The sequence below is a fragment of the Pseudomonas sp. NFACC10-1 genome (assembly GCF_900119195.1).
GTDB lineage: Bacteria > Pseudomonadota > Gammaproteobacteria > Pseudomonadales > Pseudomonadaceae > Aquipseudomonas > Aquipseudomonas cerasi.
In genome coordinates this window covers 1-115,343 of record NZ_FPJB01000004.1, presented here as the reverse complement: position 1 = coordinate 115,343, position 115,343 = coordinate 1, and the positions used below count along the sequence as shown (strand labels likewise).

Here is a 115,343-nt window from a genome sequence, read left to right as displayed (position 1 = left end):
CTGGGCCAGTAAGAGCGTGACTATAGCATTGATGCTGACCGTCATCAAAACCGCTGATCGTCAGGATGCTGACTGCAGGGAATGGCTGGCAAGCAACATGGATCTTCGCCTTCGCGTTGAAAGTGTTAGCGTGTTACCCGCGTTTTTCTTTGTAACAAGAAAGCTCAGACTAATCGCCAACCTGTTTATGGCACAAAAAGCCCCCAATGCTGATGGGCCGCTGGCCCTTCAGGAGAGAGCACCATGCATCGAACGAAAATTTCCGCCGCAATTGCCATCATTTCCGTAGCCACACTCGCCACTTCGCTGGCCTACGGCGCGACCGCCATTCCATTGCCTGCCAGTGCGCCTGCCGACAAACCGATCGGCAAGCTCGAACAGGTGCATGCCTTTTACGATGCGATGCCCACCGGTGTGACAGTCACTGAAACCGGGCGAATTTTCGTCAACTTCCCTCGTTGGGGTGACAAGGTGCCGTTTACGGTGGGTGAGATTCGTGACGGCAAAGTGGTTGCCTACCCCGATCTGGCGGTCAACAAGGAGAACCCCAAAGACCCTGGTGATGGGCTGATCAGCGTGCAGAGTGTGGTCGCCGACGGCAAGGGCCGTGTCTGGCTTCTGGACACGGCCGCACCGGGTTTTGCGTCTCCGCGTCCAGGCGGCGCCAAACTGGTTGCGGTGGACCTGGCCACCAACCGAATCGTCAAGCGCCTGGTGTTTCCGGATAACGTCATCTTGCCCGGCACTTATGTCAACGACATGCGCTTTGACTTGCGCAAGGGATCGGAGGGCACGGTCTATGTAACGGATTCATCCTTGAGCGGGCCGGGTGCGATCATTGTCATGGATATTGCCAGCGGTCACGCCGTGCGGCGCCTGAACGGGGCGCAGTCAACATCTGTCGATCCGGCTTTCGTACCCGTCGTCGAGGGCGTGGCCGTGCTGGGCGATGGCCCGAACGGAACGCGCAAACCGGTCGGCGTCGCTTCGGATGGCATTGCGTTGTCGGCAGACGGCAAGACACTGTATTTCTCGCCGTTGTCCAGCCGTCATCTGTATGCCGTGGCCACCGAGCTGTTGAATGACAGCAAGGTCAGTGAGCAGCAGTTGGCAGCGGCGGTGCAGGACCTCGGTGAAAAAGGCGCTTCGGATGGCCTGGAGGCTGATGCCAAAGGCGCCGTATACGCAGGCGACTACGAGCATAATTCGATTCGCAAGCGCCTGCCGGATGGCACCTGGCAAACAGTGGCACACGATCCGCGCATGCTCTGGCCTGACACCTTGTCGATCGGCCCGGATGGCTATCTGTACTTCATCGTCAACCAGTTGCACCGCCAGGCCAACTTCAACGCCGGCCACGACAAGCGCGAAAAACCCTACAGCCTGCTGCGTTTGAAAATAGACGCTGCGCCCGCACCGACCCATTGATCGAATCGAATACCGGAGCATCGATAATGAACACATCTGCAAAGCCAATGGCCTTGATGGCCGTCCTGAAAGCCAGTGCTGGCAAAGAGGCGGCCCTGAAACACGCATTATCGGCACTGGTGGAACCGACCCGGGCGGAGCCGGGCAATATCGAGTACACGCTGTTCGAGGCGCGTGATGAGCGCGGCACGTTCTACATGCGTGAATGCTTCAAGGATCAGGCAGCACTGGACGCCCATGTCGCCACGTCGCACTACCAGCAGTTCGCGGCGGTCAGCGGCGAGTTGCTGGCAGAGCCGCCGCGGTTGATATTTCTTGATCAGGTATCGAGCTGAGTGTCCAAAAGGGCCCAGTCAGTCCGGGCCCTTTCGCGGTGAGTCAGCACACCGTATTGAGCACCTTAGAAAATATTGATCGGGTAACTGACGATCACCCTATGCTCATCGGAATCGCGCTGGCTGGCGAATTCGGTGCGCAGTTGCGCGTGGCGCAGCGCGATGCTGAGGTTCTTTGCCGGACCGGACTGCACCACATAACTCAGAGTGACGTTGCGTTCCCATTCCTTCTTGTCGCCGTCGGATGTCTGGATGTTCGAACCGCTTTCATACATGGCCAGGAAGTTCAGCCCGGGAACGCCGAGCTTGGCGAAGTCATAGCCGTAACGGACCTGCCAGGTGCGTTCTCCGGCGCGCTGGAACTTGCCGATCATGGATTCGGTCATGAAGTAAGCGGTTGATCCATCGCCCTGATTCAACCATACCGCGTCGCTGTCACCGGTCACGGCCTGATAACCGGCAGCAAAGGTATGACCGTCGATGAGGTAGGTGAACTGGGCGCTGGACAGGCGGCTGTCGACTTCACCCTTGGTGACGCCGTTGCCGTAATAACCCACCGTGTAGAACGCCGGGTCGTGACCGTTTGCACCGTCCGAGCGGTTGTCGAAGTGGCGCAGGTCGGTGCGCAGGATGCCCGGACCCAGCTGCATGTCGTATTTAAGGCCCAGGAAGTTCTGCTTGTAGAAGTTTTCCAGGTTGCCATAGTAGTACTGCAAGGTCAGGTCTTTTGTCGGTTTGTAATCGACGCCCGCATAGTAGAACTTGTTGACGAACTCGCCGGTCAGCGGGTTGTTTGCACCCGGAATCGACATGCCCATCTGATTGGTCGAACCACGGCCCATGACATGCTCCAGCTGGCCTGCGGTGAAGGTGAAGTCCTTCAGGTCGCCAGACTGAATCTGCCCGCCACGAAAAGTCTGTTGCAACATGCGGTCAGTGGACATCACCACCGGCAGCATGGGCACCAGCGTACCGTATTTCAGTTCGGTCCTGGAGACGCGTGCCTTGAGCGTCGCGCCCAGGCTGCTGAACTCATCGACCGCGCGGCCATCGCTGTCCGTGGGGAAGATATTGCCGTTGAACGCCGTGCTTTGCGGGTTGTAGTGACGGCCTTTGCCCGAGTCCAGACGGATGCCCAACTGGCCCAGCGCATCGACGCCAAAGCCGACGGTGCCGGGCGTGTAGCCGGACTGGTAGTTGAGCATGAAGCCCTGGCCCCACTCCTGCGTGTAGTTCGGGTCGGCGGCGCCGCTGCGGTTGTCTGCGTTGCTGAAGAAGTTGCGCGCCAGAATACTGGCCTTGCTGTCTTCCAGAAAACCTTCGCCAAAGCTCTGCTGCGCGATCAGCAGGCCACAAAAGCCCGCAACGAAAGGGGTGGCGCGATTGATACGCTCCATCGGGTTCATCCTCATGCTGTCATTAAGTGTTGTGAGAGGCAGGGTCGGGCGGCAGTCAGGTTTCTTATTGTTTTTCAGGAACAGGTGTTGCAGATGAATCCGTTGCAGACGTTGCTGCATGGGATGCCTGATGAAGGGTGACGCGAGGCAGGCGGTGCAGAACCAGCAACGCGAGCACGCCCAGCCCGGCGCATGTCAGCAGCCCCGTGCCCACCGCCTGGGCGAGGGCGGTGCGCGCTATCAGCAGCGCCGCATCGACATTGGCAGGCGTGTGCTGCAGCAGAACCTGAGGGTCGGCCAGGCGCGGTAAGGCCGACGCCTGACCTGCTGCGTTCAGCGCACTTTGCAGATTGGCGACATACAGCACCTTGACCAGCACGCCCATGGCCGCTGTGCCCAGCAAACCGCCGACCAGTCGCAAGGACTGGGTCAGCGCCGTGGCAATGCCGAGAAATTGCCGCTCGGCGAGCGTCTGGGTGAACACGGTGAGGTTGAGCAGAATGAATCCAAGCCCCAACCCCGCCAGCAGAATCAGCCCCAGTAAGGTCATGAAGCCGGCGTGCAGTCCGACCAGTGCCAAGGCGATGCAGGCAACCGACAGTGCAATGAATCCGCCAATAGGTAACCAATTGGGGTTTGTCAGACGCGTGACGATACGACTGTTGACGATGGCGCCCAGGGTGATGCTCAGCGCCAGTGGGGTAAGCAGTAACCCTGCGTCTTTTGGCGAGTAGCCGTAGCTGCCCTGCAACAGCAGCGGCAGGTAGAACAGAAGGGTGAACATGATGGCGCCGGCCAACAGCGACATGATGAACAGCAGGCGGATGCTGCGGTTGGCGAACAGCCCGGCGGGCAGCAAGGCAAAGGCACAGCGGCGCTCGTGGAACCACAGGCCGAGCATGGCAGCGAGGGTCACGGCGCCACATGTCAGGCTGACGGACAGAGAACGCTGGCCCAGCCATTCGACGAACAGTTGCAGGCTGCCCAGCGTCAGGACGATCAATAAAGCCCCGAGCCAGTCGAGCCTGATCGCACCGTCAGAATGGGGTCGATAGCCTTGCGGGCGATACCACGGCAAAAAGCGCCAGGCAAAAAACAAGGCAATCACGCCCAGGGGCAGGTTCAACCAAAACACCGAACGCCAGCCAAACTCGCCGGACAGATAACCGCCCAACCCCGGGCCGATGGCATTGACCACGCTGAACATGGCGCTCAGCAACACCTGCCAGCGCAACCGCTGGCGGGTGTCGGGAAACAGCTCGGGCACACAGGCAAAGGCAGTACCGATCAACATACCGCCGCCCACACCTTGCAAGGCTCGCCCGATCACCAGTACCAACATGCTGTCTGCCAGTGCGCAGAGCAGCGAGGCCAGCGTGAAGATGACTGTTGCGGCCAGCACGAACGGTTTGCGCCCGTAAAAATCGCCCAGCCGGCCAAAGATCGGGATGGTCACGATAGAGGCCAGCAGGTAGCCGGTGGCGACCCAGGCGTACAACTCGAAACCGTTGAGCTCGGCGACGATGCTTGGCAATGCGTTGCCGATGACGGTCTGATCCAGCGCGGAAAGGCCCAGTACCAGTGATATGCCGAGCATGGCCAACAAGGCCTGTTTAAAGGTCAGGGCCGGATGGCTCGGCGTCGTCATGTTGAGGTGCTCAGCGCAACGCAGCGACAGCAGTCGCAATGCGTGTGCAACCGGTTTCAAGGGTTTCCAGGGCAGTCGCCGTAGACATCCGGAAAAACGGTGCCAGGCCATAGGCGGTGCCTGCGACAACGGCAACGCCCTGACTTTCCAGCAGGTACAGAACCACGTCCGTATCGGCTTCCAGTACCGAGCCTGACGGTGTGGTTTTGCCGATCAGCGCGCCGCAATTGACGTACAGATAGAACGCGCCTTCGGGCTTGATGCAGCTCAGGCCGTCAATCGCGTTGATCAGTTCCAGGCAACGATCGCGGCGCTGTCTGTAGACCTTGACGCTGTCGCCGACAAAAGACTGGTCGCCGGTCAGGGCGGCCACCGCAGCGGCCTGGCTCACCGAGCAGGCGTTGCTGGTGGACTGTGATTGCAGGGTGGCCATCGCGTTGATGATATCGCCGGGGCCTGCTGCGTAGCCGATGCGCCAGCCGGTCATGGCGTAGGTTTTCGACACGCCGTTGATGATCAGCACGCGTTCGCGCAGCGCTGGCTCGACAGTGAGCAGGTGGCTGAGCGGAGCGTCGTCGTAGCGAATGTGCTCGTAAATGTCGTCGGTCATGACCAGCACGTCCGGGTAGTCGAGCAGTACGTCGGCCAGCGCGCGCCATTCGGATGCGCTGTAGGTGGCACCGGTCGGGTTGCTCGGCGAATTGAGCAGCAGCCAGCGGGTGCGCGGCGTGATCGCGTTGCGCAGCTGCGCGGCAGTCAGCTTGAACTGGTTTTCCTCCGGGCAGGCCAGGGTCACTGGACGACCGTCGCAGGCCAGGACCATGTCCGGGTAAGACACCCAGTAAGGCGCGGGGATCAGCACTTCATCGTCGACACTCAATGTCGCCGCGAATGCATTGAAAATCGCGGCCTTGGCACCGCTGGTCACCACGATCTGGCCGGGCGCGTAAGCAAGGCCGTTTTCACGCTGCAGTTTGGCGGCGATTGCCTCGCGCAGCGCCGTGGTGCCAGCGTTGAGCGTGTAGCGTGTTTCACCGTTCTCGATGGCGGCACAGGCGGCCTGACGAATGTGCGCCGGTGTGTCGAAGTCCGGCTCGCCAACCACCAGATTGATGATCGATTTGCCTGCGCGCCGCAGTTCATTGGCCCGATCGGCAGCAGCGCTGCTTGGCGACGGTTTGATGCGGAGCACGCGGGCAGCGATGCGAGATGCGGTCACGTTGGCATTCCTCGTTGATGGCCTTGACGGGGAATACGTTACGAGCCAGAGCAGCGAGCGCCATAAGACCATTTCGTTCTGGGTTGATAGGCAGCGCTTATGACCGCAGATGAACCGGCGTCGCACCAAAAGCGGGCGTGCAATGGTTGCAGGGGGATCAGCGCCTGGCGAGCCCGTTCAGCGAGAGCTGACATAGCAATTGCTTATGCCTGGTTTTTCCAGAGCTGGCCTGGGTCTTGCTGAAGCCCGTGTGTCGTGACTCTGGAGTGCAGCACCTTGAACCTTCGCCGTTTGAAATATTTCGTGAAAATTGTCGATATCGGCAGCCTGACTCAGGCCGCCGATGTGCTGCACATCGCACAACCTGCGCTGAGTCAGCAGTTGGTGACGCTGGAGGCCGAGTTGCAGCAACAGTTGTTGATCCGCACCAAGCGCGGCGTCACCCCGACCGAGGCGGGCAAGGTGCTGTACGGGCATGCTCAGGTGATTCTGCGCCAGTGCGAGCAGGCACAGAGTGACGTCAACGCCAGTGGTCTGGCGTTATCGGGGCCGGTGTCGGTAGGGCTGGCACCCGGCACTGCCGCTTCGACCCTGTCGCTGCCATTGCTCAAATGCGTACGCGAGCGTCATCCGGGCATTCTGCTGTACCTCAATGAGAACTTTGGCACCACCCTCAGTGAGTTGATCATGAACGGGCGTATGGACATGGCCGTTCTTTATGGCGGACGCGAGGTACATGGCTTGAGTTTTGTGCCCTTGATACGCGAGCAGCTGTACCTGGTGAGTGCCGAAGAGGCGCTTCAGGGTCGCGAGGAAATTCCGCTCAGGGAACTGGCCGATATCGACCTGCTGTTGCCGCGCACCTACAACACTGTCCGTCGTCTGGTGGACGAGGCATTTGTGCGTATCGAGCACAGTGCCCGGGTGGTGGCAGAAGTCGAATCTTCGACGACGCTGGCCGCGGCAGTCGCCGATCGATTCGGCTCGACCATTCTTCCCGAATCTGCAGCGCGGGTGCTGGCAGACACGCATGCGGTCAACCTGAGCCGCATTGTCGAACCCGAGATCGAAGCCCCTCTCGCGCTGTGCCTCTCCGGGCACTTGCCGCTGTCGGTGCCGGCCCAGGCGGTCAAGGCGATCCTTCTGGAACTGGTCGCAGAAATGCGCGGCAACCGCCGCGCGCAGTGATTCCGACGTCATAAGGGGCGCTTATCACCCCACAGTCAAACCGTCTTGGCGGTCAAAAACCTGCCTCGTTACATTGCCCTCAGCCACATTTCATTTGCCAGGCAAGGGCTCTTGCATGAATCCGGAACGTATCAAAGCACTTATCGACCTGATGGCCGAATCGGACCTGAGCGAACTCAGCCTGTGTGAAGGCGACGCGCAGCTGCGTTTGCTGCGCGAGCCCGCTCAGGTCGCCAACCGCGTCAATCCGGCTGTTGCGACAGTGCAGACGAAGCCCGCAGCGCGCACTGTTTCTGCGACTCAGACAAGTACGACGACCGCCGTACAACAGACACAGGCGTGCGCCTCGCTGTACGGGGTGTTGCACCTGACCCCAGCACCCGACCAGCCGCCTTTTGTCGAGATCGGTACGTCCGTCGAGGTGGGGCAGACCCTGGCCGTGGTCGAGGCCATGAAGATGTTTCATCCGGTGAAGGCTGAGGCGGCAGGGGTGGTGACTGCCATTCTGGTTGCCAATGGCGAAGAGGTTCAGGCCGGTCAGGCGCTGTTCAGCATTGCGTGAGGGTCTTGAGCTGCCTTGCAGGCCGTCTTGCGGGTTCACCGATCAGGGGTTTTTGATGTTCGATAAAGTATTGATCGCCAATCGCGGCGAAATCGCCCTGCGCATCCAGCGCGCCTGCAAGGGCCTAGGCCTGCGCACGGTAGCGGTGTATTCCGAAGCGGATCGCGATGCCGGTTATGTACAACAGGCTGACGAAGCGCTGTGCATCGGTCCCGCCGCAGCGGCGCAGAGCTATCTGAATCAGGCGGCCGTGCTCTATGCCGCGCAACTGACCGGTGCTCAGGCGATCCATCCCGGTTATGGCTTTCTGTCTGAAAATGCCATGTTCGCCGAACGCATCGAGCAGGCTGGCCTGACCTTCATCGGCCCCAGTGCTGCGTGCATACGGGTCATGGGCGACAAGGTCGCTGCCAAGCGGGCGATGCGCGAAGCCGGCGTGCCGTGCGTACCCGGTCCGGATACCAGCATGCCGGCCGACCCGCAGAGCATTCTGCAGATCGCTCGCGACATCGGTTACCCGGTCATCGTCAAGGCCGCAGGCGGCGGCGGAGGGCGGGGCATGCGTGTGGTTCAGGAAGAGTCTCGTCTGCTCGATGCGATTGCGCTGACCCGCGAAGAAGCCCGACACGCGTTCGGCAATCCCGAGTTGTATATCGAGAAGTTTCTGGGCCAGCCGCGCCATGTCGAGATTCAGGTGTTGTGCGATGCCTATGGCAATGCTGTCTGGCTCGGCTCACGGGATTGCTCGATGCAGCGCCGCCACCAGAAGGTGCTTGAGGAGGCGCCTGCACCCGGCATCGACGCAGCATTGATGGCCAGGGTGGGCGAGCGTTGCGCACATGCTTGCCGCCAGATCGGCTATCAGGGCGTCGGCACGTTCGAGTTCCTCTTCGAAAAGGACGAGTTCTATTTCATCGAGATGAACACCCGCCTGCAGGTCGAGCACCCGGTAACGGAAATGACCTCCGGCATCGACATTGTCCAGCAGCAGATCCGCATGGCGATGGGCGAGCGCCTGAGCTTCAGTCAGGCCGACGTAACGGTCTCGGGCCATTCGCTGGAGTGCCGGATCAACGCCGAGGACCCGCGCAGCTTCATGCCGACGCCGGGCCAGGTCACCCGCTGGCAGATCCCCGGTGGTTTCGGCGTGCGGGTCGATTCGCATGTCAGCCACGGCTACCGCGTTCCGCCTTATTACGATTCGATGGTGGCCAAGGTCATCACTCATGGTGCCAGTCGCGATGAGGCGTTGGCACGCATGCGTCTGGCACTGAGCGAAATGCACGTCGAGGGCATCTCTACCAACATCGCGCTGCATCGCGACATTCTGCAGGACCCGGTGTTCTGCAAGGGTGGCATGGACATTCATCACCTGGAGCGCTGGTTGCAGACAAGGAGCCACCCATGAGTCTCGTGCAGGCGCCGAATGCGCCAAGAATCACCTTGCTGGGAACCACCGCGTTGCTGTTCGAAGCACCCGGCGAGCTCGACCTGGCACCGCAGCAACGCATATGGGCACTGGCCCGTCTGAGCAAGGACTGGCCGCAGGTACGCGAGGCGGTGCCGGGGATGAACAACCTGATGCTGACCTTCGCGGCGCCACCGCGGGACCTGGCCGGTCTGAAAACCCGTTTGCTGGAGACCTGGGAGCAGTGCCAGCCGCTGCCGTTGCAGGGCCGGATCATTGAATTGCCGGTGGTATACGGCGGTGACGGCGGACCGCACATGGCTGATGTCATCGCCCATACCGGGCTGGATATCGAAACCATCGCCAATCTGCACTGTGAGCCGTTGTACCCGGTGTACGCCCTGGGCAGCCATCCGGGTTATTGCTACCTGGGCGGCATGGATCGGCGCCTGGCAACGCCGCGGCGCAAGGTGCCGGTACTCGATATCGGGGCCGGGTCGGTCTCCATCGGTGGCGTTCAGACGGGTATTTCCGCGTCGGCCGGCCCCAGTGGCTGGAACACCATAGGACGCACGGAAATGGTGTTTTTCGATGCGGGTCAGCAGCCTCCGGCGCTGTTGCAACCCGGCGATCAACTGCGCTTGCGTATCGAGAGGATCATCCGATGATCGAAGTTATCAGCGCTACGGCACTGGCGACCGTTCAGGATCTGGGGCGGCTCGGCAGCCTCGGCTACGGCGTCGGCACGTCTGGCGCGATGGACACGCTGTCACTGCGGCTCGGCAACCTGTTGCTGGGCAACGATGAAGACGCGGCGGGGATTGAAATTCCGCTGTTCCCGTTCGAAGTGCGCTTTGTCGATGACTGCACCTTCGCGATCACCGGCGCCGCCTGCGCTGCGTCGCTCGATGGTGAGCGGCTGCCAGGCAATTGGGTCGCTCAGGCACGCAAGAATCAGGTGTTGCGGCTCAATTACCCGACGATTGGCAGCCGCGTGTATCTGTGTCTGGCCGGCGGCGTCGACGTGCCGTTGGTGCTGGGCTCGCGCAGCACGCAATTGCGCGGCGCTTTTGGTGGCTGGCAGGGCCGTGCGTTGCAGCAGGGTGATGTGATTCCTGCGGGCGCTGTCAACGAACTGCGTGCCAGTGATTTCGGGGTGCAATCGTCGGTGGCGGCCTTGCCGTTGTTGCTTGACGGGCTGCCGGCCATCCGCGTGCTGCCGGCTGCCGAATTCGACTGTTTCAGTGCCGAGGCGCAAGCAACGTTTTTTGCCGATGAGTGGAAAATCACCACGCAGAGCAACCGTTACGGCTACCGCATGGAGGGCACGCCCTTGCTTGCGCGCGAGACGCTGGAAATCCGCTCTCATGGCATCGTGCCTGGCGTGATTCAGGTGCCCCACGGCGGACAGCCGATCGTGCAGATGCGGGATGCCCAGCCCAGTGGCGGTTATCCCAAGTTTGCCACAGTCATCGAGGCCGATCTGTGGCGTCTTGGCCAGGCGCCGATCGGCAGCAAGGTCCGTTTTGTGCAGTGCAGCTACGACGAAGCGGTCGACGCGCTGGACACCAATCACGCTTTCATCGAAGACGCCCGGCGCGTGCTCGCGCTGCGCAGCCTGCAGGGACATCGCTGATGAACATCAAAGAGATTCGCCAGCTGGCAGCGTGTATTCGGGACGCCGGCATTACTGTGCTGGAGTTGAGGCAGCCGGGGTTCGAGCTGTTGATCCGCCGCGGCAAGCCTGTACAGGCCTGCGCTGTGCCCTCTGCGCCTCAGGTCGCCGTTGAACCGTCGGCGCTGACTGCCCATGTGGTGAGTGCCGACAACCCCGGCGTGTTTGTATCGAGTCATCCCGATGAACGCAGCAGCTACGTAAAACCCGGCGATGCAGTGGCTGTGGGGCAGTTGCTGGGGCTGTTGCGTATCGGCCTGTTGTATCTGCCGGTGCGCAGTCATCAGGCAGGGCGCGTACTGCGCTTCCTGGCCGCCGAAAACGAGCGCGTCGGTTATGGCCAGCCGCTGATTGAACTGGAGGAACTTGATCATGCGCATTGATCTGAATGCTGATCTGGGTGAGGGCTTCGGGCCCTGGACCATGGGCGAGGACGAGGTCTTGATGCCATTGATCTCCTCGGCCAACGTGGCGTGCGGCTTTCATGCCGGGGATCCGCTGATCATGGACAGCACAGTGCGCCGCGCCAAGGCGCTGGGCATTGATCTCGGTGCGCATGTCGGCTTTCCGGATCTGCAGGGGTTCGGCCGCCGCAGAATGAACATCGAGCTCAAGGAGTTGTGCGCCATTGTGGTGTATCAACTCGGCGCTCTGGCGGGCCTTGCAGCCGCTGCCGGTTACCGCGTCACGCACATGAGTTTTCACGGGGCGCTGGGCAATATGGCTGCGGCCGATGCCGAACTGGCCGGGCCTTTGGTAAGGGCTGTTGCAGGTTTTGACCCGCAGCTGATCATCAGCTCATCCAGCAGCGCGGCCATCGAGCAGGCCGCCGAGGCGTGCAACCTGAGGGTGGCAACGACCTTTCTGGCTGATCGCGCCTATGACGAAAACTGCCTGCTGGTGCCGCGAGGTACGCCCGGTGCGGTGATCAAAGACCCGGAGCAGATCAGGGCCAGGGTTGCGCAACTGTTGCAGGACGGCTCGGTAACGACCCTGAGCGGCAAGCGTGTGGCGGTCAACGCCCAGTCGATTCTGTTGCATGGCGACACGCCGGGGGCGGTGGAACTGGCGCGCAGCATTCGCCGGAGCATCGAAGAGCAGGGCGGTGTCATCACCCCGGTTTCACAGTTGCTCGGGTCATAAGCGCAGCTTATTGCCACACAACCATTGTGTCTTGGTCGCTGCCCATGACGCTCGTTAAAGTCCAGTACAAGGCGATCAGCATTAACAGCCAAGCGGCTGATCGACGCTTATTCAAGGAAACCCTGACATGCCTTTTTCCGATTATAAAACCGCGCTGGTCACCGGCGCTTCTTCCGGCATTGGCGAGGCCGTCGTCGAGCGGCTGTGTGCCGAAGGTTTGCAGGTCCATGCGCTGGCGCGCAGTGCAGACAAGCTGGCGGCACTGGCGCAGCGCACCGGTTGTATCGCGCACGCTATCGACGTGACTGATCTGGCTGGCCTGACGGCCTTGTTTCAGGCCCATCATTTCGATGTCGTGGTCAACAATGCCGGCGTCGACCGGCCCGGCTCGCTGCTCAAGGCGGACGCTGAAGGGATCGATCTGCTGGTCGATGTGAACCTCCGCGCAGTATTGCAGATTGCCAGGCTCTCGTTGCCGGGGATGGTCGAGCGTGATTGCGGGCACATCATCAATATCAGTTCGATCGCTGCTGCCTACAACTTCGGTGGCAACTCGACGTACCACGCGACCAAGGCTGCGGTAAGCATGCTGTCCCGTCAGTTGCGCATCGATGCCTTCGGCAAGCGCGTGCGGGTCACCGAAATCTGCCCGGGGCGCGTGGCGACGGATATCTTCGCTCACGTGCATGGCGACTCCGAGGAAGTGCGCAAGCGTTTCATCGAGGGCTATGAGCTGCCGGTGGCCAAGGACATTGCCGATGCGATCGCCTATGTGATTGCCGCGCCCATCGCGGTCAACATCGGGCATATGGAAATCACCCCGACGCTGCAGGTGCCCGGCGGTCTGTCGACTGCGCGTCCGCAGGACTACGAAGGCTGAGGCTGCGTCTGCAAGGGCTGTCCCCCATCACGAGAGCGGCATCAGCCGCCATGTCATACCCGCGCCAGACCCGCTGGCGCCTTGCTTCTGCCCTGGCTGAATGTCTATGGGAACAACCATGACGAGTAAATTCGATCTTTCAGCGATCCTGCAGGGCGAGTACGCCGAGCTGATCGTCAAGGGCATAGAAACGACCCTGCAACTGGCATTCGTTGCCTGGTGTCTGGCCATGGCGGTGGCCCTGCTGCTGGTGTCGATTCGCCTGACCGGCAACAAGTACGCCGAGCGCCTGGTGGCGGGTTATGTGTCCTATCACCGCAATGTGCCGACGCTGGTGCAACTGATGCTCTGGTATTTCGGCATTCCCACGCTGCTGTCCGAAAACACACAGATCTGGCTGGCCAACTACAGCACCGAGTACCTGTTTTCGGTCATCGCCCTGGGCCTTTGCCAGGCGGCGTATTTCAGTGAAGACATTCGCAGTGGGTTACGCGCGATTCCGGCCGGGCAAGTCGAGGCGTCGCGCGCGCTGGGCCTGGGTTATGTGCGCTCGATGCGTTACGTGATCCTGCCGCAAGGGGTTCGCAACTGCCTGCCGTCGCTGATCAATCACACGGTCCTGCTGTTCAAGAACACCAGTCTGGTCATGGCCATCGGCGTGGTTGAGCTGACTTATGCCACCCGCGAAGTCGAGAACTACACCTTCCGCACCTTCGAAGCGTATCTGGTCGCAACCGTGGTCTACCTGGCCATTTCATTGATGCTGATGGGCCTGGGTGCTGTGCTGGCCAGGCAATTCAGCAAAGCCATGGCGAGGTAGGCGGCGATGTTTGATGTCTTCACGATTGTTCGCGATAACTGGACCTTGCTGCTGGTCGGTCAATACCCCCACGGTCCGATGGGCGGCCTGATTTCGACGCTGATGCTGGCGGCGCTGGCCCTGTTGCTGGCCTTTCCTCTAGGGCTACTGTTGTCGCTGGCGCGGGTTTCGCCGTGGCGCTGGCTGCGCTACCCGGCGACGGTCTGGGTCTACGTGATGCGCGGCATTCCGCTGCTGATGGTGATTTTCTGGACCTACTTTCTGGTCCCCTTGCTGATTGGCCATAACATCACCGGTTTCACCACCATGCTCTGCACGCTGGTGGTCTATCAGAGCGCCTACCTGTGCGAAATCATCCGCGGCGCTATTCAGGCGCTGCCGACCGGTCAATACGAAGCCTCCCGCGCACTGGGCATGGGCTACCTGCACACCACGGTCTGGGTGATCCTGCCGCAGGCGCTGTACAACGCCTTGCCGAGTCTGATCAGCCAGTTCATTTCGATCATCAAGGAAACGTCGCTGGGCTACGTGATCAACGTCCAGGAAGTGACCTTTGCCGCCAATCAGATCAATAACCAGCTGCTGACCAAGCCGTTTCAGGTGTTCTTCATCCTGGCGATCACTTACTACGTGCTGTGCTACGGCCTGACCCGTCTCGCCGCCGTGGTGGAGCAGCGGATTGCCCGCAAACGTGAAGGCGATGTATCGCCTGTGCCCGTTCCCCGGCCTTTGACTACCGATAATTGAGGGTTGCCCAATGCATCCGATGATCATGTTTTCCAGGATCAATAAATGGTATGGCGAGTACCAGGCCCTGACCGATATCACCGCCGAGGTGCAGCGCGGCGAAGTGGTAGTGCTGTGCGGGCCCTCAGGCTCGGGCAAGTCGACACTGATCCGCACCGTCAATCGTCTTGAGGACGTGCAAGAAGGCCAGATTCTGTTTGACGGCCGTGACGTGAACGGCACCGACGCCAACGTCAATCGGCTGCGCAGCCGCGTGGGTTTCGTGTTCCAGAGCTTCAATCTGTTTCCGCACTTGTCGGTGCTCGACAACATCATCCTGACCCCGACCAAGGTCCGTGGCTTGAAGAGCAGTGAAGCGCGCGCCCGCGCCATGGAGTTGCTGGATCGGGTGGGGCTGGCACACAAGGCCGGTGCCTACCCCGCACAGTTGTCCGGTGGCCAGCAGCAGCGTGTGGCGATTGCTCGCGCGCTGGCGATGGAGCCGCCCGTCATGCTGTTTGACGAGCCCACCAGCGCTCTTGACCCGGAAATGGTCGGCGAGGTGCTCGGCGTCATGAAAGGCCTGGCCAAAGAGGGCATGACCATGATGTGCGTCACCCACGAGATGAATTTTGCCCGGGAAGTGGCCGACACCATCTGGTTCATGGATGCGGGGCAGATCCTCGAAAAATCCAGCCCTGAGGTGTTCTTTCAGCAACCGACCCATCCGCGTGCCCAGCGCTTCATTGCCGACCTGCGCAGCCATTGAGCGCAGGCACTGATTTCAGCGAATCACTCAATTCATTTCCAGGAGTCTCACCATGCGTATCAAGTCTGTACTGGCTGCACTGGCGTTGTCGCCGCTGGCTGTTTCGGTGGTCCATGCTGATCAGCTCAGCGATGTGATGAGCAAGAAAAGCCTGAGCTGTGGCGTGTATGCCGACGTTCCGCCGTTCTCGGCACCGGACCCTCAAACCCGCGAACTGGTGGGCATGGACGTCGATCTTTGCAAAGCCCTGGCCAAACACATGGGCGTGGAGCTGGAACTCAAGCCACTGTCGGTCGAAGCACGTATCCCGGAAGTCAAAATGGGCCGCGTGGATGTGATTTTCGCCAACCTGGCTTACACCAAGAGCCGTGCCGACCAGATCCAGTTCAGCGACCCTTACTACATCGCCAAGGAAACACTGGTAGTCCGTGCCGCGAATGCCGATCAACCGAAATCGTTCTTCAAGGGCAAACGCATCAGTTCGACCAAAGGCTCTACCTCCGAGCAGTCGATCCGTCTGGCTGACGCGACGCCAGTGACCTTCCAGGACACCGGCTCTGCCTACATGGCACTGCAACAGAACAAGGTGGTGGGTCTGGTGACCAACACCATGACCGCAATCAAGCTGGTAGGGCAGGCCAAGGCCGGCGGCGTGGAATTGGCCATTGCCAAGGAACCGATGGCGCTTGAGCCCATCGGTGCCGGCATGCGCCAGGGCGAACCTGCCTTTCTGGCGAAGGTCAACGAATCGCTGCGCGCAATGGAAGCCGCAGGTGAGATCGACGCGATCTGGGCGCACTGGATCGGCCCGAATACCGAATACAAGATGGTTCGCGAAGACAAGGTACAAAGCCTCAGCGAATTGAAATTCGACCCGTTGCCTTGAGCAAGGGCATGAAGCCGACCAAACGGTCGGCTTCATGCCGCACGGCACCATCGCATCTTGATCAGATCTTGATATTTCCTTGATGGTTTATTAATAGCCGAGGTTCAGAGTCCGACCGACAGTATCAATCGTCGGCATGACCCCGCGTGGGCGTCTCAGAGGACAAAATGTCTGATCGCTCAGGTTCGGTTTCTCCATCGGCAGTCGCTGCTTTCATCACCCGAAAGAGACGTTTCGGCGTATCCCCTGTATGGCTGGTTCCGCTGCTCGCTGCCTTGATAGGCCTGTCGCTGCTGATCAGCAGCACACTGTCGAAAGGCTCGAGAATCTTCGTCACCTTCCAGAGCGCCGAGGGGCTTGAACCTCACAAGACGAGGGTCAAGGTCAGGAATGTGGTGATTGGCGAGGTATCGGCCGTGGCCTTGAACAAGGACCGTACAGGCGTTGTGGCGACGGTGGACCTCGATGCCAGCGCCCGTGCTTTCACTGCCGAGGACTCCCTGTTCTGGGTGGTGCGCCCGCGTATAGGCGTCACCGGTGTATCGGGCTTGGATACCGTGCTTTCCGGGCCATTTATCGCGGCGGACAGCGGTACGTCCGGGCATACGAAAAAACACTTTGTCGGTCAGGAAGCTCCGCCACCCATTACCTACGGCGCAAAAGGCACGCGTTTTACCCTGCACGCCGCAGACATGGGCTCACTGGAGGTCGGGTCTCCTGTGTACTACCGACGCATTCAGGTCGGACAGATAGCGGCCTGCCATTTATCCGCAGACGGCAAGGGCGTGGATGCGGAAATTTTCATCAATGCGCCCAACGACAGTTTCGTGACCACCGACACGCGCTTCTGGAATGCCAGCGGCATTGGCATGACGGTGGATGCCGATGGTCTGAAAATAAAGACTGAATCGGTCTCGACGCTACTGGCGGGAGGGGTGGCCTTCGTCGAGCCGGATTACCGTACGAATGCGCCCCGGGCCGCGGAGCATGCACGCTTCATGCTGTTTGACGACCAACAGAAGGCGCTGTCGCCGCCCGACGGCGAACCGGGTTACATCCGTATGATATTCAGTCAGTCGCTGCGGGGGCTGGAGGTCAATTCGCCGGTCGAGTTCATGGGCATAACGCTGGGGCGAGTCGTCTCGGTAGACCTGGACTACGACGCCGCCAGCAAGTCGTTCACCAGCATCGTAGGGGCGCAGATATACCCCGACCGCCTGGGTATGGCCAATGAAAAAATCGTGAAAACGTTAGGCGTTACCGATGATGCACGTACGGCACAGTTGATAGCCGACTTCGTCAAACGAGGCCTGCGTGCGCAGCCTCGCAGCGAGAGTCTGCTGACCGGACAACTGTATATTTCCCTGGGTTTTATCGCCAACGCTGCGCCGGTGCCGTTCGATGTCAGTGCGCAGCCGTTGATAATCCCGACCGTGCCGGGGGAGCTTGAAAAGATGCAGGAGCAGGTACAGCAGATCATCGACAAGTTCAGCAACGTGCCGGTGCAGGAGATCGCCGGCAACTTCAATGGCAGCCTTGGCGAGGCGCAAAAGACGTTCAGGCTTTTCAACGCGCAGGTGATGCCTGAACTGCACGGCGTTCTGCTGCAATCCCGAAGCACACTGGACATTGCCGGTGCAGCACTCGCCGAGGACTCGCCTGTGCACCAACAGATCGACCGGACAATCGACGACGTTCAGCGCATGGCCCGCTCGGTAAGGGTCCTGACCGATTACCTGAGCCGTAACCCCGAAGCCTTGATCCGTGGCCGCACCCGGCAGGATCGACCGGGTGTCTACCAGAGGACCGCGCCTGCTCAGCAGGCCGATTAAGCCGAGCCGGACGGCTTCAGTACCTCGGTTTGACCGCCTTCCAGTCCGGCTTGTATTTTTGCATCTGCTTCACGTCATCGCGCTGCCGAATGCCACAGCTGTGATACTGGTCGTTGAGCTTGCCGAGCTGGTCATGGTCCAGTTCCAGCCCCAGGCCGGGCGCGCGGGTGATGCTGACGCAGCCGTCGACAATCGGCAGTTTGCCGCCCTTGATGACTTCCTCGTCCGGCTCCTGCCACGGGTAGTGCGTGTCGCAGGCGTAGTCCAGATTAGGCACCGACGCTGCGACGTGGGCCATGGCCATAAGGCTGATACCCAGATGCGAGTTGGAGTGCATCGACACGCCGAGGCCAAAGGTGTCACACATCTTCGCCAGTGCCTGAGTGTCGCGCAGGCCGCCCCAGTAATGGTGGTCAGCGAGTACGATTTGCACGCTGTCGAGGGCCACGCTGCGGCGGAACTCGTCGAAATCGGTTACCACCATGTTGGTTGCCAGCGGCAGACCGGTGCGTTTATGCAGCTCGGACATGCCGTCGAGGCCCGGCGTCGGGTCTTCGTAATATTGCAGATCATCGCCCAGCAGCTCTGCCATGCGAATCGAAGTCTCCAGTGACCAGTTGCCGTTGGGGTCGATGCGCAGCGGATAACCGGGGAAAGCCTTTTTCAGCGCCTTGATGCACGACACCTCGTGTTCCGGCGGCAGTGCTCCGGCCTTGAGCTTGATGCTTTTGAAACCGTAGGCTTCGATCATGCGCCGGGCCTGAGCAACGATCTGCTCTTCGCTGAGCGCTTCACCCCAGCTGTCGGGCGCGTAAGGCGCATCGGCATGCTGCGCGTATTTGAAAAACAGGTAGGCGCTGAAGGGTATCTGGTCACGAATGGCACCGCCGAGCAGGTCCACCAATGGCAGGTTCATGGAACGCGCCTGCAGGTCCAGAAACGCCACTTCGAACGCAGAATAAGCATTGCTGACCGCCTTGCTCGCGTGTGAGCCCGGCGCCAGTTCGGCACCGGCCAGGCTGGCAGGCTTATGCGCTGCCACGGTCGCCTGAACGATGCTGCGCAGCTGATTGAGGTTGAACGGGTCGAGCCCGACCAGCTGGTTCTGCACGTGTTGCTGAATCGCCAGTGCCGGGGCATCCCCGTAGCTTTCACCGAGACCGATGTAGCCGTTGTCGCTTTCCACCTCAATGATCGAGCGCAGGGCAAAGGGTTCGTGAATACCACTGGCGTTGAGCAGTGGCGGGTCGCGAAAGGCGATAGGGGTCACGGTCACACGTATGATTTTCAAAGGGCGGTCTCCCGGAGGTCAGGGTTTGAGGCTGGAAGGGGTGCCAGTAACGGCAGGGCTGAGCGCTGCAGGCCGCTCAGCCCTTGACGGGCGGCCGCGATCACCTCGTGGCGTGGTGCGGGCGAAGAAGATCACCACGGCAGCCAGCAGCGATGTCGCTGCCAGTCCATACAGACCGCCTTGAATCGAACCGGTGGTCTGTTCCAGAAAGCCGAACGTGGTGGGCGCAACGAAACCGCCCAGGTTGCCGATTGAGTTGATCAGCGCAATGACCGCAGCGGCAATGCGTGCATCCAGATAGCCCTGAGGGATTGGCCAGAACAGCGCAGACGCGGCCTTGAAACCGATGGCCGCGAAGCAAATGGCGACAAAGGCGAACACCGGACCGCCGACGGTGGACATGAACATGCCGGCGGCGGCGATGACCAGGGTGACTGCCACCCAGGCCTGCTGGTGCTTGAAGCGTGCAGCCAGTGCTGCAAAACCGTACATGGCCACGATGGAGATGATCCACGGGATCGAATTGAACAGCCCGACCTCGAAATCGCTGAAGCTGCCCATCTTGCGGATCATGCTCGGCAGCCAGAAGGTGGCGCCGTAGATGGTCAGCGCCACGGAAAAGTAGATGAAGCAGAACAGCAGGATCTGCCGGTCCGCCAGCAGGCGCAATACCGAGGGTCTGACGGTTTGTGCTGCTTCGCGCTGCCGTTGCTCTTCGGCGATGGCGGTGCTGAGCGCGGTTTTTTCTTCATCACTGAGCCAGCGGGCTTCGTGAGGATGTGATTGCAGCCAGAACCAGACGAAACCGCAGAGCACGATCGATGCGAAGCCTTCGATCAGGAACATCCATTGCCAGCCATGCAGGTTCAGGCCCTCGATGCCGAGCAGGGCGCCGGACACCGGTCCGGAGATGACCGACGCTATCGCCGAGCCGCTGAGAAACAGCGCCATGGCTTTGCCGCGGTCGCCGGAAGGCAGCCACTGGGTGAAGTAATAGATGATGCCGGGGAAGAAACCGGCTTCGGCGGCGCCGAGAATGAAGCGCAGCACGTAGAAGCTGGTTTCACCTTGAACGAATGCCATGGCCATCGCAGCCGCGCCCCAGGTAAACATGATGCGGGTCAGCCAGGCGCGGGCGCCGTAGCGCTGCAAGAGCATGTTGGAGGGGACTTCGAACAGTGCGTAACCGACAAAGAACAATCCGGCGCCCAGCCCATAAGCCGCTGCGCCGATACCCAGATCGGTTTCCAGATGGCTGCGTACAAAACCGATGTTGACCCGGTCGATGTAATTGACGATGAACATCACCACGAACAGCGGCAGCACGTGGCGTTTTACCTTGGCGGCCGCACGGGCAAGCACCGTGGCGTCCGTAGTACCAGGGACGGTATTCAAGAGGCGACTCCCATTCATTGTTATTTTGGGGATGAGTCGATCATGAGGGCGTGTATTATTCCCGTCCAATCCAGTTAGTGACTTGATTGATACCGGGAGTGGATCAATGTTCGAGCTTTCTCAACTGCGTTGCTTTACCACGGTGGCAACGGAGCTGAATTTTCGCCGTGCCGCCGAACGGCTGAACATGACGCAGCCGCCATTGAGTCGGCAGATTCAGATACTGGAGCATAATCTGGGCGTCGAGCTGTTCACCCGCAGCACCCGCAGTGTGGCCCTGACCGCGGCGGGCAGGGCTTTTTTCATCGAGGCGCAGACCTTGCTGGAGCGTGCGCAGCAGGCGGCCATTTCCGCGCGACGCTTTGCCGAAGGTGACATCGGCTCGGTGACCATCAGTTTCGTCGGCAGCGCCGTGTACGAGTTTCTGCCCAGGGTGATCGCCGAGGCGCGCCTCAAGCAGCCGCAGGTGAAGATTTCCCTGACTGAAATGAACACCTATCAGCAGCACGAAGCACTCAGGGCGCGGCGCATTGACCTCGGTATCGTGCGAGCGCCACTGTTTCAGCCGGGGTACGAGAGCAAATGCCTGGTACGCGAACCTTTCGTGCTGGCCGTGCCGAGCAATCATCGATTGGCGCATGCGGACTCTGTCGCGGTGGCCGATCTGGATGGCGCACCGTTCCTGATGTATTCGCATTCGGCGTACCCTCCGTTCAACGAACTGCTGACCGGTATGTTTCGCTCCGCACGAGTTGCACCGGAGTATGTCCAATGGCTTGGATCGTCACTGACTATTCTGGCGCTGGTCAACGCTGGCATGGGGCTGGCACTGGTACCGCGTTGTGCGACCAATGTGGTGTTCAAGGACGTCGTGTTTCGTGACATTGACCTGGGCGAAGGCGTGCAGAGCGAGTTGCACCTGGTCTGGCGCACCGACAATGACAACCCGGCGTGCCGGATGCTGCTCGAAGCCATTCGTGCGGCCGTCAGGGCGGATGAAAATTGAAGCGAAAAACCTTGTAACGTAGTGGTATCAACTATCATTCATTCAGTCGATAGTCATCATCAAGCAAGGCAAGTTCTGTTTTTCCGGCAAAGGAGGAGGATGGCGCCATAGCCACCTGCTCCAAAGGGAGACGACGCGATGAGAATGTTCAATCTGTTGACGTTTGCTGCCGTGTTCAGCACCAGCATTATGTTCACTGCCCCCGTCAATGCTGCCGTCTCTCCGGTCTCCGAACAGTCCTGCCATTTCATGCCCGTCGTCGACAGCGCTGCCAGCCTGCAACACACTCAGTCGGTGGGCGTGCTGTACAGCGAAAACACCCTCAGCAACCTTCAGTATTTGAACAACTACCATTCGGTGGCACTCCGGAGCGGCAGCAATGGCGCACTCGATGCGCGTATCCGCAACGCATTCATCAACAGCTCGGACCCTGCGCTGGCGACCGACTGGCTGGTGGGCTCATTGAAGAAAGAGTTCGCCTCGGTAACCGTTTACAACAACCTCGATGCGCTGATGCAGGCCCGCCCGGACGTAGTGGTCATGCTCGACACTTACAACCGCCTGGTGAGCAAGCGCAACAGTCAGGTCGAAGCGCGTTTCATGGCGCGCTTCTATGACAACAACCTGCAATACATCGGCAAGGCCGAAGGTGAAGTGGTTCGGGAAATGACCTCGGTCTGGGTGCAAGGCAAGGCCGCTCCGGAGATCGCTGCACAAATCGATCAGCAGCGTGATATGCAGGTGAATGCCTTGAAACAGTTCGACGCCTCGCTCAAGGCTCTGGTCATGCAGGCCGACCGGGCTCAGGTAGCGGCGAACTGATGGAGTGACTGCGCCAGGCTGAGAAGGCGCGGCGCAGCATTTCACACTGGCCTCAGCTATTGATGACCTGGGCAAAGTTGTTGCTGAACGCGACCTGCGAGACACCCAGCACTGACGCAATCATTCGTGAGCCGCTGCCTTGCAGCTGTATCTGACCACAATGGTTGTCCTGCGGCGTCAACTCGGTGTTGACCGACAGAAACTGCTCATCGATTTTTGTCGCTGCAATACCACCTGCCATCAGCATGGTCGCCAGCGGATCGAAGATCGGCACGGGAAGCCCTTCGGCGTGTGTTCCGGATTTGTGTTCGAGCACTTGTTTGACCAGCGTGGCGACAGGGTCGGTGGCGGTGATCAATTGCCAATAGCTGGCGTCGAGGATGATCTGGTTGCAGACATCCAGCGGCACCAGCGTCAACGGCAGGCTTGACTGGAAAACAGTGTTGGCGGCGACAGGGTCGACGAACACATTCCATTCTGCATAGTGGTTGCTGCTGTAGGCCTCTCCCTGATCCCATGCCTTTTGCGCGTTGTTCAATGCCGCGACGTTGCCGTCGACGTAAACCGCGCCGGCCATGGCGACGATCTGCTCGACCATTTTGAAGTCGGCTGGCTGGCTGCTCAACGAAAGCATCTTCGCGATGTTGGTAAAGCCCCCCAGCGACAGCACTGTGATGGGGTCCTGGCTGTTTTTTACCGTCTGATACATGAACTCCCAGGCGGGCAGGCTCGACAGTTCCGGCAGCGTGGCAGGGTTCAGTGTCCCGAGCAGCCCCATGATGTCGTTCATGTCGTTTTTGAAGGGTTGCGGAAAGCGGTTGTCGTACTCAAGTGGCTGATCGGTACCCTTTGCCACGACGGTGCCGAGTCGATTTCCGATGCCCAGCAAATGCTGCGCGATGATCACGCCCCAGCCGAGGTCTGTTTCGCCGCATCCGGTCACTGTAATGCCGAGGATGTCGATGTCCTGTCGTTTCATCAGGTAGGCGATCGACAGTACGTCATCCCAGCCCATGTCCGTATCGATAATGACTTTCCTGTTCACGGTAATGCTCCTTGCCTGTAGGGGACGATTGAAAAGAAGGTGTGCAAGCGCCGCTGACTTATGCGAAGGCACGCGGAAAAAAGGTTGCCAACAGGTTATTTCAATTAAACCGATGCACGGCTCGGTTTTACCGTAAAGAATTAATCACATCCGCCGAGAGCCTGACAAGCGAGCCGACAATTAGCTGTCCGGTTCGCATGATGAGCAGCAAGCCACGTGTGCTTTGACTGTGGTAACAGAGAAGCCTTGCGATGCTGAAAAAACTACCGGGTGCCTTGCGTGCCCTGATGTCTGTGCCTGCTGATAACCCCAGGTTGTTGCAGGCCCAATACGTTGCGTTGTCCCGGCAACTGCCGTTGATGTACTTTGTGCTGCTGGTCAATACCTGGGCGTTGGCGTTCACCCACTGGCGAACCGCTCCGGTGTGGCTGACGCTGCTGGTCCCGGCGCTGCTTACGGTTATCTGTGCCGTCCGTGCACGCAAATGGTTGCGCACGGTAAACCGGCCGCCACCCGCTCCGGCGATCATTCTGGCCACGCTGCGTGGTACACATGGCCTGGCAGGCGTGATAGCGGCCGGGTTTGCCGCCTGGTCGCTGTCGCTTTACCCCTACGGCGATGCCTACTCCCAGGCGCATGTTGCGTTTTTCATGGGTATTACGGTGATCGTCTGCATCTTCTGCATGATGCACTTGCGGCCTGCAGCGCTGACCACCGCCCTGGTCGTCAACACCGCCTTCGTCATTTTCTTCGCCTCGACGTACAACGTTACCTTTATCGCCACAGCGGTGAATATCGTGCTGGTGTCGATCGGCATGCTGATCATTCTTCATTACCAGTACCGCGATTTCACCAGCCTGGTAAATGTGCAGGTAAAGACCGAGCAACTGAGTAACGAGAATCTGCTGCTGGCCAATCAGGACAGCCTGACGGGCCTGCCCAATCGTCGCCAGTTCTTTCAGACTCTGGATGCCGCGATGACCGAGGCAATGGCGCAGCGCAGCGGCCTGGCAGTGGGGGTATTGGACCTGGACGGGTTCAAGCCGGTCAATGACCTCTATGGTCACCGCATCGGCGACCGTTTGCTGATGCTGGTGGCTGAACGCCTGACCAGCGCCTCGAGTGACAAGGTGCATGTGTCGCGACTGGGCGGTGACGAGTTCGCGCTGGTGATCAAGGGTGACATGCACAGTGACGCGTTGCTGGCGTTTGGCAAACACCTGTGTGACCTCATGCACGAAAGCTTCGAACTGTCGGACATGCCGATCCAGATTGGCGCGACACTGGGCCTGGCGACGTACCCGGCCACGGCGGATAATGCGACCCAGCTGTTCGAGTTTGCCGATTACGCGCTGTATCAAGGCAAGAACCATAACCCCGGAACCACCTGCCTGTTCTCCGCCAGCCACCGTGAGCAATTGCATGCCGACGGCGTTACCGAACAGGCCTTGCGGCGCGCCAATCTGGAAACCGAGTTCCACGTATCGTTTCAGCCGATCATTGAGAGCTGCACGCGCGAAACGGTGGCTTTCGAGGCACTGGCGCGCTGGAACAGCCCGGAACTGGGGTCTGTTTCGCCGGCGCATTTCATTCCGATCGCCGAGCGCATCGGCATGATCAACAAGCTCACCGTGCCCTTGTTGACCCAGGCGCTTGGCATGGCCCTGTCGTGGCCCGCGCCTATCAGGCTGTCGTTCAATCTGTCCGCGCACGACTGTGCGACCTGGGAAAGTGTCAGCAGAATTGTCGAGATCATCGAACACAGCGGCTTCGATGCGTCGCGGCTCGATCTGGAAATCACCGAAACGGCGGTCATGCAGGATATTGCTCAGGTGCAGCAGGCCATTACTCAGTTCCGCAAGCTGGGTTGCGGTATCTCGCTGGATGACTTCGGCACCGGATTCTCAAGCCTCAGTCAGTTGCACGCGCTGGCGCTGACCAAGCTGAAGATCGACCGCAGTTTTGTCACCGGCGTGCACCACAACCCGGCCAGTTACAAGATCGTCAAATCGCTGGTTGCCTTGAGTCTGGACATGTCTCTGGGCTGCGTGATCGAAGGCGTCGAAACACAGGATGAGCTGAATGCACTGACCACCCTGGGTTGTACGATGGTGCAGGGCTACTTCTACAGCCCGCCGATCAGTTTTGCAGAAACGCTGGCCTGGATTGAAATACCCGATGAAGAGCGCACCTTCGGTTACGCAGCATCGTGCCCTCTCTGATCGATTGCATGTGGGCGATTCTCTCAGGCGTGCGTGGGGTAAGATGCGTTTTTTGATCCCCACGGAAGCCTTTTGATGAGCAAACCCGGGCAGACCGTCCTTGTTGCGTTGCGCAAGATGATTGCATCAGGCGAGCTGGCTGCCGGCGAGCGTCTGATGGAGGTGCCGACTGCCGAGCTGTTCGGCGTTTCGCGCATGCCGGTGCGCATGGCGTTCCGGACGCTGGAGCAGGAGGGGCTGCTGGTGCCCTTTGGCGGGCGTGGTTTTCAGGTGCGCTCGATCAGCCCGATGGAAATCGCCGGCGCGGTGGATGTCCGCGGTGTCCTTGAGGGGCTTGCCGCGCGGCAGATGGCCGAGCGCGGCCTGACCCAGGAGTCGCGCGACGAACTGGAGGCCTGTCTGGTACAGGGTGACGCGCTGTTCGAAAAGGGCCATGTCACTGAAGATGACCTTGAGGTCTATCACTACATGAACATGCGCCTGCATCGAGTGATCGTCGAGGGCAGCGGCAATCGCGCCATTGCCGATGCACTGTCACGCAACGACCATCTGCCTTTTGCCTCGGTAACCGCGCTGGCCGTGGATCGCGACAACCTGATTCGCGAATACCGGCGGTTCAATTTCGCCCACATGCAGCATCACGCCGTCGTGGATGCGCTGGTGAATGGGCAGGGCGCTCGCGCCGAGGCCATCATGCGCGAGCATGCCAATGCCACCTTGCGCTATGCAGAAATCTTCGGCGCCGGGCAGAACGAGCGCATGAAAGTCATTCAGCGCCCGGACTGATCAGATGTCGAGCACCAGCACGGGCGTCTTGGAACGTGAGCAGCAGGGCGTGAACTGATCGTTGAGCGCCTGCTCGTCTTCGGTCAGAAACAGATCACGATGATCCGGAATGCCTTTCAACACCCGCGTCAGGCAGGTGCCACAGACACCTTGTTCACACGACAGCGGAATATCGATACCGTGGCTTTCGAGCACCTGAGCGACCGTTTTATTGGCCGGAATGGCAATGACCTGGCCGGTACTGGCGATCTCGATTGAAAAACTGCCATCGTTGCTGGTGTCGACCGGCTCTGCAGAGAAGTACTCGCGGTGCAGAGTGTCCTCGGACCAGCCAGCGGCCCGCGCGCTGTCGAGGATGTATTGCATGAAACCGCCCGGCCCGCACACGTACAGGTGGGTATCGGGCTGTGGGCGGGCGAGTACTTTGCCAGCCTCCAGCGCGGTGTCCGGCTGTTCATCGAAGTGCAGCGTGATGCGCTCGGCAAATGCCGAATGCTTCAGGCGTTCGATGAAGGCGCCGCGTTCGGCGGAACGCATGCAGTAATGCAGCTCGAAATCGGCAGCCTCCAGCGCAAGTTGTTCGGCCATGCAGAGGATGGGTGTGATGCCAATACCGCCGGCGAACAGCAGCGTGCGCCGGCTGTTTTCAGCCAGCGGGAACAGGTTGCGCGGTTCACTGATGCGCAACTGTGCGCCAGTCTGAATCTGTTGATGCAGGCTACGCGAGCCACCACGCGAAGCCGGGTCGTTGAGGACGCCGATCAGGTAGCGGTGACGCTCGTTCGGGGCATTGCACAGCGAGTACTGACGAATCAGCCCGTCAGGCAGGTGTACGTCAATGTGCGCGCCTGCGGTGAACGGCGGCAACAGCGCTCCGTCTGCCCGCACCAGTTCAAAGCTGCAGATGTCCAGCGCTTCATCGTTGCGTGATAACACCTTCACGTCGATCATGTCAGGTCCTCGGGTGACCGCGGCACGGGTCACTTCTGATTGTTTTCTTGGTGTTTCGACGGGCAATGGCCGGTCATTTCGTCGCCATCACGGGAATCTGCTCGCCGCGACCGGCCTGCTCGGCAGCGATCAGGCGCTCCAGGATCTTGCGTGACTGCACGCCACCGGCGTCGATATTGAGCTTGAGCAGGCTGCGATGCGGGTGCGTGAGCAGGTTCTGTTGCTGGCGTTCAAGCATTTCCAGGTCTTCGGTGAAGATCTTGCCCTGGCCTTCACGGATGCTGGCGGTCAGCTCTGCATCAGCGGGATTGAAGTTGCGCGCCATGCCCCAGAAGTACCAGATGGAGGTGTCGGTCTCGGGGGTGATGAAGTCGACGACGATGCTCGACGCCTTGAACTCTTTGGGCGCGTGATAGCCGCCTTTGCCTGCATGGGCTACGCCGACTTCGATCAGCACATGGCTGGGCGGCGTGAAGCGGCAGATCTGCCAGCGATCGACCGGCACGTCATCGGCCAGGTTGTTGCCACGCAGTGCCATCTGCCAGAACGGCGGCGGCATGATGTTTTCCATGTGCCGGGCGGTAACCACTTCCTCGCCTTCGACCGTTGTGACGGGCGCTGCCTCGTCGATTTCCTTCTGGCCGATGCTTGACGCATGCACATAGGTTTCGTGGGTGAGGTCCATCAGGTTGTCGATCATCAGGCGGTAATCGCACTGGATATGAAACAGCCCGCCGCCGTAGGCCCAGTCGTCGCTGACTGCCCATTCCAGATGGTGGATGAGTGCCGGGTCGGCCTTTTCCCGGTCACCGGGCCAGACCCAGATGAAGCCGTAGCGCTCGACCGCTGCGAAGGTCTTGTTGCAAGGGAAGCCGCGAACACGCTGGCCGGGCATTGAAACAGTCTTGCCGTCGCCGCCCATGACCAGTCCGTGGTAACCACACACCAGCTGGCCGTTCTCGACATAACCCAGCGAGAGCGGGGCGCCGCGATGCGGGCAGAAGTCTTCGACGGCAATGACCTGCTGGTCCTGGTCGCGATAGAACACCATCTTTTCGTTGCAGATCTGCCGTCCCAGAGGCTTGTCGGCGACTTCATCCGCTGTACAGGCGACGTACCACGCATTTTTCGGGTGCATGATGGTTCTCCACGGTTCGATTATTGATCTTATGGATCCACAGAATGAATCATGTTGTTTTCTCGCGATTATTAATGCCACAGGATCGAGATTAATCCAATGATTAATTTAGTTAACTATTATTTAATGGATCCACAGAGATTGATCAGCCGGAGCTGGATACCAGCAGCGCCGCTCGCAGGCGCGGCGCGAGTGCTTCCAGCAGGGTCTGCACAGAACGCAGGGCGCGGCAGTCGGGGCGGGTCAGCAGCCACAGGTCAGTGCGGCATCCTTCCAGAGGACCGCTCAGGCGTTCGACCGCACCCAGGCCCTCGACCGTGAAACCGGTCAGCGCCGCCACGCCCAGGCCGGCAGCGACCAACTGCGACACAGCCGACATGTTGCTGCAGCGGTAGCTCGGTAATACCCCTGGAAACGCCTGTTTGCGCCAGATCACCGAGGTGTGGTCGGGCATCGAGTCGTCCGGGCTGATCCAGGGGATCGAGGCCGGGTTTTGCGTCAGGGCTTCGCGGTATTCGGGGCGACCGCAGACAAAGTAGTCGGCACTGCCCAGGCAGCGCCCGATCAGGTGCTCGGGAGGCGTATTGGTCAGGCGCAGGGCGATGTCGGCATCGCGACGGCTGAGGTTGGCAAAGGCGTTGGAGGTGGCCAGCTCCAGCGTAAGCGCAGGGTACTGCGGCATGAAGTCCGCCAGCGCGGGCAACAGCAGGCTGTGCAGTACCGCATCGGTACAGGTCAGACGTACCGTGCCGCTGACGACTTGTTCGCCCTGCTGCAAAGCGATGCGCGCAGCGGCAAGCGCCTGTTCGGCACGCTCGGCCTGTTCGGCCATGGCCTGAGCGGTATCGGTCGGTACGTACCCGCGCCGGTTCTTTTCAAACAGCGCGGCACCAAGGGCGGCTTCCAGACGACGGATCGAGCGAAACACGGTCGATACATCAACCTGCAACAGGTCGGCGGCACGGGCGAGGGTGCGGCCGCGAACCAGGGCGAGCACCAATGAAAGGTCGGCGTGGGTGATTTCATATTGCATTGGTGCATTGTTCCTTTGCCTGAATGCCTATGTTTGTTGCGCGGATGACTATCCTAGACTGGTTTCATTCCCGCTGGATAGCGTCCGGTAATCGGCGCTGACCACTCAGATTTCACACAGGATTCAACCTATGTCGCGACCTCCCTTGATTGGTGTCACCGCCTGCCGTCAGCAGTTGGGCAAGTACTCTTCTCACACCGCAGGCGACAAGTACGTCGAGGCCGCAGCCTTCGCGGGCATGCCGGTAGTCCTGCCTGCGCTCGAGGTGCCCACCGAGCCTGCGCAACTGCTTGCGTCACTGGATGGCCTGTTGTTTACCGGCTCGCCGTCCAACGTCGAGCCGCGTCACTACAATGGGCCGGCGAGCGTGGAGGGCACCGCCCATGACGTCTTCCGGGATCGCACAACTTTGCCATTGCTCAGGGCTGCCATTGCTAAGGGGGTGCCGGTGTTGTGCATTTGCCGCGGCTTTCAGGAGCTGAATGTCGCGCTGGGCGGCAGCCTGCATCAGCGGGTCCAGGAGCTGCCCGGCTATCTGGATCATCGCGAGCCGCAAAGCGAGGTGCTGGCGGTGCAGTACGCGCCAAAGCATGCCGTGCAGGTACAGCCTGGCGGTTTGCTCGACTCGCTGGGGCTGGCACCGGGGTTCGAGGTCAACAGCCTGCACAGTCAGGGTATCGATCGCATGGCGTCGGACCTGCGCGCGGAAGCATTGGCCCCCGACGGTCTGGTCGAAGCGGTGTCCATGCTTGGTGCGCCAGGCTTTGTGCTGGGCGTGCAGTGGCACCCGGAATGGGCGTTCATGGACAACCCCGTGTCGCTCAGCCTGTTCAAGGCCTTTCGCGAGGCCTGCCAGAGGTATGCGCGCAGCAGTCGCTAGAGCGATGAGCTGCTGAGTGTTGTGGGCAAACGTGATTTAATATCCGGCTTGATGGCTTCGGGTGATGGACGATCCATTGCACCGGGGCGCTGCCTCATTCACCGGATATCTTTCACATAAGGCCACTATGGATACGGGAGCACGACTCAAACTGGTGCGTGAAAGCTACAAGCTGTCACAGCGTGAGCTCGCCAGACGCAGTGGTGTGACCAATGCCACGATTTCCCTCATCGAACAAAATCGTGTCAGTCCTTCCATCAGCTCGCTGAAAAAGCTGCTTGAAGGGATTCCCATGACGCTGGCGGATTTTTTCACGTTCGATCAGCCTCCCGGGCAGGATCAGTACGTGTTTCGAGCCGGTGATCAACCCGACCTGGGGCGCAACGGTGCCCGCCTGCTGCTGGTCGGCGCGACGTTGCCAAGCCGGCAGATGCGGTTTCTGCGTGAGCAATACGCGCCGGGCGCCGACTCGGGCGATGAACCCATCGTCCACAGCGAAGGTGAGGAGTGCGGTCTGGTGACGCGCGGCACCGTGGAGCTGACCATCGATGGGCAGGTCAACATTCTCGGTCCGGGTGACGGCTATTACTTCCCGACCACCTTGCCGCATCGCTTCCGCAACATCGGCCAGGACGAAGCGGAGATCATCAGCGCCAACACCCCGGCCAACTTCTAGGTGCCGATAGCCAACGATGCCTTGCGCCTAACGAAGGCTCCAGGAAATACCGGCATAAATCCCCATCCCGTCGCCGGGTGTCGAGCGTGCGATGTCTTTGCCGTTGTCGTCATAGCCGGGTGTCACGGTGCTGGCGTAACGCTGGTTAGTCAGATTGCGCAGGTCCAGCCAGGTCTGCCAGTCTTCGCCGGGTGACGCGTAGCCCAGTGTGGCGCCCAGCAAGGTGTACTGATCGGCGTAAAACGAGTTGGCGTAATCGACCGCGATCCTCGACGCGTGCTCAGTGTTGAGTGCTACGTAAACGCCGACAGGATGGCTGTAGCGCAGCTCGGCCTGATAGTAATGCCGGGGGATACCCGGCAGCGCGTTGTCGCCGAAGCGGTCGTCGTTACGGTAGTGAAAGTCGCTGAAAGTGTAGGCCTGGCGTAAATCGACCTTGCCTGCAGCGCCTCCCTGCCACAGCGGGCTGTCCAGGCTGAGTTCGATACCGGTATGGATGGTCGGGCTGGCGTTGGACTCGGCAATGACTTGCGAGCCTGTCGCGCTGGCTGCCTGGGTTTCGACACTGAGCAGTTCATGTCTGACCTGCGAGTAATACCACCCTGCGGTCCAGTCGCCTGCTGCGCTATTACCCTTGCCGCCGAGCTCCAGCGTAGTCGCAGTCTGATTTTCAAGTTTGACGCCAATACTCTGCAGGCCGGTCGCCGCACCGCTGCCTGCTGGGAAGAAATGGTTGGAACCCCAGATCATTGACCAGGCGTGCGGCGGCTCGACCGAGCGACTCAGATTGCCGTAAAGCTGCAATTGCGGCGTGAAGTCGTAGCGCAGGCCCAGCCGGGTGGCATAGTCCCAGGCGTGAGTGCTGACGGCCTGTTGGGTTGCGGGGTAGGTGACCTCTGTTTCGCGACGGGTATAGAGGGCGGCAACGCCCGTTGTCAGCCACAGGTCCGGTACCAGCTCCAGATCATTGCTCAGGTGCAGCACGCTGTCCGAGCCCAGGTAGCTGTAATCCCGGGTTCTGGTCCCTGGCACATAGCCTGCGGTGTTGCCGGTTGGCACGCGGACGAATTCCGATGCGCCGTTGTCAGGCAGCCCCTTGGTGGTTCGCAGTCCCAGCGTGGTCGTGCTCTGATGGCCAGACACGGTGTCCTGGCGTATGTAATTGAGCGTGCCGCTGATATCGGTGTAAGCGACTTTCAGGCGATTGGTGCCCTCGCGCAGGTCCATGGGGTAATCGTGATAGACCAGACCCGTTTCGAGGCGTGAGCTTTCATCCAGATAAACAGTGGTCTTGTTGCCGAGCCAGGTGCTGCCGGGTTGCAGGCGTTTTGAGTCGCGCGTACGGTTGAGCGCATTGGCCGCCTGTGGATCATGGCGGATCTGCTCGCGGGTCAGTCTGCCCGGCGAGTCGTTGTCGGTTTCCCGGTAACGAAAGAAGAAGCGGGTTTCCAGATTCGGGCTGAACCGGTAACCGACGTTGGCTGCGATACCCTGGCTACCGCCGGCACTCTGGTCCTGGAAGCCGTTGTAGCTTGAGTCGGTCACGCTGACGTAATAGTCCAGATCGCCCAACACCTGTCCCGAGCTGATCTGCCGTTTCGAGTAACCGTGGCTTCCTGCTTCGTAGCGCAACTGCAGCCTGGGCGCGTCATAACCGGTGTGGGTGACATAGTTAACCGCGCCACCCAGCGCCAGCGAGCCCAGTTCAAAGCCATTGGCACCGCGTCGTACTTCTACGTGGCTCAGCCATAACGGCTCCTTGAGTTCGTAGGGCGTACCCCCGGGGCCGGTCAGCGGCAAGCCGTCGAGCATTTCGAACAGCCCGGAGGCATGCGCGCCAGGCGCCCGGTTCAGGCCCGAACCACGAATCGAGATTTTTGCCCCCTCACTGTTGGCGGCCTTGGCGTAGATGCCGGGCTGGTATTTGAACACGTCTTCATTGTTGGCGACCCGTCCTTGCGCGACGGTGTTCATGTCGACAATGTTGGTACCGCCCGGAACTTCCCGTAACGCGTCGCGCGCGATTTGCGCCGGGCTGTCGATACGTGAGCCGTCCACTTCGATGTTGGACAGGCTGACAACATCAGCCTCGGCGACACAGGTAAAAGCAAGAGCCGTACTGAAACCGAACAATTGCAGGGTCAGGTTCAAGGGGGAAAGCAGAAACGGTGGGTGGTACTGCAAGTGCATACGCCTTGTGGTTCACGGCCAGCGTCAACTGCCAGCCCTGCGTGCTCTGGAAAAGGGACAGGTGTTCGATGCCTGATGTGTGACTGGCGTCACTAAACCGGTGAGTGAACAGTCGATGCCGGGCGATATTTTCAGGCTGTTCAATGCACTAAGTGAATATAATTTGCTTTTTGTCTGCTCAGCGAGAACCCTTTCAGGCTTCGCCAGTCCTAGCCATTAGAGAGAGCATTCGCACTAGCCCAATAAACAGTCGTGGAGTTTCTGGAGTGTCGGAAAATAAAGCCCGAGTCGACAATGCGGCGACGGGAGATATCAAGCATCAGGGAAAGGATATCTTTTTCGCAGCGGTAGAAACGACACGGATGCCGATGATCGTGACGGACCCCAATCGCCCGGACAACCCCATCATTTTTGCCAACCGTGCATTTCTGGAAATGACCGGTTATGCGTCAGAAGAAATCATCGGTAGCAACTGCCGGTTTCTTCAAGGGCCGGAAACTGATCGGGCGGTGGTGAAATCCATTCGCGATGCAATCGACGAACGCGTCGATATCTCCACTGAAATTCTCAACTACCGTAAGGACGGTTCAACGTTCTGGAATGCCCTGTTTATTTCTCCGGTCTATAACGACGCGGGTGACCTGATCTATTTCTTTGCGTCGCAGCTGGACATCAGCCGCCGTAGAGATGCCGAAGAGGCATTGCGTCAGGCACAGAAGATGGAGGCCCTGGGGCAGCTTACCGGTGGCATCGCGCACGACTTCAATAACCTGCTGCAAGTGATGGGCGGTTATATCGACTTGATCGGCAGTGCGGCAGAGAAACCCTCCATTGACGTGCAGCGTGTCCAGCGCAGTGTTCATCACGCCAAGTCTGCTGTTGAACGCGCCAGCACATTGACCAAGCAATTGCTGGCGTTTGCCCGCAAACAGAAGCTGCAGGGGCGAGTCCTCAATCTCAATGGCCTGGTCTCCACGACAGAGCCGTTGATCGAGCGTACTTTTGGACCGGAAGTGGTGATCGAAACCGATCTGGATCCGGCACTGAAAAACTGCCGCATTGATCCGACCCAGGCAGAAGTTGCCTTGCTGAACATTTTCATCAACGCCCGGGACGCGCTGATTGGCAGGCCCAACCCCAAGATATTCATCGAAACCCGCAATCTGGTCGTCGATGAGCTGGCCAATATGTCCTATGACGGTCTGTTGCCGGGGCGTTATGTTTCTATTGCGGTGACGGACAATGGCATCGGCATGCCCGCGAGTATCCGTGATCGGGTAATGGACCCGTTTTTTACCACCAAGGAAGAAGGCAAGGGTTCCGGGCTCGGTCTTTCGATGGTCTACGGCTTTGCCAAACAGTCGGGCGGCGCGGCGCGTATTTATACCGAAGAAGGTGTCGGTACTACGCTGCGCTTGTATTTCCCGGTAGACGAGGCGGTACTGAGTAAAAACGATCCGCCGAAAGCTTCGGAAAGGCGCATTGGCAGCTCCGAGCGGATTCTGATCGTGGAAGACCGTCCTGACGTGGCCGAACTGGCGAAGATGGTGCTGGATGATTACGGCTATGTGTCGGAAATCGTCCTCAACGCCCGTGAGGCACTGAAGCGCTTCGAGGCCGGCAGCACGTATGACCTGTTGTTCACCGACCTGATCATGCCGGGCGGCATGAACGGGGTAATGCTCGCGCGGGAAGTCAGGCGCAGGTACCCCAAGGTCAAGGTGCTGCTGACCACCGGCTACGCTGAGAGCTCGATCGAGCGAACCGACATTGGCGGCTCAGAGTTTGAGGTGGTGTCCAAGCCCTGTATGCCGCAGGACCTCGCCAGGAAGGTCAGGCAGGTTCTTGACGGTCCTAACGGTATCGCCTGACGGCACTGGCGATGCACCTGCGAAGGCCTGACTGTTCTCAGTCGGGCCTTCATGCTTTTTGGCGCACAGTGTACGGCGCTGTCTTTATTACGATACCTGCGCGCATTCCTGCAGAGTTGCGTATATCCAGTGAGTATCGACAGTTAAAAGTTGGCAACAGGTTAATTCTCGTCTGTTATTGGCAGACGTCAGACAACTTCAATAATTAGAGCAAACAGCCTAATGAAACGGTACGTGTGTAAAGCGCTTGGAGCATCGGGCGAAGGTTACGTTCCGTTGCTGTGCGTCATTAAAAATACTGTTCTATTATGCTTTGTACAGCCTGAAAAAAAGTCTATAAAAGTTTTAAACTTCTTGAACGTCGCCTGGGTCATTGATGGGTACGTCACACATTTGTGTGTTCACTGCCAATGACTCAAAGGACTATGACTATGATTCGCGACGACCGTATCGCCCCAGGTGCCCCTGTGTACCACGAAACTCATGCAGCGGCTCCGCTGCTTAAACGAATCTCCTGGAGTGCGATTCTGGCCGGTGTCGTTCTGGCCATGGTTGTGTCGCTGTTGCTGAACCTGCTGGGTACGGCAATCGGAAGTGCCAGTATCGATCCCATGCAGGAAGCCAATCCACTGTCCGGTATGGGTACGGGCGCAGGTATCTGGGTCGTTGTAAGCTCGGTGATCTCGCTGTTCGTCGGCGGCTGGGCCGCGGGACGTCTCGCGCAGCGCGAAGGCGCGTTTCATGGCCTGCTGGTGTGGGCGACTGTATCGCTTATCACTGTTTATCTGGTCTCCAGCGCAGTGACCGGCGTCGTACGCGGTGGCCTCAATCTGGCAGGCAGCGGCATGTCGGCCCTGGGCAGCGGTATCGCACAGGTGGCTCCGGCCGTTGGCAGCAAGATTCAGGATCAATTGCGCGCTCAGGGCATTGATTTCAATCTGGACGATATCCAGGGCGAAATCGAAACGGCCATGCGGCAGACCGGCAAGCCCGAGCTGAACCCGGACAACGTCAAGCAGGAAGCTCAAGCGACTCAGCAGGATGCGCAGAATACTGCCAAGCAGAGCGCACAGAATCCTCAGCAAGCTGACGAGCAATTGAGCGGTCTGATGGATCGCATCAAAGCCAAAGGCGACCAGGCTTGGGATGCGGCTGATCGTCAGGCGCTGGTCAATCTGATCAAGGCGCGTGGCAACAAGACTGATGCCGAAGCCAATCAGATCGTCGATCAGGCTCAGGCCAGCTATCGTCAGGCTTATGCCAAGTATCAGGAACTGAAAGCTCAGGCAGAACAGAAAGCCCGTGAAGCAGCTGAAGTCACTGCCAAGCGCGTTTCGCAAGGTGCCTGGATTCTGCTTATCACTCTGGTGATCTCGGGTCTGGTAGCAGCGGGCGCCGGTGTACTGGGTCGTCGTACTCAGCCGCCAGCCAAAGTTGTCGCTGCGATCTGAACCAACGCAACAAGACTGGACTGAAGTATCAGACGGGGAGCGTTGATCGCTCCCCGTTTTTATTTCAGCCATTCGATATCGTGTCAGTGCCGATCCGCTTCGACAACACGTTGGTAAAGTCCATCCCTCAATTTTTTACCTTATCATCGTGCGGCTCTACAGCTTGCGTAACAGTGCAACTTTCAAAGAGCAAATACTCTAACAGCCTGCGGCGGGATATATATTCAATCTCAACGGTGGCACCTGTGCCATTGATGTTGCCAAGTCTATATTCACTGGGTTTTAAGGGTTGTTACTGTGAAGGTGTCCCGGTGGAATATCGGGTCGGGCTTTGGCTGTTCGGCAGTGGGCTCAGGCTGGGTGAATTCGGCACTTAGCAAGTACGCTTGTGAGCGTGCAGAATCAAACGTCATGTTGTGCGCCCACAAACGGGTGCTGACACTTCCTTTGGTCCGATACTGCCCGTCCGGGTCACGTGCCACCACGGTCAGACTGGCATCTGCACCACTGGGTATCAACAGGCGATCGTTTTGGCGGTCGTACGCCATGCTGTTGACAGCGCGGGTGGTGGGCAATGCTGCGAGGCGTTTGCCGGTCATCAAGTCGGCAATAATTAACTGAGGGCTTGCGCCACGACAGGCAATGAACAGACGTTGTCGCGATTCATCGGCGGCGACCGCGCTGGGTTTGTTGCAGCTCTCGAACGTCCAGTACTGATGTTTCTCCAGCAGTTGGCCTGAAAGAACGGCCACTTGATTCTCGTCACGCATCGGCACTATCAGCGTGCCGTCGCCGAGGATGATCGGCGCGTCGAGTTTCTGTGCCGGAACCTGCCGGGAACCCACGAGTGCGTCGGTACGTGTGTCGATGAAATACAGTGTGGAGTGGTCGCCGCGACGGCCGCTGGTAACGATCACTCGCTGATGCCCGGGATCGTAGATGACATTGTTCAGGTTGCCTGAGTCCAGTTTGAGCCGGTTTTGTACGGTCATGCGGTCCAGCGCGACGATGCCTAATGTACCGTCCATGTTGGCGACATAGGCGTGATTGTGCTCAGGTGCAAAGGCAACGGCATTGGCACCGGTCGAGTTGTCCAGGGTCTTGATCAAAACCTGCCGTTCGACGTCGAACACGGATAAACCGTTCTCGCGGCGTGCGATGTACAAATGAGGCTGTGCCGGCTGCAATGCCGCGAACCCCCAACTGTAGCCAGCGCCTGGCAGCACGGTTGCTGCGCGGGTGGTGTACAGCAGCGAGTCATCCGCCTGAACCGAAAGAGGTGCCAGCAGCGTGAACACACTGGCAAAAATCTGTAATCCCGTCACCTTGAGCCACCTGATCAACGACATCATCGGCTTAAAACTCCAGAGTGGTGGAAAGAATGAACTGCCGCGCATCACCAACGGACACGAAGTAACGGTTGGCGCTGGAGGTGTAATACGTGCGGTCAAACAGGTTCTTGACGTTGAACTGAATGTTGAGCTTGTGCTCATCGACTTTTGTATCGTAAGACGCGAAGGCATCCGCCACGGTGTAGGCGGGCAGTTCGAATGAGTTGGCAGAGTCTCCCGGGCGCTCTCCGACGTAATGTGCGCCAGCGCCGGTGCGCAAGCGGTCACCGCCGCCGATAATGCTGCCCCAGTCGTATACCGCAGACACTGCCGCTGTGCGCCGGGCGACGTTCCACAGCTCGTTGCCCTTGTAGAGCGGGTCCTTGGTGATCTTCGCATCCAGTAGTGCAAAGCTGCTGATCACGCTCCAGCGATCGGTCAATTCTCCAGCCACGTCCAGTTCTATGCCTCGCGAGCGGGCTTCTCCGGATGTCCGCCAGTCGGTGAGCTTGGTCGCATCGTTGAACTGGGAGACCAGAATGTTTTTCTTGCGAATATCGAAGACCGCTGCGGTAGCCGTAATGCGTCCCGGAATGTCCAGTTTGGCACCCAGTTCGTAGGACCTGGCTTGCTCAGGCAGCACGGCAGAGTCAATGACCACGCCACTGCTTAACGGCGCAATGGTTGAGCTGGGTTTCAGTGATTGCGTGTAGCTGCCGTAGAACGACAGCACATCGTTGTATTTGTAGACGACGCCACCGCGCGGCAGCCATTTCTGCCCATTGATATTGGTGTTTGCCACAAAGGGGCGACCGCGTCCGGCTATTTGATCGTAGGTTTGGTAGCGCGCACCGGCCACCAGAATCCACTGTTCGTTGAGGTGGAACGAGTCCTGAGCAAATAACGAGGTGGCGCGCAGTTTATCGGTCTGGTCACTGTCGCTGGCCGATACGGTGCTGGACGGGGATTCCCGGCCATAGACAGGGTTCAGATAATTGAAGCTGGACCGCGCTGTTTGACGCAGCAGGTCCGAGCGGAAGATTTTGCGTTTCTCATCATCGACGCCAACCTGCAAGTCATTCTGGAAGCCTGCGATCTGAAAGGTGCCTTCCAGGTCGGCAATTGCAAAACTGTCGGCGCTCACAGCACCATGGGTTGCATCGTTACTGCGCGTCACTGCGCCCGTGGCGGCATTGATGGCATTGATCCGCAATTGGTTGGCATCGTAGGTTTCACGGTTCCAGCTGTAGCCGAAATGAGATTTCCAGTTGTCGTTGAACTGATGGTCGACGCTCAGTTGCGTGAGGTCCGAGCGACCTTCCATTTCATTGAACGGTTCGTCCAGGCGCCGTGTTCTGGGAATATCCAGCGGGTGGTTGGTACGCGGGTCCAGTGCCGTTCCGCGGTCGAAAGGGTAAAGAAATTCCCTGTGCTCATATGAAAGCACCACTTGTGTCGTGTCGCCGTACCAGGCAAGCGATGGCGCGACCAGAGATTCGCGATGGGTGCCGAAATTACGCCAGTAATCCTCGTCTTCATAATCCACCACCATGCGATAAGCCAGACGGCTGTCGCCCAGCCCGCCGGTGCTGTCAAAGCTGCCACCGCTACCGTCGCGGCCATGCGCATAGGCGGAGGCGCGACCACTGATTGCGTTGTAGCTCTCCAGCTGCGGGCGTTTACTGACGACGTTGACTACGCCACCTGGGTCCATGATGCCGTAAAGCAGCGATGCCGGACCTTTGAGCACTTCCACGCTGTCAGCAGTAGCGCTCAGACCACGTCCCTGAACGATGGGCATTCCGTTGTGCATGATCGAACCGTCGCGATTGCCGCCAAAGCCACGCTTCATCAAGGTGTCTTGCGTCGCCGCCAGGGTGTTGCCCTGAGTGATGCCACTGGTATTGGCCAGCGCATCGTCCAGATTGCGCGGCTTCTGATCGCGCAGAACTTGTGCAGAGACTACGTTCACGACCTGGGGCACTTCCAGCGTCGACCTGTCGCTGTGCAGGATCGAACTCGTACCGGTTGGCTGGTAGCTGGTACTGCGATCGGAGTTGGCTTCAACCTGTATCGCGCGCAACTCCATCGACTCTGAGGCAACCAGCGTGTAGCTGCCGTTGCTTTGCTGCGCGGCAAAGATGCCGCTGCCTGCGAGCAATGCGGTCAGTCCTTCAGTGACCGAGTAGTTGCCGTCAAGGCCCGGTCCGACCTTGCCGTCGGTATACGCCGCATTTCCGGCCAACTCGATACCTGCCTGCTGGGCAAAACGGACGAGTTGCCCGGTGAGTGGGCCTTTCTCGATGCTGAACCGGTGAGTCAATGCGCTTGCATCGGTGGCAGAGGCGGTTGAGACCCACGATGCACTTACACCGCCCACCGTCAATGGAATGATCATGGCCAGCGGCGTCAGGCTGAGATAAAACGGGCGTCGTTTATGGAAATGCATAGTGCTGGCGTCCACGCTGATGAAAGGAAAAAATATTGGCTTTCATCTACACCGGACGAGCAGGGCAAAAGGGGAACCACCGCGTGCAAAAAAAAATCAGGACCGCGCAATTATGCCCGCGCCTCGACAGTGACCCACCAGGGCAGCGTGCGCTTGATCGCCACGGGCAGTACCGACGCGAGGGCAGCCAGTGCCCTGTCTGTATCTTTGATGGAAAAGGTGCCGACCACTCGCAGCCCTGCAATCTTCTCGTCACAAGCAAGGTAGCCATGCCGGTAGCGGGACAGTTCATTGACGAACTGCAGGAGCGGCATACCTTCAGCGACCAGAATGCCGGAGGTCCACGCGCGGCCAGAGGCAGGAGCGGGTTGTGGGCCGTCGAGTCGATCCCCATAAAGGGTTATCTGCTGCCCGGCATGTACATCGCAGCTTTGATCGGCTGCCATGACCGACACCTCGCCTGAATAGACCGTGATGCAGGTGGCGTCATCATTCAGCAGCCGTGCACTGAATTCTGCGCCGTATGCCTGCGCTTTTCCATTAAGTGTCTTTACCTGCGTCCGCTTATTCCGCGAGCGGATAGCGTCGATCAACACTTCGCCTTTCAGCAGTTGCAACGCTTGAACATCAGGGGAGGCCGTAACGTTCAATGCGCTGGCGGTGTTGAGCCAGATTCGGGTGCCGTCAGCCAGCGTGAACTCTCGTGTTTCGCCCGTTGAGGTGGATAAATCGGCCCGAATCGAAGCAAACAGCGAGCCGTTCTCACCGTTGTTCAGCAGGTGCCAGCCCAATGCCCCGCCCAGTGCGAGAACGCCCATTGAAAGAAGGGTCTGACGGCGGCTCATCGATGAAGAGCTGGTGGACTGTAGAACCTTGTAAGCGCCATTTCTTTCTAGCGGATCCTGAAACTGGGCGAAGCGTCCACCTATCTTCTCCACCAGTGCCCAGGCCTTGCGGTGTTCCTCGTTCTGGCTCAGCCAATTCTGCCACTTGCGTCGCTCGGAATCGCCAGCATCCTCTGCACCCAGACGCGCATACCATGCCGCAGCTTGCTGGAGAACATCATAATGATCACTGCGAGGACTGTTCATGGTCAACACCCATCGGCACGTGCGGACAGTTCACGCACCATGCACTGATACATGACCTGTGCCATGTACTTTTTCACCATGCGCTCGCTGGTGCCAATCTGTTCGGCAATCTCGCGGTAAGTGTTGCCTGACAGTTGCGCCAGCAAAAAGGCGGTTCGCGCCTTGTGCGGCAAGTCACGCAGCATGGCGTCGATTTCATGCAGTGTCTCGAGAAGAATGGTGACGTACTCGGGGGAGGGGTGTAGGTTCTCGGGCCTGTTTGCCAGCTCTGTCAGCCATGCCTGCTCGATCTGCCCCCGGCGCCATTGATCGATGCACAGGCCACGTGCAACGGTACATAGGAACGACCGCGCTTCACCGGGCAGCATGAATACTCGTGGCTTGAGCAACAGGCGCAGGAAGGTATCGTGAGTCAGGTCCGCTACGTCGGCAGTGTTGAACGAGTTGCCAAAGCGCCGGGTCAGCCAATGACGTAGCCAGCCGGAGTGCTGTGCATAAAGGTCGTCGATGCGGGTCTGATCAGGAGCGCTTGAGCAGGTCATGAGAAAGCAGTCGTTCCGAAGTTATAGAGAATCATACGCATACAATAAACAATCTCATTGATAAAGCACAGAACAAGCGTGCCAATTGTCTTGTTGACTGACGTATGCCCTGCTTGCGTGTTCTGGCGTTGCCGCTCAATACGCTCGCCGCACGTGGGCAGGCGCTGTCGCAGATTCTGATCCTGCGTGCTATACCGATAAGCTATCGTCGATTTGAACCGGTTGCGTAAAGTGTCCAGCGTCGCGATATCCCGCCTGTGCGTGACGCACAAACGTATCGTTTTGGTAAGCCATGAATATAAAAACCAACCTAAGACGCCGCATTGTGGTGGTGTTTGCGCTGATGAGCGCATTTGTGGCGGCCATGTTTGGCATCGGTATTTACATGACCGAGCACTTCGTTGAATCCAGGCTCATTACCATTGATCTTGAAAACGATCTGCACCGTCTCTTGAATGCGCAAAGTACCAATGAGTGGAGTCATCGGCCTGAGCGCGAGGAATTGTTCTACGTCGAAGAAGGCGCAGGCGATTTGGCTGTTCCGCAGGATCTGGAATATCTGCATCCGGGGTTTCAGGAAATCACCCGTCAGGGCAAGGAGTATTATGCGCTGGTGAGTACCGTCGCCGACCGTCGCTATGTGTTGTTGCGAGATCAAAGTGGTTTCGAAAAGCGCGAAAGGATGTTGCTGGCCATTGTATTTGTCGGTTTTGTGCTCAGCGTGCTGCTTGCCGTGTTGCTTGGGCGTGTGCTCGCCACACGCGTCATCGCTCCGGTCGCGCGTTTGTCGCGTCAGGTTCGACACCGTGATCAACTGTTGTCTATTGCGCCGCCGTTGTCTCCGGACTATGCCGATGATGAAGTGGGTGAGCTGGCTGTTTCTTTTGACCATACGCTCGGGCAATTGCGAGCGGCACTGGGCCGAGAGAAGTTGTTTACCAGTGATGTCAGTCACGAGTTGCGTACCCCTTTGATGGTACTTGCCTCGTCCAGTGAGTTACTGCTTGAGAGCCCCTGCCTGGATGAGTTGGGGCGAGCGAAAGTCTTGCGTATCACGCAGGCGACGTCCGACATGCGCCAGCTCGTTGAAACATTTCTCATGCTGGCCAGGGACAATGGAGCCCATGCGCGCAATGGTCTCCGGGCAACCGTACATGAAGTGGCGTGCGAGCTGATTGAGGTATGGCGAACGCCGATAGAAAAAAAAGGGCTGGAGTTGATGTTCAGTCCTGGCGCGAACGCAGGTGCGTCTTACAACGCGACCCTGTTGCATTCGGTAATGGGGAATCTGCTGCGTAATGCCTGGCATTACACCGATACGGGGTATATCAAGCTGTCGCTGTTCAAGACCGGGTTTTGTGTAGAGGACAGCGGCTCGGGTATTTCCGACGACACGCAGAATGCGTTGTCCCGACCCTTCGTACGGGGTGAGGAACAACGTGGTGAAGGGCTGGGAGTAGGGCTGTCACTGGTTAATCGGATCTGTGCCTATCAGCGATGGCAGGTGACATCAAGCAACCTGCCTGGCGGTTGCAGCTTCCGTGTGGAACTGCAACCGCAGGATGCGGACAGCGAGCCCGTCAGAGTCAGTTGAGTGGTTTATGCGGGGTGGTTTCAATCGGTTGCGCCAACTGCCGCCAGCCATAAAAGGCGAGCGCGGTAAGCAGCGCACTGAGCCAGACAATCACACCAGCCCAGAATGTGTGGGACATGAAATGCCAGCCCTGAACAACTCGTGTGGTGCCGTAGATTGCACCCAGTACGGTCGATGCGTAGAGGATTGCCTTGGCATGGCGCCAGCAGTAACGGCGTGCAACGAAATACAGTGCCACCATGGTAAATCCCCTTGAAGCATGGCCTCCTGGCCAGCAACGACCTGCACCTGCTTCATGGAACAGGCTGAAGTTTTCGAACCACTCCTTTTTCTCCATTGTGCCGCCATACAGAGTGGTTTCCACAGGGCAGTAAATGCTCGTGTGACTTTTGAAAAAGTGGATCATGCCGGTGATCACCGCGAAAGAGACCACGATAAATAGCAGGTCGCGACGGTGACGAGCAGTGAAGCGTAACAATGGGGCTACCCGAGCAGTTTCCAGCAAGCCAATCATTCGGTCATTGCGCCCGGGCTTCAGCAGTGGCCATATAAAGGACAGCAACAGCCCGATCACTGCGGCTTCTCCCGTCCAGTCGGGAATGATCCTGGGCCAGCGGTGGGTCAAATTTTCAAATAGGCGGTCATGCTCAAACGGAAATACCTGAAGCGGGTAGTAAAGCCAGTTGCTGATCGCTTCGTCGAGCGAAGTAAGATCAAAAACGAAAAAGGTCAGCAGCGCTATTGCCACCGGCACGCCGAAGTTCCAAGCATAGAATCTTGATTTTTCGCTTTGCACTCTTTTTTATTCCATAGTCATTTGCGTGGCTTGAGAGTTCAGGTCGATGTGCCCAAGTCTTCTGCGAGGCAGAATATACGTAGCGGCCTGTTCAATTCCTAGCAGGACTTTCATGAAAACCGTTTCATTCAGCTTTGGCATTTTTTTCACATGTCATTGACCCGACGATGACCTGTCCTTGATCAAGCTGGCGGCCTTAAAGGACAGAGTCAGCGTGTTCGGTTGTCCATTGAACAGGCAGGCATGCGGGGCAACTTGATGAAAAGTTATGGTAAATCCGCGTTCAGGGCATCTTCGCTTCTGGGCGGCAGGGTAAATGTTGTTCTGATGGCGGCCGCCATTGTGATTTCTTTGCTTGTGTTGACGGGTTACACCTATTGGCCGCGCTCGCCAGTTCGGCTTGTTCAGGGCGAGAATCTGGCCATGTCCGGTTTGTATGCCAGCTGGAAGAAAGGTGATGTGATGGTACTGGTTCGCCACGGCGAACGCTGCGACCGCTCCAGCAACGAGTGCCTTGGTGCAAACGACGGCATCACTCGCTACGGCAGTTCCGTTTCGACAGATGTCGGCCGGTCGTTCAGCGAACTCGGGCTTGCACACACCGATGTAATAACCAGCCCTTTGACCCGCACCGCCCAGACCGCACAAGCCATGTTTGGCCATCCGATGGAGGCCCAGGAATGGTTGTACAACTGTGATGAGAAGATGCTGAATGAAGTCATGGCGCACAAGTCTCTGAATCGAAATCTGATTCTGGTGACGCACAGCGGTTGTATTGGTCAGTTGGAAAGCCTGCATGGGTATCCTCATGCAGCCACCAGCGAGTACGACAGTGCGCTTTTCATTTCGCTCGACAGCCAGGGTAAACCCGTTATCCGGGGAATTATAAACCCGGAGGACTGGACGCAACTGGCGCAGCAGAAAAGCCGCTGAGTTGCCAGGTACGCAGTGAAACTTAGTAGTGACTGAGGGCGGCGCATCGAAGAGGGTCTGCTCGGATAGAGGGCAAGTCGTGGCTTGCCCTCTATAGGCGGCGATGTTGCGTTACGGCTATGGCTTGGCGTTTTCAGGCTTCCAGCCGAGCAACTTGTGTTTGAACCCGTAACTGGCAACCTGGTAATAGGCGATGGCACGAGCGATCAATGGATCATCGCTGGTCGCCTTGCTTTCGACACTTTCTCCCGGCGCATTGTCGTGACGACGCAGACCCTGGCGGGGGCTGAGGATCGCAAGGTTGTTGCCGTCAAACAGGCCCAGGTGCTGGTAATTGCCGACTACCACGCGAGGTGGCAACGAGGTGTCCAGAAACAGGTTGCGGCCGAAGAACGTCGATTGATAGTCCAGGTTCAACAAACCCAGCAAGGTGGGCGCCAAGTCGATCTGACTGGCCAGACGGGATATTTCTGCCGGCTGGATCAGCTTGGGGGCGTAGATGAACAGCGGGATAGCATAGTTATCGATAGGCAGGTCTTCCTTTCCGGCGCTGCCCGCGGTGTGGTCAGCGACGAAGACGAATATTGTGTTGTCGAACCATGGTTTCTGGCGCGCGTCCGCCAGGAACTTGCCAATGGCGTAATCGGTATATTTCACTGCGCCATCACGGCCGTTACCCGACGGGATGTCGATACGTCCTTCGGGATACGTATAAGGGCGATGGTTGGACGTCGTCATGAGTTGCAGCAGGAACGGTTTTTTTGCCGCAAAATCGGCATCCGCCAGGTTCAGCGCCTGACGATAAAGGTCTTCGTCAGCCATGCCCCAGGCATTCTTGAAGTGAATGTCCTCTTCCTTGACGCTGCTCTGATCAACGACGCGATAACCGTTGCCGCTGAAAAAAGCATTCATGTTGTCGAAGTAACCACGCCCGCCATAAACGAAAACGCTGTCATAGCCCACATGGGCCAACTGCTGACCCAGGCTGGCAAAACCACTTTCGCGACCCACGCGCTTGACCACCGAGCGCCCTGGCGTGGGCGGAATGGAAAGGGTTATGGCCTCCAGACCACGGTCGGTGCGTGTACCTGTGGCGTAGAAGTTGTTGAAGTAAAGACCCTGTTTGCGTAGCGCATCGAGGTTGGGCGTCAGGTTGCGTGTGTCTCCATTGCTGCCCAGGTATTTGGCACTGAGACTTTCGATGGTGACCAGTACGATGTTAGGCGTGCGTGGCGTTCCCGGGTTGTTGATCGACCGTCGAATATCCAGAGGGTCGTTGCCAGTGAACTGGCTGTCGGGCTCGGCAAGCTCCTGGCGCATTTGACCGGCGACCTGAGCATCGGGGAGGGTGGCGTAGAACTGTTGATAGTCCAGTTCATTGTTGCGGAACGCGGCAAAAAACTGATAAGGCCCGTTACTGGCGAGTTCCCGCTGATAGGCATTGCCACCCATACCGCGTGGTGTGTCCTGATCGACCCATTGCAGGCTGATACCCGCGAACAATAGCAATAATGCACTGGCGGCAAGACGACCACGATAGGACGGCAGGGCCGCTTTCACTGCTGCGGCTACTGCCCGACTGATCAGCAGGCTAACGACGATAGCAACCAGCGCCAGAATGCCGAGCAGTTTACCAACAGGGTAGGATTCGAGAATGTTATTGAGTACTTCATCGGAATAGACCAGGTAGTCCACCGCGATAAAGTTGAACCTCACCCCGAACTCATCCCAGAACAGCCATTCGGCGACCGATACAAACAGCATGACGAATATACTTATCGTCATGACCCCTTGAAGGAACTAGCGGTGCCCGCGGGCACGCCACAACACCGGCGGGCAGAGGAAGACGTAAATGCCCAGAGGGACTGCAGCGTAGCTCAGGAAGGCAAGGTCGTAGAGAAGTCCTGTTGCGAAAGTCGCGAAAAACTGCGTTCCTGCTTGATCCATATGAGTCGAAAATAAAAAAAGGCGTGTCAGAAAGAAAATGATCAGCCATGTACCAGTCGCCAGCAGCAAGAATCGGGCTGGGGCTGTTGAATAAATCCGCATTTGTCAATTCCTTGGACGGGAAAAATCTGAAATTTCAGGGTGAAATATGTTGAGCATCAGCGTCTACTGCTGCGTCATGAAAGTAGAAGAGTTTTTCGCGTTGTCAAATTTCTGTAATCATAAACACACGCGGAAAGACAGTGCATCCTGCACGCTCTATTAATGAGTGTTAGCCAATTATTTATACACAAGGGTGAGTATTTGGTTGCGCAGGCGTGAAAAAAATGTTTAAGAGCTGTTCAACAATTATTCAACAACTCACTGTTTATAATTTGTCGTCCTGTTGCCTGTCGGTATCCTCTTTCTCGTCAAACCGGTATCTCCCTTGATGACTTCTCGTGTGCGTTCGCCGTTGCTGTTACTGCTGGGTGTCTTGCTGTTTTTTCTCGCACTGGGAAATCACCAGTTGCAAAATTCGACGGAGCCACGCGTGGCTGGCATTGCCATGGAAATGCACCTGAGTGGCAATTGGATTACGCCGAAACTGAACGACCAGCCTTTTCTGGAAAAGCCGCCGATGAGTGTCTGGCTGGATGCGGCGGCTATTCAGGTGTTCGGTCCTGCCCCATGGGCGGTAAGACTGGCTTCTGCCTGCGCGGGTCTGCTCAGCGTGTTGCTGCTTTACAGCATGCTGCGACGTTTCGGGCGGCCGGCATCCGTGGCCTGGGTGGCTGCTTTCATGCTGGCGACCCAGGCCAGCTTCTGGAGCAATTCGCGGCAAGTGGGCGAGGATGCCTTGCTGGCGTTGGGGGTAACCACCGCTTTGTTGGCATTCTTCCATGCCAGTAATCGCCTGCGTAGTGATGGGCTCTCTACCGGGCCCTGGTTGCTGTTCATGCTGGGTATCACACTGGCGACCCTGAGCAAGGGCGTGCTGGGGCTGGCAATGCCGGGCGTGGTGATTTTCGCCTGGCTTGTTTGCGAGTCAGTGCAGAACAAACGCATTGTTATTGCTCACTGGTTGCGCCCGGCAATGCTCACCCTTGTGGCCCTGATTCCGCTGCTCGTGTGGCTGTGTTTCCTGTACGGACAGGGTGGCACGCAATCAGTGAAGGACGTGCTGTGGACCAACAGCGTTGGACGCTTCAGTGGTTCGTTCGAAGAGGCGGGTCATTACGAACCTGCCTATTATTACCTGACAAAACTGCCTGAGGCATTCTTGCCGTGGAATATCCTGGTTTATCTGGGGCTGTGGCATTTTCGAAAGCAGTTAATGGCCAATCGTTATCTGCTGTTCTTCGCCCTGTGGCTGGGCGCGCAGTTCCTGTTGTTGTCGCTGGCCTCCAGTAAACGCATGGTTTATCTGATGTCGCTGGCACCTGCGGCGGCAGTGATTGCTGCGGAATATGCTTTTGTTCTGGGTGAGCGATTGCAGGCTCGGTCGGGGCGCTCATTTTTTGCGGCGTCTATCATGAGAAATGGAAAGGCGCTCATGGCCGCAGGCGTTGTGCTGGTTGTAGCGAGCTATCTAAGTGCAGCCCTATGGCTCGCGCCATACGCCGACAGGCAGTTGTCATTTCTGCCATTGACCGACAAAGTCCATAACCTGCAGGTGCAGGGACGGCAGGTTGCCTTATTCCAGCCCAGCGAACGGCTGGCGGGGGCCAGCGTGTTCTATAGTCAGAGCCTGCTGAAAACACTCGCTAGCAACGCTGAATTGACTGGTTTTCTTACCAGCGCTGACGGCAATGTCGCTGTGATGGAAAGCATGCAGCCACCCGAACCGCCTCTGCGGATTGTTGACAGCGTAAAGGTCGGGGATCGTATCTACTATTTCGTCAGTCAGGCACCGCTGGCAGTGGCTGTCAGTCACTGACAGCCACTCTGCACGGCGAGCGTCGCAGGTTTGTTATACGGCCTGACTGCTCGCCACTTGATCATGCGGTATCCACTGCTTCTGCGGGATCGGCAGATCGCACGATTCACCACGACCGATGGGGAAGTAGTGAAAGCCGCGTTTTGCCAGTCGTTCGGTGTCATAAAGATTGCGTCCGTCGAAGATGACCGGGGCGTTCAGGCGCTGCTGGATCAACTCGAAATCCGGAGCTTTGAACTGCTGCCATTCGGTGCAGACGATCAATGCATCAGCCTCGTTGAGCGCTGATTCTGGCGTCCCCATGAGAATCAGATCCTTGCGATGACCATAGAGGCGCTGGGTTTCCTGCATGGCTTCGGGGTCGAACGCGCGCACGCTGGCCCCCGCGTCCCACAGCGCTTCCATGAGCACGCGGCTGGGGGCATCGCGCATGTCGTCGGTGTTGGGCTTGAATGCCAGGCCCCACAGGGCAAAGGTCTTGCCGCGCAGGTCGCCCTGATAGAACGCGTTGACCCGCTCGAACAGTTTGTTCTTCTGTCGTTCGTTGATGGCCTCGACCACCGACAGCAGGTCGTTGGAGCAATGCGCCTCTCTGGCGCTGTGTATCAACGCACGGATGTCCTTGCCGAAGCATGAGCCGCCATAGCCGCAACCGGGGTAGATGAAGTCGTAACCAATACGTGAGTCGGCACCGATGCCCAGCCGCACGGACTCGACGTCTGCGCCCAGATGTTCTGCCAGCTCGGCGATCTGGTTGATAAAGCTGATTTTGGTCGCCAGCATGCAGTTGGCGGCGTACTTGGTCAGTTCGGCGCTGCGCAGGTCCATGAACATGATCCGCTCATGATTGCGGTTGAACGGCGCATACAGCTCGCGCATGACGTTGCGCACCGCTTCATTTTCGCAGCCGATGACGATACGGTCCGGGCGCCGGCAATCGTTGACCGCCGAGCCCTCCTTGAGAAATTCCGGGTTGGAGACGATATCGAACTGCAACAGCCGGCCCGCCTGACGCAGCGCCTTGTCGATGTGGCTGCGCAAGGCGTCGCCACTGCCGACCGGTACGGTGGATTTCTCGACGATGATCAGTGGTTCGCGTCGATGCCGGGCGATGGCTTCGCCCACCGCGAAAAAGCCGCTCAGGTCAGCTGAACCATCGTCTCGGGAGGGCGTGCCGACCGCGATGAACAGGACCTCGGCATGCTCCACCGCCAGTTGCCCGTCGGTAGTGAAGTTCAGACGCTGCTGATCCAGATTTTCACGCACCAGGTTGGCCAGGCCAGGCTCGTAGATATGCACCTGGCCCAGGCGCAACTGATCGATCTTGGCCTGATCAATGTCCATGCAGACCACATCGTGGCCGACTTCGGCGAGCACGGTCGCTTGTACCAGGCCGACATATCCGCTACCGAAAACGCTGATTTTCATGGGAAAGATCCTGAGGTGATGGGTCGCACATGCGCCGGAGGTTGATGGTCAAGACACCTGCCACGATCAGGGTGACACCCACAGTTTTCGATACCGTGAACGTCTCGTGGAAAAACGGCAGCGCTGCGGCGAGCATATAAACCAGCGCGTAGCTGATACTGAGCAGCGAATAGGCACGGCTCAGGGGCAAGCCCCGCAGGGCCAGTAGCCAGAAAAACATGGAGAGCGCATAAGCGGTGATCGAGGCGCAAACGACCATCAGTGCACGGAGATCGAGCTGCGTCGGATTGTGCAGTTCGAGCCATTGAGCGGGCGAGGGCAGGCGGCTCATGCTCCAACGCATGCCCAGTTGCGCTGCGCTGACCAGTGCCACACTGGCCATGGCGCACAGGGTTGCCCGGCAGCGCGTCACGCCTGACGCCCCAGCTGAAATACCCCGACAAGAATCAGCGCAATACCCAGCCAGTGCTGTGCGTCAACCGGCTCATCGAACAGATAGCGACCTGCCAGAGTGATCAACACGAAATTAAGACCCAGCATCGGATAGGCGATGCCAACGTCCAGGCGTTGCAACACCATCAGCCATATAAGCAGGCCCGCTCCAAGGCAGGCCACCGCCAGCCACAGCCATATCGAACGCAGCGCTGTAAACGCGCCGGGAAATGCGCCACGCCAGTCTTGTACTGCGTACTTCTGCGCGATCTGGCCCAGACAGGTCAGCAGGCATGCACACGCCAGCATCAGCCAGGTCACGATGCCGATTTCTCGTAAATGAGGATGGTCAGGTTGCCTTCGTCATAGCGCTGACCATCCTTGGGAAGACTTTCGAGCTCTTTCAGCTCCTCATCGCTCTTGCCGCGCATGATGACGCCGACCCGGCCTTGGCTGCGGGCGTTCTTCATCCAGGCATCGATGTCCTGCAGGCGGACTTCGCGACCCTGCACATCGGGATAGCCCAGCCCGTATTCCAGCTCGCCCCAGGTGTTGAACAGCGCAACATCAGGCCGTTTCAGGCGCCACGCCAGTGCCGAGGCCGCGCCCAGATCGTTGCTCAGCAGATGCGTGCAGTCCGCCAGTTCGACCTGGTGCCTGACCACGAACGGGTCGGGAGTCTTGTTATTGATCACATCGTTTGGCAGTGCAGCGGGTAGCAATGCGATCAGCAGCCAACTGCCCAGCGCCGGCATGGTCCAGAACGTCAGTGGACGCAAGCCTTGCAGCGCGTTGGCAAATGTCCATCCGAGAAGCACGATGACCGCCAGTGACAGATGCATCGGTTCGTTTTCGTAGACGGGCTGCTTGAGTTGCAGGTAGATCAACGCCACAAGCCCGACAAAGCTGACGGTCGCGTTGACTAATCCATTCGCGCGCAACGCAGTGCTGTGACCTTTATCAAGGCGGTCGACCAGAGCATTGGCCATCAGCAGTGCCAACGGCAGCAGGCACGGCAGTATGTAGGTCGGCAGTTTGCCTTTGCTCAGGCTCAAAAACGCCAGCGGCAGCAGCAGCCACAGCAGCAAAAAGGCAATGTCAGGGCGGCTTTTTTGTTGCCATGCCTGCTTCAGTGTTGCCGGCAGCAGCAGTGCCCACGGCACACAGGCCGCCACGAGCAGGGGCACATAGAACCACCAGGGCTGGGCATGCTGCGCATTGTCCCCGGCAAAGCGGTGAATATGCTCGTGCCAGAAGAAGTAACGCCAGTAGTCGGGCGCTTGCTGGTGGATCGCCAGCGCCCACGGCAGGCAGACGGCGACCGCAATCAGTACCGCGAGCGGACCGAATCTGAGCAGCTCGGCCAGGCGCCGCTGGCACAGCATGTAAGGCAGGGCGATGATGACGGGCAGTGCCCAGGCGAGAAAGCCCTTGGTCATGAACCCCATCCCGCAGGCCACGCCGACTACCGCCCATGCCGCCAGACGCGCTCGACCGACGCTGTGCACGGCGTACCAGAATGCCAGCAGTGTCACGTTGGTCCAGAAGGTGAATTGCGGATCGAGATTGGCGTAACCGGCCTGGCCCGCGACAAAGCCGAAGCTCATGAACAGCAAGGCGCTGGCGAACTGCTTGCGCGGGTCGTTCCAGATCTTGCCGGCCAGCAAATAGGCCAACAGCACGCTCAAGCCGCTGGCCAGTGCCGACACAATGCGCACGCCGAACAGGTTTTCGCCAAAAACCTGCTGCCCCAGTGCAATCAGCCAGTAACCGGCAACCGGTTTTTCGAAGTAACGCAATCCCATGAAGTGCGGGACGACCCAGTTGCCACTGTGGAGCATTTCCTGGCTGATCTGCGCATAGCGGGTTTCATCGGGAATCCACAGGCCGTGAAAGCCCAGGGGCAGCAGATAAGCCAGTACGAACGCCAATAACAGCAGCGCAAGATGACGGTGCCTGACATGCATCACTGCTGCACCCCCAGCCAGCCATCGCGGCCGGGCAGGTGACCGCGAACGATATGCCCGGAAGGCAGCCGTTCAATGGCACCTGGCAGCAGATCGCCCAACGGTGCGAAGTGGATGCCCTGGGTATTGGCGCGCTTTAACAGCTGCCTGAAACCGTCGGCCATGATGATTCCTTCCACTTCGGCGTGGAGGGTGTAGACATTGAGTCTGCGTGCGGCAAAACGGCCGAGAATGTAGTCGTTGAACGCATCCGGCTGCAGGTGCGGACCGACGACTTCATCGAAGGTCGGCAAGTCCACCGGAACCTGAGCGGTACCGACACTTCCATCCGCCAGCAACGGGCGAAACAGACTGACGCCACGGCAATCACTGTTGTAACGAAAGCCAAACGCTTCTTTGGCCTGCACGACGCGCTGGTCGGCGCGCCAGCCTGCTGCCGCAGAGCACACCACCGGCTGGCCGAGGATGTCGCTCAGGCAATCGACCCCACGGTGTATCTGGGCGGTCAACTGTCGGTCGCTCCAGTGTCCGGCATTCGCTTGCCAGCCATGGTGATCCCACGCATGCAGGCCTATTTCGTGGCCTGCATCCAGCGCGCGGCGCATCAGTGGGCCAAGGTCCCGGCCAATCGGTTTGCCCGGCCATGCGGTACCGGCCAGCAGAATATCCCAGCCATACAGGCTCGCCGCCCTGGAACGCAGCATCTTCCAGAAGAACGTGGGCCTTACCAGGCGCCACAGGTGGCGTCCCATGTTGTCGGGGCCGACACTGAAAAAGAAGGTCGCCTTGACCTGCGCTTCGTTGAGTATGTCCAGCAGCCTTGGCACGCCCTCACGGGTGCCTCGGTAAGTGTCGACATCGATTCTCAGGCCTGCCTGCATCAGCACTGGTCCGCTTTTTCAGCCATGGCTTCGCGCAGGAAGAAATCCAGGGTTTTGCCGATGGTTTCGCTCAGCTCGATACCCGGTGTCCAGCCAATAAGCTTTTTAGCGTTGTCGATGCTCGGCGTGCGGTGGCTGACGTCCTGATAGCCCTTGCCATAGAAGGACTGGCTTTCGACTTCGCGGAAGCCCGCGAAAGGCGGAAAATGGCCGCGCAACGGATGGGCTTCGAACTGGCGAAGCAACTCTTCACCCAACTGACGGATGCTGGCTTCGTTATCGGGGTTGCCGATGTTGATGATTTGTCCGTTACAGCGCTCATCGCGGTTTTCGATGATCCGCGCCAGCGCCTCGATGCCGTCGACGACATCCGTGAAGCAGCGCTTCTGGGCGCCGCCGTCCACCAGGCGAATGGGCGTGCCTTCGACCAGGTGCAGGATCAACTGAGTGATGGCCCGCGAGCTGCCGATGCGCGCCGAATCCAGGCGGTCCAGACGCGGTCCCATCCAGTTGAACGGACGAAACAGGGTGAATTGCAGGCCTTTCTGGCCATAGGCCCAGATCACCCGGTCCAGTAGCTGCTTGGACACCGAGTAGATCCAGCGCTGCTTGTTGATCGGGCCAACGATCAGGTTGGAAGTGTCTTCGTTGAAGTTTGCGTCCTGGCACATGCCATAGACTTCGGAGGTGGACGGAAAAATCACGCGCTTGTTGTACTTCACGCAGTAGCGGACGATCTTCAGGTTCTCTTCGAAATCCAGCTCGAAAACCCGCAGTGGATTGCGCGTGTATTCAATCGGCGTGGCGATGGCCACCAGTGGCAGCACAACGTCGCATTTCTTGATGTGGTATTCGATCCACTCGGTGTGGATGCTGATGTCACCTTCGATGAAATGAAAGTTCGGCTTGGCGCGCAGGCGCTCGATGGCGTCCGAGCCGATATCCATGCCGTAGATTTCGTAACGGTCATCCTGCAGCAGACGCTCGGACAGGTGGTTGCCGATGAAACCGTTGACGCCGAGGATCAGCACACGGGTACGACGGATCGACCGGCGCTGTGCCTTATCGAGCAGTTGCGAGCCTGCTACAAGCCCGAATTCGCGCGCCAGTTGTGCACCACTGAGGTACAAGCCGCTGTCGCCGCGCTGCCCTGCGGTGATGACCAGCGAACCCTCGCCACAGGCAATACGTAACGGGTCGTGGCTGATGACCGTGCCGGGTGCTTCGGCGTTATTGCCTGCCTCGGCATTGGCAGCCCAGACAATCAACTTGTTCTCGCCTACCGGGCAGAATGCGCCAGGGTAGGGCTGCGTGACTGCGCGGATCAGGTTGTAGAGCTGGGTGGCTGGCAGCGACCAGTCGATCAAACCGTCAGCCGGGGTACGCCGACCGAAATACGTTGCACGGGATTCATCCTGAGGCGTAGCTGGCAGTTGCCCTTCTGCCGCCAGCAGGGGCAGTGTTTCGCAAAGCAGGTCAGCGGCGGCATCACGCAATTTGCCATGCAGCGTCAAGGCGGTATCGGTGGCACTGATCGAAACCCGCTGCTGGGCGACTATCGGCCCGGCATCCGCGCGTTTGACCATCTGATGCAGGGTCACGCCGGTTTCACTTTCGCCGTTGACCAGCACCCAGTTGGCCGGCGCGCGGCCGCGATAACGCGGGAGCAGCGAGCCGTGCAGGTTCAGCGCGGCCTTTTTCGCGCAGGCCAGCAACGAATCGCCGAGGAGCTGGCGATAGTAAAAGGAGAAAATGAAGTCCGGGGCCAGTTTGCCGATGCGCTCCACCCACAGCGGGTGATTCGGGTCCTCGGGGGCATGCACCGTAATGCCGTGCCGGGCGCACATCTGGGCCACAGAACCAAAAAAGGTTTTTTCCCTGGGGTCGTCGGCATGGGTGAACACTGCGGCAATCTCATAGCCTGCATCCAGCAACGCTTGCAGACCGACACAGCCAATATCGTGATACGCGAAAACGACAGCTTTAATGCTCATGGCGCGACCTTGTTCATATAGGGAGTTACAGGGGAATCAACGCTGTCGGTGGCCACTCGGGACGAGCTGCGCACGACTTTCTCGATGAAGAAGCGCGGACGCGCACGCACGTCGCTGTACATCCGGCCCAGGTACTCACCCAGCAGTCCCATACCGATGAACTGCCCTCCGGTGAACACGAACAACACGGCAAACAGGACGAACATGCCGTCCCCGGCCCATGACGCGCCGAAGATCAGGCGCAGAACGATCAGCAGCGCCGCGAACAAGACACCGAGCAACGCCATGCTGAAACCGATGATGCTGAGCAGGCGCAGGGGCGTGGTGGTCATGCAGGTGATCAGGTCGAACATGAGGTTGATCAGGCGCATCGGGCTGTATTTGGAGTCGCCGTGCTCGCGTTCGGCGTGGTCGACCAGCACCTCGGTGGTGTGTCGCGCGAAGCTGTTCGCCAGAATAGGAATGAACGTGCTGCGCTCCCGGCAGGCGAGCATGGCATCGACAATCGTGCGTCGGTATGCGCGCAGCATGCAGCCGTAATCGTTCATGGCCACGCCGGTGGAACGCTGCACGGCCAGGTTGATGAGTTTCGATGGCCAGCGTCGCCAGGCGGAGTCCTGACGATTGCTGCGCACCGTGCCGACTACGTCGTACCCTTGTTCAGCGAGCTTCACCAGGCGAGGGATTTCCTCGGGAGGATTCTGCAGATCGGCATCGAGGGTGATGACCACGTCGCCCTGGCACTGCTCGAATCCGGCCATAATGGCGGCGTGCTGACCGTAGTTTCGATTCAGGATCACCGCGACGAACGGGCTGTCGGCGCGCCCGGCAGCCCGCTGGAGGATGTCTGTCGAGTCGTCGCGGCTGCCATCGTCGACCAGCACGATTTCGAATCGGTGGTTGAGCTGTTCGCAGGCCGCTTCAGTACGGCGCAACAACTCTGGCAGGCTTTGTTGTTCGTTGTAGACCGGGATGACGATCGACACGAACTTGATGGGATACGGTTTCAATGGCTGGATTCCACGGTCGATTCAATGGCACCGACCACCCGCTCGACATCATCGAGGGTCATGTCGGGGAACAGGGGGATGGAGCACAGCCTTGATGAATTCCATTCAGTGTCCGGCAGACGGACGTTCGGGAAACGCTTGCGGTAATAGCTGTGCAGGTGAGTCGCGATGAAGTGGATGCCGGTGCCGATGTTCTGCGCTTGCAAGGCCTTCATGAAGGCGTCGCGATTCAGCCCGCAGCGCTCGGGGTCGATGCGCAGAATGAACAGGTGCCAGGCATGTTGATGGGCATGCCGGGGCAGGGCGAGAGGCAGAACGGGGCTGTTGGCCAGTCGATCGAGGTAATGGCTGGCGAGTGTCTGGCGCTGTGCATTGATGGCGTCAAGGCGCTGCAACTGCACCCGCGCAATGCTCGCATTGATGTCGGCCAGGTTGTATTTGAAGCCAGGCTCCATGACCTCGGCCTGAGGCTTGCGACCCAGGGTCAGGCGGTCGTAGGCATCGACACCCAGACCATGGAATTTAAGCTGACGCACCCGATCAGCCAGCCTTGCATTGTCGGTGACCAGCATCGCGCCTTCGGCACAGGTCATGTTCTTGATTGCGTGAAAAGAGAAGATCGCAGTGCCTTGCTGGCCGACCGGACGTCCCCTGTAACCGGTGCCAACGGCATGTGCAGCATCCTCGATCACGGTGATGCCGTGCCGTTCGGCGAGCGCATACAGCGGATCGAGATCGAATGCGGCGCCTGCGTAATGCACCGGCACGATCGCTTTGGTCCGGGGGGTGATGGCTTGCTCTATCAGCGCGGCGCTGGTCATCAGGGTGTCACGGTCAACATCGACAAACACCGGAGTGGCCCCCAGCAGGCAGATCATGTTGGCTGTCGACACCCAGGTTTGCGATGGTGTAATCACTTCATCGCCAGGCCCTACACCCAGCGCCAGCAGCGCAATGTGCATCGCTCCGGTGGCCGAAGACAGTGCAACTGCATGTTGCGCGCCGACCCGTTCGGCGAACTCTTCCTCCAGCTTCTGACATTCCGGGCCGGTGGTGATCCATCCGGAACGCAGCACGCGCGTTACCGCAGCAATTTCTTCATCGCCAATGGACGGCCGTGAAAAGGCAAGAAAAGTTTGACTCATTTACAGAGACTCTCCGATTGACGCAGCAGGGCCGAACATAAAAAAGTCACACGACGAGTGCGCAAATACAGGGTGCGTGAGTGCCGTGAACTTAGGCGTTCAATTGTAAAAATAATGTCCAGATGCCGTTGCTTTTTTGTATCGCCTGGCAGGCTTTCGAAGCATAGAGTAGGGGGAAACTCAAACGGCCGACAATGTCGTTATGCGTCCATGTAGAATTATTAATCTGGCGTTCAGGTTTCATCGAGCTCGTCATGAACAGACAGCTTTAGTTCAGCTTGTTCATGATAATCATGGAAAGTTAAAGCGGATGAAGTGTGTTGCAGTTGCAGGATTTTTTAATGAAGGTTTCATGACCGCGAAATGGGTTTCGCGTTTTTTAACAGGGTCGAACCTGAATCGAACAGGTTGCTATTGGCCCGGTTTCATTGGGGGGGAGGCAGCTTTTTTCTCGGTTTTTTGAAAAGCAGACTGCGCGTCCGGATAAACCCGGGTCAAGAGGAATTCGCTCGGGTGTAGAAAACAGTGTCGCCATCAAGTGATATATATAACCAAGCGATAGAGTCGGGCAGTGTGGTATGGAAAAGTACGTGTATAAGGGCCAGGTTGGTACGGGTCATCATCGAGGTGTGATTGTGGGCGTTATAAGTTCGAGACGGTTCAGTGCACGCGTGCTGGTTGTTGCAAGGTGTTCAAGGTTTACTTCATGTTCTCTTATGTCCATTGGCACGATCCTGTAGGTGGCGGGTACAGGCGAAGTATTTAACGACGGATTTAAAAACGACTGTCTGCTCGACTGCAATTGCCAGGTTCATTCGATGCAGCGAAGCAAGAAACCACGCGGTGCGCCCTGGCGTCCACCAGCACATGGCGGGCTCGTATAACCCGCTTCACCGCGATTATCGCTCCTGCGAAGGCTGCCGATCTGTACACCCCATTCTGTCTAGTTCCGGCTGGAGATGTTAAATTAGCCGCCATGAACTTCTTCCGAACCCATTGCTCGCCCATTGCCTGGATACTGTACGCAGTTGTCCTGTTCAATGGTCTTGCGTGCAGCATCGGTCACGGCCAGATGATGGCCGCCTTTGCAGGCACTGCAGTGGCGTCGGTCTCCGATGCAGACCATGGGATGTCGGATATGCACGGTGGGCATCACACGATGCACATGTCCATGGACGGCTCGTCCAAAAAGACGGACATGTCAGGCGGCATGAAGGCGCAGTCGGGAGACTGTTCGTTTGCCGGCACGCTGACGCTGGCGATGATTTTCTTCGTGGCGCTGGGCTGGCTGACCCCTATCCGCCGTTCTCGTTTCGTGTTGCCCGACCTCTGGCTCGGCAACCTGCCAAGGTACTCCCTCCCGCGACTCAATCCACAGGCCCCGTAGCGCCCATCGTGGACGTGTGATTATCGCTCGCACGAACAACCGATATTGTCTTTACAGCCTGCCGGAAGGTCATTCCGGCGGGGCGCGTTTATACGTTGGTGAGTCCTTATGTCTGCATCCTGTTCAAGCCCGGAGCTACGGCCTTCCGGGGCGTTTGTCGCCTTTCTGAAAAGGCTCCATTTTTACATCGGCGTATTCGTCGGTCCGTTCATGCTGGTCGCGGCCTTGAGTGGCATCGTCTATGCGCTGACCCCGCAGATCGAAGATTCGCTCTATGCGCGTGCGCTGCACACAGACAGCCGTGGTCCTGCCATGAGCTTGCAGGCGCAGATCCAGCGCGCGCAGGCATCGGCAGGTCCAGGCCTGAGCGTTGCCGCAGTGCGCCCGGCACCCCGGGAAGGGGATACCACTCGGGTCATGTTCAGCGATCCGGGCTTTGGCCCATCAGAGCATCGAGCGCTGTTCGTGGACCCGGTGAGTGGCGAAATTCGCGGCGACATGAAGGTCTACGGTACCAGTGGCGTACTACCCCTACGCACCTGGATCGATCAGTTTCATCGGGGCCTTCTACTGGGCGATGTCGGCAGGATCTACAGCGAGCTGGCCGCCTCATGGCTGTGGGTGGCTGCGCTCGGCGGTCTGGTGCTGTGGACGGTTCGCCGTCGTCGGCAGAGTCGTGAACGCGGCAACATGCGCCGCTGGCATGCAACCACGGGCGTATGGCTGTTGCTGGGGCTGCTGTTCTTCTCGGCCACCGGTTTGACGTGGTCACAGTACGCTGGCGATAACATTGGCGTACTGCGTGTCTACTATGGCTGGTCAACGCCCAGTGTGGCCACCGCACTGGGCAAGTCGGCGGCGATGCCAATGTCTATGCCCATGGACGAGCACGCCGAGCACCATATGCACATGGCGCCGACGACACAGGCATCCGTGTTGGACCCTGCCTTGTTTGACAGCGTTCTGGCCAGCGCGCGTGCCGAGCATATCGATGCAGCCAAAGTTGAGATCAGGCCATCCGCGAGCAGCGACAAGGCGTGGGTGGTCAGCGAGATAGATCGCAGTTGGCCGACGCAAGTGGATGCCGTGTCGATCAACCCGCAAACACTGGAAGTGGTCGATCACGTCAGGTTTGCAGACTATTCGCTGCCCGCCAAGCTGACCCGCTGGGGCATTGATGCGCACATGGGCGTGTTGTTCGGTCTGGCCAATCAATTGGTGCTGGTGGTGTTCGCCAGTGGCCTGGCGGCCATGGTCGTCATGGGTTATGTGATGTGGTGGCGACGTCGTCCAACGCTTTCTCAACCACGCAATCAGCAGGCAACGCTCTTGAGTCTCTGGCGCTCATTGAATCCGGGCGCGCAATGGGCGTTGATCCTGGTCGCAGTGTTGACTGGCTTTGCCCTGCCCGTATTGGGCGTGAGTCTGCTGGGCTTTATCGTCCTGGACGCGCTGCTGGGCTACCGGCGAGCCGCAAGACCCTTGGTCGACGGCAAGGTGTAACCCTTAGTTGCGCGGATTACCAAGCGCATCGAGCAACTGTTTCCCGACCAGGGCCGTCTGCTCGATGGCTTGTCAGTAGCGGATATCGCGGTCGCTCAATACGCTGCGACCGTTCCGTCCTTCCTCGGATCGGTCCCGCCCACGTATCCATGCGCGGTGCGCTGGATAATCTGCGCACCGCCGAAGGCAAACACGCCGCTCGGCTCTTCGACATCGATGTCGTGACCCTTGGCGCGCAGTGCTTTCACCACCTCGGGGTCAAACGCACGCTCCACGGCGACTTTCAGGCCGGATTCGATCCTCCAGCGCGGTGCGTCGGCAGCGGCTTGCGGGTTCTGTTTGTAGCGCAGGATGCGCATCATCATCTGCAAGTGACCCTGCGCCTGCATCGGGCCGCCCATCAAACCGAAGGACATCAGCGGCGTGCCGTCGGCATTCATGACAAAACCGGGGATGATGGTGTGGAACGGGCGTTTGCGCGGCGCGACGTAATTGACGTGCTGCGGGTCCAGCGAGAAGCCCGCGCCGCGGTTCTGCATGCTGATGCCCGTACCGGGTACCACCACACCCGAACCGAAGCCCATATAGTTGGACTGGATGAACGAGATCATCATGCCGCTTTCATCCGCTGCCGACAGGTACACCGTGCCACCCGGTTTTGGCGAGCCGTGCCCGGGATTGGCGGCCTGATCGGTGATCAGCCGTGCGCGTTCCGTCAGGTAAGCCTGGCCCAGCAAATCGGCTGAGGGCACGCGCATGTGCTCGCTGTCGGCGACATGTTCGTCGAGGTCGGCCAGGGCCAGTTTCATTGCTTCCAGCACCGGATGAACCGTCTCGAGGCTGTCCACCGGGTGTTTACCGACGCCCAGTGCTTCGAGCATGGTCAGGCCGGCAAGGGTGGCAATGCCCTGGCCATTGGGCGGCAGTTCATGCACCACAGCGCCTGCGTATGGCACTGACAGGGTGTCGATCCAGTCCACAGTGTGCGTCGCCAGGTCGTCGAGACTCATCACGCTGCCATTGGCGTTGGCATGGGCGATGATTGTTTGCGCCAGTTCGCCGCGATAGAACGCTTCGCCTTTGGTCTGCGCGATCAGTTCCAGCGTGCGGGCATGGTCCTTGAGCCGGATTTTCTCTCCGGCCATGGGGGCCTTGCCATCCGGCATGAAACACTCGGCAAAGCCCGGTTGGTCCTTGAGCAGATGCGCGCCGCGTTTCCACAGCTCGGCGATAATCGGTGTGACCTGATAGCCATCGCGGGCGTAGCCGATCGCCGGTTCGGCCAGGGTCGCGAAGGGCAGTTTGCCGTAGCGTGCCGAAAGCTCCACCCAGGCCGACACTGCACCCGGCACGCTGACCGCAGGCCAGCCGCGTTGCGGCATCTGGCTCTGGCCTTCGAAGTATTCCGGTGTCCAGGCCTGTGGCGCGCGGCCGGAAGCGTTCAAGCCTTGCAGCTTGCTGCCGTCCCAGACGATGGCAAAGGCATCGCTGCCGATGCCGCAGCCGGTGGGCTCTACCACAGTCAGCACCATGGCCGCGGCGATGGCGGCGTCGACCGCATTGCCGCCACGGCGCAGCATGTCCAGCCCGGCCTGAGCGGCCAATGGTTGAGAGCAGGCGACCATATTGTTGCCCATCACCGGCGAGCGGGCCGACGCGTACGGTTGGTTGTAATCCAGATCATCGAACATAAGCGTTTCTCTTTGGCAGAAGACGAAAGGTTTAGCCCTTGGGGTCCAGCGCATCGCGCAGGCCGTCACCCAGCAGGTTGAAACACAGGACCGTGATGTAGATCGCCACACCTGGCGCAATCGACATCCACGGAGCCTGCTCCATGAAATTTTTCGCAGTATTGAGCATCGAGCCCCAGGACGGCGACGGCGGTTGCTGGCCCAGGCCGAGAAACGACAGGCTGGCTTCGGCCAGAATCGCCGAGGCGATGGTCAATGTGGCCTGTACCACCAGCGGCGACATCACGTTGGGCAGCACGTAACGCAGGATGATCCAGCGATCCGGCAGACCGATGGCGCGGGCACCTTCGAGGTAATCCTCGTGTTTGATCGACAGCACCTGGCCACGGGTCAGGCGGGCAAAGATCGGCATCGCGGACAGGCCGATGGCGATCATCGCGTTGGTCAGGCTGGGGCCGAGAAAGGCGCCCAAAGCGATGGCCAGCACCAGAAACGGACAGGACAACAGCGCTTCCATGACCTGCGAGATGATCATGTCCAGCTTGCCACCGAAGTACCCAGCCAGCAGGCCCAGCGGCACGCCGATGACCATGGCGATGGCCACCGAAACACCACCGGCCAGCAGCGAACTGCGTGCGCCATACAGCAAACGCGAGAATAAATCGCGCCCCAGTTCGTCGGTGCCCATCCAGTAGATCAATGAAGGTGCCTTGCGTACCGCGAGGAAGTTGGCTTTGAGCGGGTCATGAGGCGCAATCCAGGGCGCCAGAACGGCGGCCAGGACAAACAGCAACAACACTGCCGCGCCAATCACTGCGCCTTTGTTGGCCAGGAATTTTTTCAGAAAAGGCGAGCGACTGCGGGGCAGGATCGCGCTGTGCGACAGGCTGGCGATAGCGGTCATCAGGCAGTCCTCAGGCGTGGGTTGATCAGGCGATAAAGCACGTCTGCCAGCAAGTTCAACATCAGGAAGCCAATCGCGACACATAACACCACGCCTTGCACCACGGCGTAGTCACGGTTGAATACGGCGTCGACAATCATCTTGCCGAACCCCGGAATGCTGAATACCTGCTCGGTCAACACCGCACCGCCGAGCAACTCACCGAACAGCAGTGTCGTGAGGGTGATGATCGGCATCAATGCGTTGCGCAACGCATGCTTGAGAATCACCGTGCGCGGGAACAATCCCTTGGCCCGTGCGGTGCGGACGTAGTCAGCACGCAGGACTTCCAGCATGGCGCTGCGGGTGTGGCGCATGAGAATCCCGGAAAGCCCGGCACCCAGTACGAACGCTGGCAGGATCAGGGTCTTCAGGTTTTGCCCGAAGTCCTCACCCATCGGCACAAAGCCGGAGGCGGGTAGCCACTGCAGTTTCACTGCAAAGATCATGATCAGCAGAATGCCCAGCCAGAAGTGCGGGATGGAAATCCCCGACAGCGCCACCACGTTGGCCCCGTAATCCACCGCAGTGCCTTTGCGCACCGCCGAAATGATTCCGGTGGGAATGCCGATAAACAGCGCAATCAGCAGGGCCAGCACGGCCAGTTCGATAGTCACCGGCAGTTTCGACGCCAGCAGCGTGGTCACCGGTTGCTCGGTGCGCAGCGATGTTCCCAGGTCGCCGGTCAGCACGTTGCCGACCCAGTTGAGGTACTGCAACGGGATCGGGTCATCGAGCCGGTATTTGTCGCGCAGGTATTCCATGACCGCTGGATCGCGTTCTTCCCCGGCCATGGCCAGCACCGGGTCACCCGGCAGCAGCTTCTGCAGGGTGAAGACGAACAGCGAAACCAGAATCAGCGTCGGTATCGAGCTGAGCAGGCGTCGCAGGATGAACATCAGCATACCGGAACCTCGCAGGTGCGCCCGTCAGTCATGGCTTGAACGCGACATTGTTCAGACGAATCAGACCGTCCGGGTTAGGGACGAAACCGGTCACGTTGTTACGCATGGCAATGATTCGCGGGTCGAAATACAGGTAGACGGTCGGTACTTCATCGGTCAACAAACGCAGCGCTTCGTTGTACAGCGCCTGGCGTTGTGCAACGTCGTTCACGGTGCGCGCCTTGTTGAGCAGTTCGTCGAGCCTGGCGTTACAGTATTTACCGTCGTTCTGGCCGCCTTTGCAGGTCACGAACTGATGGATATCGCCGTCCGGATCGGGGCGGCCTGACCAGGCGCTCATGCCGATCTGGAAGTTGCCGCTCGCCTGTTCGCTGAGCATCGTCGCGTATTCAGTGGCAATCAGGTTGACCTTGAAGCCTGCTTCTTCAGCCATGGCCTGAATGATCTGCCCGACCTGCTGTGCGATGGGGTTGTTGGCCACTTTCAGGTCCACCGCCAATGGTAGCTTCACACCGGCCTGAGCCAGCAGCGCCTTGCTTTTCTCGATATCGCGAGCCGGGATCGGCAGGTCCTTGTCGTAATACGGGCTGTTTTTCGGGAACGGCTGAGCGCTTGGCGCGTACAGACCCTCGAACACCACCTGGTTGATAGCATCGCGGTCGATGGACAGCTCAAAGGCTTTGCGTACGCGCTTGTCCTTACCCATCGGCGAGTTGGCTTTTTCACCGTTGCCGATGTTGAACATCAGTTGCATGTAGCCCAGGCCGGGTGTGTTGTAGATCGCCAGCTTGCTGTCACCCTTGACCGTTTTCACATCGGTTGGTGCAACACGCTCGATGATGTCCAGGTCGCCGGAGCGCAGGTTGGCCAGGCGCACCGATGTATCCGGAATCGGCAGGAACACCACTTTGTCGAAGTGATAAGCCTGTTTATTCCAGTACTTGTCAAAACGCTCCAGCACGATTCGATCCTGCTGCACGCGCTGCACGAATTTGTAAGGGCCGGAGCAGACCGGGTTGGCGGCGAATTCGCCTTGCGCAGCTTTCGGCGCGAGCATCATTCCGGCGCGGTCAGACAGCTGTGAAACCAGCGTGGCATCGGCCTGCTTGAGCTTGATGGCGACGGTTTTTGCGTCTATCACCTCGACGCTGTCCACCGAGGCCAGCTCGCTTTTGCGCAGCGAGTCGGGGAGGGTGCGGGCGCGGTCGAGGTTGAACTTCACCGAGGCGGCATCAAAAGGTTCGCCATCGTGGTACGTCACGCCTTCGCGCAACGTCATGGTCAGGGTTTTACCGTCTTCGCTCCAGTTCCAGGCGGTGGCCAGTTGCGGCGAGTAGGTCAGGTCCGGGTTGACGTCCACCAGTTTGTCGCACAGCGCGGTGTAGACCAGGCGGCCGGAGTAGGTGCGCGAACGATGCGGATCAAGCACATCGGGATCGTCCTGAATGCCGATGCGCAACGTCGATTCGGCAAAGGCAGCGTTGGCGGCCAGCAATAACAATGTTCCTGTCACGACGCGTGCGATTTTCATGGCTGGCTCTCCACTGCAAGGGATTGATGATGCTTGAACAGATTCAGGCGCTGGGTGTAGGCAGCGCTGGGTGTCGGAAGGATCAGCGTGGCGCTGCCTGCGTTGGCGATTTCACGCCAGAAGTGGCAGGCGACCTGGCGTTCGGCCTCGACTGTTTCCATGACCGGCGCAGCGTCCTTGCACAGCGCACGGGCGTGCGGGCAACGGGTATGAAAGCGGCAACCCGAAGGCGGGCGGCTGGGGCTGGGCATATCGCCGCCGAGGAGCGGACGCGGCTGGCGCAGGTCAGGGTGGCTGACCGGCACAGCGGCCATCAGCGCCTGGGTATAAGGGTGCAAAGGGTTTTCGAACAGCGCGTCGACCGGCGCCAGTTCGACGATTTCACCCAGGTACATCACCGCCACGCGGTCGCTCATATGGCGAATCACGGCCAGGCCATGGGCAACAATCACCAGGGTCAGGCCGAATTGATGCTTGAGGTCTTCGAGCAGGTTGACCACTTGCGCCTGCACTGAAACGTCCAGCGCCGAGACCGGCTCGTCACCGAGGATCAAGCGCGGCTCGGAAGCCAGGGCGCGGGCAATGCCGATGCGCTGGCGCTGACCGCCGGAGAATTCATGGGGATGCCGACCGCCGTGTTCCGGAGCCAGACCTACCGTGCGCAACAACTCGGCGACTTTAGCCTGACGGTCGCTACGGCTGGCCTGGCTGTGCAGCCAGATCGGTTCGCCAACGATGGATTCCACGGTCATGCGTGGATTCAGCGAGGCGAACGGGTCCTGAAAGATGATCTGTAAGTCACGGCGTACCTGACGCAGTTTTTCCGGCGTCAGGTTGGCCAGGTTGCGGCCCTCGTAAATCACGTCGCCCGCAGTCGGTTGCAGCAGGTTGAGCAGCAAGCGGCCAAGGGTGGATTTACCCGAGCCGGACTCGCCTACCAATGCCAGCGTCTCGCCCTTGCGGACTGACAGGTTGACCTCATTGACAGCCTGTACCGGCGGCTTCTTCGGCTGCAAAAGGCCGCTTTGCACGGTAAAGTGCTTGCTCAGGCCGATGCCTTCCAGAATGGGTTTCTGCGCGTTGCTGTCGGGGCTGACGCGCCCGGCGATGTCTGGTCTGGAAAGGTTCACGCACTGACTCCCACATGCTGTTCCAAAGGCGCACGGATGCACGCGGCGAAGTGTCCGGGAGACAACTCAAGCAGCGGCGGGCGTTCGTCTCGGCATCGCTGGATCACGAACGGGCAACGCCCGGCGAAACGGCAACCGCCCGGCATTTCTGCCGGCGTCGGCACCCGGCCGTTAATGGTCGCCAAACGACCTTCACGAGGGCCGATCGAGGGCATCGAGCCCATCAGGCCGATGGTGTACGGATGCTGCGGATCGTCGAACAGGGTTTTCACCGGGCCGCTTTCCACGACACGCCCGGCGTACATGACCATGACGTCATCGGCGACTTCGGCGACTACACCCAGATCGTGGGTGATCAGAATCATCGCTGTGCCGGTCTCGGTCTGCAGGTTGGCGATCAGCGAGAGGATTTGTGCTTGAATGGTCACGTCCAGCGCAGTCGTCGGTTCATCCGCGATGATCAGCGCCGGGTCATTGGCCAGCGCCATGGCAATCATGGCCCGCTGCCGCATGCCACCCGAGAGTTCATGTGGGTAGGCGTCCAGCCGCTGGCGAGCGTCCGGCACGCGGACCTTTTCCAGCATGTCCAGAGCCCGCTGGCGGGCAGCCTTGTCTGAAAGGCCCTGATGACGCATCACGCTTTCAGCGATCTGCTCACCGATGGTGAAGACCGGATTGAGGGAGGTCATCGGCTCCTGGAAGATCATCGCCATGCGGTTGCCGCGCACGTCCAGCAGGCGCTCTTCGGACATGCCCAACAAGGCTTCATCGATCAGCAGCGAGTCGCTGGCGTCTACCTTGGCCGTCGTCGGCAACAGGCCCATCAGGCCCATTGAGGTCACGCTCTTGCCGCAGCCGGACTCGCCGACGATGGCCAGGGTCTTGCCGCGCTTGACGGAAAACGACACGCCGTCGACAACATTGGCGGGCGCACCGGCAAAGCGGACGGTCAGGTCGCTGATGCTGAGCACCGTGCCGTCGCCGTTTTCTGTGAGGTGGGCAGTGGCGCTCATAGGCTGGCCTCCAGGTCTTGGTTGATGACTGTGTTCAGGGCCTGTTGCAGCGCACGTAAATGGCCGCGCATGGCGGTGGCGGCTTTGATCGGATCGCGGCTTTCAATGGCGCTGACAATGTCGTCGTGATCGTGGCTGTAAGTGTCGAGGCGGTCGGCATTGCGCGCCCGGTGACGCAAGTCTCGCCAGGCGGGGTCCAGACGAATCGCATCGAGCATTTCGAAGATGTCCAGCATCAGCCGATTACCCGCGGCTTCGGCAATGGCACGGTGCAGGGCGCTGTCCCACAGCTCGATGCCTTCGGCATCGGTCTGCTCGGCGACCTGCTGGCGAGTGGTGCGCTCGGCAAGGCGGCGCAGAATCGCCATCTGTTCACCATTGGCCCGTACCGCCGCCAGTGAGGCAAGCGCTGGCTCCAGGTGCAGGCGCGCTTCCATGACCTCGGTGAAATTGGTCCGGCCGGAAAGCCGCGCGAAGCTCATGGCGGCACTGGGTGGCGTCGGTCCGACAAATGTCCCTTTACCTTGCCGGCGCCAGACCTGGCCTTCGGCTTCCAGCACCGACAGGGCGCGACGAACTGCGCGTCGGCTGACCCCGAAATCGGCCGCCAGATCCCGCTCGGTAGGCAATGCCCGCTGGGGGAAGGCCGCATGCTGGGCAACGATCTGGCGCAACGCGTCCAGCGCCAGTTTCGAAGAGTTGTCGATGGGGATGTCAGGGTCGAACCTTTGCATCGTGGTACTCGCGCCAGACCGAAAAAAGATGCCCTGAGCTGCCCGCAGGCAGGGGTTCCAGGCATAAGGGCTGGTGCAAGAGCGATGCCAATGAAAATTGGTTCGGTCAATTTTGCCGGGCAAGATGGCCAGCCACTATCGCGGATCAAGCCTGGCGGGCCAATGTTCAAAGGTCCGCCGGGTTGGTCCGCGGCATGGCAAGGGGATTGGTTCGCCGTTGAGTGAACCAATTTTTCAGCGGGTACGGATTTGCTGCATCAATGCGTGCAGGGTGCGCCAAAGTGCACCGCTAGGTGCGCGACCGATGTGCCGCCTCGCGCTAAGCCGCTCGTCATTCCAGGGCCAGATCGAGCAGTGCGGCCCCCAGAGCCTTGCCGTGGGCATCGAGCGCCAGTGACCGCGTGACCCCGCCACGCAGGATGCCGGGCAGGACGAAGTTGAGCGCACCAACACGTGGCAGTTCGTAGCGCCGTACGGGTGGTCCATTTGCATCCAGCAGTTCGGCAAAGTGTTCAGTGACCCGTTCCACCGTCAGCAGCTCAGCCAGACGTGGATAATCGTCGATGCGAAAGGCAACGATGGAGATATTGGAGACGTCACCCTTGTCACCGGTACGTGTATGAGCGATGTCCCGCAATTTGGTGGTGTTCATGCCAGATCCTCCAGATGCACGTGCAGGTTGACCTGGTCTCTCGGCACAAACAAAGACGCCACCGCGACTACCTGGCGGACTGACTTGCTCGCACCGCCGCCGCCGTACGGGCCGTTGGTGTAGAGGGTTTCCACCTCATTGCCGACGCGTATTGCATCGTTTTTGTCCACGCAACGCGCGGCCACCCGGAGGCGTACTTCCCAGGGCTCGCCCTCGGCGCGCGCTCCCAGGTGACTTCCATGCAAGGCGTTAACGCCGATCAGTTCGGCTCGAATGTCCTCACATACCACGCCTGTCAGGGCCAGGCGTTTGAGTACGATGTCCTTCGCCAATTGTCCGCGAGCCAGCGCGCCGGGGCCGCCGTAGGACATTTGTCCTTCGCCGATCCAGCCATCCAGAAAACCTACTGACACCTTCAGCGTCGCGGGACGTGCGTGTCCGTCCGCCCCCTGAACGCGCACTTCGTCTCTGGCGACGGATTCGAAGGCCGCATCGGTAAAATCCGCGCTGACATCCGGCGTCAGATAGGCGGCAGGGTCATGCACTTCGTACAACATTTGCTCGGTGCAGGTGGCGGTATCAATGCGGCCACCGGAGCCTGCCACTTTGCTGATGACGGCGTTGCCTGCCGCATCTATCTCGGCCAGCGGGAAGCCCAGACGGTCGAGGTCTGGGACGTCTTTAACACCAGGATCCGCGAAATAGCCGCCGCTGACCTGGCCGGCACATTCGAGCAAATGCCCGACCAGGGTTCCGCGGCCCAGCAATGCCCATGCGTCCTCGGCCCAGCCGAACTCGAACATTTGCGGTGCGAGAAACAGTGAGGGATCAGCGACCCTTCCGGTAACGATCACGTCAGCATCGGCGCGCAAGGCCTGGATGATTCCTTCCGCGCCCAGATAGGCATTGGCCGAGATGAGCCTGTCGCCGAGGGATCGCAGAGACCTGCCGTTGTCGAGGGTTTGATCGGGCTGTTGCAGCAGGGCTGTGAGCACGTCATCGCCTGTCAGGGCTGCGACTTTCAAGCCGTTCAAGCCCAGTTCTGCCGCTATCCGGCGTATTTCACTAGCGGCGCCAAGCGGATTTGCAGCGCCCATGTTGGTGATGATTCGCAAGCGGCGGCGCGTACCGTCAACGCCGTTGCCCACAAAAGGCAAGACCCGGCGCATGCGCTCGCTCAGCAATGGATCGTAGCCTGCTGATGGGTCTGCCAGACGCGACTGCTGTGCCAGTGCAATGGTACGTTCTGCGAGGCATTCAAATACCAGGTAATCCAGTTGCCCATGCTCGGCCAGCTCGATCGCCGGCTCGATGCGGTCGCCGGAATAACCAGCTCCTGAACCAATCCGTATTGTTTTCATTCAGAAAACCCCTATGACCATAGCGGTCAGGGTCATGATGACCGAGGCCGCAAACAGGAAAGGGATAGTGAAACGCTGGTGGTCAGCCAGTTCGATCTTGCACAGGCCGACCAGCAGAAAGGTCGCTGGCGTCAACGGGCTGACCGGGAAGCCGGTGGTATGCACGCCAAGCAGCGACGCCTGCGCGACCTGCATCGGGTCAACGCCGAGCGCTTTGCCGACCTCGGCGACCACGGGCATGATGCCAAAGTAGAAGGAGTCCGGATCGAAGAGCAGGCTCAAGGGCATGGATAGAAAGCCTACGACGACCGGGATCAGCTTGCCGTGCCCGGCCGGGATCTGGCCTACGGCCACTTCTGCCATGGCCTTCAGCATCCCGGTGCCCTGCATGATGCCTGTGAATACCCCGGCAGCAAGCAGAATACTGGCCATGGTCAGGGCCGTTTTGGCGTGTGCGTCGATGCGTGCCCGTTGTGCGTCCACGGCAGGATAGTTGATGCACAAGGCAATCACCGTGCCGAGCATGAACATCACCACCGGATCGACAACCCCCGCGATCATTACGCCCATCACCACCAGCGTCAGCAGCAGGTTGACCCAGAACAACCGAGGCTTGCGCAGTTCACGCTCGGCATCACTGAGCACGCGTTGGTGGGGTTTTACATCGAGATTGTCAGGACCCAGGCCCAGGCGTCGCTCTTCACGCCGTCCCAGGAAGAACGCGCAGGTGAAGACGAAGATCAGTCCGACGATCTGCACCGGAATGAGCGGCTGAAACAGATCCGAAACCGGCACGTGAAGGGCTGCGGAGGAGCGCAACACCGGACCCGTCCAGGGCAGGAAGTTGACACCCGCAGCCATCGCCGTGACGCAGGCCAGTATGCGTTTATCCATGCCCAGCCGCGTATACAACGGCAGCATTGCCGGAATGGTCACGAGAAAGGTCACCGCGCCGGAGCCGTCCAGATGCACCAACAGCGCCAGCAGTGCGGTGCCCATGACGATGCGGGTCGGCCGTGTACCGACCCGTTTGAGGATGCGATCGATGATCGGATCGAGCATGCCGGCATCCGTCATGATGCCGAAGAAGAGGATGGCGAATACAAACATCCCGACTACAGGCGCAACGTTCTTGATGCCTGTGATGATGAAACCACTGGTTTGCAGACCAAAACCAGCGAGGAGGGCGGCGATGATCGGGAGGGCGATCAATGCAACCAGGGGAGATATGCGTTTGCTCATAATACTGACGAGCATGGCAAGGATGGTTATCACACCGAGTGTGGCGAGCATGGGCAGATCCTCTTTGGCATCCCTGTGCGCGGCAGCGACGAGACACCCTCTTGTTGTTTTGCAAGAGTAATAACAACGACGCTATGCTCTGTGAATTGAAATATTCAGTGGGTCTTGTTCGGAAAAACAAAATGAAGAATTCGATCCAGCACATCCGCGCCTTTCTGTCAGTCGCTCAGACCGGCAGTTTTTCCAAGGCCGCAGCTGCTCTCAACTTGTCGCCGTCTGCACTGACCGTACAAATCCAGCAACTGGAAGATTGGCTTGGCGTTGCCTTGCTGGAACGAAGCCCGCGTCATGTCTGCTTGACCGGCGCCGGGCAAAATGCGCGTTTACCCATGGAAAAACTGCTGTTGGATCTGGACAACATCGTTACTGCTGCGCGGGATATTGCAGCCTCACGACGCGGCTTGATCACCATCGCCGCCTTGCCATCGCTGTGTTCCGGTGTACTGCCTGTCGTGTTGAAGACGTTCCGCGAGCGGTTTCCCGGTGTCGAGGTCAGACTGCGAGATGTCGTCGCGCAACGCATCGACACGCTTGTCATGGAGCGCGAAGTGGATTTCGGATTAGGCGTACAGGCTCGGCCCACTCATGGGCTGGAGTTCAACGCGATATTGGAAGACCGGTTGTGCCTGTTCGCCCCAAAAGACCATCCACTGGCAAAGTGTCCGACAGTGAGACTGGACGAGATAGCTGTTTTTCCGATCGTTCTTACCGGCAGGGAAAGCAGCGTTCGCGATTTGGTCGAGCGAGTGTTTGCTGACGAGCAACTGCCTTTATCTGCGGGGCTGGAAGCCAATTACATGTCTACCGTGCTGGCGTTGGTCAGGCAGGGGCAGGGCGTTACGCTTCTTCCGGAGTCAGCGGACGATGGGCGGGGAGACCTGAGCAAGGTGCCAGTTGATCATCCGGGTGTTGTTCGGCAAATCGGGCTCATTACCCGTACGGAGCACACAATGGCCCCAGCTGTTGTCGAATTTGTTCGGTTGCTGGAGGATCTGCGCACGCTCGGCGATCCCAGCCATTGATTTCCTGTTATACGAATGGAATAGGATGGGATAGAAGAAAGACGGGTGTCTCGGCATTGCGTCCCGGTTTCTGACTCAAGGTATGCAACGATGAAAGTATTGTTCATGTGCACCCACAACAGCTGCCGCAGCATTCTGTCTGAGGCGCTTTTCAACCATCTGGCGCATCCAGGTCTGGAGGCAGTCAGCTCGGGCAGTTTTCCCAGTGGCCAGGTAAATCAACAGGCTTTGCGAACCCTGGAAGCAGCAGGTATTTCCACCGCAGGCCTTAGCAGCAAGGCTTCGGACGTTTTTGAAGGCTCGCCTCCAGATATCGTGATCACCGTCTGTGACAGGGCTGCAGGTGAAACTTGCCCGATCTTCTTCGGGCCTGCCCTGAAGGCGCATTGGGGGCTGGCTGATCCTTCCGAAGTCTCCGGGTCGGAAGCGCAGATCACCGCAGCGTTTGAAAGCACACTCGCCAAAATTCGCGAGCGTGTGACAGCGTTTCTTGCGTTGCCACTGGAGGCCATCAGCACCGACCAGCTCAAGGCCGAACTTGATCGTATAGGTTCGCTTTGAAGAGCGATAAAGGTTGCTACGACTAGGCTGACAACTGCTTCGAATTCTCCAGCTCACTTGAAATGAATACCCCATGCAGCTCATTACCGAAATCATTCATCCCGAACTGAAGTCCACACAGGGCAGAATATTCAGACGCCATGCGGCACGCGGCATCGTATTGAGGGATGAGAAAATACTTTTACTGTTCACTGAACGCTATAACGACTTCAGCTTTCCTGGAGGCGGCCTTGATGCAGACGAGGACGTTGTTACAGGGTTGAAGCGTGAACTTGAAGAAGAGACGGGCGCTCGCGAAATTCAGGTGCTCCAGCATTATGGTTATATCGAAGAATACCGGCCCTATTGGAAGCCCCAGTATGATCTGATGCACATGACCTCACATTTTTATCTGTGCGAAGTCGCGCACCAATTAGAGCCCGTTAGAATGGAAAGCCATGAAATAGCCAATGGCATGCGGCCCGCCTGGATCAGCGTAACTGAAGCCATCGCTCATAATGAGGCTGTTATGCAGCGTCAGGAGTCTTCGATGGGGCAGTCCATACAACGCGAGACCTTAATGCTGAGAAAAGTCGCCTCGGAGTTGGTCGCCAACCGGTGATTATTTTATGTCCGGGTCAAGTGCAGGAGGGGCGCTTGTGGAGGGTGATTAATAACTCAACTAAATGACTGTTTAGTTGAGTTATTAATCTCAGGGACTTTAAGGTTGGGCGAGGGCGGTTGTTCTGCAGGCGAATATGAGTCTCACGTTAATTGGTAGATCGTCATCAAAAGCTCGCTGACTCAACCTGATTTTTAATCATCTGCTAAAAATAGACTTGGCCGGTAATGCATTTTTGAACCTCACCACCAACCCAGATGCCTTCACCGATCTGTTCTACCTGAATTCGTCCGCGACGTCCCAACGCCGTACCTTGGCTGACGGTATATCGTTTTGGCATTAGCCCGGCGGGTATTAGCCATTGGGCAAGGCTGGCATTAAGACTGCCAGTAACAGGGTCTTCTGCAGACCTGTTACTAATGAAGGCTCGAACTTCGACATCAGCTTCTGCATCTCGCCCGACCCAAGGCGCAAAGGCCCCTACGTTTAACCCATTCAGTGCTGCATAGTCTGGATGTATTGCCAACAATTCTTCACGCGTGCGCAGCATTACCACAACCCAACCCGGGCCGTTGTCTGCCCATTGGCTCGCAATAATACGGTCAGGTGCAACACCCAATCCATCGATGATGCTGTGCAAAACATCGTCTTCAACCGCGCCTCCACGTAGCAACGGTGGTGCCGCGAAAGACAAACGAGGGCCGTCGCGGCGGATGTGAACTAAACCTGCATCACACTCCTGAACGACTTCTTTACTTTGCGAAAAACCATGATCCCCCAACCACACGTAACAGCTGCCTAAAGTAGGGTGGCCAGCGAAAGGAAGTTCACGGATTGGAGTAAAGATACGTACACGATAATCCGCATCAGGATGGGTAGGACGCATGAGAAATGTCGTCTCGCTAAGGTTTGTCCAACGTGCGAACGCGGCCATTTGTTCGGTGGTCAGATCATCAGCGTCGCTTACGACTGCCAGGGCATTGCCTTCCAGGGGCTTACTGGCGAATACATCAACCTGGTGAAAACTCAGTGTATTGGGCATAAAGCGCTCGTCGGTCGGGTTCCGTGGGAAAGGTAACCCTAAATACATCGCAGGATAGTGTCCACATAGCCTCACGAACGACCCGGCGAAGAGCCAGTTCTTGAGTCCAGGAGCCCATGATTGGATCTGGTTCTCGACCCCATTGTTGTTAATGGGTACAACCGAGTCATCGAGTCACGGATAAAGCAACTCGATACAGCGCCGGGCTCAGTGTTTTTAGCTTCGTGATAGATCAATGTGCGTGGCGGTTTCACTCAGGATTGATTCGAGGCTGATTGGCATGTGTCGACAGGAGCCTTTTCCTGCGGAAATGCGCTCGGCACTACTGGCCAAGATCGCGTAACATCTTGTTACGCATAATGTATATTATGTTAAATTATGTGTGTTTCTATGTCTGTATATGTGTAGCCGCTTTCACCAATCCTTACCTCCCTTTCATGAACCCCGATGCCTCGACCTCCCTCTGTGCTTGCTGACGCTGCATCGGCGAACCTTCCACGGCCAACATTTGATTGTGAGAGGCTTCATAAATGAAGCGCCTCAACCATCGCTGCAAGCAGCAGGCAGATGCTAACCACAGCGGTAAGCCGTAATCGCATAGGAAGGTACCAGCCGGGCAAGCTTATAACCCGCAAGAGCAGTCTGTCCTGCCAAAAGTGGACAACAAAGCCGATGACCAACAGCAAGCAACCCAATGGCATTGGCAGTAACGTGGCAATCCAGGCAATAAGTGCAGGGATGACACTCCAGATGAACCGGCCGCTGCGCTGCTCGGCTTTCATGTCTTGCGCGGTCATGGCGAAGCCCCAGTGCAAGGCGCCGACGAAGCTCAGGATGACGGCTCCATAGTTAACAAGCGCAATCGCAAACAGCGGCCGATAGTCGCCAGAGAACGGGATCAGCAGCGCCAGAGAAATAAACGGCAAAAGACCGCCATAACCCAGCATGCTGATGGGCTTTGGCAGAGAGGTTGAAGGCAACGCGTTCATGTGTATTCCTTGCAGTGAGACACTCAAGACTGTAGGCCCAAAAGCCCCGCTTGAGCGAGGCATTAACGGCAGGTGGGCTCCGCCTCATTACCCGGCCTTAAGGGTAACCCCATATCGTGATTGAGCCGAGAGCAGTGACCATTTGAGTAAATTGAACGATATCCCGCATCGCCCCCCTGCCCGGCCTATCCAGATCAAACCCCAGCGTTGATCTTCAAGGCGTGCAATCAGTTTGCTACTTGCTGACGGAGTCATCTCATGAGCCCTGGCAGCAGAAAAAGCCCTGCTTTCCGTGCTTTTGCCCGTCGTTGCGCGCCACCATCGTTGCTCTTTCACGTGCGCAATAAAGCAAATCTTATGGCCTTCAGATATCAGGGAACTGACAAGCCAGTATGAGCCACTTAAACGACGGTGATGTCTGGAACCCTTTGGTGCGTGACATTCGATGTGGTAGCGACACTCCCAGCTAACGTAATTCGAACAACGAAGGACATAATATGCTAAATAGAATTTCATCATCCAGCCCGACCAGCTATGTCAGTTCAGGCAGCTCATCGGCAGGTATCAACCCCAGTATAAATGTCAGGCCTCCAAGGGGTGGGCCCGTTGATACGCTAGTAGGCGCAGCCAGTGACAACAACCTTGTGTACATTGGTGATGAGCACGGTAAGCTTTTCATACCTAAACTAATAACCGAGTCCGCTGCAAAACTTAAAAATGCAGGCGTCGACCACCTGGCGGTAGAGTTTGTAAAGCACTCCGATGGCGCCGCGTTCAGAGAAGCATTGAGCGATGGAAAAAGCGCTGTCAAACACTTTCTGGAAGCATCATGGGGTCGACACGGAGACGCTTGGCTAGACAAGGTTTCTGAGGCGCTGTGCAGTGCTCATCGTGCAGGGATTTATGTTTCTGGAATTGATAGAAAAATGGCGATAGATCAGCCTAAAACGCCGATGCAAAAAATTTTGTACATGAAAAAGAGGCTAGCTTTGAATGTAGCGTGGGATGCGGCGGCTACAAGAGAGGCCTCCGCTGTCTGCGCGAACAAAAGTATCGTATGGGGCGGTGCCGGCCATTTCAGCAACAGCAAGACTGACGGACCAAAAGACATGCGGCCAGGCTTGGTAATCTCGTTTGATCTGACTGGAAGAGGCTCTAGCAGAATCAATGATGCTGATGAACATAGCCATATCGTGATCGCTGGCGAGGATAACTAACGAAAACCATTACTGGTTAATTTTCCTTAGCCATTGCATTTGACGTCCTGGCGAAATTCCGAGCAAGGTCATTGCTTCCGGCCAAACCGTTTGAGATTTCCAGCTGCGTTTTCATCGCTTCGACTGGGCTGACTGGGCTTTTGGCCCAGTCAACCCTCTTACGGGCGCAACTCACTCACCCCCCCCCTCCACCGCTCCCTCGCTAACGCGCTCCCTCGCTTTTTTTCAAGCCTGCTCTTCAAAATAAAGCTGCGCCAAGGTGTTAAGTAATGTTATATAAAAATTAACTTAACATTATCTGATCGTTGGAAGATGATCTTTTCGACATCCATGACGCCCTGAAAAAAATACAGAACGGGACGGGAACCAAGATCCCCTGTATTGACACCGGGGACATTGCGCCGCGGTGGCACCATCCCAAGGCCCAGCGAAATGCGCGCCAAGTAATTAATCTCCTGCAAGCATCGGAGCGCAGGACCTCCTAAAACAAAAATAATAGGACACAATCATGCATAGATTCATTTCACGTCCCGCGATCGGGCTGTTGTTTTCTGTAGCGTTACTGGCCTCCGCCGTCAATGCCGCACCCTTACCCGCCGCAACCGACGGCGACTGGGTTGCACCGCAGTTCACCTTCCATACCGGTGAGAAACTCGCCAACCTCAAACTGCACTACATCACCCTTGGCAATCCCAAAAATCCCGCCATCCTCTTTCTGCACGGCACCTATCGGCCAGGCAGCGATATGCTGAGCAAGGATTTTGGCGGGGAGTTGTTCGGCCCTGGTCAGCCGCTGGATGCAAGCAAGTACTACATCATTTCCACCGATGGCATTGGCGTAGGCCAGTCAAGCAAACCATCGGACGGCTTGCGCACTCGGTTTCCGGCGTACAACTACGACGACATGGTTCAAGCCCAGTATCGCTTGGTCACCGAAGGCCTGGGTATCAAGCACCTGAGGCTGATCATCGGTAACTCCATGGGCGGCATGCAAACCTGGATGTGGGGCCAGAACTGGCCGCAGATGATGGATGCGCTGGTGCCCATGGCGTCTCAACCCACCGAAATGTCATCCCGCAACTGGATGATGCGCCGCTTGCTGGTCGAGTCAATCAAGCAAGACCCGGCCTGGAACAACGGCAACTACAGCGCGCAACCGCCGTCCCTACGCTTGGCCAACGCGATGTTCAGCATCGCTACCAGTGGCGGTACTCTGGCGTATCAGGCGGCTGCCCCGACCCGCGCTCAGGCCGACAAACTGGTGGATGAACGCCTCAGCGCTGCACAAACCGCCGACGCCAATGACTTTATCTACCAATGGCAATCTTCCGCCGACTTCAACGCAGCCCCCGGTCTGAAGAAAATCCAGGCACCGGTGCTGGCCATCAATTCAGCGGACGATGAGCGCATCCCACCGGAAACAGGCCTGATGCAGGCCTCGATGAAAGAACTCAAGCACGCACGGCTATTACTTATCCCCGCCAGTGCAGACACCCGTGGTCACGGCACCACGAGCATGGCGAAGTTTTATAGCAAGGAGCTCGGGCAGTTTATGCGCGAGACTGAAAAGGTGAAATAAATCCACCTCCTCGCCCCAGCTTCAGCTCAAAAGTCCGCCACCTTGCCCCAGGCGGACGTTTGAAAGCGGTCCGGATGATAAGGACGCGGATCAACAATGGGGCTCACACCGCTGACAATATCGGCAATGAGATGACCCGCGCCCGGGCCAATACCAAAGCCATGCCCGCTGAACCCGGCCGCAATCACTAACCCAGGCAGGCTGGACATTTCGCCGATACCGGGAACGCCGTCCGGTGTACTGTCCACGTAACCGGCCCATGACGCCTTGATCGACGTACCCTGCAGTGCCGGCACCAGTTCCACCGCGCGCTTGTAAGTCAGCGCAACCGCGGAGGCGTCAGCGCTTGGATCGAGAATGCGCATTCTCTCCATCGGCGTGGGCTGGTCCAGGCGCCAGCGCTTCAAGCTTTCGTGGCCTGCTTGCCAGCCTTCCAGCCCACCAGGCGCAAGGTTGCGCCAGCGGCGCTGAAACATTGGCAGGAATTGTGTAGAGAACCTCAGCAACTGCGGCGTGACATCGACTCGCCCCCGGCCACTGATCGCCAGCGTGTAACTGCCATCAAAGCGGCGGGTCATGGACGCGCCGGTGGTATGCAGCGCACTGGGAATTTCCTGGCTCGGTGCGGTGACCGAAAGTACGGTCTGACGAATCGTCGCTTGCGGGAAGCGAATACCATACTGGCGACAGAACGAAGATGCCCAGGCGCCTGCGGCAAGCACCGCGAGCCGGGTGCGGATGGTGCCTTTTTCGGTGACGACTGCCGACAAGCGACCGCCTTCGGTCTCGACGCCCCGCACGGCGCAGTCCTGATGCACGCTACTGCCCAGTGCCATGATCGCGCGCGCGACTGCGGGGGCTGCGCGGGACGGATCGGCAATGCCATCGGTGGGCGCAAACACCCCGCCTTTCCAAGGCTTGCCCGTCGCCCTGCCCCGTTCGGCGGCCTGCTCGGCGGTAAGCATCTGGGTCTGCACGTTGACGGTACGCGCAAACTCGCCCCAGCGCGCCCACCCTTCCAGCTCCTGGTCGTTGTTGCTCAGGTAGAGCAAGCCGCACCGCGTAAAGCCGGTCTGTTCACCGGATTGCTCGGCGAATTGCTCCCACAGTTCCAGGCTTTTGGTGGCCATCGGTAATTCACGCGCATCGCGATTCTGCTGACGGCACCAGCCCCAGTTACGGCTTGACTGCTCGGCGCCTATGCGGCCCTTTTCGACCAGCGCGACCTTCATGCCGCGCTTGGCAAGGTAATAGGCGGTAAACGCGCCTATGATACCGCCGCCGATCACAACCACATCGGCCTCCGCCGGCAGATCTGCAGAGGTATGCACGGGAGTTAAAGGTGCTGGCATGTTCTGGTTATCCACATGAGTTCAGAAGAGTGACCTGTTGCTAAAGCCCGACCCGTCCAGCCAGTCCTCCGATAAAGCGCAGACCACCGTGGTCTGACGAGCATCTGGCCATCAAGGGTTTATTACACCACCATAAGGCCGTCAATAAGCGCTTAAACGCGGGGCTACCTGGTAGAAACCACCGTTTAAACGGCACGCTTCGGCAGACTTTATCGAGGCGCCGAGGTGGGCTTTACAATTCGGCAACAGCGCTTTCCAAGGCGTCAAGCAGAGGGCACGCCTCTCTTCTTCGCTCTGACCCTCACATCAAAAAAACGGACCTTTTCAACACAAAGGCGTCCAACCTGGGTATCGCTACCACCGATCAGCCTCATAAGCCCTCGACCCAGGACAACTCATGACCTTCTTCATTTTCCTTCTAGCCTGCTGCGCCGCCGGAGCAACCGGCATCATCTTCAAGCCAGGAGCATGGTACGAATCTCTTAAGAAACCGAGCTTCACCCCACCTGACTGGGCGTTTCCGGTGGCGTGGACGACGATTTATCTGCTTCTCGCCTGGGCGGGCTATCGCTTGACGCTGATCCCCGGCAGCGAGATCGTGCTGGCCTTGTGGGCCGCTCAAATAGCGCTTAACACGTTGTGGACGCCGGTGTTTTTTGGCGCGAACCGTCTGGTTGCTGCGATGGTGATTCTGGTTCTGCTGTGGGTCGTGGTTGCCGCGATGATCGTGATGGCCTTGCAACTGGACATCATCACCGGGCTGATTTTGTTTCCCTACCTGGTCTGGCTCTCTGTGGCAGCGGCGTTGAACTTCTCCATTCTGCGCCACAACCGATAAGTGCCTGGCGCTGACTTCCTTATGCTTCCCCGGCGAGTTTGAGCAGAATATTGATTAACTGATTCATGTAAGCCAAGGACGGCCAGCATCGGCAGTTAATCTGTTCCGCTCAATTCACAAGGCGCTACAGCGCGTAGCGCCGACAGTGCTCAAGGTAGCCTTGCTCGTGACTGCCGACCAGTTGAACGACGCTTGACCATAGCCAGGAGGGAGCGTCCAGGGTCTCGGAGCGATTGCTTTGCAGATCTCTGATCCACGCCGCACGTGTGGCCAGATCCATCTGTCTGGCGTGGGCGTTACCAACCACTTTTGCGAGATACGCTGCGGCCTGCATGGCCTCTTGCTCGGTGAGCTCATCCAGTTCCAGCTTCATGTCCTGAGGAAGCAGCTCACGTATGAAGAACGAATGATCCAGCATTCGCACGGCAACCATTCGGCTGCCCAGGCCGGGCGAAAGATTCCGGGCGCCCTCCACTACCCGTTTGCCATTGTCTCTGGGCATGCGAGCCCTTGCCGTACGGGGGGCCGCCGCTGCGACGGCTTCCTTGACGTCGAGCAGGCAGAACTCTTCATCCTCTTCATCGCCAACACCCATCAGCACCGCATAGCGAAGCAGCCCCAGCGAGCTGCATCCTTTTACCCAATAGGCGGAGTCGAGTAAGCGCACCCGGTCATCCTGCGACCTGCCTTTGAGCGATGTCACCAGCGCATGAATCTCCGGCGTCTCACAAAGCTCCTTGATTGCATCGCGTTCCGCGCGTGACAGTTGCCAGAAATGCTTACCCAATGGAATGGTCGGCTGCGTACCTTCGAAGCGCTCCTTGGCAAGGTGCTTCCACGTGCGTTGTACCGCGCTACGCATTCCGGCTTTCACTTGCGCAGGGCGATCAGGCTCTTCATCGTCGTCGCCCAAAAAAGCTTCTTCGTAGCCCTGCATCATCTCTTCCAGCATTCTTGCCGTGGTAACGCCGGGCAAGTCCGAGCCACGAGCAGCCGTCGCCAACGACAACCCCAGCCTCACCAGGTCATGGGCAGGATTACCGATGACGGCCTGATCGAGATCGCGGATATGCATGTCGATGCGCCCTCTCGAATCCCCTGTGGGCCCCAGATTGCCGGCGTGACAATCGCCACAGATCCAGACTGGCGGACCGCTGGGCAGACGCCTACCCGACTGGCTGTGAAGCCACTCATAGAACTGGGCGGTATTGCCTCGAACGAACGCGTGCGCAGACCGCGCCATTTTTAGATTGCGCAGATTGGTGAGGGATTTGAGACGTGTGTTCGGGCGAGGCGTTTTCATCGGAAAACCTTGAAGAGGGTTATTCCATTGACTCTTCATGTGACACGAATGTTTCAAGATATTTCAAATTTGATCAGTAGTCTCCATTCACTGCCCAGCCCAACTCAGGCTACCCCGCTCCATTCCGGAACGCGTGCAATGCGCTAATTTTGCGGTGTCCGTGGGCAGTTCAATCCGCATGAATTGCCACAGACCTTAAAGCAGCGTTTCCGATTGATCACCCGTTGTGGTGAAAATCTCCTGTTTTTTATGAGCTCCTACATTGGCGGAATACTCGGTGGGAACGAGACCTTGGCTGAATGCGACATCCTTGAGCAACTGTCGGTTGGACATGCTATTGCTGTCGTCTGCCAGGTAGGCTTGCAACGCTACCCATTTGGCTTCTTCTATTTCGGCAGTGTCCAGGATGTTTATGCGCTGCGTCAGAGCCGTCATTCGGCAGATGAAGTGGATATTTGATTTGCCAAATTGGTAGGGATGTTTGGTAGTAAACGCCACAATGGATTCGAACTTCGATTCGATCCCGGTTTCCTCCAGCACCTCGCGTTCGATTGAATCCTGAATTCGTTCAGCGTTGTCTACGTGCCCTCCCGGCAGCTTGAACCCCTGGGTGCCTCGCTCCTTCACGACAAGGAGTTCCCCTGCGTCATTAATCACGATGGCCCCCGCTCCGACAGTATGGGTGGGTATGAACGGGACGAATACCTGATCTAAAGGGCGCCGCACCAGAGTCAGTTGATCGGTCAGACAGCTATGGAAAGAGAACCCGGCAGCGGTGAAGATCGGAATACTCTGGGCATTGCTGATGGGCAGTGTGACCCAGGCCAGCGCCAGGCGCTCATTCTCGATAAGGATAACTAGCGCGTCGACAGCGTCTTGCAACGCTTGCGGATCATTTGGCAATGAAGACGCGTTGACAATGATCCCGTTGAATCTGTCCCGTGTGAATTCCAATGTACACCTTTGGATTGGTCTGTCTGCCGGGATTGTAATGAGGCGGGAGCAGCTTTGCGAATGCTCGCGGCTGGTCGACACTCTTAGGCGAGTCGCCTCTGCAAACTGGCAAGGTCGACCGTCAACAAGAAAAGAACAAGAGAAAGCAGTGTGTATTCCCGGTCAAAGCGGTCCAGACGATCAGACCGGAAATACACCTGCACAAACCCGTTAAAGCTTGAACTGCGCAACCATCGTGTTGAACGAAATCGCCAGCCGTGAAAGTTCCTGACTGGATGCACTCGTCTGATTAGCGCCGGCTGCAGACTGTGCGCTCAGCTCCTGAATGTTGACCAGGTTGCGATCCACTTCGCGTGCGACCTGAGCCTGTTCTTCGGACGCCGAGGCAATCACCATGTTGCGCTCGTTAATGGTGCCTACGCCGCTGGTGATTTTTTCCAGGGCGCTGCCGGCACGCTGAGCGAGTTCCTGGGTGTTGGTGGCCGTCGCCAGGCTTTTGCTCATTGCAGCGACCGCACCGTCGGCACCGGACTGCACGGTACCGATCATGCCTTCGATTTCCACCGTTGAAGCCTGGGTGCGGTGCGCCAGAGCGCGCACTTCGTCGGCTACCACAGCAAACCCTCTGCCTTGTTCACCGGCGCGTGCAGCCTCGATGGCGGCGTTCAGCGCGAGCAGGTTGGTCTGTTCCGCAATGCTGCGGATGACCTCAAGCACTTTGCTGATATCCCGGACGTGGCCAGCAAGCGTGGTCACTGACCCTGTCGACTCGGTAATCTCCCTGACCATCGTGCCGATGCCCTTGACGGTGTTATCAACCTGGCCACGACCGTTCGCGGCGTCGGTTGCCAGTGCTTTGGACTCCTCCGAGGTAGACACTGCATTGCGGGCTACCTCTTCAACAGCCGCCGTCATTTCGTTTACCGCCGTTGCAGCCTGTTGAATCTCGTCATTTTGTCGAGTAAGGCCGCGTGTGCTTTCTTCGGTGACCGCGCCAAGCTCTTCGGCTGCGGAGGCAAGCTGATCGGACGCGCTGGAAATCTCCTGAATCGTGCGTTTCAAATTGCCCTGCATCGTGCCGATCGCATTGAGCAGGTGCCCCGCTTCATCGCCTCGGGTGCTGGAAACGCTTTGGGTCAAGTCGCCCGATGCAATACGTTGTGCAACTTCGATAGCGCTTCTCAGTGGTCCTGTAATCATGCGAGTGATCAGAATACCCAACATGATCGCCACCACAAACGCGGTGACGATACCCGCCGTCAACATGAATACCGAGTTGCTTTGCAGCCTGTCAGCGGCCTCTGCACCTTCTTTGATCTGGCGCTTGTTGGAGTCGATCATGATCTGCAGGTAGCCGCGAGCCTTGTTGAACTCCCCGTCCGCCAGCGCGTTGAGGCGATTGCGCGCGTCTTCCAGTTTGCCCGCCTGCTGCAGGTCAAAGATGTTCTGGGACGCAGAGATGTAGGCTGACATCAAGACGTCGTACTGGTCGCCCGCTGCGCGTTCATCGTCTTCCAATGGGGTGGCGCGGTAGATGGCATAGACTTTCTGCGCACGCTCCAGCTCGGCATTGATACTTTGGCGCATTTTCTCCGCCGTGGCCTTGTCCTTGGCGTCGAGCAAACGGTAAAGCCCGCGGTTATGAGTGGTCAGGGCGGTCATCGTCTCGTTGGTGTTGGCCACTGAAACCAGATTATTCGAGAACGTCAGCTCAAGGGCATCGGAAAGCCGGTTGATACCGAGCATGCCCAAACCACCCACAGCCAAGGTGATCATGGCGCAAACGATGAACGCGGCCATGAGTTTTTTAGCGAAACTGGTGCGATTTATCAGGTTCATTGATTATCCATCATCGTTAAGTAAGGGGTCACTTCTGTCCGAGAGCCCTACTGCACTAGAGGCAAGTAGTTACGCGTGGTTTTGTACTTTTGTTGTAAGCGGTTCGTTGGACTACAGAAATGGCCATCCCCTCTCTGTGCCAGGGCAGAACCTGCTTCCAACAACAAACTAACCGTGCCGTAGCCTAGTAGATATCTGGCCCAAGACCGTTAGTTTTACGGGGCGCGAGAGGTGGAAAGTGCTGTTCACGACACTTTGACTTTTCGCGCTCCCTGTCTTTATCGGCATGAAGCGGATTTTATGAATAGCCACGGGGGTGTTACTGGATAAAAAGGGGGGACTGCATGAAAACGGGTACTGATGCGCTGGGTGCGCTCAGTGGAACCCAGTGAGGAAGTATGTCGGAATGCGAAGTAGTCTCTGGTGCTTATTCCGGTCAGGGAGCCAGCCCCGAGGCAGCATTTACACTGTTTACCCAGGCCTGCGAAGCCACTTTATAAGTGTCTCATGGCCATCATCTATATAAGTAAAGATAACGGGCACTACCAACAGGCTTAGTACGGTCGAGGCCAACAGTCCGCCGATAACGACCACCGCCATCGGTTGACGGAAACCGGATTCGCCGCCCCATCCCAGTGCGGTCGGCAGCATGCCCGCGCCCATTGCAATGGTGGTCATGAGAATTGGCCGGGCGCGTTTGTGGCAGGCGTCGATCAACGCTTCGTAGCGGCTTACGGTCGGCGCACGGCGAGCCATGATTGCGTACTCCACCAGCAGGATCGAGTTCTTGGTGACGATCCCCATCAGCATCAGCAGACCGATGACTGACGCCATGGAAAAACTCATCCCGCCGATCAACAGTGCCAACAGTGCGCCACCAAGCGATAGCGGGAGCGCCGACAGGATGGTCAGCGGCTGCATGAAGTCATGGAACAGCAACACCAGCACCGCGTAGATACAGAATACGCCAACGGCCATTGCCAGACTGAAGTTGCCAAACAACTCGCTCATCAACTGCAACTCACCCTGCTCCACCAGTTTTACTTGCGCTGGCAGGTTCTGCATGACCGGCGTTTGCCTGGCCTGTTCCATCACTTCGCCCAGATTGCTGCCATTGAGTTCGATGGACAGGGTGATATTGCGTAGGCGATCGATACGATCAATCTGCGCGGGGCCGCTGCCCATGCTGAGCTCTCCCAGCGACGCCAGTGCGATCTGGCCATCACGCCCCGTGACCCGTAACTGAGCGAGGCTCTGCAGGTCGGTACGTACTTGCGGCTGCATGCGCACCCGTACATTGACCTGGCGCTGGGACAGATTGATCTTGCCCAGAGACGAACTGTATTCACCATAGGTGGCCATGCGCAGGGTGTCGGCGATGTCTTGACTGCTGACACCCTGCTCTGCCGCGCGGACAACATCCGGGCGCATCTGGATTTCCGGTCGTTGCACCGCAGCACTTGAGGTGACGTTGCCGATGCCCTTTATCTGGCGCAACTGCGGTTCAAGCGCGGCGGCTGTACGCTCCAGTAAATCGCCATCATCGCTAGCGAGGACGATGTCCAGCCGTTCGCCGCTGGCGTCACCACCGACCGTCACCCGCACACCAGGCAAACTGCGCAGACTTTCACGCATGCTCGCTTCCACCTGGGATTGTCTCAGGGCGCGCTGGTCTCGCGGCAGCAGATCGACGGTCAGTATCGCGTTGCGATTACCTGCACTGCCGGCATCGCCGCTGCCCGCTGCGATGAACACGTGGGCCACTTCAGGGATCGCACGCAAACGCTTCTCAGCCTGCAAGGTAATCTCGCCGGTCTGCGCCAGACTGCTGCCGGGCGGCAATTCCAGGCTGACGGTGCTGCTGGCAATATCCTGTGCAGGCAGAAAGCTGGTCGGCAGCAAGGGTATAAGCGCCAGCGAGCCGATGAATAGAGCGCCCACAATGGCCATGGTGGTCTTGCGGCGGCTCAGGCTGGTATGAATCCAGCCCAGGTAACGCCTCATCAAACCGCCGTCGTGTTCGCCATGCGATCGCGCCTTGAGAAAGTGCGCAGCCATCATCGGCGTCAGAAGACGGGCGACCAGTAACGAAAACATCAACGCAGCGCTGGCGGTCACACCGAACTGGCGAAACAGTTTGCCGGAAATCCCGCCCATGAAAGCGGTCGGCAGGAATACCGCAACCAGGGTCACGGTGGTTGCCAATACCGCAAGGCCGATCTCGTCGGACGCTTCGATTGCCGCCTGCCGTGGGGTTTTGCCCATGCGCAGGTGTCGCGCAATGTTTTCGACCTCAACGATGGCATCGTCGACCAGAATGCCGATCACCAGCGCCAGCGCCAGCAGCGATACGGTATTGAGGCTAAAACCGGCAAAATACATCACGCCGAAGGTCGGGATGATCGACAAGGGCAGCGCCGTGGCCACGATAACGGTCGCCCGCCAGTCACGCAGGAACCACCAGACCACCAGCACAGCCAGTAACATCCCTTCGTAGAGCAGCGCCATGGAGCCACGATAGTTTTCCATCACCGGCTCGACGGCATTACTCGCCTCTTCAATACGCACATCAGGGTGCAGCCTGGCGAACTCACTGACTGCCTGGCGCAAATCCCTGGTCACGCCGACGTCGGAAAAGCCCAGGGAGCGGATGACCTGAAAGCCAATCACCGGTTTGCCATCGCGATACGCCAGCGTAGTACGCTCGGCATGTGTATCGCGCACGGTGGCCAACTGCTGCACAGCGAGCATCCGTCCATCGCTGACGGGAATGCGGATAGCGCCCAGCGCTGCGGGGTCGTCAATACCGCCGAGGACACGCAGCGCCTGTTGACCGCTGCCCAGATCGCCCTGCCCTCCGGAATTGTCTTTTTGCATCGCCCGCAAACCATCTGCAATATCCGTCACACTCAGACCCAGACCGGCCATCAGCGCCGGATCAAGGTCAACCTGGACTTCGCGGTCCACGCCGCCCACCCGGCTGATCTTCGCGACCCCACGCACGGTCAGCAGCTGTTTACTCAGCTCGTTGTCGACAAACCATGACAACGCTTCTTCGTCCATGCGTGGCGCATCGACCACATAGGTCAGCAACGCCGTAGTGTTGGTGGTCAGGCGGGTTACCGATGGCGTGTCGAGGTTGGCTGGCAATTCAGCCGCAGCGCTGTCCACCGCATTGCGCACTTCGTTGAGGGCTTCGTTGCCATCCTTGTCGATGTCGAAGATCACATTGATGAGGACACTGCCTTCGGTAATTTGCGTGGTGACATGCTTGAGCAGGCGCAGCGAGGTCAGCTTGTCTTCGAGCTTGCGCGCGACTTCGGTTTCCAGTTGCTCGGGGGCGGCCCCTTCCAGCGAGGCACTGATGACCACAGCAGGCAGATCGGTGTCGGGAAAGTCCTGGATGCCGAGACGCTCGAATCCGAGGAAACCAAACAGGGTCAGCAATAAAAACAGCATGACCGCCGGAACCGGGTAACGAATCGACAACGCGGAGATATTCATTGCGCGCGGGCCTCGGCGTTGACCAGCGTCACGCTGGCCCCGTCATTGAGAAAGGCCCCACCGCTGCGGACGATCTGTGCCTGCTCTGCCAGGCCGCCGAGGATTTCCAGCGCCGACCCACGACGTCGTCCGATCTCTACCACTTGCTGGCTGACGCGCATGTCCTTGCCCAGTACAAACACATAGGAGCGCCCGTCGCGCAGGATCACGCTGGTGTCCGGAACCGTCAGCGCCGGGCTGGACGGCAGTTCGATGCGACCGCTGGCGTACATGCCGGAGCGGGCCATCGACCCTGTCGGCAGGGATACGTAGACCAGCGCCCTGCTGGTCTTGCCGTCAAGCACTGGCGAGACCAGCCGCACGTGCCCTTCGACCTCATTACCGCCGGGCAGCTTCACACGGGCGAGCTGCCCGGCCTTGACGCCTGGCAGTTGCTGGGCATCCAGTTCCGCCTGCCACTCGATGCGGCCCTCCCGGATCATTCTGAACATTTCGCTGCCCGCCGACACCACATCGCCAAGCAAGGCCTTGCGCCCGGAAATGATTCCGTCATCCACTGCGACGATGCGCGTCTGCGTGAGTTTGATCCGGATGCTGCGCAGATCGGCATTCGCCGAGGCCAGGTCAGCTTCGGCGGTCTGCACCTTGACCCGGTACTCTTCCAGTTTCTGCTCGGACAGGGCGCCGCTCTGCCCTACCGAGGCCGCCCGTCTGGCATTGGAGCGGGCTTCCTGCAGTTGCGCAGAGGCCTGGGCGGCCGCCGACTTCTGCTTGTTTTCCTCGGCCAGCACGCTGTCATCGGCCAGGGTCGCCAAAACCTGGCCCTTCTTCACCTGATCGCCGATATCAGCTTTCAGGCTGGCGATACGCAAGCTTCCGGTCTCGGCACTGATCACGGCTTCCTGCCACGGTGCGAGCGCACCGCTGGCCACCCGCTCCTGCGGCCAGTCTTCGCGACGCGGTTGCACCGCCTCGACCGTCAGGCTGGTGGCCGGCGCGGCTGCGGCTGCCGGGGGCGGCTCTGCGCGGCCAGACAATAGCCAGCCCGAGACGCCCAACACCGCCAGCGCCAGCAGCCCATACACGCGTAACTTCCTCATGCGCCGCCCCGCTTCGGTGTTTCACCGGCCAAACCTTCGCGACTGTCCTGCCATCCACCGCCCAGGGCCTTGTACAGGGCAATCCAGTAGCGCACCTGATTTTGTTGCACGTTGATCAGTTCGATTTCAGCCGACAGCGCCGAGCGGCGAGCTTCTTCGCGGTCCAGCAGGCTGGCATTACCGGCCTGCCAGTTGCGGTCTGTGGCCTCGAACGACGCTTGATAACCGTCGCTGGCCCGCTGTGTACTGACTTGCGAGCGCCGCGCCGCGTCCAGGCGCACCAGCGCCTGCTCGACCTCCATTACCGCTGTGCGCAGGGTTTGCCGGTAGGTCGCCAGCGCCGTGTCATAATCCGCCCGCGCAGAATCTACCGCCGCCCGGCGCTTGCCTGCATCGAACAGCGGAACAGTCAGTTGCGGGCCGAGGCTCCAATCGCGGCTGAATACTCCGGTGGTGGTCCCCACTTCGAACGAGCCAACCAGGCTCAGGCTCGGCAGACGATCAGCCTGGGCAGCGCCAATCTTCGCATTCGCTGCGGCCAGTTCGCGTTCGCTGGACGCCAGGTCCGGGCGCTGGCGCACCAGATCGGCGGGTATTTCCCGTACATCCAGCAACGCAGGCTGCGGCAGTCGCGCGGGGTTATGGCTGAGCACTTCTCGTATCTGTTCCTCGTCGCTGCCAGTCAGCTCCACCAGGCTCTTGAGCAGCACGTCGCACTCGCTCTGTTGTTTGATGAGAGTCGCAGTGCTCGCCGCCGCACTGGCGTCGCTCAACGATGAATCGGCGGCGGCGGTAAACCCGGCCTGAAACGATACGCGAGTCAGACGTGCTGTCTGCTCCTGGGATTGCGCCTGATCACGGTAAGCGTTCACCAGCATCTGGCAGCCGCGGTACTGCACGAAGTCATCACCGACCTCGGCGGCCAGTGATACGCGAGCGTCATGCCAATCATTGACACGTGCTTCGAGCAGATTGCGTGAAGCCTCGTCGGTGCGTCGCAGTTTGCCGAACAGGTCCAGTTCCCAGGACGCATCGAGGGTTGCGCCGGAGGTCTTGCCGCTCTGGCGCACCCCGCTCTGCCTGATGCCGGCGCGTGACTTGCTCACACCGCCGCTCACTTGCGGCAGCCGGTCGGCAACGCTGTCGTCCACCGTCGCACGTGCCTGGGCAATGCGCGCAAGAGCCTTGTCGAGTGATGGGCTGTCTGCCTGTGCCAGACGCAACAGGGTTGCCAGCGCAGGGTCATTGAACTGTTGCCACCAATCCTGCAGCCCGACCATCGACGCGTCATGCGGCAGTGGCGCATGCCACTTGCTGGCAACCGCCACCGCAGGCAAGTGGTAGTCCGGTCCTAGCGTGCAGCCGCTCAGCAGCGACACCAGAAACGTCGACAACAGGAAGTGGCCAGCAGGTTTGCCAATCGACATAAAGCTCTCGAAGGTTCCGGAACAGTGGTTGTCTGGAGATAAGGCAACGGCGCAGGGATCCGGGCGATCAGGAGCGTTGTCGCGAGATTTCCTACAGCGCCACAAATCCCTTTCGTAGCATGCATTTAACGCCTGAGGCCGCGAGATGTCTGTCGTGGAATACGGGGACAGTCCGGCGGCGATAAGTTGGCGATCCCCCTGAGGTTCTTACAGAATCGCGCTCTGCTCGAAGCGAGTAGCAATGAATCCGTACCTGTGCCAACAAGGGATCGACTATGGAAGAGTTAAGCAATCTCAAGAAACTGGAGTCGAATGCGCGCACCTATGCAGCGACCTTCCAGCAACTGTTTGTCAGCGGCAAAGGCATGCGAGTCAAGGACGCCAACGGCCGGGAGTACCTCGACTGCCTGTCGAACGCTGGCACGCTGGCACTGGGTCATAACCCACCGGTGGTCCGCGAGGCGGTGATCGAATTTCTCAACAGTGATCATCTGCAGCAGGCCCTTGACCTGGCCACACCGGCCAAGCACGCCTTCGTAGAAGAACTGTTCGCGACGTTGCCCGTCAGCATGCGTGACAACAGCAAAATCCTGTTCTGCGGCCCCAGTGGCTCAGACGCGGTCGAAGCCGCAATCAAACTGGCCCGCCATTACACCCAGCGCTCGCCGCTGATGTCCTTCCACGGTGGTTACCATGGCATGACCGCTGGCGCATTGTCGGCCATGGGCAACCTCAACCCCAAAGCCGGCCTGCTGGCCCAGGGCACCCACTTCCTGCCCTTCCCCTATCGCTTCCGCTGCCCGTTCGGCACCGATGGCGAACATACCGACCGCCTCTCCATCGAGTACATCCGCACGGTACTCAGTGATCCGGAAAGCGGCGTGCCCAAACCGGCGGCGGTGGTGGTCGAAGTGATTCAAGGCGAAGGCGGCTGTATCGCGGCATCGGCCGAGTGGCTGCGCGCCGTGCGGGAGATCACCCGCGAGTTCGGCATCTTGCTGATTATTGATGAAGTGCAGACCGGACTCGGACGTACGGGCAACCTGTTTGCCATCGAACATTCCGGGATAACGCCGGATATTCTGGTGCTGTCCAAGGCCATCGGTGGTGGCTACCCAATATCAGTGATCGTCTATGCCGAGCACTTGGATACATGGGGCCCGGGTATGCACGCAGGCACATTCCGTGGCAATCAGGTGGCGATGGTGGCCGGAGCTGCGACCATGCGTCATATCAAGGAGCACGACCTGGCAGGCAATGCCTCGCGCCGGGGGGAGCAGTTGCAAAGCGGGCTGGAAGATATCGCCCGACAGTTCCCGTTTATCGGCGATGTTCGTGGCCGTGGGCTGATGCTGGGCGTGGAGATCGTCAAGCCGGCCAGCGGATCTCGTCCTGGGGCTGGCGATGGCGCACGTGCGCGGGCGATCAAGCTGGAGTGCTTCGACAACGGCATGATCATCGAAACGGGTGGACGCAGCAGCGCAGTCCTGCGCTTCCTGCCACCTTTGAACATTACCGAGTCGGAAGTAGGTACAGTTCTCGACCGCTTCGAACAGGCCCTCAGGAGCAGCAGCGCCGCACGGGTTTCCAGCGTCAGTGCGGTAGGCTGAAGCCTCGCAAAAGCTTGCTCGGGAGGCTGACGCAGACGACAGACATTCGTTGCCTGCACCAGCCTCTTGCGAGCAGGATCCCTGCCCTTAAGCTTCCTGCGCCGACCTCATACGCCGATCTTTCTGACTCCGCCCGCAGGCACTTTTCAATGCGCGGTCGTACGCCCTTTTCCAACGGGCAGGACATCCTTGTCCTGCAATCCCCCTGTCAATCCCGTGCCAGCGCTTCGATCGGATCGAGCTGTGCCGCGTTACGTGCGGGTACGAAGCCGAACACGATGCCGATCAATGTCGAGCAGATGAACGCAGTGACAATCGAGCTCACGGAGAACACCATCTGCCATTCCTTGACCAGCAGTGAAAACACATAGCCGATCACGAACGACAGGCCGATGCCGATGACCCCGCCAATCAGGCAGACCATCACCGCCTCCACCAGAAACTGCTGACGGATATCCGCCTGGCGTGCCCCGACTGCCATGCGAATGCCAATCTCGCGCGTCCGTTCCGTGACCGACACCAGCATGATGTTCATCACCCCGATACCGCCGACCGCCAGCGAGATCACCGCAATCAACGACAGTAACAGGGCCAGCGACTGGCTGGTCTTCTGCACCGTTTGCATCACGCTGTCGAGGTTGTAGGTGAAGAAGTCCTTGGTCCCGTGACGCTTTTGCAACAGCTTGTTCACGTTGTCCTCGACCACCTTGCTTGGCTGTCCGTCCTTGACCCGCACGGTGATGCCGTCCAGGTAGGTCTGACCCAGAAGGCGTCCGGAGGCGGTTTCGTAGGGCATCCAGATATTCAGGTTCTTGCTGGTGTCGAAGATGTTTTTCTTGTTCTCGGTCACGCCGATCACTGTGCACGGCAGGTTACCCACCAGAATCACCTGGCCCAGCGGATCGACCTTGGGACCGAACAGGCGAATCCGCGTGTTGTGATCGATTACTACCACCTGTGCCTGCCGCCGGGCGTCATCCTTGTTGAACCCCACCCCCAAGCCCATTTTGGTGCCACGCACCTGGAAGTAACTCGGGCTGACCCCGCTCACCGTCGCCGAGACGTCGATGTTGCGGTAGCGCACCAGCAGGTTGCGGCCGATATTCGGTGTGGCGCTGTCGATGTAGTACTCACTGCTCAACGCCGTCACATCGGACAGCGCCAGAGTCTGGATATCCATAGACTTGGTGTCGCCAAAGTCACTGCCGGGGAATACCTCTATGGTATTGCTGCCGATGGCCTGGATGTCCTTGAGCACATAGCGCTTGGCCCCTTCGCCGATCGCAACGATCGACACCACCGAGGTGATGCCGATGATGATCCCGAGCATGGTCAGCAGCGTGCGCATGCGGTGCGATATCAGCGCCACCCACGCCATGACGAAGGCCTCCTGGAACAGGCCGATGTTGGCCATCAGCCGGTTGCCCTGCCTGGGTTTGCTCGGCAGGCGCTCGGTGGTTTTTTCGTTGATGATCGGACGGTCAGTGTTGACCCGGTCGGCGATGATCTCGCCATCACGCATTTCGATGATGCGCTCGGCGTGCGCCGCAACCTTCTCGTCGTGGGTTACCAGGATCACCGTGTGCCCGGCACTGTTGAGCTCAAGGAGGATGTTCATCACCTCCTTGCCGCTCACACTGTCGAGGGCTCCGGTGGGTTCGTCGGCCAGAATGATCTCACCGCCGTTCATCAAGGCCCGGGCGATACTCACCCGCTGCTGCTGGCCGCCTGACAACTGGCTTGGCCTGTGCTCCAGATGCCCGGACAGTCCCAGGCGCTCAAGCAGCTTCTGCGCGCGTTCCACACGCATGCTTTTACTGGTGCCTGCGTAGATGGCCGGCATTTCGACATTCTGGATCGCCGCCAGGTGCGGCAACAGGTGATAACGCTGAAAAATGAAACCGAAGTGATCGCGGCGCAGCTCTGCCAGCTCATCATCGGTCAGCGTACCGGTTTCACGCCCGTCGACCTTGTAGCTCCCGCTGTTGGCGTGGTCCAGACAACCCAGCACGTTCATCAGCGTTGACTTGCCGGAGCCCGAGGCCCCGGTAATGGCAACCAGTTCGCCGGCATTGATCGTGAGGTTGATGTCATTGAGCGCGATGAAGTCCTTCTCGCCGGCGACGAAACGCCGGGTGACACCCTTGAGTTCCAGAAGAGCTCGACTCATGGTCAGGCCCCCGCTGTCGCTGGTGTGGCGGACGGTTCACCGATCACCACCTGGTCACCCTCGGCAAGGCCGCTCTTGATCTCGACCCGCACGTTGTTGTTGATGCCGGTCTGCACATTGCGGCTCTGGGCCTGGCCCTGCGCGTCCACCACGCGTACCGGGAAGCTGCCGTCGCCGTTCTTGTCGCCCAGGGCCGCAACAGGCACAGTCAATACGTCCTTGGCCTTTTCACGCACGATATGCACTTGGGCGGTCATCGAAATACGCAGACGGTGATCAGGGTTGGGGACGTCGAACAATGCGTTGTAGAACACCGCACTGTTCGGCTTGCTGGCGGTGCTGGATTGTGCATCCAGGAAGTTTTGCGGTGCTGGCTCCGTGCCCTTCAGCTTGGCGTAATAGCGTTTTTCGGCATCGCCGAGAATGGTGAAATACACCTCTTGCCCGGGGGTGATATGAATCACGTCGGCCTCGGAGACCTGTGCCTTGACAGTCATGGTGTCCAGATCCGCCAACTTGAGAATCACCGGTGTCAGTTGGCTGGCGATCACAGTCTGACCTTCCTGCGTCACGATACCCACCACATCACCGCTGATCGGCGCGACGATACGGGTATAGCCCAGGTTGATCCTGGCGGTCTCGATCTGAATTCTTGCGTCGCGCACCTGTGCCTCCAGCGACCGCAGGTTGGCACTCCGGACCTCGAAATCCGATTGCGCCGTATCGAAGTCCTTTTGCGAGATTGCGTCATCCGCACGTAATTGCTTGTAGCGTTGGTAAATGGCTTTGGCGTCCTTGAGCTGCGCCACGGCCGCGTCTTTCTGGGCGATCAGGTTCTGTTCGTTGACCTGCGACTGGCGCAGAGTGTTCTGCAGCACCACGGGATCGATTTCCGCCAGCCACTGACCTTGTTTGACCTTGTCGCCCAGATTGACCTTCAGGGACTTGAGCTGGCCCGAGACCTGCGAGCCGACGTCAACCTGCTTGATGCCTTGCAGCACACCGCTGGCCAGCACCGAGTTTTCGATGTCGGTGCGTTCGACCTTGGCGGTCAGGTACTCCGGAGCCTTTTCCGGAGACTGGACGCTGTAGGCAATACCCGCTGCCAGAACCAGCAGCACGACAACGATGAGCACTTTGCGAAACTTCAACTTTTTCATAGAAAGCCACGAATGTGTTGAGAATTGACCCGGCGATAGACCGCCGGGCTTGAAGAAACGGCGTTATTGACGGGGTAGCCACCAGTTCGCCAGATGCTGTACATGCTGCGCCTTGAGAATGGTGAAATGGTTGCCCGGCCCACGCCAGACAGTGAGATCCGGAGCACACTGGCGCCAGCCGCTGACCATCGCCTGCTGTTCGCGCTGATTGCCCGCCGCATCCAGCACTGGGTCATCGGCCAGCACCAGACGCACCGGCCCGGAGTAGATCTGCGACGGTTGATAACGTGTGCGCAACGCCGTACCGAAAGCCCGCGCAGGCCCGCGCATCGCGTCCGGCGAAGAACGCTGCGGCAACATCCCTGCCCGCACCATCCCGGCATGTAACAAGCGCATCTGACCGACATCGTCCTGGGTCCGGAAGGCCGCACGATCGATGCCCAGCGACTTGCCCGCAGCCAGTTCCATGGTCTCGATCAAACGCTCCAGTACGCCTATCGCGGTGTAAGGTTTGCCCACCACGCCGTTGCCGCCCGGTGACTCACTGTCGATCAGTGTCAGCGAAGCCACTTCACGGCCACGTTCCGTCAGGCGCTGGGCCATTTCAAAGGCCACCCAGCCGCCGAACGAATGACCGAGCAGATGCACCGGCCCCTCGGGGTGAGTACTGTCGAGTGCTTGCAGATACGCTTCGGCGGCGGTTTCCACCAGACTGTAAGGCACCGTGCGGCCATCCAGCCCGCGCGGTTGCAGCCCGTGGATCGGCCAGTGCGGGCCCAGTGCCTCGGCCAGGCCGATGAAACCGGTCACACTGTCCCCTGCCCCCGGGACACAGAACACGGGCGCATGATCGCGGCGTCCGCCCTGAATCGTCAGCAACGGCCGGTGGGCGTTGTCAGCCCCCCGTGGCCGATCGGGCAGATCAGTCAACGCCTGGCTGATCGCCTGACCCAGGCCCTCGATATGTGGTGGCTTCATCATGCTCAAGTGATCGCCCGCGACCTTGATACTGCGCAACTGACTGACGGGCAGTACGCTATCCCAACCCAGGTAACCGCTGTGTTTCTGCGAGTTGGGTTCCCACTCACTGGCAGTGAACAGGTGCAGCGGCACGCTGTTGGGGTAAACCGTGTAATTGGCCTGCGCATGACCGTGAGCCACCTCTCGGTCGAGGTACTGGCAAAGACCCTCGTTCGTGTAGATGTCCAGCTCCGGCGGCAGCGCGCCCTGCTCACGGCAGTGCTGCAGAAGCCCGGCGAAATCAAAGGCCTGCCGGTTTGCACGCACTCGTTCCAGGGCTTCCAGAGCCTGCGCGCATTCGCCTCGGGCTTTCCAGAACTGCTCGCAGTGTTCCAGCAAGTGCTGACGGTGGGCGGTCTGCAGGTCCCAACGCTCGCGACCCTGATCCACCAGGCGCGGCATGTAGGTGTCGAGCATGCCGATAAACTCCACCTCCTCGTCCATGCCCTCCAGCTGGATGGCGATTTCGTAGGTCAGAAGCCCTCCGAACGACCAGCCCGCCAGGCGATAAGGTCCGTGCGGCTGCACGCTGCGCATCGCACCCAACAAGCGCGTTGCCAGGCATTCCATGGTCAGCAACTGTTCCTGACCGAGCGGGATGCCGCTCAACCCGTAGACCGGAATGTCGCTGTCGATGTGTACCGCCAGCGCCGCGAAGTGCACATCCTGGCCGGTGAACTCGTGGACCAGGAACAGCGGACGCTGGTTGCCGGTGGTGCGCACCGGCACCAGTTGCTCATGAAGCTGCGCTGCAACCTCTTCGTTGCGGCTGCCCAGCAGGCTGGCCAGGGCCGCCACGCTGGCGTGCTGGAAAACGTCGGCCAGAGACACCGGCAAGCCACTCTGTACCAGTTGGTTGACCAGTCGTACCGCCATCAGCGAGTGACCGCCGAGATTGAAGAAGCTGTCATGACGTCCCACCTGTTGCAATTCAAGTACTTCCGCCCAGGCTTTCGCCAGACGAATCTCCAACTCCCCTGCCGGGGCTTCAAACGTTCGGCTCACGAACTGATCCGCTGTCGGCGTTGGCAGTGCCTGGACATCCACCTTGCCATTGAGCGTCAGCGGCAAGTCTGGCAGGCAGATGAATACGCTCGGGACCATGTATTCCGGCAAGCTGGCGCTCAGTTGTGCACGCAGAGCCTCCGGCTCGGGTGCTTCAACGTCAGCGTGCACGGTGTAGTAAGCCACCAGACGCGTGTCGCCCGGGCTGTCTTCGCGAGCCACTACCACGGAGTTACGCACGCCATCGCACCCATGCAGGCTGCTTTCGACTTCCCCGAGCTCCACACGGAAGCCGCGGACCTTCACCTGGCCATCATTGCGCGCCAGGTATTCGAGGTTGCCGTCCGGCAACCAGCGCGCCAGGTCGCCGGTGCGATAGAGACGCGCGCCCGCCTGCTGACTGAACGGATCGTCGCTGAAGCGTTCGGCGGTCAGTTCCGGGCGATTCAGGTAGCCAAGCGCGACCCCGACCCCGCCGATGTATATCTCGCCGACGCTGCCCATCGGCACCGGCTCGCCGCACGCGTCGAGCAGATAGATGCGCACGTTGGCGTTGGGTTTGCCGATCGGCAGGCTCAGGGTTCCCGGCTGCACATCAAACACTTCGTAACGAGTGGCGCACGTGGTGCCCTCGGTCGGGCCGTAGCCGTTGAACAGGCGCACTTGAGACGAGTGCTCCCGTACCCGGCGGAACGACGCCGGATCCGCCCGTTCGCCACCGCACTCCAGCATGCGCAAGCCTGCCAAAGCTTCGGGAATCAACCCGGCATACAGGTTGAACAACGCGGTCGAACTGAACATCACCGTCACCGCATGGCGTTTGAGCAAGGCCGCAAAGGCCGCCGGCTCAAGCAACACGGAAGGCTCGACGATTATCGACTGGCCGCCATTGAGCAAGGCACCCCAGATCTCCGGGCTACTGGCGTCGAACGCCGGGTTGGAAGAAAACGCCACGCGGTCATCGGCACGGAAGTCGTAGTTGTCCCGCACCAGCCGCACAATGCCGTTGTGGGTCACGATCACGCCCTTGGGCAGGCCGGTGGAGCCGGAGGTGTAGATGATGCACGCCGGGGTCTCGCCTGCAGCTTCATCTGCAAGCACGACTGGCCCTTGGCTCAACGCTGATAGATCCAGGGTGTCCAGATCGAGTCTCTGTATCAGGTCAGGTGCCGTCAGTTCGCTGCGGGTCAGCAACAGGGTTGCTTCGCTGTCCTCGAGCATGAAGCGCAGACGCTCTTCGGGAGCCAGGCGATCCAGCGCCAGGTAAGCCGCGCCGCACTTGAGCGTGGCCAGCATACTGGTCAACAGTTCCACCGAACGATCCAGCAGGATCGCCACTCGGGTTCCCGCGTGCACGCCGTGTTGGCGCAAGTGCTGAGCCAGGGCGTTGGCGCGGCTGTCGAGTTCGGCGTAGGTCAGCGTCTGCTCACCCTGACGGGCCGCAAGCGCCTGAGGTCGAGACGCTGCATGCGCCTCGAAAAGGCGATGCATCAACTGACCCTCAGGGTAAGCGCGGTCGGTTGCATTAAGACCGGTCAACAGATACTGACGCTCGACTGCATCCACCAATGGAACGTGTTCCAGTATGTGTTGTTCATTGGCGACCATAGCTTCCAGCAGGCGCTGGAAATAGCCCAGGTAACGGTCCATGGTGCTTTCGTCGAACAGCGCCGTGGCGTATTCCAGCGTGCCGATCAACTGATCGCCGACCTCGGTCATGTCCAGCACCAGATCGAACTTCGCCGTGTGGTCGTTTACCGCTACGCCTTGCAGGTTCATGCTGCCGAGCGACAGGTCGGACGTTTCGTTGTTCTGCCAGGACAGCATGGCCTGGAAGATCGGGCTGTGGGACAGGCTGCGTTGCGGACGAACCACCTCGACCACCTGTTCGAACGACAGGTCCTGATGGGTCTGCGCTGCCAGCGTCTGACGCTTGACCTGCTGCATCAACGCTTCGACGCTGGGTGCGCCGGACAGATCGACGCGTATCGCCAGGGTATTGACGAAGAACCCGATCAGGTCCTCCACTTCGGCACGCAGGCGGTTGGCCACCGGTGTACCGATCACCACATCGTCCTGGCCGGCCAGACGCCCCAGCAGCGAGGCCCATGCGACCATTACGGTCATGAACAGGGTGCTGCCATGTCGCTGGCTCAGGGCCTTGAGGCCGCTGGTCAGCTCTGCATCAAGCACCAGGCCGCGAACGTTGCCGCTGTAGTCCTGTTGTGCCGGGCGTGGCCGGTCGGTCGGCAAGGTCAGCAAGGCTGGCGCGCCACCCAGGGTCTCCTGCCAGTACTGACGCTGTTGCTGCAGCACTTCGCCGCTCAGCCAGTTGCGCTGCCACACGGCATAGTCGGCGTATTGCACCGGCAAAGCGGGCAACGGATCCTCGGCACCGGCACTGAACGCCGCATAGAGCGCACTCAGCTCGCGGGTCAGCACATCCGCGGACCAGCCGTCGGAGACGATATGGTGCATCGTCACCAGCAACACATGATCGTCCTCGGCCATGCGCACCAGGCGTCCCCGTACCAGCGGACCGTTGAGCAGATCGAAGCCCTCGTTGGCCTCTGCAGCGGTGATGGCGAGCAGTTGCTGTTCAGCATCCGCCTGCCCGGTCAACACCTGCAGTTGCAGGCTGAAACCAATATCGGCAGGAGCGATGCGCTGAACCGGATCCTGGTCCTGCTTTTGCACAAAGGTCGTACGCAGCACTTCGTGGCGGGCGACGATACGGTCCAGCGCTCGCTCCAGCGCAGGGTTATCCAGAGTGCCACGCAGACGCAGCCCTGCCGGAATATGGTAAGCCGCGCTGCCGCCTTCCAGCTGCGCGAGGAACCACAGACGCTGCTGAGCAAACGACAGCGGCAAGGCCTGATCACGGGACACCGGCACGATAGGCGGCTGGCTGCTGCCTTTGGCGTCGGCGAGTATGCGTGCCATGGCGGCCAGTTCCGGCTGGGCAAAGATATCCGCCAGGCCCAGCTCGACGCTCAACTGCTGGCGCACCTGGGAAATCAGACGCATCGCCAGCAGCGAGTGCCCGCCCAGTTCAAAGAACTGGTCGTGACGGCCCACCTGTTCCAGATCGAGCAGGTTCTGCCAGATCTGGGCCAGCGCCAGCTCTGTGGCCCCTTGCGGCGCCACGTGTTCGCGGCTGGCAAAGGCATCGGCTTGCGGAGCCGGCAACGCCTTGCGGTCGAGCTTGCGGTTCGGCGTCAACGGCAGTGCATCAAGCAGCACAAACGCGCTCGGCAGCATGTACTCGGCCAGTTGCGGTGCCAGTTCGGCGCGCAGACTGGCGGCATCCAGGTTCGCTTGTGGCTGTGCAATCACGTAGGCCACAAGACGTTTTTCACCAGGAGTGTCTTCCCGAGCGATCACCACCGCTTCCTTGACCCCGGCGCAATTGCCCAGGCGGGCTTCGATTTCGCCCAGTTCGATACGGAAACCGCGCACCTTGACCTGGAAATCGTTACGCCCCAGATATTCAATGCGGCCGTCAGCCATGTAGCGTGCCAAATCGCCGGTTTTGTACATCCTGGCATCAGGGCTGCTGCTGAACGGATCCGCGAGGAAACGCTCGGCGTTGACCTCGGCAAGGTTCAGGTAGCCGCGTGCCACGCCATCGCCACCGATGAAGATCTCACCAGCCACGCCATAGGGCACGGGCTGCTGATGGGCATCAAGCAGGTAGATGCGGGTGTTGGCCATCGGTTTGCCGATGGTCGCGTTGCCACTGCCTTCGCTGCCGGCCACAGCATCATGGCTGACATAAGCCGCGGTGCAAGAAACGGTTGCCTCGGTCGGACCATAGGTGTTGATCAGGCGAGTATGCGCCGGGCGCACCTCGTCCCAGAGCTTGAGCTTCTGCGCCGACAGCGCATCGCCCGTGACGTTGATCAGGCGCACCTCGGCCAAGCGTTGTTCGGCAGCCTGAGGCTGGTTGTGCCACTCGGCCACCAGCGTGTGCCAGTGCGCGGCGGTCAAGTGCAGGACCGTCGGATGAATGCCGTGAGTTTCAAGACCTTCGTTGCCGAAGATCTCGCGGCTCGGAGCCAGGGTGGCACCCGCCAGCAAGGCCGGGAAGATTTCCTCCACCGACAGGTCGAAGTTCAGGGTGTTCTGTTGCAGCACGGTGTCGGTTGGCGCCAGGCCAAAAAGCCGCGCCGCATCGACGCTGTAGTTGACCAGGCCGCGATGTTCGATCATCACGCCCTTCGGATTGCCCGTGGAGCCCGAGGTGTAGATCACATACGCCAGGTTGCGCACGCTTAGGGCTTCCACCACCGGGTTGTCGTCACGCTCGGTAAAGGTGGCGCGCTGATCATCGTCGAGCAACACCAGTGGCAAGGTCAGGGTCGGCAAGCGCTTGCGCAGATCACGCTGGGTCAGCAACGCCGCTGGCTGGCTGTCGGTGATCATGTAAGCCAGTCGCTCGGCCGGATAGGCAGGGTCCAGCGGTACATAAGCCGCCCCTGCCTTGAGCACACCGAGCAGGCCGACCATCATTTCCACACCGCGCTCGACGCAGATCGCCACCCGGTCGTCCGGGCCGATGCCCAGGCCGATCAGGTGATGAGCCAGACGGTTGGCCTGACGGTTCAATTCGGCATAGCTCAGGCGCTGCGCCTCGTGGACCACGGCGATAGCGTCGGGCTGTACCTGGACCTTTTCTTCGAACAGATGGTGAATCGTGCAGTCTTGCGGGTAAGGCACATCGGTAGCATTAAGGTCGACCAGCAGATGCTGGCGCTCCGCCTTATCGAGCAACGGCACCTGCTCCAGCAACTGGCGGTCGTCGGCGACCATGGCTTCCAGCAAGCGCTGGAAGTAGCCCATGTAACGCTGCAGGGTGCTTTCGTCGAACAGTGCCGTGGCATATTCCAGCGTGCCGATCAGTTGATCGCCAACCTCGGTCATGTCCAGCGTCAGGTCGAACTTGGCCGTATGGCCAGCCACTGCGACGCCCTGCAGGCTCATGTCGCCAAGCGCCAGATCGGATGCTTCGTTGTTCTGCCACGACAACATGGCCTGGAAAATCGGGCTGTGGGACAGGCTGCGTTGTGGGCGAACCACCTCAACCACCTGTTCGAACGGCAGGTCCTGATTCGCCTGGGCGGCCAGGGTCTGCTGTTTGACCTGCTGCAACAGGCTTTGGACGCTCGGTGTCCCCGAGAGGTCGACGCGCACGGCCAGGGTGTTGACGAAGAACCCGATCAGGTCCTCCACCTCGGTACGCAGGCGGTTGGCCACCGGCGTACCGATGACCACGTCGTCCTGACCGGCCAGACGTCCCAGCAACGCAGCCCATGCGGCCATGACCGTCATGAACAGGCTGCTGCCATGCCGCTGGCTCAGCGCCTTGAGGCCACGCGTCAGGTCAGCGTCGAGGACCAGGCCGAGCAACTGGCCGCTGTAGTCCTGTTGCGCCGGGCGTGGCCGGTCGCTCGGCAAGGTCAGCAAGGCCGGCGCGCCGGCCAGAGTCTGCTGCCAGTACTGGCGCTGTTGCTGCAGCACGTCGCCGCTCAGCCAGTTGCGCTGCCACAGCGCGTAATCGGCGTATTGCACGGGCAATGCTGGCAACGGATCCTCGGCGCCTTGGCTGAACGCTGCATAGAGCACGCCCAGTTCACGGGTCAACACGCCAGCGGACCAGCCGTCAGAGACGATGTGGTGCATGGTCACCAGCAAGACATGGTCATCATCGGCCAGGCATACCAGACGTCCACGCACCAGTGGGCCGTTGAGCAGATCAAAGCCCTCTTCGGCCTCTTCTGCGGCGATGGCGAGCAGTTGTTGTTCCGCGTCGCCCTGCCCGGTCAGCATCTGCAGTTGCAAGTTGAAGCCGATATCGGATGGAGCGATGCGCTGCAGCGGATCCTGGTCCTGTTCCTGGACAAAGGTTGTGCGCAATGCCTCATGGCGCGCAACGATACGGTCCAGCGCGCGCTTCAGTGCGTCTTGATCGAGCCTGCCGCGCAGACGCAGACCGGCTGGAATGTGATAAGCCGCACTGCCGCCGTCCAGCTGTGCGAGGAACCACAGGCGTTGCTGGGCAAACGACAGCGGCAAGGACTGATCGCGGGATACCGGCACGATGGGCTGCTGGCTGCTGCCGGCAGCGTGTGCCACTACCTGAGCCAGCGCCGCGAGTTCCGGCTGGGCGAAGATGTCCGCCAGGCTCAGCTCGACGCCCATGCGCTGACGCACCTGAGAAATCAGGCGCATTGCCAGCAGCGAGTGCCCGCCCAGTTCGAAGAAGTGGTCATGACGCCCTACTGCTTCCAGGTTGAGCAGGTTCTGCCAGATCTGCGCCAGGGCTTTTTCGCTGGTGCCTTGCGGGGCGACATGTTCGCGACTGGCAAAGGCGTTGTCCGCTGGAGCGGGCAAGGCCTTGCGATCGAGTTTGCGATTCGGTGTCAGCGGCAGTGCATCAAGCAGCACGAACGCACTTGGCAGCATGTACTCGGCCAGTTGCGGCGCCAGTTCGGCGCGCAGTCTGGCGGCATCCAGGTTTGTTTGTGGCTGGGCGATCACGTAGGCCACGAGGCGTTTTTCGCCGGGATTGTCTTCCCGAGCGATCACCACCGCTTCCTTGACCCCTTTGCAGCTACCGAGACGCGCTTCGATTTCGCCCAGTTCGATACGGAAACCGCGCACTTTGACCTGGAAGTCATTACGGCCCAGGTATTCGATACGGCCGTCGGCCATGTAGCGTGCCAGGTCACCGGTCTTGTACATCCGGGCATCATGGCTGTTGCTGAACGGATCAGCGAGGAAGCGCTCGGCGTTGACTTCTGCAAGGTTCAGGTAACCGCGTGCCACGCCGTCGCCACCGATGAAAATCTCACCGGCCACGCCGTATGGCACCGGCTGCTGATGGGCATCGAGCAGGTAGATGCGGGTGTTGGCCATCGGCTTGCCGATGGTCGCGTTGCCGCTGCCTTCGCTGCCGACCGCAGCGTCGTGACTGACGTAGGCCGCGGTGCAGGACACCGTCGCTTCGGTCGGCCCGTAAGTGTTGATCAGGCGAGTGTGTGCCGGGCGCACCTCATCCCAGAGTTTGAGTTTCTGTGCCGACAATGCGTCACCTGTGACGTTGATCAGGCGCACCTCGGCCAGGCGCTGTTCAGCAGCCTGCGGCTGGTTGTGCCATTCGGCGACCAGGGTGTGCCAGTGAGCGGCGGTCAAGTGCAGGACGGTCGGGTAAATGCCGTGATTTTCAGTGCCCTCACTGCCGAATATCTCGCGGCTTGGCGCCAGAGTGGCACCGGCCAGGAGTGCCGGGAAGATCTCCTCCACCGACAGGTCGAAGTTAAGGGTGTTTTGTTGCAGCACCGTGTCGCTCTGGGACAGGCCAAACAGCCGCGCCGCATCGACGCTGTAGTTGACCAGGCCTCGGTGTTCGATCATCACGCCCTTCGGATTGCCCGTGGAACCCGAGGTGTAGATCACATACGCCAGGTTGCGCACGCCGAGGGTCGGTACGACCGGGTTGTCATCGCACTCGGCGAAGCCCTGGCAATGCTCGTCGTCGAGCAATACCAGCGGCATCGACAGTGCGGGCAAACGCTCCTGCAAGCCGCGCTGGGTGAGCAACGCCGCCGGCTGGCTGTCGTTGATCATGTAGGCCAGGCGCTCGGCCGGGTAAGCCGGGTCCAGCGGTACGTAGGCGGCACCGGCTTTGAGTACACCGAGCAGCCCGACGATCATTTTCACTCCGCGTTCGACGCAGATCGCCACTCGATCATCCGGACCGATGCCCAGGCTGATCAGGTGGTGAGCGAGACGATTGGCCTGGCGGTTCAGTTCGGCATAGCTCAAGCGCTGCGCCTGGAAGGCCACGGCGATGGCGTCGGGCTGTGCCTGGACCTTTTCCTCGAACAGCTGATGAATCGTGCGATCTTGCGGGTAAGGCACGTCGGTAGCGTTAAGGTCGACCAGCAGATGCTTGCGCTCCGCCGTATCGAGCAGTGGTACGTGTTCCAGCACCTGGCGGTCATCGGCGACCATGGCGTGCAGCAAACGCTGCAGGTAGCCCAGATAGCGGGCGATGGTGCCTTCATCGAACAACGCAGTGGCGTATTCCAGCGAACCGAACAACTGACCCTGGGCTTCGCCGATGTCCAGCGAGAGATCGAACTTGGACAGCGTATGGCCCGCGCTCAGGCTTTCCAGTTGCAGATCGCCAAGGGCGAAATCCCCACCGCCCATGTCCTGCCAGCTGAGCATGGCCTGGAACACCGGGCTGTGCGACAGGCTGCGCACCGGCTTGATCACTTCCACCACCTGCTCGAACGGCAGGTCCTGATGGTCCTGGGCGCCTAACGTGTTGGTCTTGACCTGCGCCAGCAGCGTTTCTGCCGTGGGCTTGTCGCTGAGGTCGACGCGGATCGCCAGGGTATTGACGAACAGGCCCACCAATCCTTCGGCTTCGCTGCGTGTGCGGTTGGCCACTGGCGTGCCGATGACCACGTCGTCCTGGCCGGACAGCCGCCCCAGCAGTGTAGCCCAGGCGGCCATGAGGGTCATGAACAGGGTGCTGCCGTGACGTTGGCTCAATGCCTTGAGGCCGCGAGTCAGGTCTTCGTCGAGCACGATGGGCAGCACCGCGCCGGTATAGTCCTGCTGTGCCGGACGCACACGGTCGGTGGGCAACATCAGCAGCGCCGGAGCGTCTGCCAGGGTTTGCTGCCAGTAGTCGCTTTGTTGCTGCAGCAGATCGCCGCTCAGCCAGCGACGCTGCCACACCGCGTAGTCCAGATATTGCAGCGCCAGTGGCGCCAACGGGTCGTCCTGGCCCTGACTGAATGCCGCGTAGAGCGCCGCCAGTTCACGGGTCAGCACGCCAATTGACCAGCCATCGGAAACGATGTGGTGCATGGTCAGCAACAGGACGTGATGGTCCTCGGCCATACGGATCAGGCGGCCTCGGATCAATGGGCCCTGTTCCAGATCGAAGCTTTGCAGCGACTCCTCACTGGCCAGTGCCTGAAGCTTCTCTTTGGCATCCACCAGCCCTTGCAGATCGTGCAGTTGCAGGTTGAAGCCGGCATCCGCCGGGCTGATCCGTTGCAATGGTTGTTCGTCATCGCCCTGAATGAAGGTGGTGCGCAGACCCTCGTGGCGCGCCACGATACGCTCCAGCGCTCGTTGCATCGCCGCGCGATCCAGTTCGCCCCGCAGGCTCAGGCCGACAGGCATGTGGTAGGCCGCACTGGCACCTTCCATCTGGGCGAGGAACCACAGGCGTTGCTGGCCGAACGACAATGGCCAGGCCTGATCGCGTGCCACCGGTACGATATCCGGCAGGATGCTGCGTCCGGCCTGGGCGATGGCCAGTGCCAGTGTGCTCAGTTCGGGGTGGGCAAACAGCGCGGCCAGGCTCAGTTCGACGCCCAGTTGTTGACGAATTTGCGAAATCAGGCGCATCGCCAACAAGGAGTGACCGCCCAGCTCGAAGAACTGGTCGTGACGGCTGACGCGTTCAACCTGGAGCAGGTCGCTCCAGATTTGCGCCAGCAGGGTTTCGGTTTCGCCTTGGGGGGCTTCGTAACCACGGCGGATCAGTGCATCGGCGTCTGGTGCTGGCAAGGCCTTGCGGTCCAGCTTGCCGTTGGGCGTCAATGGCAGTGCGTCGAGCAGCACATAGGCTACCGGGATCATGTAGGCCGGCAGTTGCTCCTGCAGCCAACCGCGCAGGCTGTCGATGTCTGTCGAAGCCTGCTCTGCGCTCAGGGTGTAATAAGCCACCAGACGCTTGTCACCCGGAACATCTTCGCGAGCAGCCACCACTGCTTCATGGACGGCCGGGTGTTTGGCCAGTCGTGCATCGATCTCGCCCAGTTCGATACGGAAGCCACGGATCTTCACCTGATCGTCGTTACGACCCAGGTATTCGATATTGCCGTCTGGCAGGTAGCGCCCCAGGTCTCCGGTGCGGTACATGCGTGCCGCTGGCTGTTCGCTGAACGGGTCCTTGAGGAAGCGTTCGGCGGTCAGGTCGTCACGGTTCAGATAACCCCGTGCCACACCGGCACCGCCAATGTAGATTTCACCGCTAACACCCAGTGGAACAGGCTGCTGTTTCTCGTCCAGCAGGTAAAACTGTGTATTGCCCACTGGTTTGCCGATGTGCGCTGCGAAGCCGTCTTCGCGGTTCATCGCCACCCAGCTTGAGTACGTGGTGGTTTCCGATGGGCCGTAGAGGTTGCACAGGCGCTGCACGCCGGTTTTTTCGAACAGATTTTCCACGAGGCTGCGTTTCAGCGCTTCACCGGCGACGTTGACCGTATGGACCGATTCCGGCAACCCATCAACGTCCAGCAGTGCTTTAAGCGCCGACGGTACGGTGTTGATCAGGCCGATATCGTGCTCGCCGTGTTGCAGTTCAAGCACATTCTTGACGATTTCGATGCTGCCACCCGAGGTCAGCGGTGCAAAGCACTCGTAGACCGCAAGATCGAAGTTCAGCGAGGTGGAGAACAGCGTTTTTTCCAGTGCAGAGCCGTAAAAAGCCGCGTGCGCCCAGGTCAGGAAGTTCACGGTGTTGCGATGTTCGATCATCACGCCTTTCGGCAGGCCGGTCGAGCCCGAGGTGTAGATCAGATACGCCAAGTGCGCCGAGGTCAGCTCAGGCACCTGCGGATTCTGGACGGATTGGTCCTGCCAATCGCTCAGATCAAGATTGATGACAGGTACTGATTCGTCGGCCAGCAAGCCCTGAGTCGCGGTTTGCGCCAGTACTGCGGCCGGAGCGCTGTCCTGCAACATGTAGGCAATTCGTTCTGCTGGATAGGCCGGGTCCAGTGGCACGTAACCGCCGCCCGCCTTGAGGATCGCCAGCAACCCGACGACCATCTCCACGCCGCGCTCTACACAGATCCCGACCCGCGAATCCGGCTGAACGCCCTGCTTGCGCAAGGCATGGGCCAGGCGGTTGGCCTGCTCATTAAGCTCGCGATACGTCAGACGCTGCTCGCCGTGGACCACAGCGAGCGCCTGAGGCGTGCGTTCGACCTGTGCCTCGAACATCCCATGGATGGTCTGCTGCTGCGAGTATTCCAGCGCGGTAGCGTTCAAGCCATACACCAGATGCTCACGCTCCGCGGCCGACAGAACCGACAAGCCTGCCAGCGACATCTCGCCGGAATGCTCCAGTGCGCTGACCACATTCTCCAGAGTGGTCTGCACATACGCGCAGACGCGTTGCGCGTCGATGCTGGCACTGGCTTGAATCGTTAAACTGAAGCCCGTTCCCTCATCGTTTACTGAAAGGGTCAGCGGATAGTTGGTGCGTTCTTCGCCACGCAGGCTTTCGATACCTTGCCAGGCGTCCAGTGTCTGCTGGTTGACCTCAGCGGCGAGATGTCGGTAGTTGAGCAAAGCGCTGAACAGCGGCGTCGAAGCGGACACGCCACTGCAACGCTGTGCCAGTACCAGCGAGGCGTGTTCATGGGCAAGCAGCCCGCTGAGTCTTGCGTGGGTAGCCTTCAGACCGCTGCGCACGCCCTGCTCGCCCAGCGTGACACGCAACGGCAAGGTGTTGATGAACATCCCCAGCGCCCGGTCAGACCCGGCACCACCTTGCAGGCGGCCGAGCAATACGGTGCCGAACACCACATCCTTTTTGCCTGACAAGGCGCCCAGAACACGAGCCCATGCCAGGTGATACAGGCTGGCGGAGCTGACCCCGAACTGACGGGCCTGCACGCGCAGGCGGCGGCTCAGGTCCATGTCGACCTGTAGGCGCGCTTCCTCGATACCGCGCCCGTCGCCCTGCACGTCCTGCAGGCCAAACGGCAGCGTCGGCTCATCAATGTCACCGAGCATGTCGCGGAAAAACGCTTCGTGCTCCTCGCGGCTCACGCCGAGCATGGCTTGTGCCACGTAATTGCGGTAAGGCACGGACGGTGGCAGCGAGGCTTGCTGCCCGAGCATGTACGACTCGATTTCGCTGGTGAGAATGCGCAGCGACGTGGCGTCGTCCACCAGGTGATGGAACAGCAGCATGCCCAGCCAGCGGTCGTTCTCTGCGTCATGTGCATAACCGATGCGTAGCATCGGTGCCTGACGAATGTCCAGACGCGTGTGGCGAGGGTCCAGACGTTCCAGCAGTTGTTCGGCGATATCGCCATCGGCAGGGTCAAGTATCAGCTCATCCAGGCCCAGAGGTGCTTCACGCCAGACCACCTGCACCGGGGCGTCGAGACGCTCCCAAAGCACGGCGGTGCGCAGGATATCGTGCCGTGCGATCACGCCTTGCAGGGCTTGGGCGAAACCCTGCAGACGCTCGAGGCTGTCAAAGGCAAACAACGCGTATTGCAAATACGGGTCACCTTCGACCGCAGCAAGGTGGTGATACAAAATCCCTTCCTGCAGGGGCGCCAGGGCGTAGATGTCCTGCACGTTGGCCAGGCCGCCGGGTACGCTTGCCACCACACGGTCGATATCATTCTGGCTCAGGACTGTTAGAGGCAGCATGTCCGGGGTGATGCGCTCGCAGTTGGCGGGAATGAGGTTGGCGGGTACTTCCAGTGCCCCCTTACCGCCTACCGCTGCTGCCAGGGCAGACAAGGTCGGCTGACTGAACAGCACGCGCACGTCGGCAACCAGGTCGATCTGGCGCATCCGCTCGATCAGTTTGACGGCCAGCAGTGAGTGGCCGCCCAGCTCAAAGAAGTTGTCATGACGACCGACCTGCTCCAGTTGCAGCAGGTCTTGCCAGATCCGCGCAATGGCCATCTCGGTGTCGTTTTCAGGCGCTGCATAGCCACGACTGGCCACCGCCGAACGGTCGGGCACCGGCAAAGCCCTGCGGTCGAGCTTGCCGTTGGCCGTCAGTGGCAACTCATCGAGTTGCACGTAGGCTGCGGGCACCATGTGCTCCGGCAATGCACCGTGCAGATGCTCGCGCAGGCTTTCGATGTCCAGCAGGCTTTCCGGCTGCTGTGTCGTGACATAGGCCACCAGGCGCTTGTCGCCGGGCACATCCTCACGGCACAGCACCACGGCATCGCGGACGTCCGGATATTCAGCCAGACGCGCTTCGATCTCGCCCAGTTCGATACGGAAGCCACGAATCTTGACCTGTTCGTCGTTGCGGCCCAGGTATTCAAGGCTGCCATCGGCCAGCCAGCGTCCCAGGTCGCCGGTACGGTACAGGCGCGCACCCGGTGCAGTGCTGAACGGATTATCGAGGAAACGCTCTGCCGTCAGAGCTTCACGGTTCAGGTAGCCACGAGCAACACCGGCACCGCCCACGTACAACTCGCCGATCACGCCTGTCGGCACGGGTTCGCCATGGGCGTCGAGCAGGTAAAGCTGCAGGTCCGGGATGCGCTTGCCGATCGGGCTGGCACCGACGCGCTGGGCGTCTTCGGGCTGCAACGGGTAATAGGTCACATGCACTGTGGTTTCAGTGATGCCGTACATGTTCACCAGTTGCGTGCCAGCGTTCACGCTGCAGGCGTACCACGGCTTGAGCATCGCCGTTTCCAGCGCTTCACCGCCGAAAATCACCTGACGCAGCGAATGTGCCTGAGTGTTTTCAGCCTGGGCAGCAATCAGTTGACGGAACGCACTTGGCGTCTGGTTAAGCACCGTCACCCCGGCACTGCACAGCAGGTTGTAGAAGTCTTCTGGCGAGCGGCTGACCAGTTGCGGCACGATCAACAAACGGCCGCCGTGCAGCAGTGCGCCCCAGATTTCCCAGACTGAGAAGTCGAAAGCGAACGAGTGGAACAATGCCCAGACATCCTGTTCATTGAAACCGAACCAGTCTTCGGTGGCCGAGAACAGTCGTGCAACGTTGCGATGCTCGACCATCACGCCCTTGGGCAGACCGGTGGAGCCGGAGGTGTAAATGACGTAGGCAAGGTCAGCGGGCTTGACCGGTACTTGCGGATTGCAGACGGATTCGTCCTGCAGGTCGGCATCGTCGAGATAGATCAGCGGCACTTCGCAGACAGGCAACGTCTGCTGCACTGACTGCTGGCTCAACAACGCGACCGGCGCACTGTCGCCGAGGATGTAGACCAGGCGCTCCAGCGGATAAGCCGGATCCAGTGGCACGTAACCGGCGCCGGATTTGAGAATACCCAGCAAGCCAATGATCATCGCCGGGCCGCGTTCGACGCAGATCGCTACCCGATCATCCGGGCGAACGCCGTGGGCCAGCAGGCGATGTGCAACCTGGTTGGCACGGGCGTTGAGTTCGCCGTAGCTCAGGGTCTGCTCTTCGAACACCAGCGCCACGGCATTCGGCCGCTCTGCTGCGCGGGCTTCAAATTGCAGATGAATCGGTGTCTCGCTCGTATAGGTATTGCCAGGTTCGTTCCACTGTTCGAGCAACTGCTGCCGCTCGCTGTCCGGCAGGATCGAAATAGCGTGCAACGGTGTCTGCGGCGCTTGCTCCAGCGCGTTGACCAGATTGCTCAATGTTTGCAGCATGTAGGCGCAAATCCGGGCGCCGTCGATCAGCGGTATGGTCTGTACGGTCAACAGGAAGTCTTCGCCGCGGTCATCGACGTTGAGGGTCAGTGGATAGTTGGTGCGTTCTTCATCGCCCAGTGCTATCGCCTGCATGCCATTCCAGGCCGTCAGCGTTTCATCGGTCACGGCAACGCTGGTGTGGCGATAGTTGAGCAAGGCGCTGAACAACGGCGCCGGTGCGACCACGCCACTGCAACGTTGGGCCAGCGCCAGAGACGCGTGTTCATGCCCGAGTAATGCGGTCAAGCGCCGGTGCGTGGCCTTGACCCCGTCACGCACGCCCTGGTCGCCCAGGCCCACACGTAGCGGCAAGGTGTTGATAAACACGCCCAGCGCTCGCTCCGAGCCTTCGCCACCTTGCATCCGGCCCAGCAGCACGGTGCCGAACACTACGTCGTCACGCCCCGAGGCCTTACTCAACAGCTGCGCCCAGGCCAAGTGGACCAGGCTGGCGGCACTGACTCCCAGTTGACGGGCCTGGGCCCGCAAACGACGGCTGAGCTCCAGATCCACCGGCAGAAAGTCTTCTTCGATGTCATGACCGTCACCTTGCACCTCCTGCAAACCAAACGGCAGCGTCGCCTCGTCAACATCGCTCAACATGTCGCGGAAGAACACCTCATGTTCCTCCTGACTCATGCCCAGGCGGACCTGAGCAATATAATTGCGATAGGGTGCCGCCAGGCCCAGTTGAGCCCCCTGCCCCAGCAGGTAGGCCTGCATCTCATGGCGCACTACTTCCAGCGTTGTATGGTCCATGACCAGGTGATGGAACTGTAACCAGCCCAGCCAGCGCTGGTTTGACTCATCCCAGGCATGTACAAGACGCATCATCGGCGCCCGACGAATGTCCAGACGGTGGCGGCGGGAGTCGAAACGCTGGTGCAACTGTGTCGCGACATCGCCGCCTTGCGGATCTGGGTCGAAGCTTTCGCGCATCAGCAACGCCTGACGCCAGACCACTTGCATCGGTTCGTCCAGTCCCTCCCAGACCAGTGCAGTGCGCAGAATGTCATGGCGCTGGATCACGAACTGCAAGGCGCGGGCAAAGTCGTCGACATGCTCCTGGCTGTCGAAGGCGAACAGCGATTGCAGCAAATACGGATCTCCGCGCTCAGCGCTGAGGTGGTGATAGAGGATGCCTTCCTGCAACGGCGCCAATGGGTAGATGTCCTGCACATTTGTCACGCCGCCCGGCACGCTATCGACTACCTTATCGATCTGTGCCTGGGTCAGGTCGGCCAGTGGCAGCAATTCAGGCGTAATGCGTTGGCAATCCTCGGTAATCAGATTGGCTGGCACCACGATGTCCGTGTTACCGCCGACTGCGGCCGCCAAGGCGGACAACGTCGGCTGGCCGAACAGCACGCGCACGTCAGCGCTCAAACCCAACTGGCGCATACGGCCAATAAGGCTCACCGCCAGCAGCGAATGACCGCCCAGCTCGAAGAAGTTGTCGTGACGGCCGACCTGGGCAACGCCCAGCAGGTCTTGCCAGATGGCTGCGATCTGCGCTTCGGTTTCACCTAGTGGGGCTTCATAACCACGGCTGATCAGTGCATCGGCTTCAGGTGCTGGCAAGGCCTTGCGGTCCAGCTTGCCGTTCGGGGTGAGTGGCAGTGCATCGAGACGTACGTAGGCCACCGGGATCATGTAGGCCGGCAATTGCTCCTGCAGCCAGCCGCGCAGGCTGTCGATGTCTACCGAAGCCTGCCCTGCGCTCAGGGTGTAATAAGCCACCAGACGCTTTTCGCCGGGAATGTCTTCGCGGGCAGTGACCACTGCCTCGTGGACCGCCGGGTGCTTGGCCAGACGCGCATCGATCTCGCCCAGTTCGATACGGAAACCACGAATCTTCACCTGATCGTCGTTACGGCCCAGGTATTCGATATTGCCGTCTGGCAGGTAGCGACCCAGGTCGCCGGTGCGGTACATGCGTGCCACTGGATTTTGGCTGAACGGGTCTTTGAGGAAGCGCTCGGCAGTCAGGTCGTCACGGTTCAAATAACCCCGCGCCACGCCAGCACCGCCGAGGTAGATCTCACCGGCAACGCCCAGTGGCACAAGCTGTTGCTGTTCGTCCAGCAGGTAAAACTGTGTATTGCCGACCGGCTTGCCGATGTGAGCTGCGAAGCCATCTTCACGATCCATTGCCACCCAGCTTGAATAGGTGGTCGTTTCGGATGGGCCGTAGAGGTTGCACAGGCGCTGCACGCCGGTTTTTTCGAACAGGTTTTCCACGAGGCTGCGTTTCAGCGCTTCACCGGCGAC

77 protein-coding genes and 5 pseudogenes are annotated in these 115,343 nt (G+C 59.5%); 35 read left to right on the top strand and 47 right to left on the bottom strand.

The window, feature by feature from the left end:
- Positions 1–243: 243 nt before the first annotated feature.
- Positions 244–1,428: an L-dopachrome tautomerase-related protein gene (locus BT119_RS12700; protein WP_058396891.1), complete on the top strand. Its 1,185-nt coding sequence runs from the start codon at positions 244–246 to the stop codon at positions 1,426–1,428.
- Positions 1,429–1,454: 26 nt separating this feature from the next.
- Positions 1,455–1,763 carry a putative quinol monooxygenase gene (locus tag BT119_RS12695; RefSeq protein ID WP_003370828.1) on the top strand — a complete coding sequence of 103 codons (309 nt, stop codon included), beginning with the start codon at positions 1,455–1,457 and terminating at the stop codon, positions 1,761–1,763.
- A 65-nt stretch (positions 1,764–1,828) separates the two neighbouring features.
- Here the strand turns inward: BT119_RS12695 and BT119_RS12690 are convergent, their stop codons facing one another.
- The 3 genes from BT119_RS12690 to BT119_RS12680 form a co-directional block, all read right to left on the bottom strand.
- Positions 1,829–3,160 carry an OprD family porin gene (locus tag BT119_RS12690; RefSeq protein ID WP_072365866.1) on the bottom strand — a complete coding sequence of 444 codons (1,332 nt, stop codon included), beginning with the start codon at positions 3,158–3,160 and terminating at the stop codon, positions 1,829–1,831.
- A 64-nt stretch (positions 3,161–3,224) separates the two neighbouring features.
- A complete protein-coding gene (locus tag BT119_RS12685) occupies positions 3,225–4,847 on the bottom strand; it encodes an MFS transporter (RefSeq protein WP_175550582.1) in 1,623 nt (540 codons plus the stop codon).
- Entirely contained in the window at positions 4,819–6,027 is a 1,209-nt protein-coding gene (locus BT119_RS12680) for an aspartate transaminase (protein WP_003435387.1), read from the bottom strand. The genes BT119_RS12685 and BT119_RS12680 overlap by 29 nt, the downstream gene beginning before the upstream one ends.
- A 276-nt stretch (positions 6,028–6,303) precedes the next feature.
- On the opposite strand from BT119_RS12680, the gene nac reads away from it, so the two are divergent.
- The 13 genes from nac (at position 6,304) to BT119_RS12615 (ending at position 17,916) form a co-directional block, all read left to right on the top strand.
- Positions 6,304–7,215, top strand: a complete 912-nt coding sequence (gene nac, locus BT119_RS12675) for a nitrogen assimilation transcriptional regulator NAC (RefSeq protein WP_072365864.1) — start codon at positions 6,304–6,306, stop codon at positions 7,213–7,215.
- Positions 7,216–7,330: 115 nt separating this feature from the next.
- Entirely contained in the window at positions 7,331–7,777 is a 447-nt protein-coding gene (locus tag BT119_RS12670; protein ID WP_046719371.1) for an acetyl-CoA carboxylase biotin carboxyl carrier protein, read from the top strand.
- A gap of 55 nt (positions 7,778–7,832) precedes the next feature.
- Entirely contained in the window at positions 7,833–9,185 is a 1,353-nt protein-coding gene (accC, locus tag BT119_RS12665) for an acetyl-CoA carboxylase biotin carboxylase subunit (RefSeq protein ID WP_072365862.1), read from the top strand.
- Entirely contained in the window at positions 9,182–9,853 is a 672-nt protein-coding gene (gene pxpB, locus BT119_RS12660; protein WP_054080950.1) for a 5-oxoprolinase subunit PxpB, read from the top strand. The genes accC and pxpB overlap by 4 nt, the downstream gene beginning before the upstream one ends.
- The gene (locus tag BT119_RS12655; RefSeq protein WP_072365860.1) at positions 9,850–10,821 is read left to right on the top strand and encodes a 5-oxoprolinase subunit C family protein; all 972 of its coding nucleotides are present in this window, start codon (positions 9,850–9,852) and stop codon (positions 10,819–10,821) included. The genes pxpB and BT119_RS12655 overlap by 4 nt, the downstream gene beginning before the upstream one ends.
- A complete protein-coding gene (locus BT119_RS12650) occupies positions 10,821–11,243 on the top strand; it encodes a biotin/lipoyl-containing protein (RefSeq protein WP_054080948.1) in 423 nt (140 codons plus the stop codon). The genes BT119_RS12655 and BT119_RS12650 overlap by 1 nt, the downstream gene beginning before the upstream one ends.
- Positions 11,233–12,003 (top strand): LamB/YcsF family protein, encoded by a 771-nt coding sequence (locus BT119_RS12645; protein ID WP_072365858.1) that lies wholly within the window; start codon positions 11,233–11,235, stop codon positions 12,001–12,003. The genes BT119_RS12650 and BT119_RS12645 overlap by 11 nt, the downstream gene beginning before the upstream one ends.
- 127 nt (positions 12,004–12,130) lie before the next feature.
- Positions 12,131–12,883, top strand: a complete 753-nt coding sequence (locus BT119_RS12640; protein ID WP_003370854.1) for an SDR family oxidoreductase — start codon at positions 12,131–12,133, stop codon at positions 12,881–12,883.
- A gap of 118 nt (positions 12,884–13,001) precedes the next feature.
- The gene (locus tag BT119_RS12635; RefSeq protein WP_003370856.1) at positions 13,002–13,703 is read left to right on the top strand and encodes an amino acid ABC transporter permease; all 702 of its coding nucleotides are present in this window, start codon (positions 13,002–13,004) and stop codon (positions 13,701–13,703) included.
- 6 nt (positions 13,704–13,709) lie between these two features.
- The gene (locus tag BT119_RS12630; protein ID WP_072365856.1) at positions 13,710–14,450 is read left to right on the top strand and encodes an amino acid ABC transporter permease; all 741 of its coding nucleotides are present in this window, start codon (positions 13,710–13,712) and stop codon (positions 14,448–14,450) included.
- Positions 14,451–14,469: 19 nt separating this feature from the next.
- Complete coding sequence (locus BT119_RS12625) at positions 14,470–15,198, top strand: amino acid ABC transporter ATP-binding protein (protein ID WP_172831865.1); 729 nt, start codon at positions 14,470–14,472, stop codon at positions 15,196–15,198.
- 52 nt (positions 15,199–15,250) lie between these two features.
- On the top strand, positions 15,251–16,084 hold the full coding sequence (locus tag BT119_RS12620) for an ABC transporter substrate-binding protein (RefSeq protein WP_058396896.1): 834 nt from the start codon (positions 15,251–15,253) through the stop codon (positions 16,082–16,084).
- A 167-nt stretch (positions 16,085–16,251) separates the two neighbouring features.
- Positions 16,252–17,916, top strand: a complete 1,665-nt coding sequence (locus tag BT119_RS12615; RefSeq protein WP_072365854.1) for a PqiB family protein — start codon at positions 16,252–16,254, stop codon at positions 17,914–17,916.
- 16 nt (positions 17,917–17,932) lie between these two features.
- Here BT119_RS12615 and BT119_RS12610 read toward each other — a convergent pair whose 3' ends face one another.
- Both BT119_RS12610 and BT119_RS12605 read right to left on the bottom strand, forming a co-directional pair.
- Entirely contained in the window at positions 17,933–19,207 is a 1,275-nt protein-coding gene (locus tag BT119_RS12610; protein WP_072365853.1) for a glucarate dehydratase family protein, read from the bottom strand.
- An 18-nt stretch (positions 19,208–19,225) separates the two neighbouring features.
- Positions 19,226–20,569, bottom strand: coding sequence for an MFS transporter (locus BT119_RS12605; RefSeq protein WP_161428861.1), 1,344 nt, complete (start codon positions 20,567–20,569; stop codon positions 19,226–19,228).
- 139 nt (positions 20,570–20,708) lie between these two features.
- Here BT119_RS12605 and BT119_RS12600 point away from each other — a divergent pair, with 139 nt between their 5' ends.
- Both BT119_RS12600 and BT119_RS12595 read left to right on the top strand, forming a co-directional pair.
- Positions 20,709–21,608, top strand: a complete 900-nt coding sequence (locus tag BT119_RS12600) for a LysR family transcriptional regulator (protein WP_072365850.1) — start codon at positions 20,709–20,711, stop codon at positions 21,606–21,608.
- Positions 21,609–21,746: 138 nt separating this feature from the next.
- Complete coding sequence (locus tag BT119_RS12595; RefSeq protein WP_072365848.1) at positions 21,747–22,430, top strand: ATPase; 684 nt, start codon at positions 21,747–21,749, stop codon at positions 22,428–22,430.
- 52 nt (positions 22,431–22,482) lie between these two features.
- Here BT119_RS12595 and BT119_RS12590 read toward each other — a convergent pair whose 3' ends face one another.
- Positions 22,483–23,475 carry a nucleoside hydrolase gene (locus BT119_RS12590; RefSeq protein ID WP_003435353.1) on the bottom strand — a complete coding sequence of 331 codons (993 nt, stop codon included), beginning with the start codon at positions 23,473–23,475 and terminating at the stop codon, positions 22,483–22,485.
- A 251-nt stretch (positions 23,476–23,726) separates the two neighbouring features.
- On the opposite strand from BT119_RS12590, the gene BT119_RS12585 reads away from it, so the two are divergent.
- Positions 23,727–25,697, top strand: coding sequence for a putative bifunctional diguanylate cyclase/phosphodiesterase (locus tag BT119_RS12585; protein WP_054080943.1), 1,971 nt, complete (start codon positions 23,727–23,729; stop codon positions 25,695–25,697).
- Between the two features lie 75 nt (positions 25,698–25,772).
- Positions 25,773–26,483 (top strand): GntR family transcriptional regulator, encoded by a 711-nt coding sequence (locus tag BT119_RS12580; protein WP_072365846.1) that lies wholly within the window; start codon positions 25,773–25,775, stop codon positions 26,481–26,483.
- Here the strand turns inward: BT119_RS12580 and BT119_RS12575 are convergent, their stop codons facing one another.
- The 3 genes from BT119_RS12575 to BT119_RS12565 all read right to left on the bottom strand — a co-directional run bounded on the left by BT119_RS12575 (position 26,484) and on the right by BT119_RS12565 (position 29,605).
- Entirely contained in the window at positions 26,484–27,434 is a 951-nt protein-coding gene (locus BT119_RS12575; protein ID WP_060707819.1) for a PDR/VanB family oxidoreductase, read from the bottom strand.
- 73 nt (positions 27,435–27,507) lie between these two features.
- The gene (locus tag BT119_RS12570) at positions 27,508–28,572 is read right to left on the bottom strand and encodes an aromatic ring-hydroxylating oxygenase subunit alpha (RefSeq protein ID WP_003370890.1); all 1,065 of its coding nucleotides are present in this window, start codon (positions 28,570–28,572) and stop codon (positions 27,508–27,510) included.
- 145 nt (positions 28,573–28,717) lie between these two features.
- The gene (locus BT119_RS12565; protein ID WP_003435343.1) at positions 28,718–29,605 is read right to left on the bottom strand and encodes a LysR family transcriptional regulator; all 888 of its coding nucleotides are present in this window, start codon (positions 29,603–29,605) and stop codon (positions 28,718–28,720) included.
- Positions 29,606–29,735: 130 nt separating this feature from the next.
- Here BT119_RS12565 and BT119_RS12560 point away from each other — a divergent pair, with 130 nt between their 5' ends.
- Both BT119_RS12560 and BT119_RS12555 read left to right on the top strand, forming a co-directional pair.
- The gene (locus BT119_RS12560) at positions 29,736–30,485 is read left to right on the top strand and encodes a gamma-glutamyl-gamma-aminobutyrate hydrolase family protein (protein ID WP_072365844.1); all 750 of its coding nucleotides are present in this window, start codon (positions 29,736–29,738) and stop codon (positions 30,483–30,485) included.
- A 127-nt stretch (positions 30,486–30,612) separates the two neighbouring features.
- The gene (locus BT119_RS12555) at positions 30,613–31,161 is read left to right on the top strand and encodes a cupin domain-containing protein (protein ID WP_003344936.1); all 549 of its coding nucleotides are present in this window, start codon (positions 30,613–30,615) and stop codon (positions 31,159–31,161) included.
- Between the two features lie 27 nt (positions 31,162–31,188).
- On the opposite strand, the gene BT119_RS12550 is transcribed toward BT119_RS12555, so the two are convergent.
- Positions 31,189–33,351, bottom strand: coding sequence for a TonB-dependent receptor family protein (locus BT119_RS12550; protein WP_003435339.1), 2,163 nt, complete (start codon positions 33,349–33,351; stop codon positions 31,189–31,191).
- Positions 33,352–33,617: 266 nt separating this feature from the next.
- Here BT119_RS12550 and BT119_RS12545 point away from each other — a divergent pair, with 266 nt between their 5' ends.
- Together BT119_RS12545 and BT119_RS12540 are read left to right on the top strand one after the other, a co-directional pair.
- Positions 33,618–35,222: a hybrid sensor histidine kinase/response regulator gene (locus BT119_RS12545; RefSeq protein WP_032609743.1), complete on the top strand. Its 1,605-nt coding sequence runs from the start codon at positions 33,618–33,620 to the stop codon at positions 35,220–35,222.
- Between the two features lie 431 nt (positions 35,223–35,653).
- The gene (locus BT119_RS12540; RefSeq protein ID WP_054080941.1) at positions 35,654–36,673 is read left to right on the top strand and encodes a hypothetical protein; all 1,020 of its coding nucleotides are present in this window, start codon (positions 35,654–35,656) and stop codon (positions 36,671–36,673) included.
- A gap of 272 nt (positions 36,674–36,945) precedes the next feature.
- Here the strand turns inward: BT119_RS12540 and BT119_RS12535 are convergent, their stop codons facing one another.
- From BT119_RS12535 to BT119_RS12520, 4 genes and pseudogenes are all read right to left on the bottom strand, one after another.
- Complete coding sequence (locus BT119_RS12535; protein WP_054080940.1) at positions 36,946–38,025, bottom strand: YncE family protein; 1,080 nt, start codon at positions 38,023–38,025, stop codon at positions 36,946–36,948.
- Between the two features lie 4 nt (positions 38,026–38,029).
- Positions 38,030–40,499 (bottom strand): annotated as a pseudogene (locus BT119_RS12530) (TonB-dependent siderophore receptor).
- Between the two features lie 64 nt (positions 40,500–40,563).
- The gene (locus BT119_RS12525) at positions 40,564–41,544 is read right to left on the bottom strand and encodes a FecR domain-containing protein (protein ID WP_054080938.1); all 981 of its coding nucleotides are present in this window, start codon (positions 41,542–41,544) and stop codon (positions 40,564–40,566) included.
- A gap of 2 nt (positions 41,545–41,546) precedes the next feature.
- Positions 41,547–42,086, bottom strand: a complete 540-nt coding sequence (locus BT119_RS12520; RefSeq protein WP_003370913.1) for a sigma-70 family RNA polymerase sigma factor — start codon at positions 42,084–42,086, stop codon at positions 41,547–41,549.
- 292 nt (positions 42,087–42,378) lie between these two features.
- On the opposite strand from BT119_RS12520, the gene BT119_RS12515 reads away from it, so the two are divergent.
- A complete protein-coding gene (locus tag BT119_RS12515) occupies positions 42,379–43,680 on the top strand; it encodes a sensor histidine kinase (RefSeq protein WP_054080937.1) in 1,302 nt (433 codons plus the stop codon).
- Here the strand turns inward: BT119_RS12515 and BT119_RS12510 are convergent.
- On the bottom strand, positions 43,673–44,476 hold the full coding sequence (locus BT119_RS12510) for a phosphatase PAP2 family protein (RefSeq protein ID WP_072365841.1): 804 nt from the start codon (positions 44,474–44,476) through the stop codon (positions 43,673–43,675). The genes BT119_RS12515 and BT119_RS12510 overlap by 8 nt on opposite strands.
- Positions 44,477–44,734: 258 nt before the next feature.
- On the opposite strand from BT119_RS12510, the gene BT119_RS12505 reads away from it, so the two are divergent.
- A complete protein-coding gene (locus BT119_RS12505) occupies positions 44,735–45,409 on the top strand; it encodes a lipopolysaccharide core heptose(II)-phosphate phosphatase PmrG (RefSeq protein WP_223272540.1) in 675 nt (224 codons plus the stop codon).
- A 117-nt stretch (positions 45,410–45,526) separates the two neighbouring features.
- On the opposite strand, the pseudogene BT119_RS12500 reads toward BT119_RS12505, so the two are convergent.
- Positions 45,527–47,458 (bottom strand): annotated as a pseudogene (locus BT119_RS12500) (LTA synthase family protein).
- Positions 47,459–47,786: 328 nt separating this feature from the next.
- Here BT119_RS12500 and BT119_RS12495 point away from each other — a divergent pair.
- Positions 47,787–49,274, top strand: a complete 1,488-nt coding sequence (locus tag BT119_RS12495) for an ArnT family glycosyltransferase (RefSeq protein WP_054080935.1) — start codon at positions 47,787–47,789, stop codon at positions 49,272–49,274.
- Between the two features lie 33 nt (positions 49,275–49,307).
- Here BT119_RS12495 and BT119_RS12490 read toward each other — a convergent pair whose 3' ends face one another.
- From BT119_RS12490 to arnB, 8 genes are read right to left on the bottom strand one after another with little or no spacing between them, the layout of a single operon-like run.
- The gene (locus tag BT119_RS12490) at positions 49,308–50,702 is read right to left on the bottom strand and encodes a UDP-glucose dehydrogenase family protein (protein ID WP_003435331.1); all 1,395 of its coding nucleotides are present in this window, start codon (positions 50,700–50,702) and stop codon (positions 49,308–49,310) included.
- Positions 50,680–51,084, bottom strand: a complete 405-nt coding sequence (arnF, locus tag BT119_RS12485) for a 4-amino-4-deoxy-L-arabinose-phosphoundecaprenol flippase subunit ArnF (RefSeq protein ID WP_003435329.1) — start codon at positions 51,082–51,084, stop codon at positions 50,680–50,682. The genes BT119_RS12490 and arnF overlap by 23 nt, the downstream gene beginning before the upstream one ends.
- A gap of 26 nt (positions 51,085–51,110) precedes the next feature.
- The gene (arnE, locus tag BT119_RS12480) at positions 51,111–51,455 is read right to left on the bottom strand and encodes a 4-amino-4-deoxy-L-arabinose-phosphoundecaprenol flippase subunit ArnE (RefSeq protein ID WP_003435310.1); all 345 of its coding nucleotides are present in this window, start codon (positions 51,453–51,455) and stop codon (positions 51,111–51,113) included.
- Positions 51,452–53,101: a lipid IV(A) 4-amino-4-deoxy-L-arabinosyltransferase gene (gene arnT / locus BT119_RS12475; RefSeq protein WP_175550574.1), complete on the bottom strand. Its 1,650-nt coding sequence runs from the start codon at positions 53,099–53,101 to the stop codon at positions 51,452–51,454. Before arnT ends, arnE begins: the two co-directional genes overlap by 4 nt.
- Positions 53,101–53,982 carry a 4-deoxy-4-formamido-L-arabinose-phosphoundecaprenol deformylase gene (gene arnD / locus BT119_RS12470; RefSeq protein ID WP_003370941.1) on the bottom strand — a complete coding sequence of 294 codons (882 nt, stop codon included), beginning with the start codon at positions 53,980–53,982 and terminating at the stop codon, positions 53,101–53,103. The genes arnT and arnD overlap by 1 nt, the downstream gene beginning before the upstream one ends.
- Positions 53,982–55,976 (bottom strand): bifunctional UDP-4-amino-4-deoxy-L-arabinose formyltransferase/UDP-glucuronic acid oxidase ArnA, encoded by a 1,995-nt coding sequence (gene arnA, locus BT119_RS12465; protein ID WP_058416505.1) that lies wholly within the window; start codon positions 55,974–55,976, stop codon positions 53,982–53,984. The genes arnD and arnA overlap by 1 nt, the downstream gene beginning before the upstream one ends.
- A complete protein-coding gene (arnC, locus tag BT119_RS12460) occupies positions 55,973–56,986 on the bottom strand; it encodes an undecaprenyl-phosphate 4-deoxy-4-formamido-L-arabinose transferase (RefSeq protein ID WP_003435301.1) in 1,014 nt (337 codons plus the stop codon). The genes arnA and arnC overlap by 4 nt, the downstream gene beginning before the upstream one ends.
- On the bottom strand, positions 56,983–58,131 hold the full coding sequence (arnB, locus tag BT119_RS12455) for a UDP-4-amino-4-deoxy-L-arabinose aminotransferase (RefSeq protein ID WP_003435300.1): 1,149 nt from the start codon (positions 58,129–58,131) through the stop codon (positions 56,983–56,985). Before arnB ends, arnC begins: the two co-directional genes overlap by 4 nt.
- A 976-nt stretch (positions 58,132–59,107) precedes the next feature.
- Here arnB and BT119_RS12450 point away from each other — a divergent pair.
- Together BT119_RS12450 and BT119_RS12445 are read left to right on the top strand one after the other, a co-directional pair.
- The gene (locus tag BT119_RS12450; protein ID WP_072365834.1) at positions 59,108–59,518 is read left to right on the top strand and encodes a DUF2946 family protein; all 411 of its coding nucleotides are present in this window, start codon (positions 59,108–59,110) and stop codon (positions 59,516–59,518) included.
- Between the two features lie 108 nt (positions 59,519–59,626).
- The gene (locus BT119_RS12445) at positions 59,627–61,021 is read left to right on the top strand and encodes a PepSY-associated TM helix domain-containing protein (protein WP_072365832.1); all 1,395 of its coding nucleotides are present in this window, start codon (positions 59,627–59,629) and stop codon (positions 61,019–61,021) included.
- Between the two features lie 95 nt (positions 61,022–61,116).
- Here the strand turns inward: BT119_RS12445 and BT119_RS12440 are convergent, their stop codons facing one another.
- The 10 genes from BT119_RS12440 to BT119_RS12395 all read right to left on the bottom strand — a co-directional run bounded on the left by BT119_RS12440 (position 61,117) and on the right by BT119_RS12395 (position 72,274).
- Positions 61,117–62,712 (bottom strand): gamma-glutamyltransferase family protein, encoded by a 1,596-nt coding sequence (locus BT119_RS12440; protein ID WP_054080928.1) that lies wholly within the window; start codon positions 62,710–62,712, stop codon positions 61,117–61,119.
- 31 nt (positions 62,713–62,743) lie between these two features.
- Complete coding sequence (locus tag BT119_RS12435; RefSeq protein ID WP_003370958.1) at positions 62,744–63,616, bottom strand: ABC transporter permease; 873 nt, start codon at positions 63,614–63,616, stop codon at positions 62,744–62,746.
- A complete protein-coding gene (locus BT119_RS12430) occupies positions 63,616–64,560 on the bottom strand; it encodes an ABC transporter permease (RefSeq protein ID WP_003435284.1) in 945 nt (314 codons plus the stop codon). The genes BT119_RS12435 and BT119_RS12430 overlap by 1 nt, the downstream gene beginning before the upstream one ends.
- Positions 64,561–64,588: 28 nt before the next feature.
- Complete coding sequence (locus tag BT119_RS12425; RefSeq protein WP_003435281.1) at positions 64,589–66,091, bottom strand: ABC transporter substrate-binding protein; 1,503 nt, start codon at positions 66,089–66,091, stop codon at positions 64,589–64,591.
- Positions 66,088–67,221: an ABC transporter ATP-binding protein gene (locus BT119_RS12420; RefSeq protein WP_003435279.1), complete on the bottom strand. Its 1,134-nt coding sequence runs from the start codon at positions 67,219–67,221 to the stop codon at positions 66,088–66,090. Before BT119_RS12420 ends, BT119_RS12425 begins: the two co-directional genes overlap by 4 nt.
- Positions 67,218–68,234, bottom strand: coding sequence for an ABC transporter ATP-binding protein (locus BT119_RS12415; protein WP_003370963.1), 1,017 nt, complete (start codon positions 68,232–68,234; stop codon positions 67,218–67,220). The genes BT119_RS12420 and BT119_RS12415 overlap by 4 nt, the downstream gene beginning before the upstream one ends.
- Positions 68,231–68,968, bottom strand: a complete 738-nt coding sequence (locus BT119_RS12410; protein ID WP_003401136.1) for a FadR/GntR family transcriptional regulator — start codon at positions 68,966–68,968, stop codon at positions 68,231–68,233. Before BT119_RS12410 ends, BT119_RS12415 begins: the two co-directional genes overlap by 4 nt.
- Before the next feature lie 331 nt (positions 68,969–69,299).
- Positions 69,300–69,620, bottom strand: a complete 321-nt coding sequence (locus BT119_RS12405; RefSeq protein WP_003370969.1) for an AtuA-related protein — start codon at positions 69,618–69,620, stop codon at positions 69,300–69,302.
- Positions 69,617–70,981 carry an acyclic terpene utilization AtuA family protein gene (locus BT119_RS12400; RefSeq protein ID WP_058416507.1) on the bottom strand — a complete coding sequence of 455 codons (1,365 nt, stop codon included), beginning with the start codon at positions 70,979–70,981 and terminating at the stop codon, positions 69,617–69,619. The genes BT119_RS12405 and BT119_RS12400 overlap by 4 nt, the downstream gene beginning before the upstream one ends.
- A complete protein-coding gene (locus BT119_RS12395) occupies positions 70,982–72,274 on the bottom strand; it encodes a CitMHS family transporter (protein ID WP_003314918.1) in 1,293 nt (430 codons plus the stop codon).
- A gap of 131 nt (positions 72,275–72,405) precedes the next feature.
- Here BT119_RS12395 and BT119_RS12390 point away from each other — a divergent pair, with 131 nt between their 5' ends.
- From BT119_RS12390 to BT119_RS12380, 3 genes are all read left to right on the top strand, one after another.
- Positions 72,406–73,305, top strand: coding sequence for a LysR family transcriptional regulator (locus BT119_RS12390; RefSeq protein WP_175550573.1), 900 nt, complete (start codon positions 72,406–72,408; stop codon positions 73,303–73,305).
- Positions 73,306–73,395: 90 nt separating this feature from the next.
- The gene (locus BT119_RS12385; protein WP_003370975.1) at positions 73,396–73,866 is read left to right on the top strand and encodes an arsenate reductase ArsC; all 471 of its coding nucleotides are present in this window, start codon (positions 73,396–73,398) and stop codon (positions 73,864–73,866) included.
- A gap of 73 nt (positions 73,867–73,939) precedes the next feature.
- The gene (locus tag BT119_RS12380; protein WP_072365826.1) at positions 73,940–74,467 is read left to right on the top strand and encodes an NUDIX hydrolase; all 528 of its coding nucleotides are present in this window, start codon (positions 73,940–73,942) and stop codon (positions 74,465–74,467) included.
- Positions 74,468–74,672: 205 nt separating this feature from the next.
- Here BT119_RS12380 and BT119_RS12375 read toward each other — a convergent pair whose 3' ends face one another.
- Both BT119_RS12375 and BT119_RS12370 read right to left on the bottom strand, forming a co-directional pair.
- On the bottom strand, positions 74,673–75,509 hold the full coding sequence (locus BT119_RS12375) for a PhzF family phenazine biosynthesis protein (protein WP_058416509.1): 837 nt from the start codon (positions 75,507–75,509) through the stop codon (positions 74,673–74,675).
- 524 nt (positions 75,510–76,033) lie between these two features.
- Positions 76,034–76,498 carry a DUF3429 domain-containing protein gene (locus tag BT119_RS12370; protein ID WP_072365823.1) on the bottom strand — a complete coding sequence of 155 codons (465 nt, stop codon included), beginning with the start codon at positions 76,496–76,498 and terminating at the stop codon, positions 76,034–76,036.
- Between the two features lie 497 nt (positions 76,499–76,995).
- Between BT119_RS12370 and BT119_RS12365 the strand changes: the two genes are divergently transcribed.
- Positions 76,996–77,715, top strand: a complete 720-nt coding sequence (locus BT119_RS12365; RefSeq protein WP_004417680.1) for a hypothetical protein — start codon at positions 76,996–76,998, stop codon at positions 77,713–77,715.
- A 508-nt stretch (positions 77,716–78,223) separates the two neighbouring features.
- Entirely contained in the window at positions 78,224–79,294 is a 1,071-nt protein-coding gene (locus BT119_RS12360) for an alpha/beta fold hydrolase (protein WP_046719399.1), read from the top strand.
- 26 nt (positions 79,295–79,320) lie between these two features.
- Here the strand turns inward: BT119_RS12360 and BT119_RS12355 are convergent, their stop codons facing one another.
- On the bottom strand, positions 79,321–80,646 hold the full coding sequence (locus BT119_RS12355; protein ID WP_072365821.1) for an NAD(P)/FAD-dependent oxidoreductase: 1,326 nt from the start codon (positions 80,644–80,646) through the stop codon (positions 79,321–79,323).
- Between the two features lie 397 nt (positions 80,647–81,043).
- Between BT119_RS12355 and BT119_RS12350 the strand changes: the two genes are divergently transcribed.
- A complete protein-coding gene (locus BT119_RS12350) occupies positions 81,044–81,484 on the top strand; it encodes a tryptophan-rich sensory protein TspO (RefSeq protein ID WP_003371008.1) in 441 nt (146 codons plus the stop codon).
- 124 nt (positions 81,485–81,608) lie between these two features.
- Here BT119_RS12350 and BT119_RS12345 read toward each other — a convergent pair whose 3' ends face one another.
- The 7 genes and pseudogenes from BT119_RS12345 to BT119_RS12315 all read right to left on the bottom strand — a co-directional run bounded on the left by BT119_RS12345 (position 81,609) and on the right by BT119_RS12315 (position 91,611).
- The gene (locus tag BT119_RS12345; protein ID WP_072365819.1) at positions 81,609–82,787 is read right to left on the bottom strand and encodes a DUF2252 domain-containing protein; all 1,179 of its coding nucleotides are present in this window, start codon (positions 82,785–82,787) and stop codon (positions 81,609–81,611) included.
- Positions 82,788–82,982: 195 nt separating this feature from the next.
- Positions 82,983–83,741, bottom strand: a complete 759-nt coding sequence (locus BT119_RS12335; protein WP_072365815.1) for an NUDIX hydrolase — start codon at positions 83,739–83,741, stop codon at positions 82,983–82,985.
- A gap of 210 nt (positions 83,742–83,951) precedes the next feature.
- Positions 83,952–84,530 (bottom strand): annotated as a pseudogene (locus BT119_RS27825) (methyl-accepting chemotaxis protein); the annotation flags it as partial.
- Positions 84,531–84,809: 279 nt separating this feature from the next.
- A pseudogene (locus tag BT119_RS27820) lies at positions 84,810–85,580 on the bottom strand (MCP four helix bundle domain-containing protein); the annotation flags it as partial.
- A gap of 471 nt (positions 85,581–86,051) precedes the next feature.
- A complete protein-coding gene (locus BT119_RS12325; protein ID WP_072365811.1) occupies positions 86,052–89,084 on the bottom strand; it encodes an efflux RND transporter permease subunit in 3,033 nt (1,010 codons plus the stop codon).
- A complete protein-coding gene (locus BT119_RS12320; protein WP_072365808.1) occupies positions 89,081–90,184 on the bottom strand; it encodes an efflux RND transporter periplasmic adaptor subunit in 1,104 nt (367 codons plus the stop codon). Before BT119_RS12320 ends, BT119_RS12325 begins: the two co-directional genes overlap by 4 nt.
- On the bottom strand, positions 90,181–91,611 hold the full coding sequence (locus BT119_RS12315; RefSeq protein WP_072365806.1) for an efflux transporter outer membrane subunit: 1,431 nt from the start codon (positions 91,609–91,611) through the stop codon (positions 90,181–90,183). The genes BT119_RS12320 and BT119_RS12315 overlap by 4 nt, the downstream gene beginning before the upstream one ends.
- A gap of 275 nt (positions 91,612–91,886) precedes the next feature.
- Between BT119_RS12315 and BT119_RS12310 the strand changes: the two genes are divergently transcribed.
- On the top strand, positions 91,887–93,221 hold the full coding sequence (locus BT119_RS12310; protein ID WP_072365804.1) for a diaminobutyrate--2-oxoglutarate transaminase family protein: 1,335 nt from the start codon (positions 91,887–91,889) through the stop codon (positions 93,219–93,221).
- 208 nt (positions 93,222–93,429) lie between these two features.
- On the opposite strand, the gene BT119_RS12305 is transcribed toward BT119_RS12310, so the two are convergent.
- The 3 genes and pseudogenes from BT119_RS12305 to sypC all read right to left on the bottom strand — a co-directional run.
- Positions 93,430–95,391 (bottom strand): MacB family efflux pump subunit, encoded by a 1,962-nt coding sequence (locus BT119_RS12305; RefSeq protein ID WP_072365802.1) that lies wholly within the window; start codon positions 95,389–95,391, stop codon positions 93,430–93,432.
- 2 nt (positions 95,392–95,393) lie between these two features.
- Complete coding sequence (gene macA / locus BT119_RS12300; RefSeq protein ID WP_060707782.1) at positions 95,394–96,551, bottom strand: macrolide transporter subunit MacA; 1,158 nt, start codon at positions 96,549–96,551, stop codon at positions 95,394–95,396.
- A gap of 63 nt (positions 96,552–96,614) precedes the next feature.
- Positions 96,615–115,343, bottom strand: a pseudogene (sypC, locus tag BT119_RS12295) (syringopeptin non-ribosomal peptide synthetase SypC); the annotation flags it as partial.

Bases quoted from the DNA above. Each gene is read 5' to 3' on its own strand.
- BT119_RS12700 (WP_058396891.1), top strand. From the start codon at position 244: ATGCATCGAACGAAAATTTCCGCCGCAATTGCCATCATTTCCGTAGCC.
- BT119_RS12695 (WP_003370828.1), top strand. From the start codon at position 1,455: ATGAACACATCTGCAAAGCCAATGGCCTTGATGGCCGTCCTGAAAGCC.
- BT119_RS12690 (WP_072365866.1), bottom strand. From the start codon at position 3,160: ATGGAGCGTATCAATCGCGCCACCCCTTTCGTTGCGGGCTTTTGTGGC.
- BT119_RS12670 (WP_046719371.1), top strand. From the start codon at position 7,331: ATGAATCCGGAACGTATCAAAGCACTTATCGACCTGATGGCCGAATCG.
- accC (WP_072365862.1), top strand. From the start codon at position 7,833: ATGTTCGATAAAGTATTGATCGCCAATCGCGGCGAAATCGCCCTGCGC.
- pxpB (WP_054080950.1), top strand. From the start codon at position 9,182: ATGAGTCTCGTGCAGGCGCCGAATGCGCCAAGAATCACCTTGCTGGGA.
- BT119_RS12655 (WP_072365860.1), top strand. From the start codon at position 9,850: ATGATCGAAGTTATCAGCGCTACGGCACTGGCGACCGTTCAGGATCTG.
- BT119_RS12650 (WP_054080948.1), top strand. From the start codon at position 10,821: ATGAACATCAAAGAGATTCGCCAGCTGGCAGCGTGTATTCGGGACGCC.
- BT119_RS12645 (WP_072365858.1), top strand. From the start codon at position 11,233: ATGCGCATTGATCTGAATGCTGATCTGGGTGAGGGCTTCGGGCCCTGG.
- BT119_RS12640 (WP_003370854.1), top strand. From the start codon at position 12,131: ATGCCTTTTTCCGATTATAAAACCGCGCTGGTCACCGGCGCTTCTTCC.
- BT119_RS12635 (WP_003370856.1), top strand. From the start codon at position 13,002: ATGACGAGTAAATTCGATCTTTCAGCGATCCTGCAGGGCGAGTACGCC.
- BT119_RS12630 (WP_072365856.1), top strand. From the start codon at position 13,710: ATGTTTGATGTCTTCACGATTGTTCGCGATAACTGGACCTTGCTGCTG.
- BT119_RS12625 (WP_172831865.1), top strand. From the start codon at position 14,470: ATGATCATGTTTTCCAGGATCAATAAATGGTATGGCGAGTACCAGGCC.
- BT119_RS12620 (WP_058396896.1), top strand. From the start codon at position 15,251: ATGCGTATCAAGTCTGTACTGGCTGCACTGGCGTTGTCGCCGCTGGCT.
- BT119_RS12615 (WP_072365854.1), top strand. From the start codon at position 16,252: ATGTCTGATCGCTCAGGTTCGGTTTCTCCATCGGCAGTCGCTGCTTTC.
- BT119_RS12600 (WP_072365850.1), top strand. From the start codon at position 20,709: ATGTTCGAGCTTTCTCAACTGCGTTGCTTTACCACGGTGGCAACGGAG.
- BT119_RS12595 (WP_072365848.1), top strand. From the start codon at position 21,747: ATGAGAATGTTCAATCTGTTGACGTTTGCTGCCGTGTTCAGCACCAGC.
- BT119_RS12585 (WP_054080943.1), top strand. From the start codon at position 23,727: ATGCTGAAAAAACTACCGGGTGCCTTGCGTGCCCTGATGTCTGTGCCT.
- BT119_RS12580 (WP_072365846.1), top strand. From the start codon at position 25,773: ATGAGCAAACCCGGGCAGACCGTCCTTGTTGCGTTGCGCAAGATGATT.
- BT119_RS12575 (WP_060707819.1), bottom strand. From the start codon at position 27,434: ATGATCGACGTGAAGGTGTTATCACGCAACGATGAAGCGCTGGACATC.
- BT119_RS12570 (WP_003370890.1), bottom strand. From the start codon at position 28,572: ATGCACCCGAAAAATGCGTGGTACGTCGCCTGTACAGCGGATGAAGTC.
- BT119_RS12565 (WP_003435343.1), bottom strand. From the start codon at position 29,605: ATGCAATATGAAATCACCCACGCCGACCTTTCATTGGTGCTCGCCCTG.
- BT119_RS12560 (WP_072365844.1), top strand. From the start codon at position 29,736: ATGTCGCGACCTCCCTTGATTGGTGTCACCGCCTGCCGTCAGCAGTTG.
- BT119_RS12555 (WP_003344936.1), top strand. From the start codon at position 30,613: ATGGATACGGGAGCACGACTCAAACTGGTGCGTGAAAGCTACAAGCTG.
- BT119_RS12550 (WP_003435339.1), bottom strand. From the start codon at position 33,351: ATGCACTTGCAGTACCACCCACCGTTTCTGCTTTCCCCCTTGAACCTG.
- BT119_RS12540 (WP_054080941.1), top strand. From the start codon at position 35,654: ATGATTCGCGACGACCGTATCGCCCCAGGTGCCCCTGTGTACCACGAA.
- BT119_RS12535 (WP_054080940.1), bottom strand. From the start codon at position 38,025: ATGATGTCGTTGATCAGGTGGCTCAAGGTGACGGGATTACAGATTTTT.
- BT119_RS12525 (WP_054080938.1), bottom strand. From the start codon at position 41,544: ATGAACAGTCCTCGCAGTGATCATTATGATGTTCTCCAGCAAGCTGCG.
- BT119_RS12520 (WP_003370913.1), bottom strand. From the start codon at position 42,086: ATGACCTGCTCAAGCGCTCCTGATCAGACCCGCATCGACGACCTTTAT.
- BT119_RS12515 (WP_054080937.1), top strand. From the start codon at position 42,379: ATGAATATAAAAACCAACCTAAGACGCCGCATTGTGGTGGTGTTTGCG.
- BT119_RS12505 (WP_223272540.1), top strand. From the start codon at position 44,735: ATGAAAAGTTATGGTAAATCCGCGTTCAGGGCATCTTCGCTTCTGGGC.
- BT119_RS12495 (WP_054080935.1), top strand. From the start codon at position 47,787: ATGACTTCTCGTGTGCGTTCGCCGTTGCTGTTACTGCTGGGTGTCTTG.
- BT119_RS12490 (WP_003435331.1), bottom strand. From the start codon at position 50,702: ATGAAAATCAGCGTTTTCGGTAGCGGATATGTCGGCCTGGTACAAGCG.
- arnF (WP_003435329.1), bottom strand. From the start codon at position 51,084: ATGGCCAGTGTGGCACTGGTCAGCGCAGCGCAACTGGGCATGCGTTGG.
- arnT (WP_175550574.1), bottom strand. From the start codon at position 53,101: ATGCATGTCAGGCACCGTCATCTTGCGCTGCTGTTATTGGCGTTCGTA.
- arnD (WP_003370941.1), bottom strand. From the start codon at position 53,982: ATGCAGGCAGGCCTGAGAATCGATGTCGACACTTACCGAGGCACCCGT.
- arnA (WP_058416505.1), bottom strand. From the start codon at position 55,976: ATGAGCATTAAAGCTGTCGTTTTCGCGTATCACGATATTGGCTGTGTC.
- arnB (WP_003435300.1), bottom strand. From the start codon at position 58,131: ATGAGTCAAACTTTTCTTGCCTTTTCACGGCCGTCCATTGGCGATGAA.
- BT119_RS12450 (WP_072365834.1), top strand. From the start codon at position 59,108: ATGAACTTCTTCCGAACCCATTGCTCGCCCATTGCCTGGATACTGTAC.
- BT119_RS12445 (WP_072365832.1), top strand. From the start codon at position 59,627: ATGTCTGCATCCTGTTCAAGCCCGGAGCTACGGCCTTCCGGGGCGTTT.
- BT119_RS12440 (WP_054080928.1), bottom strand. From the start codon at position 62,712: ATGTTCGATGATCTGGATTACAACCAACCGTACGCGTCGGCCCGCTCG.
- BT119_RS12435 (WP_003370958.1), bottom strand. From the start codon at position 63,616: ATGACCGCTATCGCCAGCCTGTCGCACAGCGCGATCCTGCCCCGCAGT.
- BT119_RS12430 (WP_003435284.1), bottom strand. From the start codon at position 64,560: ATGCTGATGTTCATCCTGCGACGCCTGCTCAGCTCGATACCGACGCTG.
- BT119_RS12425 (WP_003435281.1), bottom strand. From the start codon at position 66,091: ATGAAAATCGCACGCGTCGTGACAGGAACATTGTTATTGCTGGCCGCC.
- BT119_RS12415 (WP_003370963.1), bottom strand. From the start codon at position 68,234: ATGAGCGCCACTGCCCACCTCACAGAAAACGGCGACGGCACGGTGCTC.
- BT119_RS12410 (WP_003401136.1), bottom strand. From the start codon at position 68,968: ATGCAAAGGTTCGACCCTGACATCCCCATCGACAACTCTTCGAAACTG.
- BT119_RS12405 (WP_003370969.1), bottom strand. From the start codon at position 69,620: ATGAACACCACCAAATTGCGGGACATCGCTCATACACGTACCGGTGAC.
- BT119_RS12400 (WP_058416507.1), bottom strand. From the start codon at position 70,981: ATGAAAACAATACGGATTGGTTCAGGAGCTGGTTATTCCGGCGACCGC.
- BT119_RS12395 (WP_003314918.1), bottom strand. From the start codon at position 72,274: ATGCTCGCCACACTCGGTGTGATAACCATCCTTGCCATGCTCGTCAGT.
- BT119_RS12390 (WP_175550573.1), top strand. From the start codon at position 72,406: ATGAAGAATTCGATCCAGCACATCCGCGCCTTTCTGTCAGTCGCTCAG.
- BT119_RS12385 (WP_003370975.1), top strand. From the start codon at position 73,396: ATGAAAGTATTGTTCATGTGCACCCACAACAGCTGCCGCAGCATTCTG.
- BT119_RS12380 (WP_072365826.1), top strand. From the start codon at position 73,940: ATGCAGCTCATTACCGAAATCATTCATCCCGAACTGAAGTCCACACAG.
- BT119_RS12375 (WP_058416509.1), bottom strand. From the start codon at position 75,509: ATGCCCAATACACTGAGTTTTCACCAGGTTGATGTATTCGCCAGTAAG.
- BT119_RS12370 (WP_072365823.1), bottom strand. From the start codon at position 76,498: ATGAACGCGTTGCCTTCAACCTCTCTGCCAAAGCCCATCAGCATGCTG.
- BT119_RS12365 (WP_004417680.1), top strand. From the start codon at position 76,996: ATGCTAAATAGAATTTCATCATCCAGCCCGACCAGCTATGTCAGTTCA.
- BT119_RS12360 (WP_046719399.1), top strand. From the start codon at position 78,224: ATGCATAGATTCATTTCACGTCCCGCGATCGGGCTGTTGTTTTCTGTA.
- BT119_RS12355 (WP_072365821.1), bottom strand. From the start codon at position 80,646: ATGCCAGCACCTTTAACTCCCGTGCATACCTCTGCAGATCTGCCGGCG.
- BT119_RS12350 (WP_003371008.1), top strand. From the start codon at position 81,044: ATGACCTTCTTCATTTTCCTTCTAGCCTGCTGCGCCGCCGGAGCAACC.
- BT119_RS12345 (WP_072365819.1), bottom strand. From the start codon at position 82,787: ATGAAAACGCCTCGCCCGAACACACGTCTCAAATCCCTCACCAATCTG.
- BT119_RS12325 (WP_072365811.1), bottom strand. From the start codon at position 89,084: ATGAATATCTCCGCGTTGTCGATTCGTTACCCGGTTCCGGCGGTCATG.
- BT119_RS12320 (WP_072365808.1), bottom strand. From the start codon at position 90,184: ATGAGGAAGTTACGCGTGTATGGGCTGCTGGCGCTGGCGGTGTTGGGC.
- BT119_RS12315 (WP_072365806.1), bottom strand. From the start codon at position 91,611: ATGTCGATTGGCAAACCTGCTGGCCACTTCCTGTTGTCGACGTTTCTG.
- BT119_RS12310 (WP_072365804.1), top strand. From the start codon at position 91,887: ATGGAAGAGTTAAGCAATCTCAAGAAACTGGAGTCGAATGCGCGCACC.
- BT119_RS12305 (WP_072365802.1), bottom strand. From the start codon at position 95,391: ATGAGTCGAGCTCTTCTGGAACTCAAGGGTGTCACCCGGCGTTTCGTC.
- macA (WP_060707782.1), bottom strand. From the start codon at position 96,551: ATGAAAAAGTTGAAGTTTCGCAAAGTGCTCATCGTTGTCGTGCTGCTG.